The sequence below is a fragment of the Rhizobium sp. IY2 genome, from assembly GCF_047532935.1.
GTDB classification, from domain to species: domain Bacteria; phylum Pseudomonadota; class Alphaproteobacteria; order Rhizobiales; family Rhizobiaceae; genus Rhizobium; species Rhizobium anhuiense.
In genome coordinates, this window is the sequence record NZ_JBLKNU010000006.1 from 171,528 (window position 1) to 282,683 (window position 111,156).

At 61.9% G+C, this 111,156-nt stretch carries 106 protein-coding genes, 1 tRNA gene, 1 other RNA gene and 1 pseudogene (1 of these 109 cut by a window edge); 43 read left to right on the top strand and 66 right to left on the bottom strand.

Annotated elements, in window-relative coordinates:
• Window positions 1–18: 18 nt before the first annotated feature.
• A tRNA-Val gene (locus tag ACMUVN_RS20165) sits at window positions 19–93 on the bottom strand.
• An 84-nt stretch (window positions 94–177) separates the two neighbouring features.
• Window positions 178–540, bottom strand: coding sequence for a response regulator CpdR1 (gene cpdR1, locus ACMUVN_RS20170; protein ID WP_003542883.1), 363 nt, complete (start codon window positions 538–540; stop codon window positions 178–180).
• Window positions 541–727: 187 nt separating this feature from the next.
• Between cpdR1 and ACMUVN_RS20175 the strand changes: the two genes are divergently transcribed.
• Together ACMUVN_RS20175 and hisN are read left to right on the top strand one after the other, a co-directional pair.
• Window positions 728–1,609 carry an N-formylglutamate amidohydrolase gene (locus tag ACMUVN_RS20175; protein ID WP_025570459.1) on the top strand — a complete coding sequence of 294 codons (882 nt, stop codon included), beginning with the start codon at window positions 728–730 and terminating at the stop codon, window positions 1,607–1,609.
• A gap of 277 nt (window positions 1,610–1,886) precedes the next feature.
• On the top strand, window positions 1,887–2,660 hold the full coding sequence (gene hisN / locus ACMUVN_RS20180; protein WP_127430746.1) for a histidinol-phosphatase: 774 nt from the start codon (window positions 1,887–1,889) through the stop codon (window positions 2,658–2,660).
• Window positions 2,661–2,725: 65 nt separating this feature from the next.
• On the opposite strand, the gene ACMUVN_RS20185 is transcribed toward hisN, so the two are convergent.
• Window positions 2,726–3,700 carry an alpha/beta fold hydrolase gene (locus tag ACMUVN_RS20185; protein WP_127430747.1) on the bottom strand — a complete coding sequence of 325 codons (975 nt, stop codon included), beginning with the start codon at window positions 3,698–3,700 and terminating at the stop codon, window positions 2,726–2,728.
• Window positions 3,701–4,120: 420 nt separating this feature from the next.
• Here ACMUVN_RS20185 and ACMUVN_RS20190 point away from each other — a divergent pair, with 420 nt between their 5' ends.
• Complete coding sequence (locus ACMUVN_RS20190) at window positions 4,121–4,591, top strand: Hsp20 family protein (RefSeq protein ID WP_028755891.1); 471 nt, start codon at window positions 4,121–4,123, stop codon at window positions 4,589–4,591.
• 129 nt (window positions 4,592–4,720) lie between these two features.
• Here the strand turns inward: ACMUVN_RS20190 and ACMUVN_RS20195 are convergent, their stop codons facing one another.
• The gene (locus ACMUVN_RS20195) at window positions 4,721–5,725 is read right to left on the bottom strand and encodes a bile acid:sodium symporter family protein (protein WP_028755890.1); all 1,005 of its coding nucleotides are present in this window, start codon (window positions 5,723–5,725) and stop codon (window positions 4,721–4,723) included.
• 91 nt (window positions 5,726–5,816) lie between these two features.
• On the opposite strand from ACMUVN_RS20195, the gene ACMUVN_RS20200 reads away from it, so the two are divergent.
• Window positions 5,817–6,671, top strand: a complete 855-nt coding sequence (locus tag ACMUVN_RS20200; protein ID WP_028755889.1) for a LysR substrate-binding domain-containing protein — start codon at window positions 5,817–5,819, stop codon at window positions 6,669–6,671.
• A gap of 20 nt (window positions 6,672–6,691) precedes the next feature.
• Here ACMUVN_RS20200 and ACMUVN_RS20205 read toward each other — a convergent pair whose 3' ends face one another.
• Window positions 6,692–7,744, bottom strand: coding sequence for a threonine aldolase family protein (locus tag ACMUVN_RS20205; protein WP_028755888.1), 1,053 nt, complete (start codon window positions 7,742–7,744; stop codon window positions 6,692–6,694).
• 539 nt (window positions 7,745–8,283) lie between these two features.
• Between ACMUVN_RS20205 and gltB the strand changes: the two genes are divergently transcribed.
• Both gltB and ACMUVN_RS20215 read left to right on the top strand, forming a co-directional pair.
• Window positions 8,284–13,008, top strand: coding sequence for a glutamate synthase large subunit (gltB, locus tag ACMUVN_RS20210; protein WP_174824463.1), 4,725 nt, complete (start codon window positions 8,284–8,286; stop codon window positions 13,006–13,008).
• A 223-nt stretch (window positions 13,009–13,231) separates the two neighbouring features.
• Window positions 13,232–14,686, top strand: a complete 1,455-nt coding sequence (locus ACMUVN_RS20215) for a glutamate synthase subunit beta (RefSeq protein WP_028756675.1) — start codon at window positions 13,232–13,234, stop codon at window positions 14,684–14,686.
• A 450-nt stretch (window positions 14,687–15,136) separates the two neighbouring features.
• On the opposite strand, the gene ACMUVN_RS20220 is transcribed toward ACMUVN_RS20215, so the two are convergent.
• Together ACMUVN_RS20220 and ACMUVN_RS20225 are read right to left on the bottom strand one after the other, a co-directional pair.
• The gene (locus tag ACMUVN_RS20220) at window positions 15,137–16,372 is read right to left on the bottom strand and encodes an SGNH family hydrolase (protein WP_414815411.1); all 1,236 of its coding nucleotides are present in this window, start codon (window positions 16,370–16,372) and stop codon (window positions 15,137–15,139) included.
• 162 nt (window positions 16,373–16,534) lie between these two features.
• Window positions 16,535–17,758: a lytic murein transglycosylase gene (locus ACMUVN_RS20225; RefSeq protein WP_414815412.1), complete on the bottom strand. Its 1,224-nt coding sequence runs from the start codon at window positions 17,756–17,758 to the stop codon at window positions 16,535–16,537.
• A 204-nt stretch (window positions 17,759–17,962) separates the two neighbouring features.
• On the opposite strand from ACMUVN_RS20225, the gene galU reads away from it, so the two are divergent.
• Window positions 17,963–18,850, top strand: coding sequence for a UTP--glucose-1-phosphate uridylyltransferase GalU (galU, locus tag ACMUVN_RS20230; protein ID WP_003542870.1), 888 nt, complete (start codon window positions 17,963–17,965; stop codon window positions 18,848–18,850).
• Between the two features lie 60 nt (window positions 18,851–18,910).
• Here the strand turns inward: galU and ACMUVN_RS20235 are convergent, their stop codons facing one another.
• Window positions 18,911–20,455, bottom strand: a complete 1,545-nt coding sequence (locus ACMUVN_RS20235) for an outer membrane beta-barrel protein (RefSeq protein WP_028758956.1) — start codon at window positions 20,453–20,455, stop codon at window positions 18,911–18,913.
• A 143-nt stretch (window positions 20,456–20,598) separates the two neighbouring features.
• Here ACMUVN_RS20235 and ACMUVN_RS20240 point away from each other — a divergent pair, with 143 nt between their 5' ends.
• Complete coding sequence (locus ACMUVN_RS20240; protein WP_047616405.1) at window positions 20,599–21,594, top strand: KpsF/GutQ family sugar-phosphate isomerase; 996 nt, start codon at window positions 20,599–20,601, stop codon at window positions 21,592–21,594.
• A 28-nt stretch (window positions 21,595–21,622) separates the two neighbouring features.
• Here ACMUVN_RS20240 and ACMUVN_RS20245 read toward each other — a convergent pair whose 3' ends face one another.
• The 11 genes and pseudogenes from ACMUVN_RS20245 to ACMUVN_RS20295 form a co-directional block, all read right to left on the bottom strand.
• Window positions 21,623–22,078 (bottom strand): NfeD family protein, encoded by a 456-nt coding sequence (locus ACMUVN_RS20245; protein WP_028756670.1) that lies wholly within the window; start codon window positions 22,076–22,078, stop codon window positions 21,623–21,625.
• A gap of 3 nt (window positions 22,079–22,081) precedes the next feature.
• Window positions 22,082–23,122 carry an SPFH domain-containing protein gene (locus ACMUVN_RS20250; RefSeq protein ID WP_028756669.1) on the bottom strand — a complete coding sequence of 347 codons (1,041 nt, stop codon included), beginning with the start codon at window positions 23,120–23,122 and terminating at the stop codon, window positions 22,082–22,084.
• A 180-nt stretch (window positions 23,123–23,302) separates the two neighbouring features.
• Window positions 23,303–24,337 carry a ferrochelatase gene (gene hemH, locus ACMUVN_RS20255; RefSeq protein WP_028758602.1) on the bottom strand — a complete coding sequence of 345 codons (1,035 nt, stop codon included), beginning with the start codon at window positions 24,335–24,337 and terminating at the stop codon, window positions 23,303–23,305.
• A gap of 125 nt (window positions 24,338–24,462) precedes the next feature.
• On the bottom strand, window positions 24,463–26,406 hold the full coding sequence (locus ACMUVN_RS20260) for a bifunctional metallophosphatase/5'-nucleotidase (protein WP_097543091.1): 1,944 nt from the start codon (window positions 26,404–26,406) through the stop codon (window positions 24,463–24,465).
• A gap of 176 nt (window positions 26,407–26,582) precedes the next feature.
• Window positions 26,583–26,903: a hypothetical protein gene (locus ACMUVN_RS20265; protein ID WP_414815413.1), complete on the bottom strand. Its 321-nt coding sequence runs from the start codon at window positions 26,901–26,903 to the stop codon at window positions 26,583–26,585.
• 27 nt (window positions 26,904–26,930) lie between these two features.
• Complete coding sequence (gene omp10 / locus ACMUVN_RS20270; RefSeq protein ID WP_028756665.1) at window positions 26,931–27,299, bottom strand: outer membrane lipoprotein Omp10; 369 nt, start codon at window positions 27,297–27,299, stop codon at window positions 26,931–26,933.
• A gap of 171 nt (window positions 27,300–27,470) precedes the next feature.
• On the bottom strand, window positions 27,471–28,922 hold the full coding sequence (locus ACMUVN_RS20275) for a homospermidine synthase (RefSeq protein WP_063475334.1): 1,452 nt from the start codon (window positions 28,920–28,922) through the stop codon (window positions 27,471–27,473).
• 188 nt (window positions 28,923–29,110) lie between these two features.
• Window positions 29,111–29,395: a YciI family protein gene (locus tag ACMUVN_RS20280; protein ID WP_047616412.1), complete on the bottom strand. Its 285-nt coding sequence runs from the start codon at window positions 29,393–29,395 to the stop codon at window positions 29,111–29,113.
• 8 nt (window positions 29,396–29,403) lie between these two features.
• Window positions 29,404–30,027, bottom strand: a pseudogene (locus ACMUVN_RS20285) (aminotransferase class IV family protein); the annotation flags it as partial.
• On the bottom strand, window positions 30,024–31,130 hold the full coding sequence (locus ACMUVN_RS20290; protein ID WP_210294485.1) for an aminodeoxychorismate synthase component I: 1,107 nt from the start codon (window positions 31,128–31,130) through the stop codon (window positions 30,024–30,026). The gene ACMUVN_RS20290 and the pseudogene ACMUVN_RS20285, both read right to left, overlap by 4 nt.
• Window positions 31,131–31,424: 294 nt before the next feature.
• On the bottom strand, window positions 31,425–33,278 hold the full coding sequence (locus tag ACMUVN_RS20295) for a M3 family oligoendopeptidase (protein WP_097543095.1): 1,854 nt from the start codon (window positions 33,276–33,278) through the stop codon (window positions 31,425–31,427).
• Window positions 33,279–33,589: 311 nt separating this feature from the next.
• On the opposite strand from ACMUVN_RS20295, the gene ACMUVN_RS20300 reads away from it, so the two are divergent.
• Both ACMUVN_RS20300 and ACMUVN_RS20305 read left to right on the top strand, forming a co-directional pair.
• Window positions 33,590–35,137: a sigma-54-dependent transcriptional regulator gene (locus tag ACMUVN_RS20300; RefSeq protein WP_028755997.1), complete on the top strand. Its 1,548-nt coding sequence runs from the start codon at window positions 33,590–33,592 to the stop codon at window positions 35,135–35,137.
• A 178-nt stretch (window positions 35,138–35,315) separates the two neighbouring features.
• Window positions 35,316–37,172, top strand: coding sequence for a DUF882 domain-containing protein (locus tag ACMUVN_RS20305; RefSeq protein ID WP_028755996.1), 1,857 nt, complete (start codon window positions 35,316–35,318; stop codon window positions 37,170–37,172).
• A gap of 166 nt (window positions 37,173–37,338) precedes the next feature.
• Here the strand turns inward: ACMUVN_RS20305 and ACMUVN_RS20310 are convergent, their stop codons facing one another.
• The 3 genes from ACMUVN_RS20310 to ACMUVN_RS20320 all read right to left on the bottom strand — a co-directional run bounded on the left by ACMUVN_RS20310 (window position 37,339) and on the right by ACMUVN_RS20320 (window position 38,820).
• Complete coding sequence (locus ACMUVN_RS20310) at window positions 37,339–37,602, bottom strand: DUF2312 domain-containing protein (protein WP_008533181.1); 264 nt, start codon at window positions 37,600–37,602, stop codon at window positions 37,339–37,341.
• Between the two features lie 91 nt (window positions 37,603–37,693).
• Entirely contained in the window at window positions 37,694–37,999 is a 306-nt protein-coding gene (locus ACMUVN_RS20315) for a DUF1244 domain-containing protein (RefSeq protein ID WP_028755995.1), read from the bottom strand.
• 32 nt (window positions 38,000–38,031) lie between these two features.
• Window positions 38,032–38,820, bottom strand: coding sequence for an N-formylglutamate amidohydrolase (locus ACMUVN_RS20320; RefSeq protein ID WP_047616618.1), 789 nt, complete (start codon window positions 38,818–38,820; stop codon window positions 38,032–38,034).
• 202 nt (window positions 38,821–39,022) lie between these two features.
• On the opposite strand from ACMUVN_RS20320, the gene ACMUVN_RS20325 reads away from it, so the two are divergent.
• The 3 genes from ACMUVN_RS20325 (at window position 39,023) to ACMUVN_RS20335 (ending at window position 41,722) form a co-directional block, all read left to right on the top strand.
• The gene (locus ACMUVN_RS20325) at window positions 39,023–39,508 is read left to right on the top strand and encodes a DUF1036 domain-containing protein (RefSeq protein WP_017967841.1); all 486 of its coding nucleotides are present in this window, start codon (window positions 39,023–39,025) and stop codon (window positions 39,506–39,508) included.
• Window positions 39,508–40,947, top strand: a complete 1,440-nt coding sequence (gene pyk, locus ACMUVN_RS20330) for a pyruvate kinase (RefSeq protein ID WP_028755993.1) — start codon at window positions 39,508–39,510, stop codon at window positions 40,945–40,947. Before ACMUVN_RS20325 ends, pyk begins: the two co-directional genes overlap by 1 nt.
• 139 nt (window positions 40,948–41,086) lie before the next feature.
• Complete coding sequence (locus tag ACMUVN_RS20335) at window positions 41,087–41,722, top strand: LysE family translocator (protein ID WP_028755992.1); 636 nt, start codon at window positions 41,087–41,089, stop codon at window positions 41,720–41,722.
• Window positions 41,723–41,724: 2 nt separating this feature from the next.
• Here the strand turns inward: ACMUVN_RS20335 and ACMUVN_RS20340 are convergent, their stop codons facing one another.
• Genes ACMUVN_RS20340 through ACMUVN_RS20350 form a run of 3 tightly spaced genes read right to left on the bottom strand, consistent with a single transcriptional unit; the run spans window position 41,725 to window position 43,099 of the window.
• Entirely contained in the window at window positions 41,725–42,282 is a 558-nt protein-coding gene (locus tag ACMUVN_RS20340) for a DUF4865 family protein (protein ID WP_414815414.1), read from the bottom strand.
• The gene (locus ACMUVN_RS20345; RefSeq protein WP_047616424.1) at window positions 42,279–42,683 is read right to left on the bottom strand and encodes a cupin domain-containing protein; all 405 of its coding nucleotides are present in this window, start codon (window positions 42,681–42,683) and stop codon (window positions 42,279–42,281) included. Before ACMUVN_RS20345 ends, ACMUVN_RS20340 begins: the two co-directional genes overlap by 4 nt.
• Entirely contained in the window at window positions 42,680–43,099 is a 420-nt protein-coding gene (locus ACMUVN_RS20350) for a tautomerase family protein (protein ID WP_028755989.1), read from the bottom strand. The genes ACMUVN_RS20345 and ACMUVN_RS20350 overlap by 4 nt, the downstream gene beginning before the upstream one ends.
• 117 nt (window positions 43,100–43,216) lie before the next feature.
• Here ACMUVN_RS20350 and ACMUVN_RS20355 point away from each other — a divergent pair, with 117 nt between their 5' ends.
• Both ACMUVN_RS20355 and ACMUVN_RS20360 read left to right on the top strand, forming a co-directional pair.
• Entirely contained in the window at window positions 43,217–44,113 is an 897-nt protein-coding gene (locus ACMUVN_RS20355) for a LysR substrate-binding domain-containing protein (protein WP_047616427.1), read from the top strand.
• Between the two features lie 230 nt (window positions 44,114–44,343).
• On the top strand, window positions 44,344–45,150 hold the full coding sequence (locus tag ACMUVN_RS20360) for a phytanoyl-CoA dioxygenase family protein (RefSeq protein WP_047616428.1): 807 nt from the start codon (window positions 44,344–44,346) through the stop codon (window positions 45,148–45,150).
• A 93-nt stretch (window positions 45,151–45,243) separates the two neighbouring features.
• On the opposite strand, the gene ACMUVN_RS20365 is transcribed toward ACMUVN_RS20360, so the two are convergent.
• From ACMUVN_RS20365 to ACMUVN_RS20375, 3 genes are all read right to left on the bottom strand, one after another.
• Complete coding sequence (locus ACMUVN_RS20365; RefSeq protein ID WP_047616430.1) at window positions 45,244–46,218, bottom strand: threonine/serine dehydratase; 975 nt, start codon at window positions 46,216–46,218, stop codon at window positions 45,244–45,246.
• Window positions 46,219–46,371: 153 nt separating this feature from the next.
• Window positions 46,372–48,108: a gamma-glutamyltransferase gene (ggt, locus tag ACMUVN_RS20370; protein WP_047616433.1), complete on the bottom strand. Its 1,737-nt coding sequence runs from the start codon at window positions 48,106–48,108 to the stop codon at window positions 46,372–46,374.
• A 74-nt stretch (window positions 48,109–48,182) separates the two neighbouring features.
• Complete coding sequence (locus tag ACMUVN_RS20375; RefSeq protein WP_047616434.1) at window positions 48,183–49,037, bottom strand: helix-turn-helix transcriptional regulator; 855 nt, start codon at window positions 49,035–49,037, stop codon at window positions 48,183–48,185.
• A 116-nt stretch (window positions 49,038–49,153) separates the two neighbouring features.
• Between ACMUVN_RS20375 and ACMUVN_RS20380 the strand changes: the two genes are divergently transcribed.
• Window positions 49,154–49,870 (top strand): SDR family oxidoreductase, encoded by a 717-nt coding sequence (locus ACMUVN_RS20380; RefSeq protein WP_047616436.1) that lies wholly within the window; start codon window positions 49,154–49,156, stop codon window positions 49,868–49,870.
• 25 nt (window positions 49,871–49,895) lie between these two features.
• On the opposite strand, the gene ACMUVN_RS20385 is transcribed toward ACMUVN_RS20380, so the two are convergent.
• From ACMUVN_RS20385 to ACMUVN_RS20410, 6 genes are all read right to left on the bottom strand, one after another.
• Window positions 49,896–50,951, bottom strand: coding sequence for an alpha/beta fold hydrolase (locus ACMUVN_RS20385; protein WP_028757203.1), 1,056 nt, complete (start codon window positions 50,949–50,951; stop codon window positions 49,896–49,898).
• A 118-nt stretch (window positions 50,952–51,069) separates the two neighbouring features.
• Entirely contained in the window at window positions 51,070–51,684 is a 615-nt protein-coding gene (locus tag ACMUVN_RS20390) for a tetratricopeptide repeat protein (protein WP_414815415.1), read from the bottom strand.
• 112 nt (window positions 51,685–51,796) lie between these two features.
• Window positions 51,797–51,922: a type B 50S ribosomal protein L36 gene (gene ykgO, locus ACMUVN_RS20395; protein WP_003582204.1), complete on the bottom strand. Its 126-nt coding sequence runs from the start codon at window positions 51,920–51,922 to the stop codon at window positions 51,797–51,799.
• 164 nt (window positions 51,923–52,086) lie between these two features.
• Entirely contained in the window at window positions 52,087–53,163 is a 1,077-nt protein-coding gene (locus ACMUVN_RS20400) for a 5-(carboxyamino)imidazole ribonucleotide synthase (RefSeq protein WP_029867995.1), read from the bottom strand.
• Window positions 53,160–53,654 (bottom strand): 5-(carboxyamino)imidazole ribonucleotide mutase, encoded by a 495-nt coding sequence (gene purE / locus ACMUVN_RS20405; protein WP_028755489.1) that lies wholly within the window; start codon window positions 53,652–53,654, stop codon window positions 53,160–53,162. The genes ACMUVN_RS20400 and purE overlap by 4 nt, the downstream gene beginning before the upstream one ends.
• 18 nt (window positions 53,655–53,672) lie before the next feature.
• Window positions 53,673–53,876, bottom strand: a complete 204-nt coding sequence (locus tag ACMUVN_RS20410; protein WP_017968168.1) for a YdcH family protein — start codon at window positions 53,874–53,876, stop codon at window positions 53,673–53,675.
• Window positions 53,877–54,104: 228 nt separating this feature from the next.
• Here ACMUVN_RS20410 and ACMUVN_RS20415 point away from each other — a divergent pair, with 228 nt between their 5' ends.
• Window positions 54,105–54,278 carry a YdcH family protein gene (locus ACMUVN_RS20415; RefSeq protein ID WP_047616443.1) on the top strand — a complete coding sequence of 58 codons (174 nt, stop codon included), beginning with the start codon at window positions 54,105–54,107 and terminating at the stop codon, window positions 54,276–54,278.
• A 274-nt stretch (window positions 54,279–54,552) separates the two neighbouring features.
• On the opposite strand, the gene ACMUVN_RS20420 is transcribed toward ACMUVN_RS20415, so the two are convergent.
• Both ACMUVN_RS20420 and ACMUVN_RS20425 read right to left on the bottom strand, forming a co-directional pair.
• Window positions 54,553–54,813, bottom strand: coding sequence for an ArsR/SmtB family transcription factor (locus tag ACMUVN_RS20420; RefSeq protein WP_017962043.1), 261 nt, complete (start codon window positions 54,811–54,813; stop codon window positions 54,553–54,555).
• A gap of 121 nt (window positions 54,814–54,934) precedes the next feature.
• On the bottom strand, window positions 54,935–55,699 hold the full coding sequence (locus tag ACMUVN_RS20425) for a sulfite exporter TauE/SafE family protein (protein WP_132575528.1): 765 nt from the start codon (window positions 55,697–55,699) through the stop codon (window positions 54,935–54,937).
• A 107-nt stretch (window positions 55,700–55,806) separates the two neighbouring features.
• Here ACMUVN_RS20425 and ACMUVN_RS20430 point away from each other — a divergent pair, with 107 nt between their 5' ends.
• A complete protein-coding gene (locus ACMUVN_RS20430) occupies window positions 55,807–56,460 on the top strand; it encodes a thiamine phosphate synthase (RefSeq protein WP_414815416.1) in 654 nt (217 codons plus the stop codon).
• Window positions 56,461–56,470: 10 nt separating this feature from the next.
• Window positions 56,471–57,553, top strand: coding sequence for a tetratricopeptide repeat protein (locus tag ACMUVN_RS20435; RefSeq protein WP_047616447.1), 1,083 nt, complete (start codon window positions 56,471–56,473; stop codon window positions 57,551–57,553).
• A gap of 19 nt (window positions 57,554–57,572) precedes the next feature.
• On the opposite strand, the gene ACMUVN_RS20440 is transcribed toward ACMUVN_RS20435, so the two are convergent.
• Window positions 57,573–59,321 carry a chemotaxis protein gene (locus tag ACMUVN_RS20440; protein WP_414815417.1) on the bottom strand — a complete coding sequence of 583 codons (1,749 nt, stop codon included), beginning with the start codon at window positions 59,319–59,321 and terminating at the stop codon, window positions 57,573–57,575.
• 341 nt (window positions 59,322–59,662) lie between these two features.
• On the opposite strand from ACMUVN_RS20440, the gene ACMUVN_RS20445 reads away from it, so the two are divergent.
• The 13 genes from ACMUVN_RS20445 to ACMUVN_RS20505 all read left to right on the top strand — a co-directional run bounded on the left by ACMUVN_RS20445 (window position 59,663) and on the right by ACMUVN_RS20505 (window position 74,703).
• Window positions 59,663–59,992 (top strand): STAS domain-containing protein, encoded by a 330-nt coding sequence (locus tag ACMUVN_RS20445; RefSeq protein ID WP_414815418.1) that lies wholly within the window; start codon window positions 59,663–59,665, stop codon window positions 59,990–59,992.
• A complete protein-coding gene (locus ACMUVN_RS20450) occupies window positions 59,989–60,357 on the top strand; it encodes a response regulator (RefSeq protein WP_003552634.1) in 369 nt (122 codons plus the stop codon). Before ACMUVN_RS20445 ends, ACMUVN_RS20450 begins: the two co-directional genes overlap by 4 nt.
• Window positions 60,354–62,408, top strand: a complete 2,055-nt coding sequence (locus ACMUVN_RS20455) for a chemotaxis protein CheA (protein ID WP_063475338.1) — start codon at window positions 60,354–60,356, stop codon at window positions 62,406–62,408. Before ACMUVN_RS20450 ends, ACMUVN_RS20455 begins: the two co-directional genes overlap by 4 nt.
• Window positions 62,405–62,914: a chemotaxis protein CheW gene (locus ACMUVN_RS20460; protein ID WP_047616455.1), complete on the top strand. Its 510-nt coding sequence runs from the start codon at window positions 62,405–62,407 to the stop codon at window positions 62,912–62,914. Before ACMUVN_RS20455 ends, ACMUVN_RS20460 begins: the two co-directional genes overlap by 4 nt.
• A 31-nt stretch (window positions 62,915–62,945) precedes the next feature.
• Window positions 62,946–64,655 carry a methyl-accepting chemotaxis protein gene (locus ACMUVN_RS20465; RefSeq protein ID WP_063475339.1) on the top strand — a complete coding sequence of 570 codons (1,710 nt, stop codon included), beginning with the start codon at window positions 62,946–62,948 and terminating at the stop codon, window positions 64,653–64,655.
• Window positions 64,656–64,876: 221 nt separating this feature from the next.
• Window positions 64,877–66,799, top strand: a complete 1,923-nt coding sequence (locus ACMUVN_RS20470) for a methyl-accepting chemotaxis protein (protein ID WP_063475340.1) — start codon at window positions 64,877–64,879, stop codon at window positions 66,797–66,799.
• Between the two features lie 220 nt (window positions 66,800–67,019).
• Window positions 67,020–68,825: a methyl-accepting chemotaxis protein gene (locus tag ACMUVN_RS20475; RefSeq protein WP_028755500.1), complete on the top strand. Its 1,806-nt coding sequence runs from the start codon at window positions 67,020–67,022 to the stop codon at window positions 68,823–68,825.
• Window positions 68,822–69,304, top strand: a complete 483-nt coding sequence (locus tag ACMUVN_RS20480; protein ID WP_028755501.1) for a chemotaxis protein CheW — start codon at window positions 68,822–68,824, stop codon at window positions 69,302–69,304. The genes ACMUVN_RS20475 and ACMUVN_RS20480 overlap by 4 nt, the downstream gene beginning before the upstream one ends.
• Before the next feature lie 30 nt (window positions 69,305–69,334).
• Complete coding sequence (locus tag ACMUVN_RS20485; protein ID WP_028755502.1) at window positions 69,335–70,189, top strand: CheR family methyltransferase; 855 nt, start codon at window positions 69,335–69,337, stop codon at window positions 70,187–70,189.
• A 120-nt stretch (window positions 70,190–70,309) separates the two neighbouring features.
• A complete protein-coding gene (locus ACMUVN_RS20490; protein ID WP_028755503.1) occupies window positions 70,310–71,407 on the top strand; it encodes a protein-glutamate methylesterase/protein-glutamine glutaminase in 1,098 nt (365 codons plus the stop codon).
• Window positions 71,408–71,652: 245 nt separating this feature from the next.
• Window positions 71,653–72,453: an inositol monophosphatase family protein gene (locus ACMUVN_RS20495; RefSeq protein ID WP_028755504.1), complete on the top strand. Its 801-nt coding sequence runs from the start codon at window positions 71,653–71,655 to the stop codon at window positions 72,451–72,453.
• A 111-nt stretch (window positions 72,454–72,564) separates the two neighbouring features.
• Window positions 72,565–73,668, top strand: a complete 1,104-nt coding sequence (locus tag ACMUVN_RS20500; RefSeq protein ID WP_028755505.1) for a hypothetical protein — start codon at window positions 72,565–72,567, stop codon at window positions 73,666–73,668.
• Window positions 73,669–73,671: 3 nt separating this feature from the next.
• Window positions 73,672–74,703, top strand: coding sequence for a peptidoglycan -binding protein (locus ACMUVN_RS20505; RefSeq protein WP_028755506.1), 1,032 nt, complete (start codon window positions 73,672–73,674; stop codon window positions 74,701–74,703).
• Here the strand turns inward: ACMUVN_RS20505 and ACMUVN_RS20510 are convergent, their stop codons facing one another.
• The 5 genes from ACMUVN_RS20510 to ACMUVN_RS20530 form a co-directional block, all read right to left on the bottom strand.
• Window positions 74,704–75,942 (bottom strand): RNA polymerase sigma factor, encoded by a 1,239-nt coding sequence (locus ACMUVN_RS20510; protein ID WP_028755507.1) that lies wholly within the window; start codon window positions 75,940–75,942, stop codon window positions 74,704–74,706.
• 7 nt (window positions 75,943–75,949) lie between these two features.
• Window positions 75,950–76,288: a YciI family protein gene (locus ACMUVN_RS20515; protein ID WP_028755508.1), complete on the bottom strand. Its 339-nt coding sequence runs from the start codon at window positions 76,286–76,288 to the stop codon at window positions 75,950–75,952.
• A gap of 270 nt (window positions 76,289–76,558) precedes the next feature.
• Window positions 76,559–76,747 (bottom strand): YegP family protein, encoded by a 189-nt coding sequence (locus ACMUVN_RS20520; protein ID WP_028755509.1) that lies wholly within the window; start codon window positions 76,745–76,747, stop codon window positions 76,559–76,561.
• Window positions 76,748–76,984: 237 nt separating this feature from the next.
• Window positions 76,985–77,977 (bottom strand): Bug family tripartite tricarboxylate transporter substrate binding protein, encoded by a 993-nt coding sequence (locus tag ACMUVN_RS20525; RefSeq protein WP_028755510.1) that lies wholly within the window; start codon window positions 77,975–77,977, stop codon window positions 76,985–76,987.
• 144 nt (window positions 77,978–78,121) lie between these two features.
• Window positions 78,122–79,924 (bottom strand): ABC transporter transmembrane domain-containing protein, encoded by a 1,803-nt coding sequence (locus tag ACMUVN_RS20530; RefSeq protein ID WP_063475341.1) that lies wholly within the window; start codon window positions 79,922–79,924, stop codon window positions 78,122–78,124.
• A 193-nt stretch (window positions 79,925–80,117) separates the two neighbouring features.
• Between ACMUVN_RS20530 and rpmE the strand changes: the two genes are divergently transcribed.
• Entirely contained in the window at window positions 80,118–80,339 is a 222-nt protein-coding gene (rpmE, locus tag ACMUVN_RS20535; protein WP_028755512.1) for a 50S ribosomal protein L31, read from the top strand.
• A gap of 208 nt (window positions 80,340–80,547) precedes the next feature.
• Here the strand turns inward: rpmE and ACMUVN_RS20540 are convergent, their stop codons facing one another.
• The 3 genes from ACMUVN_RS20540 to ACMUVN_RS20550 all read right to left on the bottom strand — a co-directional run bounded on the left by ACMUVN_RS20540 (window position 80,548) and on the right by ACMUVN_RS20550 (window position 83,018).
• Entirely contained in the window at window positions 80,548–81,063 is a 516-nt protein-coding gene (locus ACMUVN_RS20540) for a DUF1465 family protein (protein WP_028755513.1), read from the bottom strand.
• A gap of 388 nt (window positions 81,064–81,451) precedes the next feature.
• On the bottom strand, window positions 81,452–81,643 hold the full coding sequence (locus ACMUVN_RS20545) for a DUF1192 domain-containing protein (protein ID WP_028755514.1): 192 nt from the start codon (window positions 81,641–81,643) through the stop codon (window positions 81,452–81,454).
• 76 nt (window positions 81,644–81,719) lie between these two features.
• Window positions 81,720–83,018 carry an MFS transporter gene (locus ACMUVN_RS20550; RefSeq protein ID WP_063475342.1) on the bottom strand — a complete coding sequence of 433 codons (1,299 nt, stop codon included), beginning with the start codon at window positions 83,016–83,018 and terminating at the stop codon, window positions 81,720–81,722.
• Window positions 83,019–83,191: 173 nt separating this feature from the next.
• On the opposite strand from ACMUVN_RS20550, the gene ACMUVN_RS20555 reads away from it, so the two are divergent.
• A complete protein-coding gene (locus ACMUVN_RS20555; RefSeq protein ID WP_088930352.1) occupies window positions 83,192–83,356 on the top strand; it encodes a hypothetical protein in 165 nt (54 codons plus the stop codon).
• Window positions 83,357–83,393: 37 nt separating this feature from the next.
• On the opposite strand, the gene ACMUVN_RS20560 is transcribed toward ACMUVN_RS20555, so the two are convergent.
• The 8 genes from ACMUVN_RS20560 to tkt form a co-directional block, all read right to left on the bottom strand.
• The gene (locus tag ACMUVN_RS20560; RefSeq protein WP_063475343.1) at window positions 83,394–84,317 is read right to left on the bottom strand and encodes a PhzF family phenazine biosynthesis protein; all 924 of its coding nucleotides are present in this window, start codon (window positions 84,315–84,317) and stop codon (window positions 83,394–83,396) included.
• A gap of 135 nt (window positions 84,318–84,452) precedes the next feature.
• Entirely contained in the window at window positions 84,453–85,478 is a 1,026-nt protein-coding gene (locus ACMUVN_RS20565) for a class I fructose-bisphosphate aldolase (protein ID WP_028755517.1), read from the bottom strand.
• A 224-nt stretch (window positions 85,479–85,702) separates the two neighbouring features.
• Window positions 85,703–86,902 (bottom strand): phosphoglycerate kinase, encoded by a 1,200-nt coding sequence (locus ACMUVN_RS20570; protein ID WP_028755518.1) that lies wholly within the window; start codon window positions 86,900–86,902, stop codon window positions 85,703–85,705.
• A 69-nt stretch (window positions 86,903–86,971) separates the two neighbouring features.
• Window positions 86,972–88,846, bottom strand: a complete 1,875-nt coding sequence (locus ACMUVN_RS20575) for a potassium/proton antiporter (protein WP_047616477.1) — start codon at window positions 88,844–88,846, stop codon at window positions 86,972–86,974.
• A gap of 492 nt (window positions 88,847–89,338) precedes the next feature.
• Window positions 89,339–89,518, bottom strand: a complete 180-nt coding sequence (locus tag ACMUVN_RS20580) for a hypothetical protein (RefSeq protein ID WP_028755520.1) — start codon at window positions 89,516–89,518, stop codon at window positions 89,339–89,341.
• Window positions 89,519–89,608: 90 nt separating this feature from the next.
• Complete coding sequence (locus ACMUVN_RS20585) at window positions 89,609–89,923, bottom strand: hypothetical protein (RefSeq protein ID WP_028755521.1); 315 nt, start codon at window positions 89,921–89,923, stop codon at window positions 89,609–89,611.
• Between the two features lie 228 nt (window positions 89,924–90,151).
• Window positions 90,152–91,162, bottom strand: coding sequence for a type I glyceraldehyde-3-phosphate dehydrogenase (gene gap / locus ACMUVN_RS20590; RefSeq protein ID WP_047616479.1), 1,011 nt, complete (start codon window positions 91,160–91,162; stop codon window positions 90,152–90,154).
• 82 nt (window positions 91,163–91,244) lie between these two features.
• The gene (gene tkt / locus ACMUVN_RS20595) at window positions 91,245–93,218 is read right to left on the bottom strand and encodes a transketolase (protein WP_028755523.1); all 1,974 of its coding nucleotides are present in this window, start codon (window positions 93,216–93,218) and stop codon (window positions 91,245–91,247) included.
• 333 nt (window positions 93,219–93,551) lie between these two features.
• On the opposite strand from tkt, the gene ACMUVN_RS20600 reads away from it, so the two are divergent.
• From ACMUVN_RS20600 to ssrS, 3 genes are all read left to right on the top strand, one after another.
• A complete protein-coding gene (locus tag ACMUVN_RS20600; RefSeq protein ID WP_012758879.1) occupies window positions 93,552–93,827 on the top strand; it encodes a DUF4164 domain-containing protein in 276 nt (91 codons plus the stop codon).
• A 125-nt stretch (window positions 93,828–93,952) separates the two neighbouring features.
• Window positions 93,953–94,330, top strand: a complete 378-nt coding sequence (locus ACMUVN_RS20605) for a cell division protein ZapA (RefSeq protein WP_028755524.1) — start codon at window positions 93,953–93,955, stop codon at window positions 94,328–94,330.
• 69 nt (window positions 94,331–94,399) lie between these two features.
• Window positions 94,400–94,558: non-coding RNA, 6S RNA (gene ssrS / locus ACMUVN_RS20610), on the top strand.
• A 428-nt stretch (window positions 94,559–94,986) separates the two neighbouring features.
• Here ssrS and ACMUVN_RS20615 read toward each other — a convergent pair.
• From ACMUVN_RS20615 to ACMUVN_RS20625, 3 genes are all read right to left on the bottom strand, one after another.
• Window positions 94,987–95,970, bottom strand: coding sequence for an NAD-dependent epimerase/dehydratase family protein (locus ACMUVN_RS20615; protein ID WP_097543107.1), 984 nt, complete (start codon window positions 95,968–95,970; stop codon window positions 94,987–94,989).
• A 98-nt stretch (window positions 95,971–96,068) separates the two neighbouring features.
• Window positions 96,069–96,605, bottom strand: a complete 537-nt coding sequence (locus ACMUVN_RS20620) for a helix-turn-helix transcriptional regulator (RefSeq protein ID WP_414815419.1) — start codon at window positions 96,603–96,605, stop codon at window positions 96,069–96,071.
• Window positions 96,606–96,681: 76 nt separating this feature from the next.
• The gene (locus ACMUVN_RS20625) at window positions 96,682–97,014 is read right to left on the bottom strand and encodes an ArsR/SmtB family transcription factor (RefSeq protein WP_028755528.1); all 333 of its coding nucleotides are present in this window, start codon (window positions 97,012–97,014) and stop codon (window positions 96,682–96,684) included.
• Window positions 97,015–97,083: 69 nt separating this feature from the next.
• Between ACMUVN_RS20625 and ACMUVN_RS20630 the strand changes: the two genes are divergently transcribed.
• Window positions 97,084–97,566, top strand: coding sequence for an SRPBCC domain-containing protein (locus ACMUVN_RS20630; protein ID WP_097543108.1), 483 nt, complete (start codon window positions 97,084–97,086; stop codon window positions 97,564–97,566).
• Between the two features lie 134 nt (window positions 97,567–97,700).
• Window positions 97,701–98,732, top strand: coding sequence for a phosphogluconate dehydrogenase (NAD(+)-dependent, decarboxylating) (gnd, locus tag ACMUVN_RS20635; protein WP_414815420.1), 1,032 nt, complete (start codon window positions 97,701–97,703; stop codon window positions 98,730–98,732).
• 35 nt (window positions 98,733–98,767) lie between these two features.
• On the opposite strand, the gene ACMUVN_RS20640 is transcribed toward gnd, so the two are convergent.
• The gene (locus tag ACMUVN_RS20640) at window positions 98,768–99,100 is read right to left on the bottom strand and encodes a hypothetical protein (protein ID WP_246781265.1); all 333 of its coding nucleotides are present in this window, start codon (window positions 99,098–99,100) and stop codon (window positions 98,768–98,770) included.
• On the opposite strand from ACMUVN_RS20640, the gene ACMUVN_RS20645 reads away from it, so the two are divergent.
• Entirely contained in the window at window positions 99,087–101,051 is a 1,965-nt protein-coding gene (locus ACMUVN_RS20645; RefSeq protein ID WP_244604808.1) for a mechanosensitive ion channel family protein, read from the top strand. The genes ACMUVN_RS20640 and ACMUVN_RS20645 overlap by 14 nt on opposite strands.
• Before the next feature lie 4 nt (window positions 101,052–101,055).
• Here the strand turns inward: ACMUVN_RS20645 and ACMUVN_RS20650 are convergent, their stop codons facing one another.
• A complete protein-coding gene (locus ACMUVN_RS20650) occupies window positions 101,056–101,433 on the bottom strand; it encodes a DoxX family membrane protein (RefSeq protein WP_028755532.1) in 378 nt (125 codons plus the stop codon).
• Window positions 101,434–101,668: 235 nt separating this feature from the next.
• Here ACMUVN_RS20650 and mprF point away from each other — a divergent pair, with 235 nt between their 5' ends.
• Window positions 101,669–104,275: a bifunctional lysylphosphatidylglycerol flippase/synthetase MprF gene (gene mprF / locus ACMUVN_RS20655; protein WP_183904081.1), complete on the top strand. Its 2,607-nt coding sequence runs from the start codon at window positions 101,669–101,671 to the stop codon at window positions 104,273–104,275.
• Window positions 104,272–105,654 carry a virulence factor family protein gene (locus ACMUVN_RS20660; protein ID WP_414815421.1) on the top strand — a complete coding sequence of 461 codons (1,383 nt, stop codon included), beginning with the start codon at window positions 104,272–104,274 and terminating at the stop codon, window positions 105,652–105,654. The genes mprF and ACMUVN_RS20660 overlap by 4 nt, the downstream gene beginning before the upstream one ends.
• Before the next feature lie 140 nt (window positions 105,655–105,794).
• Here the strand turns inward: ACMUVN_RS20660 and ACMUVN_RS20665 are convergent, their stop codons facing one another.
• The 8 genes from ACMUVN_RS20665 to ruvC all read right to left on the bottom strand — a co-directional run bounded on the left by ACMUVN_RS20665 (window position 105,795) and on the right by ruvC (window position 110,782).
• A complete protein-coding gene (locus ACMUVN_RS20665) occupies window positions 105,795–106,358 on the bottom strand; it encodes a DinB family protein (RefSeq protein WP_414815422.1) in 564 nt (187 codons plus the stop codon).
• Between the two features lie 38 nt (window positions 106,359–106,396).
• A complete protein-coding gene (locus ACMUVN_RS20670) occupies window positions 106,397–106,909 on the bottom strand; it encodes an NUDIX hydrolase (protein WP_028755536.1) in 513 nt (170 codons plus the stop codon).
• 6 nt (window positions 106,910–106,915) lie between these two features.
• Window positions 106,916–107,818 carry a metallophosphoesterase gene (locus tag ACMUVN_RS20675; protein WP_414815423.1) on the bottom strand — a complete coding sequence of 301 codons (903 nt, stop codon included), beginning with the start codon at window positions 107,816–107,818 and terminating at the stop codon, window positions 106,916–106,918.
• A complete protein-coding gene (gene ruvB / locus ACMUVN_RS20680; protein ID WP_003552548.1) occupies window positions 107,819–108,859 on the bottom strand; it encodes a Holliday junction branch migration DNA helicase RuvB in 1,041 nt (346 codons plus the stop codon). It abuts the gene before it with no gap.
• The gene (locus tag ACMUVN_RS20685; protein ID WP_049810847.1) at window positions 108,856–109,260 is read right to left on the bottom strand and encodes a PIN domain-containing protein; all 405 of its coding nucleotides are present in this window, start codon (window positions 109,258–109,260) and stop codon (window positions 108,856–108,858) included. Before ACMUVN_RS20685 ends, ruvB begins: the two co-directional genes overlap by 4 nt.
• Complete coding sequence (locus ACMUVN_RS20690; RefSeq protein WP_028755538.1) at window positions 109,257–109,541, bottom strand: AbrB/MazE/SpoVT family DNA-binding domain-containing protein; 285 nt, start codon at window positions 109,539–109,541, stop codon at window positions 109,257–109,259. The genes ACMUVN_RS20685 and ACMUVN_RS20690 overlap by 4 nt, the downstream gene beginning before the upstream one ends.
• Window positions 109,542–109,615: 74 nt before the next feature.
• Complete coding sequence (ruvA, locus tag ACMUVN_RS20695) at window positions 109,616–110,230, bottom strand: Holliday junction branch migration protein RuvA (RefSeq protein WP_028755539.1); 615 nt, start codon at window positions 110,228–110,230, stop codon at window positions 109,616–109,618.
• Between the two features lie 42 nt (window positions 110,231–110,272).
• Entirely contained in the window at window positions 110,273–110,782 is a 510-nt protein-coding gene (gene ruvC, locus ACMUVN_RS20700; RefSeq protein ID WP_028755540.1) for a crossover junction endodeoxyribonuclease RuvC, read from the bottom strand.
• Window positions 110,783–111,023: 241 nt separating this feature from the next.
• On the opposite strand from ruvC, the gene ACMUVN_RS20705 reads away from it, so the two are divergent.
• Window positions 111,024–111,156, top strand: partial view of a methyl-accepting chemotaxis protein gene (locus tag ACMUVN_RS20705; protein WP_047616505.1) — the 5' portion only. Its footprint extends 2,183 nt past the window's final position; only the first 133 of its 2,316 coding nucleotides appear in the window; the start codon lies at window positions 111,024–111,026; its stop codon lies beyond the right edge, outside the window.

Below are 111,156 nucleotides of genomic sequence, written 5' to 3' on the forward strand. Positions count from 1 at the left end.
GATGTCAGGGGGATCGGATGGTGGGCGTGACAGGGATTGAACCTGTGACCCCTACGATGTCAACGTAGTGCTCTCCCGCTGAGCTACACGCCCATCCGATGGCGGCGCATAGATCACAAAACCTTTGGAGCCGTCAATAGGCTTTTTTCAGTTTTGTGACGCGCCGCCCGGCAAGCCTTACGCGGCAAGCATTTTGTTGACCTCGTCGACGAGGTCGCGCAGGTGGAAGGGCTTGGAAAGGACCTTGGCATCCTTCGGCGCCTTCGAATCGGGGTTCAGCGCCACGGCGGCAAAACCGGTGATGAACATCACCTTCAGGTCGGGGTCGAGCTCGGTAGCGCGGCGCGCCAGCTCGATACCGTCCATTTCGGGCATGACGATATCGGTCAGCAGCAGGGAAAACGGCTCCTCGCGCAGCCGGTCATAGGCGCTGGCGCCGTTGTCATAGGAAAGGACCTTGTAGCCGGCCTTTTCGAGCGCTTTCACCAGGAAGCGGCGCATGTCATTGTCGTCTTCTGCGAGAAGTATCTTCTGAGTCATTAATCCAGACCGCTGATCAATAAGTTTTGGTGGGCTGCCAGCCGTTTACACTAGTCTCGAGCCGGTAAACAACCGGTGAATTGCCTGTGCGTGATTGCCATCCCTTCTACATAGTATGGACTTGAGGCCGGGCAACTGGCAACATGGGCGCAGCAGCCAGTTCATGACATGGTAAAGAGGGCCGAAAGTGCCGGAAATACGCGAATACGAGCTTTTTGAGGTTCATGAGCCCGTGTCGCAGACCATTCCCTTCGTCTACAACTCCCCTCATAGCGGCCGCATTTATCCACCGGAATTTATTGCCCAGTCGCGGCTCGAGGGCATCGCCATCCGCCGTTCCGAGGATCACTATGTCGACGAGCTCTTCGGCTCTGCCGTCGCACTCGGCGCGCCGCTGCTCGCAGCCAACTTCCCCCGCGCCTATCTCGACGTCAATCGCGAGCCCTACGAGCTCGATCCGCGGATGTTCGACGGGCTGTTGCCGCCCTATGCCAATGTCAATTCGCTGCGCGTCGCCGGCGGGCTCGGCACCATTCCGCGCATCGTCGCCGAAAATATGGAAATCTATGCACGTCGTCTTCCTGTGCAGGAGGGGCTCGACCGGGTCGAAGCGGTCTATAAACCCTATCATGCGGCGCTGCGCCGGCTGATCGCGCGGACGCATGTGCAGTTCGGCTTCGGCGTGCTGATCGACTGCCACTCGATGCCCGGCAATGTGCGCGTCGCCGGCAACGTTGGGCGGCCTGATTTCATCATCGGCGATCGTTACGGCACCAGTGCTTCGGCCGAGCTTTCGCGGGCGGCCATCGCCATTCTCGAGGAAATGGGCTTTGCGGCAATCCGCAACAAACCCTATGCCGGCGGCTTCATCACCGAACATTACGGCCGGCCGTCGCGGGGTCTGCATGCACTGCAGATCGAGGTGAACCGGGCGATCTATGTCGATGAAGTGACGCTGGAGAAACGCGAGGATTTCGCCGCAGTTGCCGATGCCGTCACCGCCTTCATGCGGCAGATGGCGGATTACGTCGAGAAATTCGCCGGCGATCGGGCGCTGGCCGCCGAATAAATCTCTTTTTCGATTTCGCTGCTGTCAGGCCTAGTCCTCCCTGGCCAAAAAAAACCGCGCTTGTGAGCGCGGCTAAGTCTAGGGAGGAAACACCCAAGGAGGGTATTTACAGTCAGAAGACTGTACGGAAGAAGCTACTATTGCATTGCACAAATGTCAAGCAATATATTGCGCTGCGACATCTTTGGGCAGTTAGATTGAAATTGCCTGCTACGTTTGCATTCCCGTTGCTTTTCGCTATGAAAAGCGCCACTCCCGCCAGCCAAACGGATAAATCATGCTTCCTGACCGTTCGTTCTTCAACCGCCTGGCGGAAGCCGCCCGAGCCGAGACGCTGCCGCGATTCCGCTCCGGTCTCGATGTCACCAACAAGCTCTCCTCCGGTTTCGATCCGGTGACGGAGGGCGACCAGGCGGCCGAACTCGCCATCCGGGCGCTGATCGAGGAGAGTTTTCCCGGCCACGGCATTCTCGGCGAGGAACACGGCAATGTCGGGCTCGACCGCGAATATGTCTGGGTGATCGATCCGATCGACGGTACGCGCGCCTTCATCTCCGGCGTGCCGGTGTGGGGAACGCTGATCGGTCTGCAGAGAGAGGGCCGGGCGATCATGGGCATGATCGAACAGCCCTTTACCGGTGAGCGTTATTTCGCCGACCAGAACGGCTCGATCTATACAGGACCGGAGGGCGAACGGCGGCTGATGACGCGCCAGTGCGACGCGCTGTCGAACGCCATCCTGTTCACAACCTCGCCGCATCTCTTTGCCGGCGAGGAGATGGAAAAATACCGCGAGATCGAGAGCCAAGTACGGCTCTTCCGCTACGGCTGCGACTGCTACGCCTATGCGCTGCTTGCCGCCGGCCATATCGATCTCGTCGTCGAAAACAGCCTGAAGCCCTATGACGTCGGCGGCATCATTCCCGTCATCGAAGGGGCGGGCGGCATCATCACCACCTGGGACGGCGGACGGCCGGAAAATGGCGGCTCGATCATCGCCGCCGGCAGCCGGGCGGTCTACGAGCAGGCGATCGCCATCCTGCAGCGCTAATCCGGATCAGCCCTGCTGATCCTTGATCAGCCTTGCTAATCGCCCGGTCAGCAACAGCGGTCGGGTCACGTGCCGAGGGCGGCGACGTCCTGGTTTTCTTCGGCGTCGCTGCCGGGAATGAAGGCGTGGAAGGCGGCAAGAGCGGCGGCGCGGTAGGTATCCCGTTCCTGGAAGATCTCGTGACGGGCGCCGTTGATTGGCACCAACTGGCCGGCGCGGAAATAACGCGAGAGCCGCTCCTGCGCCGTGTAGGGCACGACACCGTCCCGCGTCGGGGCGATGACGATGGTCGGGATGGTGATCGAGAAGAGATGGTCGGGCGAGGTGACCCGGTCCATCGTGCGAAAAGCCTCGATCAGCCAGCGGGCTGTCGGCGGCCCGAGCGTCAGTTCCGGATGGTCCTTCATCATCGCGACGTTGCGCTCGAAGCGGAGTTCGTCGGAGGTCAGCGGATTGTCGCGGAAATCCGGCTCCTTCAGTTTCGAGGTCAGCGGCAGAAAGCCCAGGCCGATGGCGTTCAGCGTGCCGGCCACAGCGCGGATGACACGGGGCGAAGCCGCTTGGCCGGTCAGGCCGATGAAGGGCGCCGACAGCACCATCCGGTCGATACGGGTGGTGAGATAGGGCGCGGCCGAGAGCGCGATCAGCCCGCCTGTGGAATGGGCGAGCAGGTAGAAGGGCAGGCGGGTATCCGGCAGCACCACCTTTTCAAGGAAGATGTCGAGATCACGCTCGTAATCGGCAAAGCGGCGGATGTGGCCGTGGTTGCGGTGCTTCAGCAGCCTTGACGAACCGCCCTGGCCGCGCATGTCGAAAGTCGCCACCCAGAGGCCTTTGGCCGTCAGGTCGCGGATCGTCTCGAAATATTTCTCGATATATTCGTTGCGGCCATGAAGGATGACGACCGTGCCCCTGGCCATCTGGGCGCTCGAGCGGAAGACGGCGTAACGCAGCCGGTGGCCGTCATGGGTTTCGAAGAACCCCTCGGTGCGGTTTTCCGGGGCGGGATTGTCGGGCGTCGAATAGAGAACCTGATCCATGACCTTGCCAATGCGCCGCTGCTGACTGCTTCGCCTATCAGGGATAGCGCATGGTATCCGCCTTGGAAAGCGGTGCGCCCGCAAGGCGCGGGAAAAGGGCCGGCAGGAGCATGAGGGTGCTCGCGGCCGGCCGAAGTTGAGACTGAAGAAGAAGGGACGATGCACTTCAGCCATCGGGACCAGATTCACCCGACGCTGAAATTCCTAAGCGAATGCGCCTGAACGCGTGCCGAACCGGTCGTTCATGCGGGGTTCACTGGCCGATCAAGGCGATTCCCAAAAGGTCTTGAACTCGTCAAATCCCATCACCATCTCCTTCCTGCGGGCGCCGGAAAGGGCCCGCGCAACCGTCCCGAGGCCGCCAAAGATGGGGTTTCAGGGGCATTTCATCGCAACACGTCGCTTCCACAGGAGGACATCATGCGTCACGTAGACTTCTCTCCCCTTTATCGTTCGACCGTCGGTTTCGACCGGCTCTTCACCATGCTCGACAGCCTTGCCCAGCCGGAGCAGGCGCAGACCTATCCGCCCTATAATATCGAGCGCACCGGTGAAAACACCTATCGCATCACCATGGCGGTCGCCGGTTTCGACGAGACCGAACTTTCGATCGAAGCCCATGCCCATGTTCTGTCCGTGAAGGGCGAAAAGAACGAGGAACCTGCCGAAGGTGGCGAATTCCTCTATCGCGGCATTGCCAAGCGCGCCTTCGAGCGCCGCTTCCAGCTTGCCGACCATGTCGAGGTGACTGCCGCTTCGCTGAAGAACGGCCTGCTGCACATCGACCTTCTGCGCAATATTCCCGAGGCCATGAAGCCCCGCAAGATCGCGATTGCCGCAGAACCGGTTGAGGCTCCGAGGGCCATCGAAGCGCAGATCATCAACGGCTGATCGATCCCTTACGGGTAAAACGGACGGCGCTCCCATCGGGGCGCCGTTTTTTATTTGTCGCCCAAAGCGCGCCGCGATCCTTCAGATTCGCTCCTCGCGCTTTAGCTCCTTATTTTTGCGCGACCTGCTCTATGCCGGGCTGGCTGCCTCGTCCATTTCCTTTTCCGTTGCGCGGCGGGCCGCGGCGGCGGCGTATTTCTGGGCGATGACGGCGCAGACCATCAGCTGGATCTGGTGGAAGAGCATCAGCGGCAGCACGATCGCGCCGATCGACTGGCCGGCGAAGATGACATTTGCCATCGGCACGCCGCTGGCAAGGCTCTTCTTCGAGCCGCAGAAGGTGATGGTAATCTGGTCGGGCTTGTTGAAACCGAGCCAGCGGCTGCCGAACATCGTCAAAACAAGAACAAGTGCCAACAGCACGATGTCGGCTGCGATGACGACGGCGATATCGGCGATCGAGAAAGTGTGCCACAGGCCTTCGACCACCGCCGTGCTGAAGGCGAGATAGACGACCATCAGGATCGAGCCGCGGTCGACAGGCATCAGGATCTTCTTCTTGGCGCGGATCCAGTCGCCGATCCAGGGCTGCAGGATCTGGCCGACGATGAAGGGGGCAAGCAGCTGCAGCAGGATCTGCTCCAAGGCGTCGAAAGAGAAGCCGCCATGGCCGCCGACGGAAAACAGCAAGCCGACGAGCAGCGGTGTCAGGAACATGCCGAAGATGTTGGACGCCGAGGCCGAGCAGATGGCGGCAGGCACATTGCCGCCGGCCATCGAGGTGAAGGCGATCGACGACTGCACCGTCGATGGCAGCACGCAGAGGAAGAGAATGCCGAGATAAAGCGGCTGCGGCAGGATCGTGTCCGGGATCAGTCCGAGCGCCATCCCGAGCAGCGGGAAGATGCCGAAGGTCGTCAGCAGGATGACGAGATGCAGCCGCCAGTGCAGCAGGCCTGCTATGACGACGTCGCGCGAGAGGCGGGCGCCATGCAGGAAGAACAGCAGGGCGATGGCAAGATCGGTGGCGATGCCGAAATAATCCGCGAATGTGCCGCTCGCCGGAAACAAGGAGGCGAGGATGACGGTGCAGACGAGCAGGATGGTGAATGTATCGGGCAGAAAGCGGCGCATGACGGTCTCGCGGCGTGATAAAAACAGTCGTTGTTCTGTCGTCCATTATGATCCAGGATGCAAGAAATAACAGTTATCGAGAATCTGGATCATGCTGGACCTTTCGCAATTGCGCAGTTTCGTCGCCGTCGAACAGATGGGCAGTTTCACCCTTGCTGCGGAGAGGCTTGGCCTGGGGCAATCGACGGTCAGCCAGCATATCCAGCGGCTGGAGACGGCCCTGGGGCGCAAGCTGCTGGCGCGCGACACGCATAAGGTGATGCTGACCGGCGATGGCGAGGCGTTGCTCTCGCATGCGCGCGCCATGCTTTCGATCGAGGGGCAGGTGCAGTCATTGTTTAAGAGCCACAGCCTGCGCGGCAGCCTGCGGCTCGGCGTGTCGGAGGACTTTGTCACCAGCCAGTTGCCGGCGGTGCTGGAAGATTTCGTTCGTTCGCATCCCTCCGTCGATCTGGAACTGACGGTGGCGCTATCAGGCGTTCTCTACGAGATGCAGGATAATGGTGAGATCGATTTGGTGCTCGCCAAGCGCCGGCTCGGCGATGCACGCGGAAAACTCGTCTATCGCGAGCCGCTCGTCTGGCTGGCGCGCGATCCCGAGCGTGTGCTCGCCTCCGGCCCTCTGCCTCTGATCGCCTTTCCGCCGCCGAGCGTCACACGGGTGATCGCCCTGGAAGCGCTCGGGCGAAACGGCGTGCCGTGGCGGATCGTCTGCACCTGCGGCAGCCTGAGTGGGTTGACGGCGGCGGCGCGGGCCGGGATGGGCGTGCTGGTGCAGCCGCGCAGCATGGCACCATCAGGCCTGAAGGAGATTGCTGCGGGAAAACTTCCGGCGCTAGAGGACGTCGAATTCGTGCTGGTGCCGCGCAAGGGAGCGGATCAGGCGCTGGTCTCAGCACTTTCCGACGATATTCTGCAAAAGGTGAGGGGACTGAAATCGGCGTGAAGCATTGCCAATCGGGGCAATCAGGCAACCAGGCACTTCAGGAAACCATCCACATCCGCTTCCGTCGTCGCGAAGCTGGTGACGAGACGGATCAGGATTTCGCTTTCGGAAACGAGCTCGGGCGTTGCCGCCGGAACCGGCCATTCGTAGAATTTCGCGCCCTTTTCCTCCGCGGTTTTCGCAGCGCTTTTGCTGATAACGGCAAAGACTTCGTTGGAGGCGGTCGGCCAGGCGAGGCGGGCGGCGTTGCTGTCTCTGATGCCGGCGCGCAGCCCGTCGGCCATGCCGTTCGAATGGCGGGCGAGATCGAGCCAGAGACCGTTTTCGAAATAGGCATCGAACTGGGCGGCGATGAAGCGCGACTTGGAAAAGAGCTGGGCGGCGCGCTTGCGGATGAAGGGCATTTCCCGGGCCTGATCCGGATTGAAGAAGACGATCGCTTCCGCACACCAGCAACCATTCTTGGTGCCGCCGAAGGAGAGCATGTCGACGCCGCGCTTCCAGGTCATTTCGGCCGGGGTGGCGCCGAGCGCGATCAGCGCATTGGCGAAGCGGGCGCCATCCATATGGAGCGGCAGATTGCGTTTTTTTGATATGGCGGCGATCTCGCCGATCTCCGGCAGCGAATAGACGGTGCCGATCTCGGTTGCCTGGGTGATCGTCACCGCGCTGGCGCGGCCATGACGGAGGGCGTCTTCGGGATAATGCGCGATCTTTGCCGAGAGCCCGGCCGGATCGATCTTGCCGGCTTCGCCGTCGACGGCAACGAGGCGGGCGGAGCCGGAGAAGAATTCCGGCGCGCCGCATTCATCCTCGATCACATGGGCTTCCGAATGGCAGAAGGTGATGCCGCCGGGGCGCTGGACGCTTGCCAGCGACAGCGAGTTGGCGGCCGTGCCGGTGGCGACGAAAAAGACCGAAACCTCGCGTTCGAAAATCTCGGAAAAGCGGGCTTCGACCTTCCTGTCGAGGTCGCCGGCGCCATAGGCGGCGGCAAAACCGGCCGATTCCGTCAGCAGACGTTCGGCAATGGATTGATGGGCGCCGGCCCAGTTATCGGAAGCAAAGAACATGGGGGAAACCGTTGGGGAAGGATAAGGTTGGCAAGTCCGCAGCGGACATTACGCCAAAGCTTCACAGGATCAAGGTTGTCGCCCGTGACACATCACAGAAATTGAACTACGCAATCAATAAACAAAATAGTGTGGCTTTGTGTAATTTTATTTCGCCATGCCGACTGATCCGGCAATCTTCAGTCGCAAATTGATGTTTTTTGACAGAGCGCTCTTGCGGAGCCGAATGCTTTCTGGCATAGAACTGATGAATTAGGACAGTGTTGCTGTCCTATTTTGGCCTTTGTGGCCGAAGAGGCGCCGAAAGCCCTGGAACAGACCGGCTTTCACGCTATAGTTCTTCCGAGCGTCAAAGCCTTGCCGGCGGCGCGCGGAGGCGAATGGCAGGCGCGGAACGCGACGGTTTGCTTTCCTTTGAAGCAGATGTCTGCGGCCGATCTTCACACTGCAACAGCGCTGTCACGCGCCGAACTTATCTTCGGGTTGCGGCGCATGACGAAAAGCCGCCCGCGGCCCCGCGGGCTTCGACAGGAGGAAAGATGATGACGAAGACGCCATCCATGGAATTTGACCGGTTTGCTGCTGCCGAGGTGCGCGCGACGGCCAATATCTCCACATCCGCCTCCGGCCTGCCGAAGAAACAGGGCCTCTACGATCCGCGCAACGAACACGATGCCTGCGGCGTCGGCTTCGTCGCGCATATGAAGGGCCAGAAGTCGCACCAGATCGTCAAGGACGGCCTGTTCATCCTCGAGAACCTGACGCATCGCGGCGCCGTCGGCGCCGATCCGCTGATGGGTGACGGCGCCGGCATCCTGGTGCAGATCCCCGACCGTTTCTTCCGCGAGGAGATGGCCGAGCAGGGCATCACCCTGCCGCCGATCGGCGAATATGGCGTCGGCCATATCTTCATGCCGCGCGATGAAAAGCAGATCGAGCACTTCAAGAAGGTGATCCAAGACGTCATCACCGAGGAAGGCCAGGTCTTCATCGGCTTTCGCGACGTGCCGGTCGACAATTCCTCGCTCTCCAAGGCGCCGGCGATTGCCGCAACCGAGCCGCATCATGTGCAGGTCTTCATCGGCGCCGGCGAGGATGCCGAAAACAACGACGAGTTCGAGCGCCGGCTGTTCACGCTGCGCAAGGTGATCTCCAACCGTATCTATGATGAGTTCGACGGCGAGGAGAGCAATTTCTATCCGGTGTCGCTGTCGTCGGCGACGGTGGTCTACAAGGGCATGTTCCTGGCCTATCAGGTCGGCGTCTATTACAAGGACCTGTCGGATCCGCGCTTCGAAAGCGCGGTCGCCCTGGTGCACCAGCGTTTCTCGACCAACACCTTCCCGTCGTGGAAGCTCGCGCATCCCTACCGCATGGTCGCCCATAACGGCGAGATCAACACGCTGCGCGGCAACGTCAACTGGATGGCGGCGCGCCAGGCGTCGGTCTCCTCGCCGCTGTTCGGTGAGGACATTTCCAAGCTCTGGCCGATTTCCTATGAGGGTCAGTCGGATACGGCCTGTTTCGACAACGCGCTCGAATTCCTGGTGCGCGGCGGTTATTCGATGGCACATGCGGTGATGATGCTGATCCCGGAAGCCTGGGCCGGCAACCAATCGATGGCGGCCGACCGCAAGGCGTTCTACGAATATCATGCCGCTCTGATGGAGCCCTGGGACGGTCCGGCTGCCGTGGCCTTCACCGATGGCAAGCAGATCGGTGCTACGCTCGACCGCAACGGCCTGCGGCCGGCGCGCTACCTCGTCACCGATGACGACCGCGTCATCATGGCGTCCGAAGCCGGCGTGCTGCCGGTTCCGGAAGAGAAGATCATCCAGAAGTGGCGCCTGCAGCCGGGCAAGATGCTGCTGATTGACATGGAGGAAGGCCGCATCATCTCCGACGACGAGGTGAAGTCGCAGCTGGCGACGGCGCATCCCTATCGCAGCTGGCTGAACCGCACCCAGCTCATCCTCGAAGATCTGAAGCCGGTGGAGCCACGGGCGCTGCGCCGCGACGTGTCGTTGCTCGATCGCCAGCAGGCCTTCGGCTACACGCTCGAGGATACTCGCATCCTGATGTCGCCGATGGCGACGACGGGCCAGGAGGCGATCGGCTCGATGGGCACGGATACGCCGATCTCGGCGATGTCGGAAAAGCCCAAGCTGCTCTACACTTATTTCAAGCAGAACTTCGCGCAGGTGACCAACCCGCCGATCGACCCGATCCGCGAGGAACTGGTCATGAGCCTCGTGTCCTTCATCGGGCCGCGGCCGAACATTCTCGACCACGAGGGCGCGGCGAACGCCAAGCGGCTTGAAGTGCGTCAGCCGATCCTGACCAACGGCGATCTCGAGAAGATCCGCTCGATCGGCCATACGGAAGATCGTTTCGACACCAAGACGCTTGATTTCACCTATGATATCGAGCGTGGCGCCGAAGGCATGCCGGAGATGCTCGACCGACTCTGCGAGCGCGCGGAAGCGGCCGTCAAGGGCGGCTACAACATCATCGTGCTCTCCGACCGCCAGATTGGCCCGGACCGGATCGCCATTCCGGCGCTGCTGGCGACGGCGGCCGTACACCATCACCTGATCCGCAAGGGGCTCCGCACCTCGGTCGGTCTCGTCGTCGAGACCGGCGAACCGCGCGAAGTGCATCATTTCTGCCTGCTCGCCGGCTACGGCGCCGAGGCGATCAACCCCTATCTCGCCTTCGACACGCTGCTCGACATGCATGCCAAGGGCGAATTCCCGAAGGAAGTGGATGCTTCCGAAATCGTCTACCGCTACATCAAGGCGGTCGGCAAAGGCATCCTCAAGGTCATGTCGAAGATGGGTATCTCGACCTATCAATCCTATTGCGGGGCGCAGATCTTCGATGCGATCGGCCTGCAGTCGGAACTCATCGACAAATATTTCTTCGGGACCGCGACGATGATCGAAGGTGTCGGCCTCGAGGCGATTGCCGCCGAAACCGTCGCCCGCCATAACGCGGCCTTCGGCAAGGATCCGCTTCTTGCGACGACGCTCGACATCGGCGGCGAATATGCCTACCGCATGCGCGGCGAAAGCCACGCCTGGACGCCGGATGCAGTCGCTGCCCTTCAGCATGCGGTGCGCGGCAATGCCGAGGATCGCTACCGCGAATTCGCCGAGATGGTGAACAATTCAGCGCTGCGCATGAACACGATCCGCGGCCTCTTCAGGATGAAGAGCGCCGAGGCGCTCGGCCGCACGCCGGTTTCGATCGACGAGGTCGAGCCGGCGGCCGATATCGTCAGGCGTTTCTCGACGGGAGCGATGTCCTTCGGCTCGATCTCCAGGGAGGCGCATACGACGTTGGCGATCGCCATGAACCGGATCGGCGGCAAGTCGAACACCGGCGAGGGCGGCGAGGAATCCGACCGCTACATGCCGCTGGCCGACGGTTCGATGAACCCGGAACGTTCGGCGATCAAGCAGATTGCCTCGGGCCGCTTCGGCGTCACCACCGAATATCTCGTCAATGCCGACGTGCTGCAGATCAAGGTGGCGCAAGGCGCCAAGCCTGGCGAAGGCGGCCAGCTGCCGGGTCACAAGGTTGACGCGACGGTTGCCAAGACCCGCCACTCGACGCCGGGTGTCGGCCTGATTTCGCCGCCGCCTCACCACGACATCTATTCCATCGAAGATCTGGCGCAGCTGATCTACGATCTAAAGAACGTCAACCCTACCTCGGATGTCTCGGTCAAGCTCGTCTCCGAAGTCGGCGTCGGCACGGTCGCCGCCGGCGTCGCCAAAGCGCGCGCCGACCATATCACGGTCGCCGGCTTCGATGGCGGCACGGGTGCATCGCCGCTGACTTCGCTCAAGCATGCCGGCAGCCCCTGGGAAATCGGCCTTGCCGAGACCCAGCAGACGTTGGTGCTGAACGGCTTGCGCTCGCGTGTCGCATTGCAGGTGGACGGCGGGTTGAAGACCGGCCGCGACGTCATCATCGGGGCGCTGCTCGGCGCTGACGAATTCGGCTTCGCCACCGCGCCGCTGATTGCTGCTGGCTGCATCATGATGCGCAAGTGCCATCTCAACACCTGTCCGGTGGGCGTGGCAACCCAGGATCCGGTGCTGCGCAAGCGCTTCAAGGGCACGCCGGAGCACGTCATCAACTACTTCTTCTTCGTCGCCAACGAAGTGCGCGAAATTCTCGCCTCGCTCGGCTTTACCCGGCTCGACGAGATCATCGGCGCTTCGGAGCTGTTGGAGAAGGACGAGATGCTGGCGCACTGGAAGGCCAACGGCCTCGACTTCAGCCGCATCTTCCATAAGGTCGATGCCGCCAAGGAAGAGACCTTCTGGACGAGCCGGCAGCAGCACCCGATCGACGATATTCTCGACCGCGTGCTGATCGAGCAGGCACAGCCGGCGCTGACCGCCAAGACACCCGTTGCCTTCGAGGTCGGGATCAAGAACGTCGACCGTTCGGCGGGCGCGATGCTCTCCGGCGAGGTCGCCAAGCGCTTCCGCCACCGCGGGCTGAAGGAAGACACGATCAATGTCACACTTCGCGGTACGGCGGGGCAGAGCTTTGGCGCCTTCCTGGCGCGTGGCGTCACCTTCAACCTGATCGGTGACGGCAACGACTATGTCGGCAAGGGGCTTTCGGGCGGCAAGATCATCATCCGGCCGCCGGAGAATTCGCGGATCGTGGCTGAGAACTCGATCATCGTCGGCAACACCGTGCTTTACGGTGCGACCGAGGGCGAATGCTACTTCCGGGGTGTGGCGGGCGAACGTTTCGCCGTGCGCAATTCGGGTGCGATCGCCATCGTTGAGGGTGTCGGCGACCATGGCTGCGAATATATGACCGGCGGCGTCGTCGTCGTGCTTGGCGCCACGGGCCGTAACTTCGCGGCCGGCATGTCCGGCGGTGTTGCCTATGTGCTCGATGAAACCGGCGATTTCGCCAGCCGCTGCAACATGGCGATGGTCGAACTCGAGCCGGTGCCCGAGGAGGACGACATGCTGGAGAAGCTGCATCATCACGGCGGCGATCTCATGCACAAGGGACGTGTCGACGTTTCCGGCGACATGACGCGCCACGACGAGGAGCGCCTCTACCAGCTGATCTCCAACCATCTGCACTATACGGGTTCAACCCGCGCCAAGCAGATCCTCGACAGCTGGGCCGACTACCGTCCGAAGTTCCGCAAGGTCATGCCGGTCGAATACCGCCGTGCGCTCGAGGAAATGGAGCGCAGCCGGATGGGCATCGCCGCGGAATGATTTGCACTGGGACATCCGTCACCTGCTGACCGCAGGTGACGGATGACGAAAATATCTCGATGACTCCGATCGTGCCGACAGCGAAACCTGTCCAGATCGCACGGATGTCTTCCAGGGGATATGCGCCAATGACGGTCAAGAGAAGCAACTTGCCCCGGATACCGGGACTGACGATAGACAGATTGGCTGCGGTGAGGCGGTCATGAGGGTAAGGGACGAAAGCATGGGTAAGGTAACAGGGTTTCTGGAAATCGACCGGCAGGTAGCGAAGTATCAGCCGGCGTCGGATCGTATCCGTCATTTCCGCGAGTTCACGATCCCGATGTCGGACCCGGAAGTGCAGAAACAGGCCGCGCGCTGCATGGACTGTGGCATCCCCTATTGTCACGGCCCGACCGGCTGCCCGGTTCATAACCAGATTCCCGATTGGAACGACCTCGTCTACAACAACAACTGGGAAGCGGCGATCCAGAACCTGCATTCGACCAACAACTTCCCTGAGTTCACCGGCCGCGTCTGCCCGGCACCCTGCGAGGAAGCCTGCACGCTTAATCTCGAGGATGCGCCTGTTGCCATCAAGACGGTCGAACAGGCGATCGCCGACAAGGCCTATGAGCTCGGCTTCATCCGGCCGCAGCCGGCGACGGTGCATACCGGCAAGAAGGTTGCCGTCATCGGCTCCGGCCCCGCCGGCATGGCGGCCGCCCAGCAGCTCGGCCGCGCCGGCCACGAGGTGCATGTCTACGAGCGCGAAACAAAGCCGGGCGGGCTGCTGCGCTACGGCATCCCCGATTTCAAGATGGAGAAGAACTTCATCGACCGCCGCGTCGAGCAGATGAAGGGCGAGGGCGTCACCTTCCATTGCGGCGTCAATGTCGGCGTCGATGTCAAGGTCGAGCAGCTACTCGCCGATCATGACGCCGTTCTTTACTGCGGCGGCTCCGAGACGCCGCGCGAGGCGGGCATTCCCGGCACCGAGCTTGCGGGCGTCCACGATGCGATGCCCTATCTCGTCCAGCAGAACCGCCGCGTCGGTCGCGAGAACATCGACAGCGTCGGCTGGCCATCGGACCCGATCCTTGCCGGCGCCAAACATATCGTCGTCGTCGGCGGCGGCGATACGGCTTCGGACTGCGTCGGCACGGCGTTCCGCCAGGGGGCCGTCAAGGTCACCCAGCTCGACATCCGACCGCAGCCGCCGGAAAAGGAAGACAAGCTTGCCGTCTGGCCGTTCTGGGCGACGAAGATGCGCACTTCCTCCTCGCAAGCCGAGGGTGCCGTGCGGGAATTCCAGGTGGCCACGCTTGAGTTCGTCGGCGAAGACGGCGTGCTGACCGGCGTCAAGTGCTGCGAGGTCGATGAGCGCCGGCGGCCGGTTCCGGGCACGGAATTCGTCATCCGGGCCGATCTCGCCTTTATCGCCATCGGTTTCCGCGGCCCGTTCACATCAAGCGTGCTGAAGGAGCTCGAAGGCAAGCTGACGCTCAACACCGACAAGCGCGGCTCGACCAACGTGGTCGCCAACGACCGCGACTACAAGACGTCGATCGACAAGTTCTGGACGGCCGGCGACGTGCGCCGCGGCCAGTCGTTGGTGGTTTGGGCGATCCGTGAAGGCCGCCAGGCGGCGCGTGCGATCGACGAGGCATTGATGGGCTCGACCGTCCTGCCGAACTGACCGTCGGCCGCTCACACCTTCAAGAAGACAAGAACTCCGCCCTATCGGCGGAGTTTTTTCATGGAGCGCCGCGCGTCCGCCAGGACGTGATGCGACCGCTTACCGCGGAACCGTGCCGCAAGCCTCGGGCAACGGCAAGGACATCGATGTCAGCGGCCGGAGCGATTTCAGACGAACGACAGCGACGCCTTCTTCGGCCTATCCGGCTCCAACCATTATTATCTGAGCTGGCCGTAGGCGGCGACCTAGACCGGAACGGAGCGAAAGGCTGCTTCACGCACAGCGCGTTGCCGACTGATCTACGATCTAGACTAGAGCTAGCCGAATTGCAGGACGCTGTTACGCAGGAGATGTGCTTTTATGCTCGCCGAAGAGCAGCTTGTAACCGCAAGCACAATGCCGCCCGCCGCGATTGATCGCTGATCCAGCGCAGCAGAGCGGGCGGTCTCTTTATTTGACCGAGACTTCGGCCGGCGCCTTTGCGGCAGGCAGGCGGTAATCGTCAACGCGGCCGGGAGGTGCTGGCGTCATTTCGCCCTGCTCGACCAGGAGGTCGCGCGGCGACCGCGTCAAAGCCACAGGCGGCGGCCTGGCGCCGAGAAGCTCGGCGCCGCCGTCGAGATTGGGATCGGAGAGGCTGATCGGTACGGTATGTTCGACCGGATTGGCGGGGAGGCCGAGGCCGGGCAGATTGCTGGAGTCGAGGCGAATTAGGTCGGGGCTTGCCTGGGTGCCGAGAAGACGCCGGGCCGGCTTTTCCACATAGAAGGCGAGCTTTCGCCGGCCGGCTTGCGTAAGATTAATGCCGTCGGAGGTGCGCAGGCGCACCTGCTGGCCGTTCACATCCGAACCAGTGACGATGAAGGTGCCGTTTTCGTCGACGAAACCATCCCAGATGTCGACGAATTCGCCGCCGATGCTTTCAACCTGGTTGCGGTAAAGCTGATTCATCTGGACGGCATCGGCCGTCATCGAATCGGACTGGAAAGCGGGAAGGCCGACCCAGAGCAGCGGGATCTTGCGGGCGGTGACCTCCTTGCCGAAGGAAAGGACACGGCGGCGATATTCGGCAAACCAGCCATCGGTGCGGAATTTTTCCTTGGCGGTGTCGGTCACCATCTGCTGGCGGTCGTTGGCGCCGATCATGACGACGACCATCGCCGGCTTCAGCTCGTCGATCATCTTCGGCAACTGTGCCGGCCAGTCGTAATAATCGTCACGAACCAGGCCCGAGGAGACGTTGCCGCGGGCTTCGACGACGACACCGGGCGAGGTCTCGAAGGCGGCGGTGAGGCCGTCGCCGAGGCCGCTCGCCAGGAAATCGCCGACGATCAGGATCTTACGGGCGTCGCCGAGCTTCTGCACCGCCGGCTCCTCCTGCACGGGAGCGCGGACCGGCGGCGCGGTGCGGGTATTGACGATGGCTTTCTGCGCCGGCGGGCGCTTGCGCTGCTGGCGTCTCGGCTGCTGGACATCAGGCGCCTGCGGTGCGTCGTCGAGATAGCGCCGGCCGAGGAGGAAATCGAGGATCGACCGGCGCTGGTAGCGCTGCTCCTGGGCTTCGGCAACCTGCACCGGCGCAAGCGCGCCAACGAATAGCGAAGCCGCCGTCAAGGCGAGCATGAGCCAACGGATTGGGGTGCGATCAGTTTTCTTCGTCATGGGCAGTTCCGCATCTGCCGGCATCTTGCACGTGGGGTAGGCCAGCGTCCACTCTCGCTATCTAGGTCAAGGTTCTGGCTGTTGTAGAGCAGCATGCCGAAAAGTGTGTGTGGTTTTCGGGCGGTGTCATGCCCTACTTTCTTGATCCAAATGCGGGTTCAGCTTCCCGGCGGAGATTATCCCGATCTAGCGGCGCAACGCGTTCAGAAGCGGCAAGGAGGGCTCGCCGTCCGGCTGCATGCCGATGCGCTCCTGCACGGCTGATATCGCCGCCTTCGAACCCGAGCCGAAATTGCCGTCGACCTCGCCATTGTAATAGCCGAGTGTCTTCAGACGCGTTTGCAGCTCGAATTTCTCAGTGATATCAAGGGCGCCGTCCGGGCGCGGCCAGCGCTGCTGCATGCCGCCGTAGCCGGCGATCTGGTCGGCCAGCAGGCCGACGGCAAGCGCATAGCTGTCCGAGGCATTGTAGTTCTTGATGGTGAAGAAGTTGGCGGTCATCAGGAAGCCGGGGCCACCGGCTCCGGCCGGCATCTTCAGCATGGCTTTGGTGCCGCCGTCGCGGAAGGCCTTGCCGTTCGGGCGTGTCAGGCCGAGCGCTGCCCATTGGGCCAGCGTATGGGTCTTGCCGGCCTGCTTGGCCGCGGCCGCGGGAACGACGACCTCGTAGCCCCAGGTCTTGCCGGTGTCCCAGCCGTTCTTCATCAGGAGATTGGCCGAAGTCGCCAGCGCATCCGGCACCGAGTTCCAGATATCGCGATGGCCGTTGCCGTCGGCATCGACGGCATAAAGCAGGTAGCTTGTCGGGATGAACTGGGTGTGGCCCATGGCGCCGGCCCAGGAGCCGGTCATTTCGCGAGCCGGCACGTCACGGTTCTGCAGGATCTTCAGCGCGGCGACCAGCTGCTTCTTAGCGAATTTGGCGCGGCTCGGATCGGCATAGGCCAGCGTTGCCAGCGCGCGCGGCACATAGTGCAGCCGGTCGTCCTTGTCGAGAATCGCGCCGTAATTCGATTCCATCGACCAGATGGCGAGCAGAATGGTCTTGTCGACGCCGAATCGCCGCTCGATCGCATCGAGTGTTCTTGCGTGTTTGGCGGCCATCTCGCGGCCGATCTTGACCGTGTAGGGATTGACGCGGGAATCGACATAGTCCCAGATCTTCGAGGTGAATTCCGGCTGATAGGCGGCCTTTTCGAGCACGGTCGGATCAGGCTCGCTCACCCCGGAAAAGGCCTTTTGATAAGTTGCCTTACTGATGCCACTCTGAGCGGCTGTTTGGTAAAAATCCGCGATCCATTTCTGGAACCGGGAATCAGCTCTAGCGTTGTCGGGGACCAGCCCCACCTGGGCGGCGACAATGAGGGCGAGAGCAAGACCACGAAGGGAGTTTTTGTGATTCTGGGTCATCGACAGTCGTATCCGTCATCTTCAGTTTCCGGGGACAGCGAGGCATCATGTCCGCGCCAGAACCAAGACTACAGGAACGGAGTCAACAAATTCTTTACCATAGCGAACCGCTGCGGTCACCATTGCAAAACAGTAGCAATTCTATACTAGTTAAGGCTAAAAAGCCCTATTTCCAAAGCGATATGATCGAAGCAGGAGGCCGGTGTGGCTCAACACAACAAAGTTCGTAAAGCAGTATTTCCGGTGGCCGGATTGGGGACGCGATTCCTGCCGGCGACAAAGGCTGTTCCGAAGGAAATGTTGACCGTCGTCGACAAGCCAATCATTCAGTATGTCGTCGATGAGGCGATCGAGGCCGGGATCGAACATCTGGTGTTCGTCACCGGGCGCAATAAGCACGTCATCGAAGACTATTTCGACATCCATTTCGAGCTGGAACAGACGCTGCGCGAGCGCGCCAAGAAGGCGGAGATCACCCTTCTGGCCCAGCAATTGCCGAAGGCCGGCACGGTGAGCTTCACCCGACAGCAGGAGCCGCTCGGCCTCGGCCACGCCGTGTGGTGCGCCCGCGAGATCGTCGGCGACGAGCCCTTCGCATTGCTGCTGCCCGATATGATCATGAAGGGCGACAAGGGCTGCATGAAGGGCATGATCGACCTTTACGCCCAGAGCGGCGGCAATATCATCGCCGTCGAGGAATGCGCGCCCGACCAGGCGCATAAATACGGCATCGTCGGCGTCGGCGAAGCGATCGGTGACGGCTTCCGCATCACCGGCATGGTGGAAAAGCCTGCCAAGGGGACGGCGCCTTCCAACTTCTTCATCAACGGCCGCTACATCCTGCAGCCGGAGATCTTCAAGATCCTCGAAACCCAGGAGCGCGGCGCCGGCAACGAGATCCAGCTCACCGATGGCATGCTGAAGCTGCTGAAGGAACAGGATTTCGCCGGTTACCACTTCCGCGGCGCGACCTACGACTGCGGCGCCAAGGACGGCTTCATCCTGGCAAACGTCGCCTTCGCTCTCGAACGCGCCGATATCCGTCCCTCCGTCGAAGGCGGCTTCAGGGAATTGCTTGCCGGCCTGAAGTAAGGGCTACGCCTGGATTATGAAGTGACAGAACGCCGCGCATCCGGGCTGGATGCGCGGCGTTTAACGTTTCAGCTTGAGGCCGACGCCGGCACGAAATTGCTGCGAGTCGGTGCCTTCCTTGCGCGTCGTCAGCTCGTAGCCGAGTGTGCTGGTCAAATCGAGATAGCGGTTGATGTTCCAGGTCAGGCCGGTCGCGGCGGTATAGACGAGCTCGTCGTTGATGGTGCTATCCGTGGGATAGTCGCGCCATATTACCCCGCCGATCATCGTCCCGACCAGATTGTCGCGCAGCTGGTGGGTGAGCGTCGTCGTCAGTGCGTGCGAGACGTAGCCGCTCTCACCGGCAGTCGTTGAGGGCTGAATGCTGGTTTGCAGGTCGAAATTGACGTCGGTTCCGCGGATCGGCGACCAGAGCAGGCTTGCATCGAGTGTCGCCGTATCGATCGAGGACAGGCGGCTGTCTTCGAAATCGGCCTGCTCGTAACCGACGCCGACTTCACCCTTCAGTTTCTCGCCGAGATCGACTTCGACGCCCACCTTGGCGCCATAGCTGTGCCCCGAGCGCTCATAGCCGGCCGAGTCGCGCGTTTCGTCATAGATCGTGCGGCCGATGTTGGCTTCGATGAAGGGGATGAGCGCGGGGGACAGCTCGTAGCCGACGCGGCCGCGCAGCGTACCCGTCGTCTGGTCGCGATCGCTGAGGGTGACGGTCGTGCCGTTCGAAAGCTTGGCATCCGAATAAATCGAGCGGGTCATGGCAAGGGCCGTCGTCCCGCGTAGAATGCCGAAATCGCGCTGGACGGAGGCGCCGGCCGAAAATTCCTGTACATCAGACTGCTGCGCGGCATTGGCGATGGCGTCGGGATCGTCCGTATCCTCGCGGTAGAAATTGTAACCGGCGGTCAGGTGCGCCGTGGTGTCGTCGGGAAGATCGAGCCTGAGGTCGCTGTTGATCTTGAAGGAGGGCTGTTCTTCGCCCTCGCCACTGATATTCCTCTGATAGGCACCTTCCGAGGTTACGGACAGTTGATGGCGGCCCCAGTCGGAGGTCAAGGTCGCTGCTGCGTCTGTTTCGAAAAAGGCGCGCCGCTGTCGGGTATTGCCGTCCTTGGTGGTCTCGGTGTTGATGCTCTGGGTGACGCTCGGGCGGAGCACGAACGTGCCGATCGGGATTCCCGGCGTTTCCTCCGTCGAGGCGCTTGTGGCAGCCCTGCGGCGCGGCAGCGTCTCGTCGAGCGGCGCTTCGCGGGTGTTCAGCCGGCGTATGTCCTCGTCGAGGATGGAGCCGGTAATGTCGTCGCCGGCCTGCGCATCCGGTATGGCTGGCCTCTGCTGGGCATCGTCGGCATTCGCGGTCGCACCATTTGCCGCAGGCGCGGCGGCACCGTCGGTCTCGTCATCGAAACCGGTGGCGGCGGCGTTGTTCGTGGTGCTGTTGTCCTGATTGGCCGCGGAGCGGCTGTTTGCCATGCCTGCCGGCTGTGCGGCGGACTGCGCAAGGGCTGCCGTCTGGGCAAGAATCAGGCCTCCGAACGCGGCAAAAGAGACGGCACGGCTCATGGCGCGGAGCGGCGTCACACTGCTCGTCTGTTTTGGCTGGCCCATGCAATTCGCGCCTGACATGCTTTCGGTTCTTACCCAAAGGTAAAGCCTTGTGGTTAATCATTCGTTGCCGTCAGCGGGCGCCGTTCACATTTCGGAAAGAGTGCGGGGTGGACTTGGAAAGTGAAAAGGTCTAACGCAACTTCATGAACAGAAGAGCGATAAACCTCGTTGAAAACAGCGTGCTCGAATCGGCAAAACGCACGATAGAGACCGAGAGACGCGGTCTTGAAGCGCTGGAACGGGCCCTTGACAATGGCTTGGCCGATCCTCTGACACGGGCCGTCGAAGTCATCGGCGACATCTCCGGCCGCGTCATCGTCACCGGCGTCGGCAAGAGCGGCCATATCGGGGCCAAGCTCGCGGCGACATTCGCTTCAACCGGGACACCTGCCTTTTTCGTGCATGCGGCCGAAGCCAATCACGGCGACCTCGGCATGATCGAGCGCGACGATGTCGTGCTGGCGATTTCCAAAGGCGGCGAGAGCGCCGAGCTCAAGAGCATCATCTCCTTCACCCGGCGCTTCTCCATTCCGCTGATCGCAATCACCTGCAGCGACCGTTCCTCGCTGGCGACCGCCGCCGATATCGTCCTTCTGGTGCCGAACGAACAGGAGGCCTGCCCCAATGGGCTGGCGCCGACGACCTCGACGCTGATGCAGCTTGCGCTCGGCGACGCGCTGGCAGTGGCGCTCCTGGAAGCGCGCGGCTTTACCGCCACGGATTTCCATGTCTTCCATCCCGGCGGCAAGCTGGGCGCCAGCCTGATGCATGTCGCCGATATCATGCATACCGGCGAGCGGCTGCCGCTCGTTGCCAAGGGCACGCCGATGCCGGAGGCGATCACGGTGCTGTCGCGCAAGCATTTCGGCTGCGTCGGCGTGCTGGATGAGGATGGCCGGCTTTGCGGCATCGTCACCGAAGGCGATATGGCGCGCAATCTGACCCGCAATCTGGCCGAGCTCGCGGTCGACGATATCATGACCAAGACGCCGAAGACGGTGAAGCCGACGATACTGGCGACCGCGGCGCTGGCGCTGCTCAACCAGCATCATATCGGCGCGCTGATCGTCATCGACGACGACCGCCGGCCGGTCGGACTGGTGCATTTCCACGACCTGCTGCGCATCGGCGTCGCCTGATCAAGCTCGTTCGATCAAGCTCGTTTGATCAGATGGGCTCGACCGTCAGGTCGCGGCCGTTGCTTGAAACCACCTTCACCTGTGTTCCCACCGGCAGGTCCGGTCCCATCACCTGCCATAGCGTATCGTCGAGGCGGATGCGGCCGCGGCCCTCGCGGATCGGTTCGTGCAGCGTCGCCGTGCGGCCGACGAGGCTCGCGCCGCGCTGATTGAGGAAGGGCTCGTCGGTCGTTGCATTGCGCAGCGTCAGCCGCCGGCCGGCGAAGGTCGTGGCAACGGCGAGCAGCGCAAAAAGGATCGCCTGCAATTCCCAGACCCAGAAGGCGCTGTCCCAGAAGAGCAGCGACAGCGCGCCGACGATCAAGGCGGCAAGGCCGATCCAGACTAGGAAGAAGCCGGGTACGATCATTTCCGCGGCGAGCAGCACGAGGCCTGCGACCCACCAACTCCACGGACCGAGTTCGGCGATGATCTTCGCCAGCATGGCTTATCGCTCCTGATCGGGATTGAAAGGATTGGGAGTCGACGGATTGATCGGCGGCGTCGAGCGCGCCGGTGCGGGGCGCGGACGCGGCGGCAGCGGCGGCGGGGTTGCCGGGCTGTTGCCGGCATCGCCGAAGACCTCGCGGGCAATGGCGCCGATGCCGCCGAGCGAACTCAAGATGGAAGAGGCTTCCATCGGCATCATGACGATCTTGGAATTGGGCGCCGAACCGATCGAGGTGAGCGCTTCGGTGTATTTCTGCGCAACGAAATAGTTGATCGCCTGGATGTCGCCGGCGGCGATCGCCTCGGAGACCATTTTCGTCGCCTTGGCTTCGGCTTCGGCCAGGCGTTCGCGGGCTTCTGCGTTGCGGAAGGCGGCCTCGCGCTGGCCTTCGGCCTGGAGAATGGCGGATTGCTTGGCGCCTTCGGCTCGGAGGATCTGCGCGTTGCGCGAGCCTTCGGCCTCCAGCACCTGCGCCCGCTTCTCGCGCTCGGCCTTCATCTGGCGGGCCATCGCGTCGACGAGGTCGCGCGGCGGCTGGATGTCCTTGATCTCGACGCGGGTGACCTTGATGCCCCAAGGATGCACGGCCTCGTCGACGACGCGCAGCAGCCGGTCGTTGATCGCATCGCGGTTGGAAAGCAGTTCGTCGAGATCCATCGAACCCATGACCGAACGGATATTGGTCATGGTGAGATTGAGGATGGCGTTTTCGAGGTTGGAGACCTGATAGGCGGCCTGAGCGGCGTTCAGCACCTGATAGAAGGAGACGGCATCCGCCGAAACCGAGGCATTGTCCTTGGTGATCACCTCCTGGGTCGGCACGTTCAGCACCTGTTCCATCACGTTCAGCTTGGCGCCGACGCGCTCGATGAACGGGGTGATCAGGTTGAGGCCGGGCTCCAGCGTGCGGGTATACCGCCCGAAGCGCTCGATCGTATAGCGGTAGCCCTGCGGCACGGTCTTGATCCCGGCGAAGAGCACGAGGATGACGAAGATGACCAGCACGATGACGACAATGTCGAAGCCGCCGAACAACATGAAGAATTCCTCCTATCGGCGCATGCGCCCATACACTGATGTGGTGGGGTAGCATGTTCTTTGCGAGGAAGAAATGCCGTATGGATGCTACACATCCGTGTGAGGTGGAGGTTTCCTCTCGGTTGGGTTATTTGGATCTTCGCCAGCTATCCGTGCGGCGATGCTTTCTGAAAAGATCTCTCAGGTCCAGCCCTGCAATTCGCGGCGCACGACCTTTTCCAGCACCTTCATGCCGTCCTCGCCGTCGTTGAGGCAGGGGATATGCGCGAACTTCTCTCCACCGTTCTCATGGAAAGAATGGGCAGCCTGCTCGGCGATCTCCTCCAGCGTCTCCAGACAGTCGGAGACGAAGCCCGGATTGATGACGGCGATGCGCTTGACGCCGTCCTTGGCGAGCTTCTCCACCGTCTTGTCGGTATAGGGCTGCAGCCATTCCTCCGGCCCGAAGCGGGACTGAAAGGTGACCATGAAGTTTTCCTCGGTCAATCCGAGCCGCTCGCGCAGCAGCCGGCCGGTCTTCTGGCATTGACAGTAATAGGGATCACCCTGCTTGAAATAGGACATGGGGATGCCGTGGAAGGAGGCGAGCAGCATCTCGGGCTTCCAGTCGAGCGTCGAAAGATGTCTTTCGACGGAACTGGCGAGTGCCTCGATATAGGTCTCGTCGTCGTGATAGTCGGGCACGGTGCGCAGCGCCGGCTGCCAGCGCATAGAGAGCAGCTTCTGGAAGGCCTTGTCGTTGACGGTGGCGGTCGTTGCCGCCGCATATTGCGGATAGAGCGGGAAGAGCACGATACGGTCGCATCCCTCTTGCTTCAGCGCGTCGATGCGCGAAGCGATCGACGGCGTACCATAGCGCATCGCCCAGTCGACTTTGACGCTATCAAGATCCTTCAGGCGCTCGGCCATCAGCTCCGACTGGTTGCGGGTGTAGGTGCGGAGATAACTTTCGTTCTTCTCCTTATTCCAGATCAGCTCATAGGCCTTGCCGACCTTCTGCGGGCGGGTGTTGAGCACGATGCCGAACAGGATCGGGTACCACTTCCAGGGCGACCATTCGATGACGCGGCGATCGGTCAGAAATTCCCTGAGATAGCGGCGCATCGACGTGTAATCGGTGCCATCGGGCGTGCCGAGATTGACCAGCAGGACACCGACCTTGCCTGATTTTACGGCCGGATGGTCCGCCGGGCGGAGTGAAATATCTGCTGTCATTCTGGCCCCAACGCTTTTTTTGTCTCGTCAGCTCATACGCAGCCTGGAGATCGTGGTTCACCCTATAGAAAGAAAAGCCGGCCCGGGAAACCCCGGACCGGCCAGTGGCATCGGGACAAATCGTCTTACTTGGCGGGAACCTCGATCTCCTTGCCAACCGTCAGGTGACGTGGGTTCGGCTTGCCGTTGGCATCCGACAGCTTCCGCCACAACGTGCCGTCGCCATAGAAGGTTACGGCGAGATCCCAGAATGTGTCGCCGGCGGCAATGACGTGGGTGGACGGCGTCGTTGCGGCAGGTGCGGAGGCTGCCGGCGCCGGTGCGGGTTCCGCAGCGGGCGCGGGGGCTGCTGGTGCCGGAGCGGCAGGTGCCGGTGCAGCGGGTGCGGGAGCCGGCTCTGTGGATGGAGCAGGAGCAGCCGGTGCAGCAGGCGCCGGTTCGGAAGCGGAGGGGGCCGGCGCTGCCTGCGCCAGTTCCGCGATGCGGCCATCCGTGTATGGCTTATAGGGCGAATGCGCGGCGACGTATGCCGCAGTCACATCGGCAAGATCCGGGCCGAAATCATAGGCGTTCTGGCCCTCCTTGAAGATCGAATAGCCGTCGCCGCCGGCCCGCATGAAGTTGTTGGTGGCGAGTTTGTAGGTCTTGGCCGAATCGATCGGCGCGAAATTGGCGCCGTCCTTCACCTGAACATCGCTGACACGGCTGCCCGCGGGCTTCGACGGGTCGAAGGAGAATTTCAGGCCGGCGACCTGCGGAAAGCGGCCGGCGCTCTGGTCGATCTGGCTGACGCCGTTTTCGAGCGCCTTGACGACGTCTGCGCCGGTCAATTCAAAAGTGGCGAGCGTGTTCTGGAAAGGCAGGACGGTGATGACCTCGCCCTGGGTGACCTCGCCGCCGTCGATCGACGCGCGCAGGCCGCCGCCGTTCTGGACGGCGATGGTGACGCCCTGGTTCTTCGTACGGTCGAGCATGGCGTCAGCCACCAGATTGCCCATCGAGCATTCCTTGACGCGGCAGACCTTGCGATCGCCCTCGATCGGGCTTTCGGAGGAGCCGATGACCTTGTTGCGCAGTTCCTCGATCGGCTTTGCCAGTTCGGCGATGCGGGTAATGACAGCCGGATCGGGCGTGAAGGTGGAATCGATCAGGATTGGATCGCCCTTGGCATCCTTGACGACGCCGTTGTCGTCGAAATTGACGACGAGATCGCCGAGATACTTGCTGTAGGAAGCGGCCTGGACGACCGGCACCTTGTAGCCGCCGGGATTGTCGACCATCGTCGGATAGGGGCCTTCGGCCTTCGGATCGGTGTTGGAGAGCAGGCTATGGGAGTGGCCGCCGACGACGACATCGACGTCCGGAATCTTGGCGATCAGGGCGAGATCGCGGGGATAACCGACATGGGTCAGCGCGATGATCTTGTTGACGCCCTGGCCCTTCAGATCCTGGACGGCTGACGTAATGGCCTGGACGTCATCTGATATCGTGACGTTCGGACCGGGGGAGGACAGCTCGGGGGTATCATTGGTGACGGCGCCGACGATGCCGATCTTCTGGCCGCCGACATCAAGCACCAGCGAGGGCTTGATGCGGTCGCCGAGCTTAGAGGCAGCCGTCGCCTTGACGTTCGCCGTCACGACAGGGAACTGCACCTTGTCGAGGAAGGTCGCAAGCCCGTCCTCGCTGTCGTCGAATTCATGATTGCCGACGGTCATGGCGTCGAACTTCATCAGGTTGAGGAATTCGGCTTCGGCCGCTCCCTTGTAGGTCGTGTAGAACAGCGAGCCCTGGAAATTGTCGCCGGCGTTCAGGAGGACGACGTTCTTGCCGGATAGCGCCTGACGGCGCTGGTCGATCGCGGTCTTCAGGCGGGCAGCACCCCCGAAGCATTCCTTCTTGCCTTCCTCCTCGGCCGAGCAGGTGGAGTCGAATTTGTTGATCGATTCGATGCGCGAATGGAAATCGTTGATATGAAGAATATTAAGTTCGTAATCCGCAAAGGCGGCGCCCGCGCTCAGCGCCAGCATGGACGCGGTCAAAAGACCGAAGCTGAAAGACTTCGTCATCCCTGTTCTCCTGATTGAGGCGAAAGATTCCCCTGATCCCTCGCCGTTCCCTTTCATTGTGCGCCGGGGCGATTGCCCGGCCTTCGGATTGTTCCATCAGACGATGTGCAACCGCAAGAGAAAGCTGGGCCAGGCAGGGCGCTTTCCAAGGGGACAGGGCAAAAAAGCCGGGCTGCTTATCTCTGGCATTCGCCATCGGCCGCGTTTCGGTAGAGTTCGTGTACGGCCTCGGCAATATTCGGAACTGTCGCCAGCGCGATGACCAAACAGAAAAGGGCAAAGAGGCGATGAAAGCGCCGGCCGGTCCGGTAGACCAGAAATGCGCCCGCACCATAAATCAGGATTGCCGGTACGGCGAAGATCAGCACCTGCAGCGGCCCGTCGCAATCGGGAGCGGCGATGCCCTGGGCACGATAGACATTGGCCGGCAAAATAACGGCAAGTGCCGCAAGCGGCATTGCAAGCAGCAGAACGAGGTAAAAGGCGAAGGCCCGCATGGTGTGCCTAGCCTATCGCCTCATCTTTCAGCCGCGGCGGGAAAGCGTGAACTGTGCGCCGGAATCGGAGGTGCAGTTCAACTGGCTCGGATTGACGAGAGCGCAATTGACCTTGGACTGGGTCTTGCGCACCAGCGAGGTCATGTTGATCTCCACCAGGGTCGGCGAAGTGTTGATATAGGTGCCTGAGGCGAGAAGCTGGTTGCTATCGGTGGTGCGGGTGGTGAAAGTGCCGCCCTGGAAGGTGGAAACGATGCCGTTCGGATCGCTCCAATTGCCTTCGACGCCGGTGGCGACGGGTGCGGTTGCAACCGGCAGGCGACGCGGCTCCGATGAAACACAGGCGGCAAGAGCGGCGGCTGCGCCGACAAGAACGAGACCAGTTCTGATTTTCATAAGGCTTCTCCCGGCGAATCGGCGCGGCGGACACCCGCCAAGTTCGGGCAAAACATGGCGCGCGCCCGGCTTGAAGGCAAGCCTTGGAGGGGCAGCGGCCAGCATTTAGACAGCAGGCGTTACAAAAATGCCCGCCTTGCGGCGGGCATTGTCAAAGCCGAGGAAATGATCTCAGCGAACCAGAATGTTCCGGAACTGCCACGGATCCTTGGTGTCGATATCTTCCGGGAAGAGGCCCGGACGGCCGTCGAGGGGTGTCCAGTCGGTGTAATGACCTTCGACCGGGCCGAGATAGGGCATCTGCACTTCGAGGCAGCGCTTGTAGTCGATCTCGTCGGCTTCGACGATGCCGGCTGTCGGGTTTTCCAGCGCCCAGACCATGCCGGCGAGAACGGCTGATGTGACCTGCAGGCCGGTGGCGTTCTGGTAGGGCGCGATGCGGCGGGTTTCTTCCAGCGACAGCCGCGAGCCGTACCAGTAGGCGTTTTTCTCATGACCGTAGAGCAGGACGCCGAGTTCGTCGATGCCGTCCTCCAGCTCGTCCTCGTCGAGAACGTGATGGACCGGCTGCGGGGTGCCGCCATTGCCGAACATCTCATGCAGCGAGAGCACGGCGTCGTTGGCCGGGTGGTAGGCATAGTGGCAGGTCGGGCGGAAGGTCACTTCGCCGTCCTTGTCGCGCACGGTGAAATAGTCGGCGATCGAGATCGACTCATTGTGGGTGACGAGGAAGCCATATTGCGGGCCGGGCGTCGGGCACCAGGTCCGCACGCGGGTGTTGGCGCCCGGCTGTTCCAGGTAGATCGCCGCCTTGTTGCCCTTCTTGTGCTTCTTGGCATTCTTCGGCATCCACTCTTCATGGGTGCCCCAGCCGAGTTCGGCCGGCTGCATGCCTTCGGAGATGAAGCCTTCGACGGACCAGGTGTTCCAGAAGACGTTGAGCGGCTTCGGATGCTTGGTGCGCTGGGTATCACGCTCGGCGATGTGGACGCCCTTGACGCCGAGTTTCTTCATCAGCTTTGCCCAGCCTTCGCGATCGTGCTGGTCCGGCTCGTCGAATTTCAGGCCGGTGTCGTTGGCGAGGTTGACGAGCGCCTGCTTGACGAACCAGGAGACCATGCCCGGATTGGCGCCGCAGGTGGAGACGGCGGTGGCGCCGCCCGGGTTCTTCGCCTTTTCCTTGCGCACGGTTTCGCGCAGCGCATAGTTGGTGCGGTCGGCATTGCTCATACCCTTGTCGAAATAGAAGCCGAGCCAGGGTTCGACGACGGTGTCGACGTAGAGCACGTCATGCTTGCGGCAGAGCTTGATGAGGTCGAGCGAGGAGGTGTCGACCGAGAGGTTGACGCAGAAACCCTGGCCTTCGCCTTCCGTCAGCAGCGGCTTCAGCAGTTCCTTGTAATTCTCCTTGGTGACATATTCCTTGATGTGGCGAACGCCGTGCTTCTTCAGGATCTCCATGTCAGAGGGATCTTCGCGCGGGTCGATGACGACCATCCGGCTCTTGTCGAATTTGAAATGGCGCTCGATCAGGGGCAGGGTGCCGCGGCCGATGGAGCCAAAGCCGATCATCACGATCGGACCGGTAATTTCGGCATATACCGGATAGTTCTGTTCCGTCATTCTTTTCTCCTGTGGAAGGCGACGAAGGCGTTCAGCCCGAAGAATTATTTGAAATTGCCGCAGAGAGTGCGAGGTGACCGGCTCTAATCACAAAACGACGTCACAATAAAGAGCGTTGACGGGGAAAGGCCAAATATCGGTCGGGCGATGGAGGCCGGCGCGACTATCCACGATCGGTTCGCGTAGATTCAGCGCTTCAGGATTTCCAGCCCTTCGACCACCGTCGTTACGGCAAGCTCGGTGATTTCGTATTCGGCGATGCCGTGGATGGTGAAGGGATCGGCGGCGACATAGGCCTCGATCCCAGCGCGCTCGCCGATCGCCAGGATGACGCCGCCGGTGCGCGGCACCTTGCGGCCGGAGGCGAGGAACCAACCCTTCGCATAACCCTCCTTCACCCAGGCCATATGCGGCTCCATCTGCCCGTCGGCTTCATCGTTGGACTTGAGATAGGTGAGGGAGAGAATGAACATGGTGAGTGCCTCAGAAGGTTTGCGCGGATCAGGCCACGCAGCGAGTTGCCGATATAAAGCGTGCCGGCATCGAGATCGGCAAGCGTGAGGCGGCCGACGCGGGCCCTGCGCTGGCAGATGAGTTCGGTGCGCAGCACGCCGGCGAGCAGGCCGCAGGAGATGGGCGGGGTGCGCAGAATGCCGCTCCCGTCGTCGAGGAAGATCGAGGTGATGGTGCCCTCGCAGACTTCGTCGTGCTCGTTCAACAGGATGACTTCATCGGCCTCATCAGGCCCATATTCGGCGCGGGCTCTCTCGTAGACGGCACGGCGTGTGGTCTTGACCCGCAGCAGCCTGTCGGCGGAATCCAGACGGGTCTCGGCGAGGCGGACGATCCAGGTGGTATCGGGCGCCAGCGGCACGAAAGCGGCGCTCGTCACCTCGATGCGGCCTTGCGCGTCGAAAGTCAGGCGGATGCGCAGCGGACCGGTAGCGCCTGCAACGGCTTGGTCGAGCTTGGCCGCCGCGTCGACCGGTTGCGGGAAGCCGAGGCGACCGGCGGAGCGGGAAAGCCGGGCGAGATGCAACTGCCGCCGGATGAAGCCCTCGCCCGGCTGCCAGCGCAGCGTCTCGATCAACGAAAAATCGATCATCGTGCAATCCAATGATCGCCGACAGCGAAGCGGGCCTTGAGCAGGCATTCCTCATATTCGGCCTCGGCGGTCGAATCGAAGACGATGCCGCCGCCGACATTGAAGACGGCCCTGCCGCCCTCAAAAAGCGTGATGGTGCGGATGGCGACGGAAAAACGCATGGCGCCGGCGGGCGAGATCATGCCGATTGCGCCGCAATAGGCGTCGCGCGGGGCATCCTCGAGCGCATGGAGAATTTCCATTGCCCGCATCTTTGGCGCGCCGGTGATCGAGCCGCAGGGAAAAAGCGCGGAAAAGATGTCGCGGATCGAAAGATCGGGGCGGAGCCTTGCCTGCACATGGCTCACCATCTGGTGGACGGTCGGATAGGTCTCGATGTCGAAAAGCTTCGGGACGTCGAGCGTGCCGACTTCGGTGATGCGGGAGATATCGTTGCGCAGGAGATCGACGATCATGCGGTTTTCCGCCTGCGTCTTGATATCGCGGCGCATGGCCTCGATGATTTCGGCATCCTCGGCGGCGGTGGCGCCGCGTTTCGCCGTACCCTTCATCGGATGGGTCTCGATCCAGCCCTGTTCGTCGGTGCGGAAGAAAAGCTCGGGCGACCGCGAAAGGATGACCGGACCGCCGAGATCAACCAGCGCGCCGTATTTGACCGGCTGGCGTTCGATCAGCGACCAGAAGGCGGCACGGGGATCGCCGTTCCAGCGGGCTTCGACCGGCATGGTGAGGTTCGCCTGATAGGCGTCGCCGAGCCGCAGATGCTGGTGGAGGCGGTCGAAGCGCTCCTTATATATAGCGAAATCCCAGGCAGCTTTCGGAGCAGTGAGGAATTCCTCGTTTTCGAGACGCTGTTTGGGCTGGGCCAGCGGATGCGCATCCGGCTGCGGCGCATCGAAGACGCCGAAGCAAAGCAGCGGTGTTTCGCGGTGTTCCCCAGCGAAGGGGGCGAGTTTCTCCTCAAAGAAGTATCCGGCCTCGTAGGCCATATAGCCGGCAAGCCATTTGCCCTCGGCCTTGGCCTGCTCCATCCGGGTAAGACCCGCAAAGAACTCGGCGCGCGTGCTGGCAACGATGATCTCGGCCGGCTCGGCGAAAAGCATCACCTGTCCGGTCGTGTCGTCGCGGAAGAGAATGTAGGGTTGGTCAGCCACGCGCCGCTTTCAATTTGTTCTGCTCCTCATTGCTCAAAATCCAATGGGAGCGTGAGGCATTTTTCCGCTTCTCCCCACGGGGGAGAAGATGCCCAAAGGGCAGATGAGGGGGCGGAGCGGAGCGACGTCCTGAGCACATGCGAAGGACAGGTTCAGCCGTGTCGCCCCCCATCCGCCTGCCGGCACCTTCTCCCGAGGGGAGACGAGACCCGTTGCTGCCCTTCCGCCTTTGGAGAAGAGATCTCAGCCTCTATCCAACGCTTCCAACTCGTCGATCAGCCCTTCGATCATCGACAGGCCCTGGCTCCAGAACGACGGATCGGTGGCGTCGAGGCCGAAAGGCTTCAGCAATTCCGAGTGATGCTTGGTGCCGCCGGCCCTCAGCAGTTCGAAATACTTCTCCTGGAAGCCTTTCTCGGCCTTCTGGTAGACGGCATAGAGCGAATTCACCAGGCAATCGCCAAAGGCATAGGCGTAGACATAGAAGGGCGAGTGGATGAAGTGGGGGATATAGGCCCAGTAGGTCTCGTAACCCTCCGAAATGTTGATCGCCGGCCCGAGGCTTTCCGACTGGACGGAGAGCCAGAGTTCACCGATGTCGTCGGCTGTCAGTTCGCCTGATTTGCGGGCGGTGTGGAGCTTGCGCTCGAATTCGTAGAAGGCGATCTGGCGCACGACCGTGTTGATCATGTCCTCGACCTTCTGGGCGAGCATCGCCTTGCGCTCGCGCGTGTCGGTGGTCTTTTGCAGAAGCGCGCGGAAGGTCAGCATCTCGCCGAAGACGGACGCGGTTTCGGCAAGCGTCAGCGGCGTCTGGCACATCAGCGCCCCTTGCGCACCGGCGAGAACCTGGTGCACGCCGTGCCCGAGTTCATGGGCAAGCGTCATTACGTCGCGCGGCTTGCCCATATAATTGACGAGCACATAGGGATGGGCCGAGGGAACCGTCGGATGGGCGAAGGCGCCTGGCGCCTTGCCGGGACGGACCGGGGCGTCGATCCATTGTTCGTCGAAGAAGCGCTTGGCGATGGCAGCCATCTCCGGGGCGAAATTGCTGTAGGCCGAAAGCACCGTGTCCTTTGCCTCCGGCCAGGAGATGATGGCGCTGGAGGTTTCCGGCAGCGGCGCGTTGCGATCCCAGAAATTCATCTGCTCCATGCCGAGCCATTTCGCCTTCATCTTGTAATAGCGATGCGAAAGGCGGGGATAGGCTTCACGGACGGCCGCGGCCAGCGCATCGACGACCTCGCGCTCCACCCGGTTTGCCAGGTGGCGACTGTCGGCGATGTCTTCGAAGCCGCGCCAGCGATCGGCGATCTCCTTGTCCTTGGCAAGCGTGTTGGTGATCAGCGTGAAAGTGCGGATATTCGCCTTGAAGGTTTCGGCGAGCGCCATGGCCGCTTTGCGGCGGGCTTCAGGGTCCTTTTCCTGCAGCCTGTTCAGCGCCACTTCGAGCGGTACTTTCTCGCCATCGATGTCGTAGCGAAGCTCCGCCATGGTTTCGTCGAAGAGGCGGTTGAAGGCGGCGGCCGATGTCATCGACTTCTCGAGGAAGAGCTGTTCCAGCCTGTCGTCGAGCTGGTAGGGCTTGTCCTTCCTGAGATCGAGCAGCCAAGGGCGATAGTGTCCGGCGGCGGGATCATTCGCCATGCAGGCGTCGACCACCGCGTCGTCGATGCGGTTCAGCTCCAGCGCGAAAAACAGGAGGTGGCCGGAAAATTCGGTGATCTTGGCCTGCACATCGCCGTAGAGCTTGCCGTTTGCCGGGTTGGTGGTGTCGGAGAAATAGGTGAGGCCGGCAAAGGAGCCGAGGCGGCCGATGATATCGTCAAGCGCCTCATATTCCTTCAGCGCCGCGCCGATGCCCTCGGCACCGGTCTTCGTCGCGGCCTCAGCGAGTTTGCCCTTCCATTTTTCTTCAAAGGCGATTGCCGCCTTGCCGGCCTTTTCCATGTCGGCGACGAAAGCGGTGGAGGTGGCGGAAGGGTAGAGATCCTGCAGCTTCCAGACCGGCAGATCGCCAAGCGCCGGATCGGCGGCCCCAGCTGGCGCTGCTGCCGACAATAGAAGGCTGGCGTGCGGGAGCTTGATTTTCATGGGTGCAATTCCTCTCCACTTTCATAACAGGTCTGATTGTCTAGCGCATCGGCCCGAAAATCGGAATCGATTTTCGGAAAGCACGATGCGCAGGTTCAAAGTGTTACAGCGTCCTTTGCGCGTCTGAAAAGACGCGCAGCGCTGTAAGCGTGAGAAGCCCCCGCATCAAGGGACTTTCGGCGCATGAAAGGCGTCGCTTCGGCACGAAAATGACCCGTTCCAATCGTTAAAATGCAATTGTTTCTCAAAACTGGATGTTCAAGCCTTTCTGTCAGAGTGCGCTTTATGGTTTCGCATGAAGTGAGGCGACAATGACCGGTTACAATGAGCTCAAGGGAGCAGGGCAAATCCTCGTGGTCGAGGACGACCCGGTGCAGCGCCGCCTGCTCAAGAACGCAATCGAGCGTCACGGCCATGTCGTGCACCAGGCGGAGAACGGCCGTATCGGCCTGGAAATGGTCAAACGCGACGGCGGCCTTTTCAACGTCATCGTGCTCGACCTGATGATGCCGGAGATGACCGGCCTCGAATTCCTCGACGCGCTTCACGAGTTCGGCACGCAGATCCCGGTCATCGTGCAGACGGGTCAGGGCGGCATCGAAACGGTGGTGCAGGCGATGCGCGCCGGCGCCTTCGATTTCGTCGTCAAGCCGGTCTCGCCCGAACGCATCGCCACGTCGATCTCGAACGCGATGAAACTCGACCAGCGCGAGGTGAAGGCGCGGGCCGGACGCCGGTCGCGCTCAGGCTCGGTCGGCTTCGACGACATCGTATCGGCAAGCCCGGCGATGATCCGCGTCATCGATCTCGCCCAGCGGGCGGCCCAATCCAACATTCCCGTCGTGCTCGAAGGCGAATCCGGCGTCGGCAAGGAACTGGTGGCGCGCGCCATCCAGTCCGGCGGCGACCGCTCGAACAAGCCCTTCGTCACCGTCAATTGCGGGGCGATCCCGCATAATCTCGTCGAGAGCATTCTCTTCGGTCACGAGAAGGGCGCGTTTACCGGCGCGACCGAACGCCATATCGGCAAATTCATGGAAGCCGACGGCGGCACCATTTTCCTCGACGAGATCGGCGACCTGCCGCTCGAAGTCCAGGTGAAGCTCCTGCGCGCCGTGCAGCAGGGCGAGATCGAGACCGTCGGTGCGCGCACCGCGCATAAGGTCAATGTCCGACTGATCTCGGCGACCAACAAGGATCTGATCGAGGAGGTCAAGAACGGCCATTTCCGCGAGGATCTCTACTATCGCCTCAATGTCTTCCCGATCACCATTCCGGCGCTGCGCAAACGCAAGGAAGATATTCCGAATCTGGTGCGTGTCTTTGCCGATCGCTTCTCCAGCGAACAGAAGAGCGGCCGCCGCATGACGGTGAACTCAGGCGCGCTGGCGCTGCTGACCGCCTATGACTGGCCGGGCAATATCCGCCAGCTCGAAAACGCGATCTTCCGCGCGGTCGTTCTGGCCGAAGGGCCGGAGCTGACCGAGGCGGACTTCCCGCAGATCGCTGCCCAGCTTCCGGAATACGAGGTGGTGGATCACCTGGCGCTGGTTGCCGACAATACCGGCCTCGATCCCGACGATAGCTATGGTGAGGAGTTCCGGGCGTCGATATCGGGGGAGGTGCACCACCACCGCCTGTCCGAAGCCTCGGAAAACGCGATCGCCAGCGTCAATCCCGCCGGAGATGTGCGCAAGCTTGCCGATGTCGAGGAAGAACTCATCCGATTCGCACTCAAATTCTATCGCGGGCAGATGAGTCAAGTGGCACGGAAGCTCGGCATTGGCCGATCCACACTTTATCGCAAGCTCAAGGATTACGGTATCGATCCCGATAATCCCCAGAAAGATGCGGCTTAAGCGCTTTTTGTTAAGACTAAGGCAACCACGATTTGTTACCGGTCATAAACCACTTGTTAGTGGCTCGTTCACTATGTAAAGAAAAGGTTGATCATGTGTGGCATTTTTGCCATCGTGTGACCGCATTTGACAGTCATCTGAGACAGTACGGGACATTGTCTGTCTGACGGGGATCGAGTTGCCGAATCTGAATGGGAATTCTAAGCCTTCGCGCTTGAGCTGGCGTTCGTTGGGCGCCAACATTTGCGGAAAGGCAATAAGGACGGTAGCGGCCGCCCTTCTTGCGCTTGCGGTTTCCTCACCGGTATTCGTTGGTACACCTTCGCAGGCAGCGGGCGACACCCGCAGCCTGAAGCTCTATTTCATTCATACCGGCGAAAAAGCCGTCATCACCTACAAGCGCAACGGCAAGTTCGACCCCAAGGGTCTGGAGCAGCTGAACCGCTTCCTGCGCGACTGGCGCAAGAACCAGCCGACGAAGATGGACCCGCGCCTGTTCGACCTGATCTGGGAAGTCTATCGCCAGAGCGGTTCGAGGGACTATATCAACGTCGTCTGCGGTTTCCGTTCGCCGGGAACCAACGAGATGCTGCGCGGCCGCTCGCGCAATTCCGGGGTCGCCGAAAAGAGCCAGCATATGCTCGGCAAGGCGATGGATTTCTTCATTCCCGACGTCAAGCTGGCGACGCTGCGCGCCATCGGCATGAAGATGCAGGTCGGTGGCGTTGGTTTCTATCCGAAGTCGGGCTCGCCCTTCGTGCACATGGATGTCGGTGGTGTTCGCGCCTGGCCGCGCATGAGCCGCGACGAGCTGGTCCGGCTCTTCCCCAACGGCAATACCATTCATATTCCGGCTGACGGCAAGCCGCTACCGGGCTACCAGCAGGCGATGGCCGACTATAAGCGCCGCGCCAGCGGCACGCAGATAGAGATCGCCAGCGCTTCCGAATCGGCGCCAAAACATAAGACGCTGTTTGCCGCGCTGTTTGGCGGCGGAGCGGACGAGCAGGAAGACGAGTCGGATGATTCGACGCCTGTTGCCGTCGCCAAGGCGACGCCGCCGAAGGCGGAGCCCGCCCCGGCTGAGCCCGCTCCGGTCGAGCCGCAGCAGACCGAAGTCGCCGATCTGAACGCGCCCGTGCCGCAGGTTCGCCCCGCATTCAGCGGTCAGCCGGCCGGCAGCGAAGTGGCGAGCGCGCTCGTCGCACCGCCTTCGGGTAATGCCGCACAGCAGGCTCTTGCGGCGGCCCTTCCGGCCGACCAGGCGCCGCCGCAGCAATTCGCCGATCTCAGCGCCTACAGCATTCCGGTTCCCTCGCTTCTCGGCCCGCGCCGCGCGCCCGGCGACGCCGAGGTCGCGTCCGTCGATCCTAGCGTGCTGACGGGTGCGAACGGATTGCCGGTTCCGACGCCGATCGAACGCCCCTCCGTTGCCGAGAACCTGCTTGCCGCCGCCGATGCCGATCCGGAAGCAGATGCCGACGAAGCCGATCAGGACGCGCTGTCTCCTGCCGTCGCCGATGCGCTCGAGCAGCAGCGGAATGAGGGTGAAAGCGAGATCGCGTCGAAGGGGCCGGTCACGGTGGAGCAGGCGATCAACGCCGCGATGACGCAAAAGCCGGCTGCAAAGCCGCCGCTCGAGCTTGCAGCTTTGGCGCCGATGACCAAGTCGGCAAGCTTCGGCGATGGTTTCGACGAGCCGGCCGCCGAAAGCGCCGTGGCACAGGGCCTTCCCACCAAGGGTGGTCGCCCGACGCAGAAGGAAGCCGCAGCAGCGGATGCCAGCCGCACGACGGTGCGCACCGAGCCGAAGCTGACGGAAAAGATGATTTCGCAGTGGGCGCTTACCAACGCTCGGCTCGAAATGGCTTCCAAGCAGGTCAAGGCGCCGCGTTTCGTCAGCCAGACGATGCGCGCCCAGCCGACCGCCGTCTACGCCGAGGGCTTCAATATCAAGACCGCCTCGGTCGACCCGGCCCGCTTCAGCGGCACGGCTGTGAACTTCATGGAAGTGCGCAAGTTCAACACGAATTGAGCCGGCCAATCACGGAAATATCGAAAAACCGCCGGAGCGATCCGGCGGTTTTTCTTTTGGCTGCTTCGATCGGGCAAGATGGCCGTTTGGCCAAGCGGATTCTACGCAAAAGAAAAGCCGCCGGGCGAAGGCCCGGCGGCTTGGTCGACATCAGTATGCCGGCGGATCAGCCTTCCGGCGGCGCCTCGATCATCCCGAGCGCGTGCAGATAGGTGTCGAGGATTGCTTCCTCTTCCATGCGCTCCTGCTCGTCCTTCTTGCGCAGCGCCACGACCTTCTTCAGGATCTTGGTGTCGAAGCCCATTCCCTTGGCTTCGCCATAGACGTCCTTGATATCGTCGGCGATGGTCTTCTTTTCTTCTTCCAGCCGTTCAATGCGCTCGATGAAAGCGCGAAGCTGATCGCGGGCGACGCCATGAGCATCAGACATCGTGTTCTCCTGATTTTCCGGTGATTAATTTTGGATGCACGTGACTGCCGCGAAGCGGCGTCACGGTCAAGCCTGTTCGGGGCAAGTCGGGCTATTTGTGTGGGTTGTTCAGTTCAAAAGCAGCCTTTTGCACAGGCGAGGCCTCGTTCTGGTGAAGATTCTTCCAGTCCTCATAGGGCATGCCATAGACCATCTCGCGCGATTCGTCCCTGGTAACGGCGACACCTTCGGCCTCGGCGGCTTCGCGATACCAGTTCGACAGGCAGTTGCGGCAGAAGCCGGCCAGATTCATCAGATCGATGTTCTGAACGTCGCTGCGTTCACGAAGATGTGCGACGAGGCGGCGGAAGGCGGCGGCCTCGAATTCGGTCTGCTGTTCCTTGCTGAGCGTGGTCATTTCGCTCTCCTTCTTTCAATAGGGGCCGGCTTTCAATAGGGACCGGTGCGTGAGAGGTGGACGTCGTATTCGTGCAAGGCGGGATCGGCATTCATCGCCGCAAAGATCGGCGCCAGGCGTCCGGCCCATGCCGATATGCCGGCCTCGTCTCCGATCAGATCCTGGCGCACCTCGAGCAGCGCGTGCGGAATGCCCGTAATCATGCAGTGGCGGTACATGGTATCGCCCTTCAGCGCCCCGTCATAGGGTTCGTTGTCACCGACCACGAGATCGGGATCGGCGCGCAGCATGTCAAGCAGCGGGCCGACGGCGCGATGATCGCTGTCCCAGAGTACGGCGGCGTGCCAGGGGCGGGGAGTACCTTTCCAGGCCGGGGTGAAGGAGTGCAGCGACAGCACCAGCGGCGCTCGGCCGGTGGCATTCGCCACGCTATCGACCGTTGCGGCCACGGCATCGTGATAGGGGCGATGGAAGGTTTCGATGCGGTGGTCCCACTCTTCCTGGGTGATCGGATGGTTGCCGGATATGACGGCGCCGTCTGATATTTTCATGATCAGCGTCGGATCGTCCTCGCCGCGGTTCGGGTCGATCAGCAGGCGCGAGAAGCCGCCGAGCACGGCGGGAACGCCGAGTCTTGCCGAAAGCTGCCGCGTCAGACCCTCGATGCCGATGTCATAGGCGATGTGGCGGGCAAAGGCTGCGTCGGGCAGTCCGAGCCGGCCATATCGCGCGGGGAGGCGGTTCATCGCGTGATCTGCGAGGATCACCATGCCTTTGTCATGTTTGCCGGATAGGATTTCGAAGGATTGGAAGTCGTCCATCAGGGAATTGCCGTTCGTCATTGCGCCGTCGGGCGCAGTGATCGCATGCACCTGCGGCGGGTTCAAGCGCGGCAGGTGGGGAGAGGTCGAGCCGCACCCTCGACAGGCGGTATATGAAAGGAAATATAATCGATTAGCATTGCGTTGACTTTCGCTTGACGGCGGCGCAAGAAGACACGGATACGAATAACCGTGGAGCTATTTGGGAGCCGTGTTGATCCAAGCCGCGCCAAGTTTCCTCACGCGGTCCGGACCGCTGGTCCGTCTCGCTCTGTTCGCTCTTGCAGCTGCCATGCCGTTTTTTATCGCAGATGCCGCACGCGCCGATTTTCGCGTCTGCAACGGAACACAGAATCTCGTCGGCGTCGCCATCGGATACCGGGCCAAGGATGGCTGGGTGACGGAGGGCTGGTGGCAGGTGCCGGCAACGACCTGCGCTACGTTGATCGAGGGAGAATTGCAGTCGCGCTATTATTACCTCTACGCAGAGGACGCCGCCCGGGGAGGACGATGGACGGGTGACGTGCAAATGTGCGTGGCGGAAAACGAATTCAAGATCACGGGTGTGCAGGATTGTTATGCCCGCGGTTACCAGAAAATGGGATTCAAGGAATATGATACGGGCCGCCAGGGTAGCTGGATGGTTCAGCTCTCCGACACCCCAGGGACGCAAGAAAGCCAGAATTGATGAAGCGCAATCGCAAAATTAAAATCCTCGCCACCCTCGGGCCAGCCTCCTCCGAGGAATCGATGATCGAGAAGCTGCACCAGGCCGGTGCGGATGTCTTCCGCATCAATATGAGCCATGCGAGCCACGACCTGATGCGTACGCTCATCCAGCGCATCCGCTCGGTCGAGGCGCGCTCCGGCCGGCCGATCGGCATTCTCGCCGACCTGCAGGGGCCGAAACTGCGCGTCGGCAAGTTCGTCGACAGCAAGGTGGACCTGAAGCCCGGCCAGACCTTCACGCTCGACAACAACGAAGCGCTTGGCGATCAGAACCGCGTCTATCTGCCGCATCCGGAGATCCTGGAATCGGTGCAGCCCGGCCACCGCCTGCTGATCGACGACGGCAAGCTCGCTCTGCGCGCAGAAAAATGCGACGGCAAGAGCATCGTCACGACAGTTATTTCGGGCACGCGCATTTCCGACCGCAAGGGCGTCAGCCTTCCCGACACGCTGCTCGGCGTCGGCGCATTGACGGATAAGGACCGCGCCGACCTCGACGCCGTGCTCGCCACCGACGATGTCGACTGGGTGGCACTGTCCTTCGTCCAGCGTCCGGACGACCTTGCCGAAGTGCGCAAGATCGCCCGCGGCCGTGTCGGCCTGATGTCGAAGATCGAGAAGCCGCAAGCTCTCGAACGCATCGAGGAAATCATCGAGCTTTCCGACGCGTTGATGGTCGCCCGCGGCGATCTCGGCGTCGAAATGCCGCTCGAATCGGTTCCCGGCATCCAGAAGCAGTTGATCCGCGCCTGCCGCCGTTCGGGCAAGCCGGTGGTCGTCGCCACCCAGATGCTGGAATCGATGATCTCGGCGCCGGTGCCGACGCGCGCTGAAGTTTCCGACGTCGCGACCGCCGTCTTCGAAGGTGCGGATGCCGTCATGCTTTCGGCCGAATCGGCCTCGGGCGACTACCCCGTCGAAGCCGTTTCGACGATGGCGTCGATTGCCACCGCCATCGAGCGCGAGCCGCATTATCCCGGCATCATCTATGCTCAGCGAGCCCAGCCGGAAGCGACCGGCGCCGACGCGATCTCGCTTGCCGCCCGCCAAATCGCCGAGACGCTGAAACTGTCGGCAATCGTCTGCTACACCTCGTCGGGCACGACAGGCCTTCGCGCTTCGCGCGAGCGTCCGCAGGTGCCGATCCTGGCGCTGTCGCCGATCATCAAGACGGCGCGCCGGCTTGCCATCGTCTGGGGCCTGCATTGCGTCGTCACCCATGATGCGACCGATCTTGACGACATGGTCAATCGTGCCTGCCGCATCGTCGCCGACGAAGGTTTCGGCAAGCCGGGCGATCGCATCATCATCTCGGCCGGCGTGCCGCTCGGCACGCCCGGCGCCACCAATATGATCCGCATTGCCTATATCGGCTCCGACGGCCAGAGCGGCGTCTGATCCGATCGTGTCCCTTCGAAAGCCCGCTGCCTCAAGAGGCGGCGGGCTTTTTCGTTGAAGGGCCGGCATTGCCAAGGTTGGCGACACGTGCAAATTTCGAACCTAGCGCTGGAATTGCTCCAGGTTCGGAGGGATCATCATGGATATCGTCACGCTTCTGGCTTTTGCAGCTGTTTCCTTCGTCGGCATCGCGACGCCGGGGCCGACGGTGCTGCTGGCATTGACCAACGGTTCGAGGCACGGCCTGCGCCGGGCGATTGCCGGCATGATCGGCGCGGTGCTGTCCGATTTCGTGCTGATCGGCGCCGTCGCGATCGGGCTCGGTGCGCTGCTGGCGGCATCGGAATTCTGGTTCTCGATGCTGAAATGGGCGGGTGCTGCCTATCTCACTTTTCTCGGTATCATGCTGCTGCGCTCGAAGGGCACGATCGACGCGGCGTTGAAGTCCGGGGCGCCTGCGGGTGCGACATCGCCCTTCTCGATCGGACTGAAAAGCTTCATGGTCGCGGCGACCAATCCGAAGGGCTATCTGTTCTTCTCGGCCTTCCTGCCGCAGTTCATCGATCCGGCCCTGCCGCAGGCAACGCAATATGCGCTGCTTGCGCTGGTCTTTGCCGCACTCGATTTCCTCATCATGTTCGGCTACGCCTTCTTCGGCTCGCAAGCGGTGCGTTTCCTGAAAACCTCAGGCGCCATGTGGCTGGAGCGAGCCTGTGGTGGTGCGCTGCTGGCGCTTGCCGGTTCGCTGGCCTTCTACCGCCGGGCAACTGTCTGAGTTCAGGATCGGGCCAGGGATAGATGGCCGACGCGATAGGCCTGCGTTTGCTCGTCAATCTCGGGAATCTCTCGCCAGAGCCTGAAGCGCACCCGTGTCCAGTTCGTCGGTTCGAAGGCGGAGACCGAGGCGAGCGCGCCGGCTGTCGCAACGTCGGCTGCAGCCTCTGCGCTTTCGGCGCGGCGGATATCGGCGAGCAGCGCGTAAGGCTCCATCCGCAGGATATCGCGTGTGGCGAACCTGGCTGAGGCGATATCGGACGAGATTTCTGCCTGCCAGACGATCCAGGTCCTCACCTGCGGCCAGCCGAAGGCGCTGGTGAGAGCCTCGAACCCGGGGCCGCAGAGGAAGTCGCTTGCTCCTTCCGGCTTCTGCCAGAGATAGAAGGGCGCGTAGAGATTGTCGCGGCTGCCGAACTCCCCCTTGCGAGCGCTGAGATAGGCTTTGAAACCGAGATTGGGAAAGCCGTCGAGCAGCGGACCCTTGTCGCGGATGCGGCGATCGATGATCGACATGTTGTAATCGGCGGGCAGGGTGAAGGCGTATTGCATGGCGATCATGACCGTCTCTCCACCGGTTGCAGCCATTCGACGACGCTGCCGTTTTCCGTGGGCTGGACGCTGATATAGCTGAAGGGGCTGTCATCGGCGGCGCCATGCCAGTGACGCTCGCCGGGCGCAAACCAGACGGCATCGCCGGCACGCAATGCTTCGATCGGGCCGCCGTCGTTCTGCGCCAACCCATGACCTGAGAGCACATAGAGCAATTGACCCCTGGGATGGGTGTGCCAACGGGTGATGGTGCCGGGATCGAGCGTCGCCCGCATCGCGGTGTTCTCGCCATCGGCGCTGCCTTCGAGCAGCATCTCGACCCAGAAGGGCGCCGTCGCGACGCCCTCTGGCGAGCGGACCGCCTTGCCGGAGCGTCTAACAGTCATGATCTTCGGGTTCGAAACGCTCATTGCCGGCCTCCGACCGCACGCAGCCGCCAGTCGGGGTCGGTCATCTGGGCGATGCCGTCGCCGAAGGACCAGTCTTCCGGGGCGCTGGTGCTGATGACGATCATCACATCCTCGGGCCGAAGGCCCGGCGATTGCGCCAGGAGTTCGGCGAGCCGCCGATAGAGCGCCGCCTTCATCTCGGCCGTGCGAGGCCTGCCGATCGTGATGGAGATGTAGACGAAATCGGCGGAGCGCGGGCCGGAGAGGTAGGTGCGGTCGAAGATCAGCTCGTTCTCGTCATGCTGGTGTATAGTCTGGAAACGGTCGTTTTCGGGCACGTCGAAGGTCTCGACCAGTGCACGCTGGATGCTGTCGGCTAGCGCCGTGAGATAGTCCGGCGACTTGCCTTTGCGAAGAGAAATGCGAACGAAGGGCATCGGGATCTCCATGGTTAGGGCCGTCTGTCGGCCTTGACAGCAGAACCATCGCACGGCACGATGATACTGAAAATCAGAATTTTATGGATTAATGATCCTGAAAAATAGGATTATAAGATGCGGCGGACGACCTTCGATCTCGATGTGCTTCGAACCTTTTCGACCGGCATGGAGCTCGGTAATTTCGCCAAGGCGGCCGAGCGGCTCGGGCGGTCGACCTCGGCAGTGAGCGCGCAGCTGAAGAAGCTGGAGGAACAGGCGGGCACGCCGATCTTCCGCAAGGCCGGGCGCGGGCTGGCGCTGACCGATGCCGGCGAGACGATGCTCGGCTATGCCAGGCGGCTGCTGGAACTCAACGACGAGGCGGCTGCGGCTGTTCACAGCGTCGAGCTGGAGGGCTGGGTGCGGCTCGGCCTGCAGGAGGACTTCGGCGAAAGCCTGTTGCCGGAGGTGCTCGGCCGCTTCGCGCGTGCCCATCCGAAGGTTCGCATCGAAGCGCGGGTGGTGCGCAATGCCGAGCTGCTCGAGCGTGTCACATCAGGCAAGCTTGATCTGGCGCTTGCCTGGAGCGATGGCACGCTGACCGCCCATTGCGAGCGGATCGGCGAGGTGCCGATGCGCTGGATCGGACCTGCCGAGGGGCCGCCGGGCTGGCAGGCCGCAAGTGGTGAGCCGATGCCGCTTGCCTCGCTGGAGGCGCCGTGCCTGTTGCGGAGCGCAGCAACCAGGGCGCTTGATGCGGCGGGCATTTCCTGGCGGCTCGCTTTCGTCAGCCCCAGCCTGGGCGGTCTCTGGGCCGCGACGGCGGCAGGCCTCGGTCTCACCATCCGCACGCCGATCGGTCTGCCGGCGAAGGTGCGGCCGCTGGCGCCCGAGACGGTCGGCCTGCCCGATTTGCCGAAGCTCGGTCTGATCCTGCACCGGGCGGAAGCCGAGCCGCAGCCGGCGGCGGCACGCCTTGCCGAGCTCGTACTGCAGTCGGTGCATGGTGCGTTGCGCGAGGTGCTGGCCTGACATCTCCGCATTGACCCTTCGAGCGCGAGCCTGTAGCTTCGCACCGCTATGAAGACGATCACCCTCAATATCGCGACAATCTTCTTCTTGAGCCTCTAAAGGCTCTGCCTTCGGGCATCAGAAGATGCGGCTACTGACCAGCCTTCGCGGCTGGCTCGTTGCCGTTGTTGTAACCACCCTGCGTCTGGCCAAGGAAAGAGCCGGCAGGTTTGGCGATAGAGAGAGCTTTCATGACATCAGCTGTTTACCCGCCGGCGCTGAGCGCTGCGCAGATCGAGCAATTCATCGAAGACGGCTTCATCAGGATCGACGACGCTTTTCCCCGCGCATTGGCCGAGGAAGCTCGTGCCATCATGTGGCGCGATATTCCCTTCGATGCCGATGATCCAAGCACGTGGACGCAGCCCGTCGTGTGGCTTGCCGGTTATGGCGGCGGACCGTTCGAGAAAGCCGTCAATACGCCGGTATTGCATCTGGCCTTCGACCAGCTCGTCGGCAAGGGACGCTGGCAACCACGCGATGGGCTTGGCAGCTTCCCGGTCCGCTTTCCCCATCCCGATGATCCCGGCGATGCGGGCTGGCATGTCGACCTCAGCTTCCCCGGCGAGGATGGCGATCCGAACGAGCAAAGGGACTTTTCGGCATGGCGGGTGAACATCACCTCGCGCGGGCGGGCGTTGCTGATGCTCTTCCTGTTTTCGGATGTCGGGGAGGAGGATGCGCCGACCCGTATCCGCGTCGGTTCGCACAAGGATATCGCCCGCCTTCTGGCGCCGGCGGGCGAAGCGGGAATGGCGCATCTCTGGTTGGAACATGTCGGCGAAGAGCGACCGCTGGCCTTGGCGACAGGGCCGGCGGGTACGGTCTATCTCTGCCATCCGTTCCTGATCCATGCTGCGCAGATGCATCGCGGCGGGGAGCCGCGTTTCATGGCGCAGCCCGGCCTTGCGCCTTGCGAACCGCTTCGCCTCGAACGGCAGGACGGCGCCTATTCGCCGGTCGAAATCGCAATCCGCGGGGCGCTTCGGGAGCATTAGCAGAGACGGGATGCATCCGGCCGCGCAAACCGGCTGCATGACATCTGCAGTTTCCATCTCCAGGCGGGCGGCTGGCGGTCGCCCGCGCGCTATCTAGCCGAAGCGTTCGAGCGCCATGGCGAAGATATCAGCGTCGACGTTGCCACCTGAGGTGACGGCGACGACCGTGTCGCTTTCCAGCGCCTCGCCATGGAAGAGAGCGGCAGCCAGCGCCACGGCGCCGCCGGGCTCGACGACGATCTTCAGCCGTGTGAAGGCGAGCGCCATGGCGCGCAGCGCTTCCTCGTCGGTGACGACGATGCCGGCGCCGGCGAGACGCTTGAGGATCGGGAAGGTGATGTTGCCGGGCTGCGGCGTGACGATCGCATCGCAGATCGAGCCTGATACCGAGGCGTTGCGTTCGATCCTGCCGGAGGCGAGCGAGCGGGTGGTGTCGTCGAAATCCTTCGGCTCGCAAGGGCGGACGCGGAAGCCGGGGGCACTGGCTTCCAGGGCGAGCGCGATTCCGGAGGTCAATCCGCCGCCGCCGCAGGGAACGAGAACTTCGGCTGATGTCACGCCTTCCTCTTCGGCCTGTTCGGAGATTTCGAGACCGGTCGTGCCCTGGCCGGCAATGACAAGCGGTTCGTCGAAGGGTTTGATCAGCGTCAGGCCGCGCTCGGCCGAAAGTTTCGCGCCGATCTCGTCGCGGTCCTCGTTGACGCGGTCGTAAAGGACGACTTCGGCGCCGAAGGCGCGGGTGTTCGCGATCTTCAGCTTCGGCGCATCGCTCGGCATGATGATGACGGAGGGGACGTTGTGCAGCTTGGCCGCAAGCGCAACACCCTGGGCGTGGTTGCCGGAGGAGAAGGCGATGACGCCCTTCGAGCGCACCGCCGGATCGAGCCCGGAGACCGCCGACCAGCCGCCGCGAAACTTGAACGAACCGGTATGCTGCAGGCATTCCGCCTTCACGAACAGACGCCGGCCGGCGATCTCGTTGAGGAAGGGGGAAGAGAGAAGCGGCGTGCGTCTGATATGACCGCGCAGGCGGGCGCGGGCTGCGACAATCATTTCAATGCTGGCCATGCGGGAATCTTTCTGCTTGCGGGTTCGCTCATGCATAGGGCGCGGCCAGCCAATTGTGAACGGCGCTTTGTCACGGTGACATGAATATGGCGATGCTGCCTTTGCGGCTCTTGGAGCCGCATCGTGCCTGGTCGATCAGGCGATCCGCCGTCGTCAGTAACCGTTCGCCGACCCCTCCGCCGCGCGGCTGTCCATGGCGCCGTTATACCGGGCGCCGCCACCCTTTTCGATGGCGGCAAGGCTTTTGCCGCCGACGAGGATGCCCGCGGCTTGGCCCCATTGTGGCGCGTCATTGCCGCCATCGAAACTGTAGCCCATGGCGGCGAGCGTCTTTTCGGTATCGGGCGAAAGCGCATAGGGTTCGAGATAGATCTTGTCGGGCTGCCATTGATGGTGCACACGCGGAGCATTGACCGCCTGGCTGATATCCATGCCGAAATCAACGACGTTGAGGATCGCTTCCAGCGTGATGGTGATGATGCGCGAGCCGCCGGGGCTGCCGATCACCATGAAGGGTTTGCCGTCCCGGGTCACGATCGTCGGGCTCATCGAGGAGAGCGGCGTCTTCTTCGGGGCGATGGCATTGGCCTCGCCCTGCACCAGTCCGTAGAGGTTCGGCACGCCTGTTTTGGAGGTGAAATCGTCCATCTCGTTGTTGAGCAGGACGCCGGTGCCCGGCGCCACGACGGCGGCGCCGAAGGAGCCGTTCAGCGTATAGGTGACGGCAACCGCGTTGCCCTCGTCGTCGATGATCGAATAATGCGTCGTCTCGGTGCTTTCCTTGCCGCCGAGCGGTTTGAGGTTCGCCGAGGTGCCGGCCTTGTACGGATCGATCTTGGCGGCGATTTCCAAGGCATACTTCTTGTCGAGCAGTTTCGTGACCGGGTTTTCGACGAAATCGGGATCACCGAGTGCGGCATTGCGGTCGACATAGGCATAGCGCATCGCCTCGACCATGATGTGTACGGTTTCGGCCGAATTGTAGCCGAGATAGGAGAGCGGATAGCCTTCGAGAACATTGAGGATCTCGCAGATGATCACGCCGCCGGAGGAGGGCGGCGGCGAGGAGATGATGTCGTAGCCGCGGTAATTGCACTCGATCGGCTTCAACTCGCGCACGGCATATTGCTCGAAATCCTCCTTGGCGAGAATGCCGCCCTGGGCTTGGCTCGCCTTGACGATCGCTTCGGCGGGCGCGGCCTTGTAGAAGGCGTCGGGACCTTTTTCGGAGATGCCGGCCAGGACGGCGGCAAGGTCCGGCTGCAGGAGTTTCTCACCCGATGCATAGGGCTTGCCGTCGGGTTTCAGGAAGATCTTCGCTGCCGCATCATCCTTGGCGAGGCGCTTGGCGCTGCCGGCGAAACTTGCAGCGTCACCCTGTTCCAGCGTGAAGCCCTCTTTGGCGAAACGGAGTGCCGGCGCGATCAGATCCTGGCGCGATTTCGTGCCGTATTTTTCGCGTGCGGTCTCCAATCCCATGACGGAGCCGGGCACGCCGACGGCGAGATAACCGTCGAGGCTGGCGCGCGGCACGATATCGCCCTTGGCATCGAGATACATGGTCTTCGTCGCGGCAAGCGGCGCGCGTTCGCGGAAGTCGAGGAAGGTCTTCGTACCGTCTTTCAGGCGGATGGTCATGAAACCGCCGCCGCCAAGATTGCCGGCCGAGGGATAGACGACCGCCAGGGCATAACCGACGGCGACCGCCGCATCGACGGCGTTGCCGCCGCTCTTCAGCACCTCGACGCCGACATCGGTCGCCAGATGCTGGGCGGTGACGACCATGCCGTGCTCGGCTTCGACTGGTGCGGGCGAGGCGGCGAAAGCCGAGGTCAGGCCCAGCGACAATGATGATATGACGGAGATCGTCCCGATATGCAGGCGGCCCATGATTTCCCCTCCTATGGACAATGATGGAAAACATATGGGGCTGCGGCAGTTCGCGGCAATGCAAGGGAGCTGCTTTAGGTGAGGAGTTCGGCGAGTTTTCTGTTGGTGTCGTCGTCATCGAGGGGCGTATAGACGATGAGCTTCATCTCCGGCCGGTTCGTCAGTGTCAGCCCGGTATGCTCGAAGGACATGCGGCCCTTGACGGGATGGTCGATACGCTTGATGCCGGACAGCGGGCTGATGACCTCGTGGCGCTGCCACCAGTCGCGAAATTCAGGGCTTGCCTCTTTCAGCAGTGCGATCAGCCGTTCAAAATCCGGATCACCGGCATAACGCGCGCTGTCGGCCCGGAACGTCGCCAGCGAGACGCGGGCAACCGATTCCCAATCGACGAGCAGCCGCCGATGCGCGGGGTCGGCGAAGAGACGGTGCATGATGTTGCGTTCGTCGCGGTCGAGCGTGTCATAACCGCCGAAAAGCACGTCGGCGGCACGGTTCCAGGCAAGCACGTCCCATCGACGGCCGAGCACATAAGCCGGCTGGTGGGTCAGATTGGCGAGCATGCGCTGCAGCGGTTCGTCGACGCATTCGGGAGCAGACGACGTTGGTTGTGGCGCCTGGCGATTGTTGAGGGTGAAGAGGTGCCGGCGCTCGGCCTCGTCGAGGCGCAGCGCATCGGCAAGGGCGTTGAGGACCTGCACGGAAGGCCTGATGTCGCGGCCCTGTTCCAGCCATGTGTACCAGGTGGTGCCGACGCCGGCGAGCATGGCGAGTTCCTCGCGCCTCAGACCTGGTGTGCGCCGTCGAAATCCCTCCGGCAGGCCGACCTCGGAGGGCGTCAGCCGCTCGCGGCGGGAACGCAGGAAGGCCGCGAATTCGCGGCGGCGGGCTTCGAATGTGTCGGCTCTATGGTCCATGGCAGTAATCATATCAGTATCGATACCAGGATAAAACTGGAACTGGTTGCCGTTTCCAGGCCACGCATGATGCCGGTGTCGCAGGTGCTTGAAGCGCCTGCAGCCCGATCAATTCAAGGAGCAGCATCATGTCTTTGCAGCATGTGGTCGTCATCGGAGGTTCTTCCGGCATCGGCCTCGCCACGGCGACATTACTTTTGAAACAAGGATATAGGGTCACTATTGCAGGCCGTGACGGCGAAAAACTCGCGGCGGTCAAGGCTTCGCTCGATGGTAATCTGCGCAGCCTGGTGCTCGATGCGACGCAGCTTTCCACGCTCGGGGAGGCTTTTGGCGGGATCGGCGCGTTCGACCATCTGGTGCTGGCGATGGGCAGCGGCCATGGCGCCGGACCTTTTGCATCGCTCGATATGGCGGATCTGCTTGCCGGGTTCCAGACCAAGCTCATTCCGCATGCCGCGGTAACCCAGGCGGCGTTGCCGCTGTTGCAGCCGGGCGGCAGCATCACTTTCGTTTCGGCGGTCAGCGCGCAGGCCGCGATGCCCGGTACGGCTGGGCTTGCTGCCGTCAATGCCGGCATCGAGGCGATGGTGCCGGTGCTGGCGGCCGAGTTGAAGCCGTTGCGTGTCAACGGCGTTTCCCCTGGGGTCGTCGATACGCCTTGGTGGAGTTTCCTGCCGCCTGAGCAGCGCGGCAGCGTCTTTGCGGATTTCGCAGGCCGCACACCGGTCGGCCGTGTCGGCAGGCCGGAGGATATTGCGGAGGCGATCGCCTTCCTGGTCGGAAACACCTTCATGAGCGGCCATATCATCACCTGCGATGGCGGCGTGCGTCTTGGCGCCTGAGGCAGGTAAATTCAAACCGGAGAGGTCATGCGCCGTGCAGGGCGCCTGGCCCCAATGGCGACACGGCTGCGACCTTTCGATCACGTGATGCGGCGGCAAGCCTTTCCTCGGCGCTGCGGGCGATTGCCTGCAGGTCGCGCGGCTTGCCTGATATCTTCTCCATGGCGGCGATGACGACATCGGTTGCGAGGTAGTCCGGCTTATGGCCGACGCCGCGAACGGTGATGAGTTCGGAGCCCGATATGTCGCGGGCAAGGCCGCGCGAATGCAGGTGCTCCCAGACGATCTCGTCGCGGTCGCCTGTTATGATGACGGTCGGCGCGGTGATCTGCGAGTAGAGCGGCGACTGTTCCTTCACATAGGCCAGCAGTCTTTTGAAATCGGCGGCGTTGTTGTGGAAGGCGCGGGGCCGCAGCACCAGTGACGGGCCGGTTTTTTCGATATAGTCGGCCGGGCGCGGATTGGGGCGGAAGACGTTCAGCGTGCCGCGCTCCAGGCGGCTCAGCCCGAGCGGCACGACGATCGCATGGTTGAAGAGCCAGCCGACGACCGGCACGGTTGCGACATGATAATACCAGTCGATGCCGCCCGGCCATGGATGGGTGGCGGGTGCGAGGAACAGCAGGCCCGATGTCTTATCGGGATGGCGCAGGCCGAAGGCGGCGGTGATCGCGCCGCCGAAGGAATGGCCGACAATGATCGCCTTCTCGATGCCGCGCTTTTCCATCAGCCTGGCGATCGCATCGGCCTGGCCGGAGGGAACGGCGTTCTCAGGGCCGCCGCGCTCGGAATAACCGTGACCGGGACGATCGACGAACAGCATTTCCGCCCGGCCTTCGAGTGCTGCGCGAAAGGCGACGACCTGGTCGAGCAGATTGCCGCTGGCGCCATGAATGAAGACAAGCGGCGGCAGATCCGCATTTTCGGGACGCTTTATGTGGACGGCATTCATGCAGTAGCCGCCGACATCCGTCAGTTCGCCGATATTGGGATAGGCGTGTTCGAATTGCCGCGCCTTATAGGATGAGTAACCGATGGCGGCGGCGAGCGGGGCGAGAAGAGCGGAAACTTCTGCAAGCATGATGTTAACAACGAGCGACAGTTGCGGGATGAGCTGCGGGCGAACAAACCGCTACATCATTCCCTCTATATTCTAAAATTGCGCGACGTGATCCGACGTCAAGATGTCAGCCCGGGAATCAGGTGCGGTTGCCCGCGAGTTTTTCGGCAAGCGTGTTGACCTGTTCCTGCGCGGTGCGTTCGGCGGGATAGACATCGAGGAAACGCTCCCAGGCCTTCAAGGTCAGTTGGTCGTTGCCGGAATTGCTAAGAATCGCCGCCATGCCGGAGAGTGCGCCGAAATGGCGCGGCTCGAGATCGAGCACACGTTCGATGTCGGACATCGACTTGCGATAATTGCCCATGACGAAATTCAGCGTGGCGCGGCGGTTCCAGCTTTCGGCATAATCGGGCTTCAGCGCGATCGCCTCGTCGAGGAAGTCGAGGGCAGCCGGATTGCGCTTTTCCTCGATCGCCTTGTCGGCCCACTGCATCAGCAGATTGATGGTGGCGCTGCCGGAATCGTTCCATTCCATGCGGATATCATTGGCGATGCTGCTGGCCTTGTCGGGGTCGCGCTCGCGCTTCAACTGGCTGAAGAGCTGGTCGAGGTGCTGCTTCGGCGAACTGCTGACATCCGTCTGTTCGACGATGACGTCCTTTTCCGCGGCGGTGGCCGGAAAAGTGGCGGAGAGGAGAATGAGGGTGAGCGGCAGCGCCGCTGATGTCAAAGCAAAAAAGCGCATGGTGGACATATTAGCCCGCCAACGCCGAAGATCAAACAAATTTGACGTGATCACTATAGTGACCCACCGGATATATCCGCCGGCGCAAGCTCACGCGGCGCAGCGATCCGGATGCGCGAAATCAGCCCTGACGAGCCTTGTAGCGCGGGTTCAGCTTGTTGATGATGTAGATGCGGCCCTTGCGGCGAACCAGACGGTTGTCACGGTGACGAGCCTTGAGCGACTTGAGCGAATTCTTGATCTTCATTTTTCTGATCCGCGATCTCTATGGGGGAATTCACATTCGCCCGTATCTTTAACAATCAAAAGCGCGCCATCGGGCGCGCTCTTTAGGTGGGGGAGCAGATACCTCTTCACCTTTTCCATGTCAACCGCATGAAGGTGTTTTTCCCAAGGCGTCGCGGTGTTTTCTCAAGCCGAAACCGGTGATTTCGGCGTCAAGGTGGTGACGTGGCCCATCTTGCGGCCGGAGCGCCACTCGGTCTTGCCATAGAGATGAACCAGCGTATCGGGACGCTGCAACCAGTCGGGAACGGCAAGGATATCGTCGCCGATCAGGTTCTGCATGACGCAGTCGGAATGGCGCTCGCCATTGCCGAGCGGCAGGCCGGCGACGGCGCGGATATGCTGCTCGAACTGGCTGACGACGCAGGCGGCTTCCGTCCAGTGACCGGAGTTGTGGACACGCGGCGCCATCTCGTTGGCGATCAGACCACCGTCGCGCAGCACGAAGAATTCGATGCCGATGACGCCGACATAGTTCAAGGCGGCGAGGATCTTTTCGGCCGATCGGCGCGCAATATCCGCCGTCGCTGGCGAGATCGTAGCGGGAACCGTCGAGGTGTGAAGGATGCCGCTGCGGTGGACATTCTCGGCGGGATCGAAGCAGACGACCGTGCCGTCGGTGGCCCGCGCGGCGATGATCGAGACCTCGCGCTCGAAGGCGACGAAACTTTCGAGGATGAGTGGCACGCCGCCGAGCGCGGCATAGGCGCCATCTGCGCTGTCGGCGACGGAGCGGAAAACCATCTGGCCCTTGCCGTCATAACCGAGACGGCGCGTCTTCAGCACGCCCTGACCGCCGAAATCCTTCAGTGCCATCTCGAGATCGGCCTGGCTGTCGACCGCATGGAAGCGGGCGGTCGATATGCCGCAGCCATTGAGAAAGCGCTTTTCGACGAGGCGGTCCTGGGCGGCTTCCAGTGCCTTCGGCGGCGGATAGACGGACACGCTCGCCGAGAGCGTCTCGGCAGCTGCGACGGGCACGTTCTCGAATTCGTAGGTGACGACATCGCAGATATCGGCGAGTTCGGCGAGTGCCGCCGGATCGTCATAGGCGGCGGTAATCTGCCGGTTGGCGAGCTGGGCGGCCGGGCAGTCCGCCTGCGGCTCGAGGATGATCGTGCGAAAATTCAATCTGGCGGCGGCAATGGCCAGCATGCGGCCAAGCTGGCCGCCGCCGATTATGCCGATCGTTCTTGCCGTCATAGGTCGTCCATCGGGTATTCGGCGACGGCGGCACTCTGGCGCTCGCGCCATTCGTCGAGCCGGTCGGCGATTTCTTCGTCGGAAAGGGCAAGGACGGCTGCGGCGAGAAGGGCGGCATTGACCGCGCCGGCCTTGCCGATGGCGAGCGTGCCCACCGGAATGCCGGCCGGCATCTGCACGATGGAAAGAAGGCTGTCCTGGCCGGACATGGTCTTTGACTGGACCGGCACGCCGAAGACCGGCAGCGGCGTCATCGATGCGGCCATACCCGGCAGGTGGGCAGCGCCGCCGGCGCCGGCGATGATGACCTTGAAGCCCTCCGCCCGCGCTCCCTTGGCGAAATTGACCAGCCGGTCGGGTGTGCGGTGCGCCGAAATGATGCGCGCATCGTAAGGGATCTCAAGCGCCTCCAGCGTGTCGGCGGCGTTCTTCATGGTCTCCCAGTCGGACTGGCTGCCCATGATGATGGCGACGGGCGGTCTGTCTGTCATCGTTGCTGCTATTCCCTCTCAGGCGATGATGTCAGGGATGATCTGATCTTCCAGCTTGGAGAGCCTGTCCTTGATGACGAGCTTCTTCTTTTTCATACGCTGGATCCGCAGAGCATCGCATCCGGTCTGGATCATGGCGTTGATCGCGGCGTCGAAATCCTCATGCTCCTGACGCAGACGCGCCACTGTGAGCCTGATTTCCGCCTGTTCCTGATCGGCCATATGCAATCCCCGTTATCGTCCTCGGACCTTGTCCGATCTGCCGATGATTTCCGCAAGCTCCTATCACCAAATACAGGTAACGGCTAGTTAGTCTTGATCATGAAATTGCCATCCAGTCTTCATCTTTTGGCCTTCGACAAGCCTTCAAAAATATGTCACAGTCCCCGCCGTTGACACCTTGATCCCCGACGATGATGGCCGGGGAGGGTAAGAGGAAGGAAGGGTCATATGACTGTTCAAGCTCATCTTGAGTCACTCCAGAAAAAGCATGTTGCTCTCGAGGAGGAGTTGCACACGCTCAGAACATCTCCCTCTATTTCCGATACGGAACTTGCCGAGTGCAAGCGCCGCAAGCTGCGCATCAAGGACGAGATTCAGCGTCTTAAGTCATCCGTCCACTGATCTTCCCAAGGGTCGCCGGACGATCATCTTGCGCAAAGAGGTAAATCCATCCATTCCGCCTAAAATCAGCAAGAACCGGTGATCACACACTCGATTTGCGCCAGTCCGATGCCCGCCGCATCGCGGCTGGCGCTTTTGGTTCGTCAAGCTTCAAAGGGTCTGATGATCCGCATCGAGTTTCCGGCCGGCATAATTTTACCCTGAAGCGGAACTGCTCGGGATAAAATTATGCGATTCAAAGTGATAAAACGTCTTCAGAGACGCGTGACGTGCATCAGGCCCAGAATTGATCAAGCCATAAATTGAGCGTGTCGAAGCCGCGGTTGTTGACCGCGTAGATGCGCTTCGTGCCTTCGGATGTCACCGAAACAAGATTGCTGTCCAACAGCGCTTTCAGGTGTTGCGAAACGGCGGGGCGGCTGATCGGCAGACCCTCGGCGAGCTCATTGACCGTCCGTGGTGCGCGGCGCAGTTCCTCCAGCAGAAACCGCCGGTTCGGATCGGCAATCGCAGAGAAAGGGTCCGTGTTCGACATGGCGGGAACGCTACGTCAAACCGGGCGCTCCAGCAAGGAAATTGTGCATTGCAGCGTGCGGCAATTCAAAGTGCTGCAGCGTCCCTCGCGCGTCTCAAAAGAAGCGCGGCGCTTCAGGGTTTTACCAACCAAGGCCCTCGCGCACGATCAGGAAGGCAGCGATCAACGCCATCGCATACATGAAGGGATAGAAGATCTGTGGCCTCATGCGGCGCACGCACCATGCGCCGGCAAAGGTGGCGAGCGGGGCAAAGGGCAGGAGCGTCGCGGAGGTCGCAAGGTTCTGGGTGTCGAGTTGGCCGAGCGCGAAATAGGGGATCAGCTTGATGGCGTTGAGGATCGCAAAGAAGCGCACGCTGGTGCCGGTATATTCGCGTGGCTGCAATTTGAGCGGCAGGGCATAGATCTGGAAGGGCGCGCCGCCGGCATGGGCGACGAAGCTGCCGTAGCCGGAAAATGTGCCCCAGAGGCTGGCGGCCACCGGCCGCTGGCCGCGCGGCGGGACCACCTTGCCGGCGCCCGGGCCGAAATTATTCCAGAAATAGCGCAGGCAGAAGAGGATGGTCACCGCGCCGATGACAATGCGCAGCATGCTGCCCGGAACGAGCGCCGAGGTCGCCCAGCCGAGCGCGATGCCGAAGACTGCGCCCGGCAGCATGATCTTCAGCGTCGCCCAGTCGCCATGCTTGCGCCAGATGACGAGCGAGATCATGTCCATGAAGACCAGGATCGGCAGCAGGATCGCCGCCGCTTCGACCGGCGAGACGACGAGGGCGAGGAAAGGCAAGCCGATCAGCGACAAAGCGTCGCCCATGCCGCCCTTTGCGAGGCCCACCAGCAGAACCGCGGGCACGGCGGCGTAGTAGAATGACAAATCCTGCGGCATGCTTTCGACGTCCTCCTCTTGCAAGCCTCGTCTAACGGAACTACTCACACAAAACGAGTGCGGATCCCTCATTTCGAAGGGGAATTCGCCGGAAACGGAAAGACCTCATGACCGAACCGGAAAACCGCTGCCGCCTTGTGCTCATCGCACCTGATATTGCCGATGCCGATGAACAGGCAAAGATCGTCGCCGACGCGCTGAAGGGCGGCGACGTCGCTTCGGTGATCGTGCCGAAATACGGGCTCGACGATGGCGCCTTCCAGAAACATGCCGAAAAGCTGGTGCCGCTGATCCAGGATGCCGGAGCGGCTGCGCTGATTTCAGGCGACAGCCGCGTCGCAGGCCGGGCGAAGGCCGATGGCCTGCATCTTTCCGGCAATGCGGAGGCGCTTTCGGAAGCGATCGACAAACACGCGCCGAAGCTGATCATCGGCGGCGGCAACGCGGCTGACCGCCACCACGCGCTGGAGATCGGCGAAGTCAGGCCGGACTATATCTTTTTCGGCAAGCTCGACGGCGACATCAAGCCGGAGGCGCATCCGAAGAATCTTGCGCTCGGCGAATGGTGGGCCTCGATGATCGAGATTCCTTGTATCGTCATGGGCGGCACCGATCCGGCCTCGGCGCTTGCCGTTGCCGAGACCGGCGCGGAGTTCGTGGCGCTGCGGCTGGCGGTCTTCGGCGAGCCCGGCCGGGCGCCGTCGATCGTCGCCGAAATCAACGCGTTGCTTGACGAAAAAGCGCCACGGTTTGAGGATTGAAATCGCCCTCATGCCGATCCCGCCCGTCCCCCTTTTGAAATTTGCCCTTGCCAGCGTGGCGGCCTTGGTTGCTGCCGGGCCGGATGTCGCTTTGGCGCAGGCGCCGGACAGCGTCATCAGCCAGCCGGGCACGGCGCCGGCATCGACCTTCCGCACCGACCGGCCCACTGGCCCGGATGTCAAGCCCTCCGATGGTGTTGGCGTGTTCGACCGTATGGGCGCGAAGCTGCCGGACCTGCCGCCGGAAAAGGATTACAAGGGGCCGATCGACGAGGCTTACGGCGCCTTCCAGCGCGGTTATTACCTGACGGCAATGGACAAGGCGCTGCCGCGCGCCCAGCTCGGCGATCCGGCGGCGCAAACGCTGATCGGCGAAATCCTCTCGCAGGGCCTCGGCGTCAAGAAGGACGTGAAGAATGCCGCCTTCTGGTATGGCAAGGCGGCCGAAGGCGGCGATGCGGCAGCCATGTTCAAATATGCGCTGATCCTGATGGAAGGCCAGGGCGTGCCGCGTGACAAGGTCAAGGCCGACGACTACATGCGCAAGGCCGCCGAGGCCGGCAATCCTTCAGCGGAGTTCAACTGGGCGCAGCTTCTCATCGCCGACAATCCCGGCGAGAAGGGGCTGAAGCTTGCGCTGCCGTTCTACGAGAAATCGGCCGAGCAGGGCATTGCCGATTCGCAATATGCGGTGGCGCAGATCTACGCGACGCTGAAGGACCTGCCGGAGGAAAAGAAGCAGCTCGCCCGCGAGTGGATGGCGCGTGCGGCGCGCGCCGGCTTCGACACCGCCCAGCTCGACCTCGGCATCTGGCTCGTCAATGGCGTCGGCGGGCCGAAGGATTACGTCAAGGGTTTCGAATGGCTGAAACTTGCCGCCAATGGCGGCAATGTCGTGGCGCAGAACAAGCTCGCCCATCTCTACATCAACGCCATCGGCACGCCGCCCGATCCGATCGAGGCAGCGAAGTGGTACGTGCTGTCTCGGCGTGCCGGGCTTGCCGATCCGTCGCTTGAGGATTTCTATCTCGGTATCGAGGACGATCAGCAGAAGGCGGCGATCGAGGCCGCCAACAAGTTCCGGCGGCGATAGCGGCCCGACGCGACGCGCTTTAAAAAAGCGCGTCGGCGAACAGATCTTCGTCGTTTTCGGCTTTGGCGGTCTCGGTGGGGGCGGGGGCGGGAGCGCTGTCCGCGGCCGCCGGGATGATGTCGCGATGAATGCTGCGCTCCTGGACCATCGTGTAGTACTTGAAGATCGTGCGGTCGAGCGGCGCGATCGTCTCGGCGAGATCCGAGATATCTTCGATATCGCTGCCGGCGATGCCGTCGAGCAGATCGGCGCAGCGGCCAAGGACTTCGCCGAGATCATGCTGGAAATCGAGCTTGCCGATCAGCAGGCTGATCTTCGTGGCGACCTCGCGGCCGTTCTCGGCGAGCACTTTCAGTTCATCTTCCATCACGTTGGCCGCGGAGCGGATGTTGCCGACGGCTGACGTCAGGCTCTCCCCGAGGTTGCCGGCCCCGGCGCCGGCAGCGGGGGCGACGCGTCCGGCCGCGGCTTCGAGCGCCGGCAGGCCGTTGACGATGGCGTCGGCGGAATCGTCGAGCTTGCCGGCGAAGATGCGCAGCTCGGCGGTGACGACGTTGATCGACTTGCCTTCCTCGCCGAGACGGCTACAGCGCAGGTTGGTATTCAAGGCCATATAATGGATGTCGGTCTTGACGGCGCGGATATTTGCGATGGCTTCGGAGAGCTTGGCGGCCGTGCCGATCGTCGACTGGCTCACCTGGTCGGCCTGGCGGCTTGCCGTGTCGACCTGCTTGACGATTTCGTGAGCGGCCGAAACGCTGGATTCGAGCGCGCGCATGAAGTTGCCGCCGGCTTCGCCGCTCTGCCCGCTCATCTGATCGCGAAGCTTGAGGATCTCCCGCATGTCGTGGCCGAAACTCGCGATCGTCTTGACGACGTTCTCTGAATCCCGCTGGAAATTGGCGCACATGTCGCGCATCTGCGCTGCGGTTAGATGGTGAATGACGTTCTGAAGGCGCTGGCGGGCGCTAGCGTCGAGCCTTGCGCCATCCTCGCCGGCAAAGAAATCGTCGAGCGACGAAAATGTGGCCTGCACATGCTCGATGCGCTGGCGGGTAATGTCGCCGATCTGCAGGGCAGACAGCGTCGAGCCGACCTTGCTCTGGACATCGCGGGCAATCGCGCCGACCTCGCGGGCGATGACGCCGAGATCCTTGCGGTGTGCGGCGATCTTGGCGGCATCATCGCGCAGGGCTGCGGCGACGGCCGGAACGGTCTCGGCATAACCCTTGGAAACGCTGGCGCCAAAGGAGGCGGCGAGCTTGACCTCCTTGTCGAGGCTATCGAGATGCGTGGCGAAACGGTTGACTTCGTCGGTGCCGGAATAGATGCGTTCGAGGATCTCCTGGGCGAATCCGGCGAATTCGGCAAGGCCGGCACCGGTGATCTTCACGGTCACGGCGAAGGTTCTGAGATAACGCATCGTCTCCTGCATGTCGGAAACGTGCTTGCGCAGTTCCCTGCCGGTATGCGCCAGCGAGACCAACGCCTGCTGACGGTTTTCCTCGGTGACGGGCAACGCCTTCAGGCTCTCCACCGTGGCGCGGAGATCGGCGGTGGTATCGCTGGCTTCCTTGTTGTCGAGCGCCGTGGTCACACTCTCAAGCGAGTTCAACAGGCGGTTGAGGACATCCATCACCGACAGCAGTACGGTGCCGCCTTCGAGAAAACGCTCCTCGACCTGGTTGCGGGCGGATTCCAAGGTCCGGCTGATGTCCCGCCCCGACGAGTAGGCTGCAGCGTTCGGCGATACCAGAGCGTGTGCCAATTTTATACCTTTTCTTAAAATACAGGCAATTCGATTCTATTTTTACGGGCAGGATGGAAACGTCCGGTAAACGCGCCGGACTCGCCAGCGTTGTGATTAACGAAAGATGTCGATGCGACCCAGGGCAAAGTGTCAGGGCCGAGAAATGCAATTTAACACGCTGTTTTTACTTTATTTATTTCTAATTTTTGAGAAAAAAATACAACTTATCTCGGATGAGAATTGGGAGTCTCGGGACTCGTTATACGGCAGTTTCCTACAACCGCTGTTTACCCCGCATTAACGCTGCCATGAGAGTCCTTTTAGGGTCATCAAGTATTTCTCTGGCCCAGGAGGCTGCATTGGATACTCCGAAGCAATATTACGAATCTATAAATTTGCCGGATGTGCTCAGCATTCGCAACGTTTCAGAACTATATTCCAAGCTTACTGATGAATTTCATAGTCGTGATTCAATCATCATCAGCATTCCGGAAGGCGCGGAAGCGGATCTGAGTTTCGTTCAACTCATCGAATCCTCGCGCCGCCAAGCAAAATCCCAAGGAAAGACGTTCAAACTTTCTTCGCCGGCCAGTGGTTCGGTCCTGAAGGTACTTGAGCGCGCCGGTTTCATCGAATCTTTCGATCAAGAAGATGCAAATTTCTGGTTGCATAAAGAGGTAACGTTATGAGTGCAAATATCCTGACCGTCGACGATTCCGCCAGCATTCGTCTGACTACCAAGGTCACGCTGACCAATGCCGGCTATAGCGTCACCGAGGCAGTCAACGGGGCAGAGGGCCTCGCGACGGCCAAGGGCAGCAGCTTCGATCTGATCGTGACCGATCTCAACATGCCTGTCATGGACGGGCTGACGATGATCGAGGAGCTGCGCAAGCTGCCGGCGCAGGCCGGCGTTCCGATCATCTTCCTGACGACGGAATCGGACGCCGATCTCAAGGCGCGTGCCAAGGCCGCCGGCGCGACCGGCTGGCTGACCAAGCCGTTCGACCCCGAAAGTCTGGTGAAAATCGTGAAAAAGGTTCTCGGACGATGAGTACGATCGATCCTGTCGCCGTATTCCGCATGGAGGCCGCCGAATGCCTCGAAGCGATCGAGGCCGGTCTTCTCGACCTGACCCACCAACTCGACAACAAGGATCTCGTCGACGCCGTGTTCCGCGGTCTCCACACGCTCAAGGGCTCCGGCGCGATGTTCGGTTTCGAGGCGCTCGCCGCCTTCACCCATCATTGCGAAACAGCCTTCGACCGCGTCCGCAAGGGTGAAGTCGCAGCGACCAGCGAACTCGTCGCCGCCGTTCTCGCCGCCCAGGACCATATGCGTGCCCTTGTCGACCAGCCGGACGCCGATCACGGCGATACCGGACATAAGCTTCTGGCGCAGCTGCAGGCCGCCGTCGGCGGCAAGGCGGCAGCGGTAGCTGCCCCTGTGGTCGCCGTTCCCCCACCCGTGGCCGTGCGCGAGGCACCGGCGAAGAGGAAGAACAGCTGGCGCATTCGCTTCAGCCTGCCCGCCAATTCGATGGCCAACGGCACCAATCCGCTCGGCCTGCTGGACGAGCTGCGCGATCTCGGCGAATGCACCGTGCGCGCCAATAGCTCGGCTATTCCGCCGCTCGACGAGCTCACTCCGACAGAACTCCATATCTCCTGGGACGTGACGCTGGTGAGTGACCAGGACCGTTCGGCGATCGACGACGTCTTCATCTTCGTACTCGATGATATGGAACTCAGCGTCGAGGAAATCGACGCGCCGGCAGCGGCAACGGTCGCGGCCATCGAGGAAAAGACAGCATCTGCAACTGCCGCCGCATCGACGGCGCCCGTTCCACCGGCCGCCGTTCCGGAATTTCGTCCTGTCGAGGCGGTTCCGGCCAAGCGCGAGGCGCCCGTTGCCGTCAGCCAGGCCAAGGCGGCCGAGAACGTCCGCGTTCCGGCCGAACGTCTCGACGAGCTGATGGACCGCGTCGGCGAACTCGTCATTGCGCAATCGCGCCTCAGCCAGCTCGCCAGCGCCAGCACCGATATCGCGCTACGCTCCGTCTCGGAAGAAATCGAACGCCTCTCTGGCGAATTGCGCGACACGATGATGGTGCTGCGCATGGTGCCGGTCGCCACCCTCTTCTCTCGCTTCCGCCGCCTCGTCCACGATCTCGCCCGCGAGACCGGCAAGGTGATCGAGCTGGTGACGGAGGGCGAGAGCACCGAAGTCGACAAGACGGTCATCGAGCGCCTGGCCGATCCGCTGGTGCATCTGGTGCGCAACTCGATCGACCACGGCCTCGAAACGCCGGCCGATCGACTTGCCTCCGGCAAGACCGAAGCCGGCACGGTGACGCTTTCGGCCCGCCAGGCCGGTGGCGAGGTGATCATCTCGATCAAGGACGACGGCCGCGGCATCAATCGTGACCGGGTTCGCGCCAAGGCGGAATCTTCCGGCCTCATCCACCCCGGGCAGCCGATTTCCGACTCCGAGCTGCTGCAACTGATCTTCGCCCCCGGCTTCTCGACAGCCGCGGCGATCACCAATCTGTCCGGCCGCGGGGTCGGCATGGACGTGGTCAAAAAGACGGTCGAAGCGCTTCGCGGCGCAATCGACATCGTCAGTGTGCCCGGACAGGGTTCGGAAGTGTCGCTGCGCATCCCGCTGACGCTTGCCATCATCGATGGCCTGCTGGTGCGGGTCGGTTCCGGCCGCTACGTCATCCCGCTCTCGGCGGTCGAGGAATGCCTCGAACTGTCGCTCGAGGAAGATCTCCGTTCGCGCGGCCGCAGCTTCATCTCACTGCGCGACAGCCTGGTGCCGTTCCTGCGCCTGCGCGATCTCTTCCGCACCGGCACCAAGCCCGACGTGCACCAGAAGGTCGTCGTCATCTCGACCGGCACCGAGCGTGTCGGCCTCGTCGTCGACCAGATCATCGGCGACCACCAGACGGTCATCAAGTCGATGTCGAAACTGCACAATAACGTTGCGACCTTCTCGGGCGCCACCATTCTCGGCGACGGCAGCGTCGCTCTCATTCTCGACGTCGGGCACCTGGTTGCCGCGGGTCAGCAACAGGAGGCGCAATTGCGTGTAGCAGGATGAGTGCAACAGCAGCAGCCGAACGATTTGACAATCACTGGAGTTATGCCGAGGAGGTGGAGGTCCTGACCTTCGATCTCAACGGCGAAACCTTCGCGCTGGAAGCGGTCATCGTCCAGGAAATCCTGGACCTGCTCCCTGAAACAGCGGTACCGGGCAGCCAGCCCTTCGTCGCCAGCGTCATCAACTTTCGCGGCAAGGTCATTCCGCTCGCCGATCTGCGCCTCGCCTTCGGGATGGAAGCGGCAGAAGCGACGATCGACAGCCGCATCATCGTCATCGAGATCGATCTGCAGGGCGAGCAGACGCTCGTCGGCCTCAGAACCGACAAGGTGAACGAAGTGACGACGCTTGCAAAGACCGCGAGCGAGGCACCACCGAGCGTCGGTATGCGCTGGCGCGCCGACTACATCAACTGCCTCGTGAAAAGGGGCGGAGAATTCATCATTCTCCCTAATCTGCAGGCGATTTTCTCATCCAGGCGCGATGCGGCGGGGGCCGTTAATTGAGGCCGGATGAATTCAACGAGGGGTTTGGACCATGCGACTGACAATCAAGACGAAACTGGTGACCGCGTTCACCTTCATCATTCTGATGCTCATGGGCACCGCCGCTTACGGTGTCCTCAGCCTTGGATCGCTGAACGACACGATCGATAAGCTTCTCTCCGGCCCGGCAGCCCGCCTCGATCTCGCGCAGCAGATCAATATCGCCCAGCTCGAGGCCATCCGCCAGCAGAAGAACCTGCTCACCGCCCGGACCGCAGACGAGTCGGCCGGGGCAATCGCCAAGGGCAATCAGGCCCGCAAGGAATTCGCCGACGCCTTCAGCCATGTGCTGGCGCTGGCAACGGAAGAGGGCAAAGTGCGCTGGGCACGCATCGCCGAGCTGTCCAAGACCTTCAATGCGGCCGACGATCAGATCCGCGAATATGTGAAGGCCGGCAATGCCGAAGGCGCAAATGCCATCTCCGTCTCGACGGCCCGGGCCGCTGCCAACGACATCGACTCGACACTCAGCGAAATCCTGGCACTTGAAAAGCAGCGTATGAAGGCTGCCGATGACGGCGCCGAAGCGCAGTACACGACGACCCGCACGACGATGATGGCAGTCGCCGCCGTCGCGCTGCTGATCGCTGCTCTCACCGCCTTCTGGATCGCCAGCACGATCAGCAAGGGACTCAACCGCGCCAACACCGTGGTTCGCGAGGTGTCGGAGGGCGATCTGACGAAGATGGCCGATATCACCAGCCATGACGAAATCGGCGAGCTTCTGGGCAATGTCAATACGATGATCGAACGCCTGCGCGGCGTCGTCGCCGACGCATTGTCGGCCGCGGACAACGTCTCCTCTGGCAGCCAGGAACTTTCGGCGAGCTCGGAACAGGTTTCGCAGGGCGCCACCGAACAGGCGGCGTCGGCCGAAGAGGCGTCGGCCTCGATGGAGCAGATGGCCGCCAACATCAAACAGAACGCCGACAACGCCGCCCAGACGGAAAAGATTGCCCGCCAGTCGGCCAAGGACGCGGAAGCCAGCGGTGAAGCGGTGACGCGTGCCGTCGACGCCATGCGCACAATCGCCCAGAAGATCGGCATCGTCCAGGAAATCGCCCGTCAGACCGATCTTCTGGCGCTCAACGCTGCCGTCGAAGCTGCCCGTGCCGGTGAACACGGCAAGGGTTTTGCGGTCGTCGCCTCCGAGGTTCGCAAACTTGCCGAACGCAGCCAGTCGGCCGCCGCCGAAATCAGCTCGATGTCGAGCGATACGGTCAAGGCCGCCGCCGATGCCGGCGACATGCTTGGCCGGCTGGTGCCCGACATCCGCAAGACGGCAGAGTTGGTCTCCGAGATCAGTGCAGCCTGCCGCGAACAGGATATCGGCGCTTCGCAGATCAACGAGGCGATCCAGCAGCTCGACAAGGTGACCCAGCAGAATGCCGGCGCCTCCGAGCAGATGTCGGCGACCTCCGAGGAGCTCGCCTCCCAGGCCGAAGAACTGCAGGCCTCGATCGCCTTCTTCAAGGTCGATACGGCGGGTAGTGCGCGGCCCGGCGCCCAGAAGGCACAGCCAAAAGCTTCGGCCAAGGTGGTCAAAGCCCCGGCCGCTGTCCGCAAATCCGCCCCGCAAGGCCATGGACAGGGTCGCGGCCAGACGGTTTCGGCTCAGCAGCAGCGTCTCAAGGGCTTTGCTCTCGACATGTCGATGGGCGGTCCAGACGCCAGCGACGACGACTTTAGGGAGAGCGCATAAGCGCTCGTGCCCTCAATGTGATCCCTCGGGCTGCTCCGGCGGCCCGAGGAGGGAATATCCCCCAACGCATGTAGGCGTTGGCGCTGCGATGGAGATGTCCGGCTGCCGGGAAGTGAATGTAATCGCTTTTCCCCGTTTCAACACATCACTTCCAAGCTCGACGTCCCGCCAAGGGGACATGTCTCTCTCCATTCGTTTTGACCGCAAATCGGGGGTATCACATGCGTTTCACCATTAAACTCAAACTGGGTCTTGCCTTCGGCATCATGACGCTGCTGCTGATCGGCATAGCGGTTTATGGAAGCCTCAGCCTCGGCACTTTGAACGAGGCGAGCAGCAATATGATCGACGGCCCGATGCGCCGCCTGGAACTGGCGCTGAATGCCAATGTCGCCGAAGTCAACGCCATCCGCGCTCAGAAGAACGCGCTGCTTTCCACGGACCCCGACGCAGCCGCCGCTTTCTACAAGGAAGCCGATCAGAACCTGCAGGCCATGTTCGATGCTGTTGACGCCGGTTTTGCCATCGCCACCGCCGAAGGCAAGCCTCATTGGGAAAAGCTACGGACGGTCGGTGGGAAATTCCGTGAAAAATCCACTGAGTTGCAGCAACTTGACGCGAAGGGCGACAAATCAGGCGCACTGGCGCTTTCACTCGGCGACCTTCGAGCGATGACCAATGACATGGGCGATGCAATCGCCGCCCTTACGGAGATCCAGCGCAAGGGCATGCAGGCAACCAACCACTCGAACACCGATCTTTATAATTCGACCAAGCTGATCCTCGCTGCTGCTTCCGGCATCGCCGTGCTCGTCGCACTCGCCGCCGCATTGTGGATCACGCTCGGAATCAACAACGGCTTGCGGAAGATCACGACCGTCGCAAACGCCGTCGCAATCGGTGATCTCAACCAGAGGGTCGACGTCAAGACCAATGACGAGATCAAGGATCTCATCAACACGGTCAATACCATGACCGCCAATCTGCGCGCCACGGCAGCCCTTGCCGACCAGATCGCCATGGGCGACCTCAGCACCGACGCCAAGCCGCTTTCGGACAAGGATACGCTCGGCATCGCGATGCAGAGCATGATCTCCAACCTACGAACCACCGCCGGCATCGCCGATCAGATCGCAAACGGCGACCTGACGGTCTCTCCGAAGCCGCTCTCCGACAAGGATGCGCTGGGCCTCGCCCTGGAGCAGATGGTCGAGCGCCTGCGCGGCGTCGTCGCCGACGCAATCTCCGCGGCCGAGAATGTCTCGTCCGGCAGCCAGGAGCTTTCGGCAAGCTCCGAGCAGGTCTCGCAGGGTGCCACCGAACAGGCGGCTTCCGCCGAAGAGGCTTCCGCTTCGATGGAAGAGATGGCCTCCAACATCAAGCAGAACGCCGACAACGCCGCCCAGACGGAAAAGATCGCCCGTCAGTCGGCCAAGGATGCGGAAGCCAGTGGTGAAGCCGTCTCCCGTGCCGTCGACGCCATGCGCACGATCGCTCAGAAGATCGGCATCGTCCAGGAAATCGCCCGGCAGACCGATCTGCTGGCTTTGAACGCCGCAGTCGAAGCGGCGCGCGCCGGTGAACACGGCAAGGGATTTGCGGTCGTCGCCTCCGAGGTTCGCAAACTCGCCGAACGCAGCCAGTCGGCGGCCGCCGAAATCAGCGCCATGTCGAGCGATACCGTGACAGCCGCCCAGGAAGCCGGCGAAATGCTCGGTCGGCTGGTGCCCGATATCCGCAAGACGGCCGAGTTGGTCTCCGAGATCAGCGCCGCCTGCCGCGAACAGGATATCGGGGCGGCCCAGATCAATGAAGCGATCCAACAGCTCGACAAGGTGACGCAGCAGAATGCTGGCGCTTCCGAGCAGATGTCGGCGACCTCCGAGGAGCTCGCCTCCCAGGCCGAAGAGCTGCAGACGTCGATCGCTTTCTTCAAGGTCGATACGGCCGGCAGTCGCCGTGACCGCGCCCCGGCGGCAAAACTCGCCGCCCGCAGCCGGGTTCAGGCGGCACCACGCAAACCGGGCGGCAAGACGCCGGCCAATACGGTCGCCGGCCAGCAGGCCCGCGTGAAAGGATTTGCCCTCGACATGTCGATGGGCGGTCCCGACATGGCCGATGACGAGTTTAGGGAGAGCGCATAGCGCTCCCTTGGAGAAAGCGCATAGGTGCTCTCTCCGTTTGCAACTGTCGTGGGCCAGCCAACATGGCCCGCGACGCAGGCTTCCGGTGCTCGAGGGGATAGGCACGGAACCTATTCATTTCTTTCCGTTGGATGCTTTTGCCTGATGGAATTTCTTTGCTGCATGACGCCGCGCCACCTGGACCATATTTATTGCTTCGCTCTCTGAGAGGAATATTGAGATGCGTATTACGATCAAACTTAAGCTCGCGGCCGCATTCGGCTTTGTCATATTGTTGCTGGTGGGTAGCGCGGTTTATGGAATCATCAGCCTCAGCTTGCTGAACGACGCTGTTGGCGACCTTGTTTCCGGGCCTGCAAAAAGGCTGGAACTGGCTCTGGAGGCGCAAACTGCCGAGCTCGATGCCGTCCGCTGGCAAAAGAACGCGCTTCTGGAAATGGATTCCGAAATCGTCAAAAAGGATTATCAGAATTCGGCGAGAAGCGTGGATGAAATGCTCAGCTTCGCGACAAGCGGCCTACAGCTCGCAACTGCTGAAGGCAAGCCCCTCTGGGACAGGTTGATCGAACTGGCCAAGCGCTTCGATGAAGGCTCCAACAAAGTAGCCTCCATTCAACAAAGCGGCGACAGAGCGGCGGCCGTGGCCCTTTCCTCAGGGGAGGTTCGCGCCCTCGTCGCGGAAATGGAAGAGGTTTTCGGGAAACTCGTTACGCTTCAACAGAAGTCGATGGCGCAAGCCGATAGCGATACCGATGCTCTTTATAGCTCAACAAAGAACATGTTGATCGGTATCGCAATCGGGGCTTCCCTTATCGCCTTCGCCGCCGCGCTTTGGATCGCGCTCGGTGTCAACAGCGGCCTGCGCAAGATCATGAACGTTGCCAGCGCCGTCGCCATCGGCGACCTGAACCAAAAGGTCGAGATCAGGACCAACGACGAGATCAAGGATCTGGTCAACATGATCAACACCATGACGGACAACCTTCGCGTCACCGCCAACATTGCGGCACAGATCGCTGACGGCGATCTGACGGTGTCTCCGAAGCCGCTTTCGGAGAAGGATACGCTCGGCATTGCGCTCGACCAGATGGTCGAGCGCCTGCGTGGCGTTGTCGCCGATGCGGTCGCGGCCGCCGAAAATGTTTCGGCCGGCAGCCAGGAACTGTCCTCGAGCTCCGAACAGGTGTCGCAGGGCGCCAGCGAACAGGCGGCTTCGGCCGAAGAGGCGTCGGCCTCGATGGAGGAGATGGCCGCCAACATCAAGCAGAACGCCGACAACGCCGCCCAGACGGAAAAGATCGCCCGCCAGTCCGCCAAGGATGCGGAAATGAGTGGCGAAGCGGTGTCGCGCGCCGTGCAGGCGATGCGGACCATTGCCGAGAAGATCAGCATCGTCCAGGAAATTGCCCGCCAGACCGATCTTCTGGCGCTCAACGCCGCCGTCGAAGCGGCGCGCGCCGGTGAACACGGCAAGGGTTTTGCGGTCGTCGCCTCCGAGGTTCGCAAGCTTGCCGAACGCAGCCAGTCGGCCGCCGCCGAAATCAGCTCGATGTCGAGCGATACGGTCAAGGCCGCCCAGGACGCTGGCGACATGCTCGGCCGCCTGGTGCCCGACATCCGCAAGACGGCCGAACTGGTTTCCGAAATCAGTGCGGCCTGCCGCGAACAGGATGTGGGCGCCTCGCAGATCAACGACGCGATCCAGCAGCTCGATCGGGTGACGCAGCAGAATGCCGGCGCGTCCGAGCAAATGTCTGCGACCTCGGAAGAGCTCGCGAGCCAAGCCGAAGAACTGCAGGCCTCGATCGCCTTCTTCAAGGTGGATACCGCAGGCGCCCGCCAATCCCGCGTGCCCGCTGCCAGGGCGACTGTCCGCAGCTCGGCGCCCGCCGGCCGCAACCTCGGCACCAGGAAACTCGCCGCCAACAGCGTCGCCGGTCAGCAGGCGCGGGCAAAGGGTTTTGCTCTCGATCTCTCCATGGGCGGTCCCGATGATGGGGACGTCGAATTTAAGGAAAGTGCATGATCATGGCCACGACATCCCTGGAAGCGCAATTCGTGACCTTCAGCCTCGGCGAGGAGATCTTCGCCGTGCCGGTTGAGGTGGTACGGGAAATCCTCGACTATGCGGAAGCTTTCAAGATTCCGAATGGTCCCGACTATCTGCTCGGTCTGCGTGACGTGCGCGGACAGGGCGTGCCGACGATCGATCTTCGATTGAAGCTCGGCATGACGAAGACCGTGCCGACGCCGCACACACGCGTGCTCGTCCTCGACGTGCCGATGGAAAGCCGGCTGCTGACGCTCGGCCTCGTCGCCGACCGCGTCTTCGAGGTGACGCCGTTCCGGCGCGAACAGATCGAGGCGGCGCCTGATATCGGCGTGCGCTGGCGCTCGGATTATATTGCCGGCGTCGTTCGCCGTGAAAACGGTTTCGTCGTCATCATCGATCTTGCCCGGTTGCTGTCGCACGAGGACGCCTCGGCACTGCAATCGGCTGCCTGACCCGCGCATCAACTGGGAGTACGGCGTTCTATGAGTATGGCAGCGGTGGAAACCCAATTGCCGGGGGACCGGATCAGCAAGCGCAATTTCGACAAGCTTGCCCGGTTCATCTACGACTATAGCGGCATCAAGATGCCGCCGACCAAGCTGACGATGCTCGAAGGGCGGCTGAGGCGCCGCCTTCGCGCAACCAACCATTCGACCTTCGACGATTATTGCGACTTCCTGTTCAATCACGACGGCCTCGCCCAGGAAACCGTCTACCTGATCGACGTGGTGACGACGAACAAGACCGACTTCTTCCGCGAAGCCAAGCATTTCGATTACTTGCAGAGCGTGGCGTTGCCGGCGATCGCCAATAGCGGCGTGCGGACCATCCGCACCTGGAGTTCGGCCTGCTCGACAGGGGCGGAACCCTATACGATGGCGATGGTGTTGGCGGAATTCACCGAAGGCCGCAACGACGTCTCCTACAGCGTGCTTGCCACCGACCTTTCCACCGACGTGCTGCAGACGGCGCGCCGGGGCATCTACCCGGAAGACCTCATCGCGCCTGTGCCGCGTGACCTGCAGCGCAAATACGTGCTGACGGCCAAGCAGCCGGATCGGCGGGAGGTGCGCATCACGCCGAAATTGCGCAGCAAGATTGGTTTTGCCCGCATGAACCTGATGGACGAGAAATACCCGATCGGCGAGGCGATGAACGTCATCTTCTGCCGCAACGTGCTCATCTACTTCGACAAGCAGACTCAGGCCGGCGTGCTCAACCGCCTCTGCGACTGCCTGGCGAAGGGCGGCTACATGTTCATCGGTCATTCCGAATCGATTACCGGCTTCGACCTGCCATTGAAACAGGTCTCGAATACGGTGTTTCAGCGCATCTAGAGCATGTCCGTTTTCTTCCAATCACGGGCGTGCTCTATCTCTTTGTGTCACTAAAGAGTTAGAGCATGATGTCGTCCGAAAATTGCCAATTCTTTTCGGCATCATGCTCTAGGAGCATTCATGGCTAAAAAAATCCGCGTTCTGATCATCGACGATTCTGCCAGCGTCCGTCAGACACTGACCCATGTCTTGGAGCAGGATCCCGATATCGAGATCATGGCGGTCGCATCCGACCCCTTCGTGGCGGCGCGGAAGCTGCTGGAGGAGATCCCCGACGTCATCACGCTCGATGTGGAAATGCCGCGCATGGACGGCATTACCTTCCTGCGCAAGCTGATGTCGCAGCGGCCGATCCCCGTCGTGATGTGCTCGTCGCTGACGGAAGCGGGTTCGGAAACGCTGATCCAGGCGCTGGAGGCCGGCGCCGTCGACGTCATCTTGAAATCGAAGATCGGCGCCGCCGACAGCCTTGCCGACGATGCGATGCGCATTCGCGAAGTCGTCAAGAGCGCCTCGCATGCGCGGCTTACCACGGTGCGTCGCGCCGCCGGAACCATCCGCTCGGCTTCGGCGGAAGGGCCGGCCAAGAAGCTGACGGCGGACGTGATGCTGCCGCCGCCGACGGGGCGGGCCATGGCGAAGACGACGGAGATGGTCGTCTGCGTCGGCGCCTCCACAGGCGGCACCGAGGCGCTGCGCGAATTCCTGGAGGAACTGCCGGCCAATGCACCCGGCATGGTGATCGTCCAGCATATGCCGGAGAAATTCACCGCCGCCTTCGCCAAGCGGCTGAACGGGCTCTGCGAGGTCGAGGTCAAGGAAGCCGTCGATGGCGATCCGGTGCTGCGCGGCCATGTGCTGATCGCGCCAGGCGACAAACACATGCTGCTCGAACGCCAGGGTGCGCGCTACTATGTGAGCGTGAAGACCGGACCGCTGGTGTCGCGCCACCGGCCTTCCGTCGACGTGCTTTTCCGCTCGGCGGCGCGCTCGGCCGGCTCGAATGCCATGGGCATCATCATGACCGGCATGGGCGACGACGGCGCGCGCGGCATGCTGGAAATGCATCAGGCCGGCGCCTACACGGTGGCGCAGGACGAGGCGAGTTCGGTTGTCTTCGGCATGCCGAAGGAGGCGATCGCCAAGGGCGGTGTCGACCGTATCCTGCCGCTCGATCAGATCGCTCGCGAAGTGCTGATAACGCAGCAGAAATTCTGAGATGAGTTTCGAGGGAAACTGCGTAAAACGGGCGGTCCCGGAAGATGGCGCGGATTTAATCCGTTCAGCATAATCGGCGGTTTCCGGTGTCGCAGGGCAGCCATGCGCGCCTCCCCTTGAAATTTCCCTGATTTTGTGGTCTTGAGGCCGCCAATCTTTGCAGCGCTGCCTGTCATGCATGTTCAGGGACATTTCCCGCCCCTGGCAGTGCGCGCCCCGTATCAGTCCCAAGGAAAAATGCGCCGATGGCCCGTTCAGCTCTTCTCAATGTCATGGTTCAGGCTGCCCTCAAGGCAGGAAAATCGCTGGGACGTGATTTCGGCGAAGTGCAGAACCTGCAGGTTTCGGTGAAGGGACCCGGCGATTTCGTTTCCACTGCCGACCGCAAGGCCGAAAAGATCGTTCGGGAAGAACTGCTCAAGGCGCGTCCCACCTATGGCTTTCTCGGCGAGGAGAGCGACGAGATCAAGGGCACGGACGGCGCGCACCGCTGGATCGTCGACCCGCTCGACGGCACGACGAACTTCCTGCACGGCATTCCGGCCTTCGCTGTTTCGATCGCGCTCGAACGCAACGGCGAGATCGTTGCCGCCGTCGTCTTCAATCCGGCGACCGACGAGCTCTATACAGCCGAGCGCGGTGGCGGCGCCTTCCTCAACGACCGGCGCCTGCGCGTCGCTGCGCGCCGCGTGTTGTCGGATTGCGTCATCGGCTGCGGTGTGCCGGCGCTCGGCAAGCGTAATCACGGCAAGTTTCTGGTCGAGCTTCGCCACGTGATGGGCGAAGTGGCGGGCATCCGCCGCCTGGGCTCGCCGACGCTCGATCTCGCCTATGTCGCCGCCGGGCGCTTCGACGGTTTCTGGGAAGCGGAGCTTGCGCCCTGGGACATGGCGGCCGGCATCCTGCTCATCCGTGAAGCCGGCGGGTTCGTCACCGATTGGGACGGCGGGGCGGCCATTCTGGAGAGCGGCGCGATCGTCGCCGGCAACGAACTCATCCACAAGGCGCTGATCGAAGTCGTCAAGCGACCGATCCCCGCCAAGTAAGCGAACGAAAATCCGGCTGTTGTAAAGTCACGGTTTTCGCCCCGGCATACTTCAATTCGGCACAATGTTGCTCTAGTCTCCGCCAGCAATGACTCCGGAGGCAGCGACCCTATGGAAAATGTGAATGTGGCGGAGATCGGCTCCACCGAAAAGACGGCCGGCGGTTATGCCTACAGGCTTTCGAGCCCCATGCCCTTCCTCTGGACGATGCTGCTTTTCCTGGTCATCGTCGGCTTTATCGCCGCCATCCTCTTCCGGCAGACGCAGACCGCCTTCATGCACAATCCAGGCCTCAACGGCCTGATCGTCGGCGTTCTCGCGGTCGGAATCATCCTTGTTTTCAATCACGTGCTGGCGCTTCGCCCCGAAGTGCGCTGGTTCAACTCGTTCCGCGCCGCCGGTAGCGCCGACAAGGTCAGCCGCAATCCGCGGCTGCTTGCGCCGATGCGGGCGCTGATCGGCAGCCGCAAGACCTCGGTGGCGCTGTCGACGACGGCGCTGCGCTCGATCCTCGATTCGATCGCCACCCGCCTTGACGAATCGCGCGACGTTTCGCGCTACCTGATCGGCCTCCTGGTCTTCCTCGGCCTGCTCGGCACCTTCTGGGGCCTCATCGGCACGATCGGTTCGATCAGCATCGTCATCCAGTCGCTCGATGCCGGCTCGAACGGCACGGGGGATGTGCTGTCGGCGCTGAAGGAAGGGCTTTCCATGCCGCTTTCGGGTATGGGCCAGGCCTTCTCCTCCTCGCTGCTCGGCCTCTCCGGTTCGCTCATTCTCGGCTTCCTCGATCTGCAGGCCGGCCGCGCGCAGAACCGCTTCTATATGGAACTGGAAAACTGGCTGTCCTCGGTCACAGATGTCGGCTCCGATCTTGCCCCGGCCCTCGACGCCGTTTCCGGCGCCTCCTCTGACGACATGCGCGCGCTCTCCGATTATCTGCGCAAGGTCTCCGAAGAGGGCGGCACCGGCAGCCAGCGCTCCGTCGCCGCCATGGCGAGCCTTGCCGAAGGCATTCAGGGCCTCGTCAAGAACATGCGCAACGAACAGCAGATGCTGCGCGACTGGATCGAGGCGCAGCAGGACGAGGCGAAGGCGATGCGCCGCACGCTTGACCGGCTGGCCGAACGCATCGGCGTGCAGGAGCGCGCAGGCGAGAGAGGCGAGCGCACGCGCGACCGCGCCAGCCAGACAGAAAAGAGCGAGGGCAAGTAAGCCATGGCTCTTGCCCGCAACCGCCGCCGCGAACGCACGGTGGATTATTGGCCGGGTTTCGTCGACGCGCTGTCGACGCTGCTCATCTCGATCATGTTCCTGCTGACGGTCTTCGTCGTCGGGCAGTTCATCCTCAGCCGCGAGATCACCGGGCGCGACGAGGTGCTCAATCGCCTCAACAGCCAGATCAACGAGCTGACGCAGCTACTCGCGCTCGAAAAGGGCAGCAACCAGGATCTTCAGGATTCGGTCGCCAATCTGCAGGCCTCGCTTGCCAGTGCCGAAGGCGACCGTTCGCGGCTGCAGGCGCTGCTGAATGCCGGTTCGGGCGGTCAGGATGCAGCGCAGAAACGGATCGGTGCGATGACGCAGGAGCTCGACGAGCAAAAGCAGGTGAGCGAGCGGGCGCTCAGCCAGGTCGAACTGCTGAACCAGCAGATTGCAGCGCTTCGCAGCCAGATCGCCGCCGTCGAAGCTGCCCTTCAGGCGTCGGAGGAGAAAGACCGGGTCTCGCAGACCAAGATCGCCGACCTCGGCAGCCGCCTGAACGTCGCGCTCGCGGCGCGCGTGCAGGAACTGAACCGCTACCGTTCCGACTTCTTCGGCCGCCTGCGCGAGATCCTTTCGGATCGCGAGAATATCCGTATCGTCGGCGATCGGTTCGTCTTCCAGTCGGAAGTGCTGTTTCCCTCGGGCGGCGCCGATCTCAATCCGGAGGGTCAGACGGAGATGGCAAAGCTCGCCGCCGCCCTTCTCGATCTCGCCAAGGAAATTCCGCCGGAGATCAACTGGGTGCTGCGCGTCGACGGCCATACCGACAATGTGCCGCTTGGCGGAACGGGCCGCTATCGCGACAATTGGGAACTTTCCTCGGCGCGCGCGATCTCGGTCGTCAAGTTCCTGATCGCGCAGGGCGTGCCGGCCGACCGGCTCGTTGCCGCCGGCTTCGGCGAGTTTCAGCCGATCGCGCCAGGCGATACGCCGGACGCGCGCGCCACCAACCGCCGCATCGAGCTGAAGCTCACTGAGAAATGATTACAGCCGCGCCTCCTTCAGCCGGCCGGCGAGAAAATCGCGGACGGCGGGGCTGTCACTGAGGCCGATCGCTGTCATATAGGCGTCGGCCGCCGCGGTATCGTCGCCGGCCTGCGACAGAAGAAAGGCGCGCACCGCCCAGTAGGGCTGGTAGCTGGCGACAGCGCGCGGATCGAGCTGGTCGAGCCGTTTCAGGCCAGCGGCCGCATTCAGCGCCCTGCCGATCACCGCAGCCTGGCTGACATGTGCACCCAGCGTGGGTTTCATCATCACCAGCGCCGCGTAGAGTGTTGTCAACGCCTGCCAGTCGGTCTTTCCCGACAGCCGGCGCGCCGCATGCACGGACTGGATCGCCGCCTGGCACTGGAAGGGGCCGAAACGGTTGAAACTGCCGGCCTTGCGTAGCAGCGAATCCGCCTCGGCGATCATGATTGCGTTCCACGCAGCGGTATCCTGTTCGTCTAGCGGCACATATCGACCATCGCTGTCGCGCCGGGCGTTGCGACGGGCTTCGCAGTGAAGCATCAACGAGAGGAGGCCGATTGCCTCCGGTTCGTCCGGCAGTACCGCCAGAAGCGCTCGGCCGAGCCAGATCGCTTCGCCGGCGAGCGAATGGCGCTCTTCTTCGCCGTCGAGGCCGTCCCAGCCGAGGCCGTAGGCGGCGTAGATCGCCGAGAGCACCGCGGCGAGCCGCCCGGGCAAGGCGGGACGCGGCGGAACGGCGAACGGAATGCCGGCATCGCGAATCTTCGCCTTGGCCCGCACCAGCCGTTGGCTCATCGTATCCGGCGAAACGACGAAGGTTCGCGCGATGGTTCGCGCCTCGATGCCGAGAACGGTCTGCAGCATCAGCGCCGTATGCACGGAGCTGTCGATGGCGGGATGGGTACAGGCAAAGAGCAGCTTCAGCCGTTCATCGGGAAAGATGGCTTTGCCGGCCTCGTTCATGCGTTCCTCCGCTTCTTCGAAGGCGATCAATATCGTCGTTTGCGCCTTGGCCTCGACGGTGCGGTGGCGGGTGGCCTGCATGAGGTTGCGGCGTGCAGCCACCAGCAGCCAGGCCTCCGGATTGCCGGGAATGCCGCGCTCTGGCCAAACGCGAAGGGCCGAGGCCAGCGCTTCCGACAATGCGTCTTCCGCCGCCGGCACGTCGCGCGAGCGGGCGGCGAGGAAAGCGATCAGCTTGCCGTAGGATTGACGCGCCACCTTTTCGGCAGCGCGTCCGGCATCAGGCGGCATCGTCGCCTCACATCTGCAGGCGCGGGCGCACCTCGACAGAACCCTTGTCGGAGATCGGAACGCGGGTCGCCCATTCAAGCGCGGTGTCGATGTCGGGGACGTCGATCAGATAGAAGCCGCCGAGCTGTTCCTTGCCTTCCGGATAGGGGCCGTCCTGAACATCGTGTTCCCCGCCTTTGCGGCGTACGATCGTGCCGGTCTCCGGGCCGGTCAGCCCGGCGCCGCCGGTCATGATCCCTGCCTGAGCAAGCGCCTTGCTGTAGGCGACCCAGCCATCTCGATAGGCCGGATCGCTGCGGCGCTCGAAATCCTCGGCGGCTTCGCGAATGATGAGAGCATATTGCATGGAAAACTCCTGATCTCGTTGTTGGCGTTGATCCGGGCATGCCGATATCGGGGACCGATATCCCGAGAGCTGTAAAGCCCGGCGGAGCGGAGGGCCGTTCCAAAACAATGAGGCGCGGCCATCGGTCGTTTCGACATGGTTTTCAAAAAATATGCGAAAAAGAAAATGGCGCCGAAAAATCACCAGCAAACGGGCAGACTCAAGGGTGCCGGCGCTGCTCAAGGGCGCGAAAGGGCAGGAGCTGCGTTGACGCCGCCCCTGCCGATCTGATCAGGATTCGGCCTTCGTCTGATCGACGATTTCGGCGCCGGGTGCGTTCTTCTTGATGGATTCGATGGCGTTCACGGCCGACGCCTTCGCCTTGTAGCCCTCGGACGAGAACATGGCTTCGCCGTTCGATGCCTTGAAGCGGAAGCGGAACTCGCCGGCCTTATCCTTATAAACTTCGAATTTATACATGGATGTCTCCCGAAACGCTGAATTGCAACCATCAGCGTAGCGGAGGCTAGATCAAAATGGCGAGCTTTTCCACTACCTTAATTTGAATTGAATTGCTTAGCGTCCAATTGTCACCATTTCCATTGGACGCTAGCAAAGGAGAGGCCGGACGCTTCGCCGCGACAACAAGAGATTTCAGGCCGGGCCGGCCTAAAATCCGAATCCTGTTCGCGATGGAAGAGGCATGATGCTCCGACATCACTCCATCTGGATATTCGCCCCCTTGACGACCGGTCCCCATTTGGCGAGTTCGGCCTTCACATGGGTGGCAAGTTCTTCCGGCGTCGAGCCGACGATGGTGGCGCTGAATTCTTTCATCCGTTCGGCAACGGCCGGGTCGGCGAGCGCCTTTTTGGCCGAAGCGTTGAGACGCAAGATCACCTCGTCCGGCGTTTTGGCCGGGGCAAAAAGGGCGTTCCATGTATAGGTCTCGTAACCTGGTATGCCCGACTCGGCGACCGTCGGCACATCGGGGAAGGAAGGGGCGCGCTGGCCTGTGGTCACCGCCAGCGCCCGCAGCGTACCGGCCTTGATGTGGCTCGATGAAGAGGGCAGGTTGTCGAACATGATCGGCACCTGGTTGCCGATGACGTCGTTCAATGCCGGGCCGGCGCCCTTATAGGGGATGTGCTGCATGCTGACGCCGGCCATGGACTTGAAGAGTTCGCCGGAAAGATGCAGCGGCGTACCGTTGCCCGACGAGGCGTAACTGTATTTGTCGGGCTCGGCCTTCAACAGCGCGATCAACTCCTGCACGGTCTTTGCCGGCAATTCCGGATTGACGACCAGAACGTTGGGCACGATGACGAGCAGCGAGACCGGCGCGAAATCCTTCTCGGGATCGTATGGGGTCGATTTGAGGATCAGCGGGTTGAGGGCGTGGGTTGCGACCGTGCCCATCAGAATGGTGTAGCCGTCCGGTTCAGCGCGGGCGACATTGCCGGCGCCGAGATTGCCGCCGGCGCCGGCGACGTTCTGGACGATCACCTGCTGGCCCAGATCCTCCGACATCTTCTGCGCGACGATGCGGGCAACGACATCGGTCGAGCCGCCGGCCGCGAAGGGCACGACCATGGTGATCGCGCGATCAGGAAAATCCGCGGCAGCGGCAGTTGCGCCGGCGGCAAAGGCCGCAAGCACACCGAAACCGAGCACAAGGCCCGCACGTCGCGTCATATCGGAAAGCGCCATTCCCATCTCCTCCCAAGAATTTCTACAGCGATATCCCCACCCCGGGGAATGAAGAGGGTAGGGCAGACCGCGCGAAAGGCAACCGCGGAGAGGTGCTGCGAGGTTCAGACTTTAGTCGCTTTTGGCAGGAGAGATGCGCGCCGGCTATTTGGCGGCGGCGAGTACATCCTCGTTGGCGGCGTCGAATTGCAGCCGTGCCAGCCGCGCATAGATACCGCCATGGCGGATCAGGCTCTTATGCGTGCCCTCCTCGACGACGCGGCCCTGATCCATGACCAGGATGCGATCGGCTTTCAGAACCGTTGCCAGGCGATGGGCGATGACCAGCGTCGTGCGGCCGTCGACAAGGCCGTCGAGGGCTTTCTGCACCAGCGTCTCGCTTTCGGCGTCGAGGGCGGAGGTCGCTTCGTCGAGCAGCAGCACGGGCGCGTTCTTCAGGATGGCGCGGGCAATGGCGATGCGCTGGCGCTGGCCGCCGGAGAGCGTGATGCCGCGTTCGCCGACTTCCGTCTCGTAGCCCCTATCCAATCGGGCGATGAATTCGTCAGCCTGGGCGGCAAGGGCTGCGGCGCGGACCTCGTCACGCGAGGCGCCGGGACGGCCGAAGGCGATGTTGTCATGGATCGAGGCGGCAAAGATGGTGACGTCCTGCGGCACGATGGCGATGCGCTGACGCAGCTCGTCGGGCGTGGTCAGCTGGGCGTCGACCCCGTCGATCTTCACGCTGCCCTGCTGCGGATCGTAGAAGCGCAGCAGCAGCGAAAAGACGGTGCTCTTGCCGGCACCGGAAGGGCCGACGATGGCAACGGTCTCGCCCGGCGTGATGGCGAAGTTTAAGCCATGCAGCGCCGATTTGCCGGGGCGTGAGGGATAGGCGAAATGCACGTCTGCGAATTCGACGCGGCCGCGGCCAGGGGACGGAAGCGGCTGCGGAGTGGCGGGGGCGGCAATCGGCGAAACCTCGTCGAGAAGTTCGGTCAGCCGGTCGGCAGCGCCGGCTGCCTGCGAGAGTTCGCCCCAGACCTCCGACAGCGCGCCCAGCGAACCGGCGGAGATGACGGCATAGAGCAGAAACTGGCCGAGCGTGCCGGCAGAAAGGGTGCCGGCAAGAACGCTATGGGCCCCGACCCAGAGCACGGCGACGACGCTGCCGAAGATCAGCGTAATGGCGATCCCCGTCAGCAGCGCGCGCGAGCGGATGGCTGCCCGGGCGGCGTCATAGGCGGATTCGACGGCGGTGCCGTAACGCGTCGCTGCGGCATCCTCGCCGTTGAAGGCCTGGACGGTGCGGGTCGCGGCGATCGTCTCGTTGGCGAAGGCGGAGGCGTCGGCGAGCGTATCCTGGGCGGCGCGCGAGCGCTTGCGCACCGAGCGGCCGAAGGCGACGAGCGGGAAGACGATCAGCGGGATCGCTCCGATGACGAGGCTCGAAAGCTTCGGCGAGGTGACGATCATCATGCCCATGGCGCCGATACAGAGGATGAGGTTTCTGAGCGCCACCGAAGCGGTGGCGCCGACGGCGGACTTGATCTGAGTCGTATCGGCAGTCAGGCGCGAGACGATCTCGCCGGACTGGTTGACATCGAAGAACGAGGGCGACAGCCTCGTCACATGGGAGAAGACATCGCGGCGTAGATCGGCGACGATGCGCTCGCCGATGGTGATGACGAAATAATAGCGCAGCGCGCTCGCGACCGCGAGGACGATGGCCATGACCATAAGCATGGCGAAGTAGCTGTTGATGAAACGGCCGTCGGAATGAGTGAAGCCGTGATCGATCATGCGGCGCACGGCAAGCGGCAGCGCCAGCGAGGTGACGGCGGCAAGCGCCAGCGACATCAGCGCGCCGGCCACCATGGCGCGATAACGCATGACATAGGGCGTCAGCCTGCCGAGCGGTCGCAGCGACCGACTTTTGTTTTCTTCAGCCCGTGCCTGCTCTGCCAAATCGTCTCCGATCGCCCGCAGGACCCGCGCAATGCGGCCTGTTGGCTCTTGTTATCTAGGCGTCCTTCATGTATAGGCACCGCATCCTAATGGGAAGCCGTAGCCATCACGACTGCGGCTTCATTTATTCAATCGGTTCGTTGGCCGCAACTGCATGCGGCAAATTGAACTCCGGTATCGCAGGAAGATTGTTATGAAGGCAGGCATCCATCCCGAATATCACATGATCAAGGTGGTCATGACCGATGGCACCGAATACGAAACCCGCTCGACCTGGGGTTCGGAAGGCGCTGTCATGAACCTTGAAATCGATTCCAAGTCGCATCCGGCCTGGACCGGCGGCAGCCAGCAGCTCATGGACCGCGGTGGCCGCGTCTCCAAGTTCAACAAGCGTTTCGGCGGCCTCGGCCTCTAATCGCTTCTGCCCGACGGAATTCGAAGAGAGCCCGGTTTCGCCGGGCTTTTTTGCGTGTGCAGTGGCTTACAGCGCCGCGCGTCTTGCCAGACGCGCAAACGGCGCTGGAACAGTTTGAATTATGCAGTCGGCATGCCGGCGTTCGACGACAACAAAAAACCGGCCGCGCAGGACGCAGCCGGTCTCTATCGAATTCTCGCAGATCCGTTCAGTTGTTGCCGAAGGCGGTCTGCAGCAGGGAAAGCTGAGCCTGGACGCTGTTCTGGTTGTCATGAACGATCACGGCTTCGGATGGGCGGTAGATCTCGCGGTCGAGCAGAGCAATGCGGTTCTGCAAACGCAGTGAGCGCTCGACGAGATCGCGGAAGGATTCCGGCAGGTCGCCCCAGCCGGGTGCTGTGCGGTCGACGTTGAAGCCGTCGAGGCGGACCTTGTTCTTTTCGGCCAGCACTTGGTCACGGGACATTTCGCCATTGTTGACGGCGCGCTGCAACAGCAGCCAGGAGGCCATCTGCATCAGGCGGGTGGTGAGACGCATCGATTCCGCGGCGTAAAGAACCGAGGCCATCCGCGGCAGAACCTTGGAGGCTGCGCGGCCCTGGCCGTCGAGATAGGCGGCGGTCTCTTCGACTAGCGACATGCCTTCCGCATAAAGTGCCTTGAACTGCGAGGATGCAGCGGCGCGGCCCGCAAAACTGATCGTGTTCAATCCAACTTCCGACATCGCAATAGTCCCTGTTGCACGCAGCTACTTTATATTCAGGTAACGCCGACACCGACGGAAAAGTTTCCAGGCCCGGTCTTTATGACTTTAAGATGGTATCATTAGCCCAAATGCGCAAGCCGTTTCTTAAGAAAGGGTTAATCTCCACAGTTTCGTGGAAACGCGCCGGCATAGGAAAAAGAAGAGCCGCAAAAGCGGCTCTCAAGGTAAAACAGGGAGAAAAATCAGACCAATTCACCGCTTGGAAAACTGTCTGAGATCCAGAGAAAATCCGGATGAATATAGTAATACCTTATAAAGCTTAATATTTTATTAACACTGTACCGAAGTAAGACTTGAGGCAGGCTCATTTATCCGCCTATAGCCTTGTTTTTCGGGGTTTACCGGATCACGAGCGGAAGAAGCTTTCCGCCGCCTGCCGCCCGGAAGCCTTGCGCGCGGCTTCGGCTTCGAGACGGGCGATCTCCGTCTTCAACAATTCCACCCGCGCCTTCAACTCGTCCACCGAAAGCATGGAGAGATCGGCGCCGATCTCATGGGCGAGTTTCTTCTGCGGCCGGTCGTCATCGATGAAGCTCATGGTTCGTCCTCCGTTTTGCTGTTCTGTCAAAGCAATTCCGGACGCAAAACCGCTGCGCACTTTTGCTGGAACTGCTCTAACCGAACTTTACAGCAGGATCGCCGCTTTCGGGAGACTTTCCGGTGTCGGCAGCCTTGCCGGCGCCGCGATCGGCAAGCGACATGCTCTGTGGTGTCAGCATCGGCGAGGTGCCGGTCGGGATCGTCGTATAGGCGTCGCGGTCGCTGACGGGGACGGCGGCGCGGATACGGCTCCTGATGATGGCATAAACGGTGATCAGCACGTGAGCGATGGCGGTGACAAGGAAAAGCGCATGCGGGGTGATCATCGACATGACGGGGCCGCCGATCGTCGGGCCGATCACCGTGCCGATGCCGTAGAGCAGCAGCAGGCCGCCAGAGACCTTGACGAAGTCCTCCGACGCCGCGAAATCGTTCGCATGGGCGACGGCGATCGGATAGAGCGTATTGGCCACCGCGCCGTAAAGGACAACGAGCCCGATCAGCAAGCCGGCGGATGTCGGGTGGAGAAAAAAGATCAGCAGGCCGGCAAGGGCGGCGATCCCGGACATGGCGGCGAGCACGTAGCGCCGGTCGATACGGTCGGAAAGCCGGCCGGCCGGCAGCTGCATCATGGCGCCGGCGAAGATGGTGGAGCTCATCATGATGGCGATGCTGGTGTCGGAGAGGCCGGCGCCGGCGCCGAATACAGGAGCGAGCGTGCCGTAGGCACCGTTGGCGATGCCGACGAGCAGGATGCCGAGGCAGGAGACCGGCGAGTTGCGATAGAGGGCCGGCAGATCGAGGCGCACCGCCTTCAACGGCTGCGGCGAAGCGGCCGTCGATAGCGTCGTCGGCAGCATGGCGATGCAATAGAAGATACCGCAGATCATGAACAAGACAGGCGTGCGCACATCCTCGAGCGGGATCATCATCTGGCCGCCGACGACGCCGAGCAATGTGATGCCGATATAGAGCGAGAAGATCGCACCGCGGCTCTCGTTGCTGGCGCGCTCGTTCAGCCAGCTTTCGATGATCATCGAGGTGCCGGCGGTGGAGAAGCCGGTGACGGCGCGCAGGATCACCCACCAGATCGGATCGATGATGATGCCGCTGACCAGCGCGATGATGGCGATGATCGAGATGAAGCCGGAAAAGGCGCGCACATGACCGACGCGGCGCACCAATTTCGGCGCCACCAGGCAGCCGATGACAAAGCCCCCAGCCCATGACGTACCGAGCAGACCAAGCGTCGTCGTGGCATAACCTTCGAGATTGCCGCGCACGGGAAGCAGGATGCCCTGCAGGCCATTGCCCATGAAAAGGAAGAGCGTGCCAAAGAGCAGCGCAGCGACGGACAGCAGATTTCTCTTCATTTCCCCAGACTCGGTCTTAAGCGATTTGCATGGACATAAGGCAGGAGCGGCGTCAGCCCAGCCTCAAGATGATTGATTGTGCCCCGGAATGTCTTTACGGCGTGTCGAGATTCTCTTGTTCGCGCGGAAAAATGTCCGTCCTGTGACATTCCGAAAAACGGAAAAAATAAAGCATGACAAAGCTGATAGCCTTGCTGCTCATCCTTGCCATGGCGATACAGCTGATCAAGCCGCTCGGGCTTCCAGGCCTGAGGCGACGGATGGATTTCTGGAAGATCGCGCTGATCGCTTTTGCCGTCTGGGCATTGGCACTGCTTTCGCGCGACTTCCTGATGTAATCCCTGGTTAGCTGGGGTACGGCACGATCTGCGACCGTCAGTCTTGCAAGCCGATTTCTCCGCGCATGACGGGAACGCAGCTTCCCGAGATGACGACATCGGTGACGATGCCGCCTGATTTCACCACATCGAGGGCGATGATGCTGCGGCGGCCCATTTCGACACCTTGCTCGATGGTGATGCGGACATTCATATCGCGATCGGGCGCAAGCGAGACGAGATAGGCGCCAAGGGCGGCGGAAGCGCTGCCCGTCGCCGGATCCTCGGGCACGTTGTCGAGGGGCGCGAACATGCGGGCGCGGATATGCCAGGGATCATCGGATGTTCTGACATAAAGAAAGAGCGAGAAATCGTGGCCGTTCGTCGCCTGGCGGCCAGCCGCCCCCTGGAAACCCGCAAGGTCCGGACGGGCAGCGGCCAGTGCTTCGAGCCCGTTCAGCTCTGAGACGGCGAAGTTCAACCCGACGGACGCAAAGACCGGGGCATGGGTGGTGCTGACGATGACACTGGGATCGATCGAGACGCAGCGTGCAATGGTTTCTGCGGCAATGGTATCGCCGATCGTCAGCAATTGCGGTGCGCGGATGGCGGTAGCAACAACCTTTCCGCCGCTGCGTTTCAGGCTGACCTCGACGATGCCGGCCTTTTCCTCGAAGCGCAGCGTATCGCCGACCGGCTTGCCGAAGATCTTCGCCTGCTGGCCGAGCACATAGGCGGTGCCGACATTCGGATGGCCGGCGAAGGGTATTTCCATCGTCGGGGTGAAGATGCGCACATGAGCGGAGTTTTGCGGGTCTTCCGGCGGCAGCACGAAGGTGACTTCGGAATAGTTGAACTCGGTGGCGATCTTCTGCATCACCGCATCGCTGAGACCGCGCGCATCGGAAATGACGGCAAGCGGGTTACCCTCGAAACGGGTGGAGGTGAAGACATCGACAGTGATGTAGGAGAGGGTGTTCATTGCGGCTCCCGTTGTGGCAGGCCGCTATGAATAATCACGGTTTTTCAAGGAACGAAGCGGTTTCTTGTCGCCGTGACAATGAGAGGGCAGGAAGCTGTGTTTGCCGCTCCCTGCCCAAATCTCAAGCTTGAAAAATCAGGCTGCCTTTTCCAGGTCTTTCTTCCAGCTGCCCTTGGCGGCGAGGCTGTTCATCTCGGCGCGGTGGGTGAACTCGCGCTGGCCGGCGGCGACGTTTTCCTGTTTGCCGTTCCAGGCCTTGAGCGCGCTGTCCTGCAGGGCGCGGCCGTAGGAGAAGGTAACGAACCAGGGCAGGTCGGCTGTGGCATTGATGGCGGAAAGATGCGCACTCGCCTCTTCGGTCGACTGGCCGCCGGAGAGGAAGGCAATGCCGGGAACCGCTGACGGAACCGTGCGCTTCAGCACCTGCACGGTACGTTCGGCGACTTCCGCGACCGAGGCTTTGCGGGCATTCTTACCGTCGATCACCATGTTCGGCTTCAGGATCATGCCTTCGAGGCTGACGCGGGCATCGGCCAGTTCCTCGAAAACGATGCGCAGCGTGGATTCGGTCACTTCGGCGCAGCGGTCGATAGTGTGGTCGCCCGGCTTGCCGTCCATCAGGCATTCCGGCTCGACGATCGGGACGATCCTGGCCTCCTGGCAGAGTGCGGCATAACGAGCAAGCGCCTGAGCGTTGGCGCGGACGGAACCGCGGGTCGGCAGCGTCGATGAGATGGCGATGACGCCGCGCCATTTGGCGAAGCGGGCACCGGCTTCATAATACCGGGCAAGGCGCTCGCCGAGACCGTCTAGGCCTTCGGTGATGGTTTCGCCAGGATACTTGGCCATCGGCTTGGCGCCGGTATCGACCTTGATGCCGGGAATGGAACCGGCAGCGCGGATGATATCGACGAAAGGCGTGCCGTCCGCGGCCTTTTGGAAGAGCGTCTCTTCGTAAAGGATGACGCCGGAGATATATTTCTTCATCGCCTCGTCGGAGCGGAAGAGCATCTCCCGGTAGTCGCGACGGCTCGTTTCGGTCGATTCGAGATTGATCGTGTCGAAACGCTTCTTGATGGTGGAGGTCGATTCATCAGCTGCGAGCAGTCCCCGGCCGCCCGTAACCATCTGCACTGCAATGTCTTCCAGTCGTTCGCTCATCTCGTTCTCTCCACAGCATTAAACATCGGCGATTAAGAATATAGGACGGCGATAACAGAAGTTTATAGAGAGGAAAATGGAAGGCTAAGTCATTGAAACGATTGAAATCAATTCAATCGTTTGAAAATCTGGGATTTTTTCCGCGCGCTGAGCAAAAGACCGCGGAAAGCGCTTGGCCTCCACGGTCTATCCACATGTAAAACCTGTCAAATCAGGTTTCGCGATTATCTGCCGTTGAGGACGGCGACGCCGGGAAGCTCTTTGCCTTCCATCCATTCGAGGAAGGCGCCGCCGGCGGTCGAGACATAGGTGAAGTCGTCGGCAACGCCGGCATGGTTCAGGGCTGAGACGGTGTCGCCGCCGCCGGCAACCGAGGTGAGCTTGCCGGCGGCGGTGCGCCCCGCGGCGTATTTCGCGGCAGCAACGGTTGCGGCATCGAAGGGTTCGATCTCGAAGGCGCCGAGCGGGCCGTTCCAGACCAGGGTTGCAGCGCGCTCGATCCAGGCGTTGATGGCCTCGACGGATTTTTTGCCGACATCGAGCACCATGGCATCGGCGGGAATAGCGTTGATATCGACCGTCTCGTTGGCAGCACCTGCCTTGAACTCGCGGGCGATCACGCCATCCTCCGGCAGGATGATGGCGCAGCCGGCGGTCGCGGCCTCGATCATGATCTGCTTGGCGGTTTCGGCGAGATCATGTTCGCAGAGCGACTTGCCGACATTGGTGCCGCGGGCGGCGATGAAGGTATTGGCCATGCCGCCGCCGATGACGAGCGCATCGACCTTCTTCACGAGGTTCATCAGGAGGTCGATCTTGGTCGAGACCTTGGCGCCGCCGACGATCGCGACAACAGGACGAGCGGGATCGCCGAGGCCTTTTTCCAGCGCCTCCAACTCGGCCTGCATGGTGCGGCCGGCATAGGCCGGCAGGTGGTGAGCAAGGCCCTCGGTCGAGGCATGGGCGCGGTGGGCGGCGGAAAAGGCGTCGTTGACATAGATATCGCCATTGGCGGCAAGCGCCTTGGTGAAGTCGGCGTCGTTCTTTTCTTCGCCCTTGTGGAAGCGGGTGTTTTCCAGAAGCAGGATATCGCCGTCATTCATCGCGGCGACGGCGGAGGCGGCTGCCTCGCCGATGCAGTCGGAGGCCGTCAGCACGGCATGATCAAGCACTTCCTCGACCGAAGGGGCGATCAGCGACAGCGAGAGATCAGGCGAAGGGCCGTCCTTCGGCCGGCCGAAATGGGCCAGCAGGATCACCTTGGCGCCCTTCTCAGACAGTTCGAGAATCGTCGGCGCCACACGCTCGATGCGGGTCGTATCGGTGACCTTGCCGTCCTTGACCGGAACATTGAGGTCGACGCGGACGAGAACGCGCTTGCCGCGGATGTCAGTGAGATCGTCAAGGGTCTTGAAAGAAGGCATGGGCAGATCCAGTCTTGGTTGGCGGAAGTTGCGCCGACCATAGCAAGGATCATTCGAGACGCAAGGCGTTCAACGGCCGTTTTCGCGTGTGCCTTCGTCGCCTCTGGCGGCCGCTTTCGGCGCGCTTTCGGCGGCCTTGGTTTCGCGGTTCCGGCGCCCGTTCAGCCGGTCGCGGATGCGCTGGATGATGTCCTTGAGATTGATGAAGATTGGCAGCGTGATCGCCGGCTCCACAGCTTCGAGCGACATGCCGACGGAGGTGATGTGGTCGTGCTCGTCGAGATCGCGGACGATGAGGATGATCGAGCCGAGGCGGACGCGGTCGGCATAGTCGGCCTTGCCGCCCAGGCGCTGCCGCATCAATTCGGCGATCGTCAGGCCCTTTTCGGATTCATTGAGCAGGCCGGGTCCATAGGCGGCGTCGAGATCGGCGGCGGGGCGGGCGGGGGAGAGTGCGAAGGCTCCGAAGAATTCGGCGTCGTCTTCATCGACAGGCGCACGGCTGGCGAAGAGCCGGTCGAGCAGGCGGGAATAGCTCGGCACGATGAAGAGATAGACGAGATCGTTCTCGCGCAGCCGCCCGGCATATTGATAACGCATCGACTTGCCGTCGCGGATGACGAGCGAGGGTGTCGCCCAGCGCGGAATACGCTCGCCCCGCAGCACCGGACTATCCTTGATGACGCGGTAGGAGAGCAGTTCGTGGTTGGCAGCACCCGGCAGGTCGACCTCGACCTTGTCGACGGCGCCGATGCGCGGCGGAATGATCAGGCCGAGCTTCTTGGCGACGGGCTTGATCGTCCAGCCCTGCAGGAGCAGCGAGACCAGTACGATGATGAAGGCGGTATTGAAATAGATCTGGCCGTTTTCCAGCCCGCCGAGGATCGGCATGATGGCGAGCAGGATGGAGACGGCGCCGCGCAAACCGACCCAGGCGACGAAGCCGATTTCCTGCTGCGTGTAATCGAAGGGAAGCAGCGACAGCCAGACCGCTAATGGCCGGGCGACGAAGATCAGGAAGAGGGCGAGCAGGATGGCCGGCACGATGATGACCGGAAATTGCGATGGCGTGGCGAGCAGGCCGAGCACCAGGAACATGATGATCTGCGCCAGCCACGTCATGCCGTCCTGGAAGCGCTTGATGGTGCCGATCGCCTGCATCTTGCGGTTTCCGGCGTAGATGCCGGCGACATAGACGGCGAGGAAGCCGCTGCCGCCGACCGCGCCGGTGAAGGAGAAGACGAGAAGGGCGAGCGCCAGCACGAAGATCGGCGTCAGGCCGCGATCGGTATCGAGCTTGCTGACGATCAGCACGATCATCATGCCGCCGAGCAGGCCGAGGATGACGCCGAGGCCCATCTGCTGCACGAACATGGCAAGCATGCCGATATTGATGCCGGCGTAACGCTCGCCGCTCGCCAGCACCTCGACGAGGGCGATGGTGAGGAAAATCGCCATCGGGTCGTTGGTGCCGGATTCGACTTCCAGCGTCGAGCGCACCTTGTCACGGATGTTGATGCCGCCGATGCGCAGCAGGAAGAAGACGGCGGCGGCATCCGTCGACGCGACAATCGAGCCGAGCAGCAGACCTTCGAGCCAGGTGAAGTTCAAAAGCCACATGGCGGCAACGGCAAAGAGCGAGGCGGTGATCAGCACGCCGACCGAGGCGAGCGCCAGAGAGGGCACGGCTGCCAGCCGGAAGGCCTGCATCGGCGTGCCGAAGCCGGAATCGAACAGGATGACGGCCAGCGCGATGGAGCCGAGAATATAGGCGAGATAATTGTTGCTGAACTCGATGCCGAGGCCGTCAACACCGGCGGCAAGGCCGATCATCAGGAAGAGCAGCAGCAGGGGAGCGCCGAAGCGGAAGGCGAGCAAGCTCGAAAAAGCGGCAAGAAGCACGAGCGCCGTCGAGACCAGCACCACGATATAGAACGCTTCCATGCCCACCCCTTTCCATCGACTGCTTCGCGAATACGGCCACCCCCGGCCGATCCGTCCCGTTTCAACCCCTCCACACGCGCGGCGATCCATCAGTAAACGGCAAAACGCCAGAGAAGGGTAGGCCTTGCGGCTTAACCTCGTCGCGATGCTGCATCATGCTGCTGAACGGTTGCCGGACGGCCACCGATACGGAATGCTACGGGAGAAACTCTCTATAAAGAATGTATAGGAAAATCAGGCGAGAGCAGGGCGAAAGAGCCAGGCACGGATTTTTCCTGCCGGTATCTGCGAATGGCAACAGGATAAGACACGCTCCCTCCTTTCACGCGGCCCGTTTGCGCTGTCCAATGACGGGAAGAATGGATTGCAGGCGCGAATGCGGAGAGCGGGGAAATTGAACGCGGAGATTTTTCGATATCGGGTGGAAATGCCGGCCGCCCAGCGAGAGCAGCCGGCTGTCGTTTCGTGCCAGAAGCGCCGGCTCTTGCTCTGCTATCCCAACGTTGCCTGAAGTATGACGATGGCGAGAAACGAGAGGCCAATGAACGCGGCAACCCAGATGACCAGACGATTGGCCTTTGCCAGCACGGCAGGCCTGACGTCCCGCTTGGGGTGAAACCGCTGCCGCCGTTTGAGGCTGGTGTGGGACAAGCGTTTTTGTGCCTCTGCCATTGATCACCTCCACTTGGCTCATTCTAGCCATTGTGCAGCGCTGCGCATTTCCTCAATCTAGCACGCCAAGCCAGCGGATTGCCAACTCGCTCAGTCTTCTGTGTCCTCGCCCTCGTCGGTCAAATCCGCGACCGGGACCAGGAAAACGACGAACTCGTCCTCGATCGTCCGTTCGGGATCGTCGTCGAATTCATAGGCGTGCTCGACTTCGCTTGCTTCCTCGGCTGTCGCCTTGCGCAAGCTCAGGGCCGCTTTGCGGTCCCAAAGAGGCTTGCCTTCGGATTCCAGGATGGTCAGGTCGTCGCGAAAGTCTTCCGCCTCGAAGAAATGCGTCGCTTCCTCACTGTTTTCCGAGCGGAAACTGGCAACGGCACGGCCGGCGATTTCAACGGTAAAGTAATCCATTCATCTCTCTTTATCTCCCCGAGACGACGATGCGGCTGCAGGGGTTATGGATGACGCCGTGCCGGCTTGGGAACCGAGCCGGTACTGACGGTCTGTGCACATCGAATGCCCAAGGCCGACCATCCTACCAGATCCGGTGCTGGAAATGGGAAATGATGCGGCGTGAGCGTGTATAGCAAAAAACGGCCCGGTTTCCCGGGCCGCTTGCAATAGTCAATCGTCAGGCTCTTAGATGAGCTTGGCGAAGGCGACGGCCGTATCGGACATGCGGCTGGAGAAGCCCCACTCGTTGTCGTACCAGGACAGGACGCGCACGAAGTTGCCTTCCATGACCTTGGTCTGATCGGTTGCGAAGATCGAGGAGTGGCTGTCGTGGTTGAAGTCACGGGAGACGAGCGGCTCGTCGGTGTAGCCGAGGATGCCCTTCAGCTTGCCGTCTGCAGCAGCCTTGATGGCTTCGTTGATTTCGCCGACGCTGGTCGCCTTCTTGGCGACGAACTTGAAGTCGACGACGGAAACGTTCGGGGTCGGAACGCGGATCGAAGTGCCGTCGAGCTTGCCCTTCAGATGCGGCAGAACGAGGCCGACGGCCTTGGCTGCACCCGTCGAGGTCGGGATCATGGAAAGGGCGGCCGCGCGGGCGCGATACAGGTCCTTGTGCATCGTGTCGAGCGTCGGCTGGTCGCCGGTGTAGGAGTGGATGGTGGTCATGAAGCCGTGGTCGATGCCGACGGCGTCGTCGAGAACCTTCACGACCGGCACCAGGCAGTTGGTGGTGCATGACGCGTTGGAGATGACCAGGTGCTCCTTGGTGAGCTGGTCATGGTTGACGCCGAAGACGACCGTCAGGTCGGCGCCATCGGCAGGAGCCGAGACGATGACGCGCTTGGCGCCGGCCGTCAGATGAGCGGCGGCCTTGTCGCGGGCGGTGAAGATGCCGGTGCATTCCATCGCGATGTCGACGCCGAGTTCGCGGTGCGGGAGCGTTGCCGGATCCTTGATCGCCGTGACCTTGATCGGCTTGCCGTTGCCGACGATGATCGTGTCACCCTCGACCTTCACCGTCGCCGGGAAGCGGCCGTGGATCGAGTCGTAGCGCAGCAGGTGGGCGTTGGTTTCGACCGGGCCGAGATCGTTGATGGCAACGACTTCGATGTCGGTGCGGCCGGATTCGACGATGGCGCGAAGGACGTTACGGCCGATGCGGCCGAAACCGTTGATGGCAACCTTGACTGTCATGTGCATTCACTCCCGATAGAGTAGGGCCCGATAAGGCAGGGCCTGGAATTGAGGAGATGGAGAGCGCCTCAAGGCGCCCTCATTAAAGCTTTGCTTCGGCGGCCGCAACGACGGCGTCGGCGGTGATGCCGAAATGCTTGTAGACGTCCTTCACCGGGCCGGAAGCGCCGAAGCTCTTCATACCGATGAAAGTGCCTTCCGGTCCGATGAACGCATCCCAGCCTTCGCGAACCGCGGCTTCAACAGCGATCTTGACCGGCGAATTGCCGAGGACTTCCTTGCGGTAGGCGTCCGGCTGCTCGAAGAACAGTTCCGTGCAGGGAACCGATACGACACGGACGGTCACGCCCTTGGCTTCAAGCGCCGTACGAGCAGCAACGGCGATTTCGACTTCCGAGCCGGAGGCGAAGATCGTCACCTTGGCGTCGGCATTGCCGGCCAGCGTATAGGCGCCCTGTTCGCAGAGGTTCTTTTCGCTGTATTCGGTACGGGCGGCGAGCAGGTTCTGGCGCGTCAGAGCAAGGCCCGAAGGACGGTTGTGCGTCTTGATGGCGATCTGCCAGCATTCCGCTGTTTCCGTGGCGTCGGCAGGCCGGAAGACCATCAGATTCGGGATGGCGCGCAGACCGGCGAGTTGTTCGACCGGCTGATGCGTCGGGCCGTCTTCGCCGACGCCGATCGAGTCATGCGTCAGGACGTGAATGACGCGAATGCCCATCAGCGCCGCCAGGCGGATCGGCGGGCGGCAATAATCCGAGAAGATCAGAAAGCCGCCGCTATAGGGAATGAGACCGCCATGCAGCGCAATGCCGTTCATGGCAGAGGCCATGCCGTGCTCGCGGATGCCCCAATGCACGTAACGGCCGGCGAAATCCGTCGGTGTGATCGAGTGCATCTGGCTAGTCTTGGTGTTGTTCGAGGGTGTCAGGTCGGCGGAGCCGCCGAGCGTTTCCGGCAGGAAGCCGTTGATGACCTCGAGTGCATCTTCCGAAGCCTTGCGGGTCGCAACCGTCGGCTTGGTTTCGGCGACCTTCTTCTTGTATGCGCTGATCGCGGCGTCGAAGCCTTCCGGCAGTTCGCCTGCCATGCGGCGCGTGAATTCGGCCTTGGCGGCGGCGTTGGCGAGAGTTTCCTCCCAGGCCTTGACGATATTGTCAGAGCGAGTGCCAGCTGCGCGCCATGCGTCCAGGACGTCGGAGGGGATGACGAAGGGCTCGTAATCCCAGTTCAGCGCCTTGCGGGTGGCGGCGATTTCCTCGGCACCGAGCGGGTTGCCGTGTACCTTGTGGGTGCCCTGCTTGTTTGGGGCGCCAAAGCCGATGATCGTCTTGCAGGCGATGAAGGTCGGGCGGTCGGACTTGTGGGCGGCTTCGATCGCCTCGGCGATGGCGGCCTGATCGTGACCGTCGATCTCGATGGTGTTCCAGTGAACGGCCTTGAAGCGAGCGATCTGGTCGGTGGAGTCCGACAGCGAAACGGCACCGTCGATGGTGATCGAATTGTTGTCCCAGAAGAGGATCAGCTTGTTCAGCTTCAAGTGGCCGGCAAGCGCGATCGCCTCATGGCTTATGCCTTCCATCAGGCAGCCGTCGCCATTGATGACATAAGTGTAGTGGTCCTGCAGGTCGGAGCCGAACTCCTCGCGCAGCTTGCGCTCGGCAATCGCCATGCCGACGGCATTGGCAATGCCCTGACCGAGCGGGCCGGTCGTCGTTTCGATGCCGGTCGCGTGACCATATTCCGGATGGCCGGCGGTCTTCGAACCGATCTGACGGAACTGCTTCAGATCTTCGACCGTCATGTCGGGATAGCCGGTCAGATACAGCAGCGAATAGAGCAGCATCGAGCCATGGCCGGCCGACAGCACGAAGCGATCGCGGTTCGGCCAGTGCGGCTTCTTTGGATCGAAGCGCAGATATTTGGTGAACAGGACCGTTGCCACGTCAGCCATGCCCATCGGCATGCCCGGGTGGCCGGAGTTCGCCTTTTCGACGGCGTCCATGGCGAGAAAACGGATCGCATTCGCCATCCGGTCGTGTTGTTCGGGAGAGGTCATGGCTTTTCCGCAAGTTCCGGGTGTCGGGGGATGGCCTCGAGCCTCCAAGACCATCGTGTGAAAGCGGCAGAGACATAGCAGTTGGAACGGGCAAGTCAATAAATGGCAGGCTAAATCCGGGCGGACAGCGGCGATTTTTGACATTTGATCGCGCGATTATACAAATGACGAATCTGCTGCGGCGAGCACGTGTAAAGTGCTCATCCACAGGATAGGCCGGTGGGCAAGTGACAGGATTTATTGACGGGCCGTTTGCGAGCGGCATATCCTTTTGAAATCACAGGATCGGCGCGGCGTGCCGATTCGCGGATTCTGTGCGGGAATCGGAAAGACATGATGCCCACAGGCAAAACCATGGAAGCAGCGCTCAACGAATTGAGACAGGCGATTTCGAGCCTCGAAAACGCCGTCGACATGCGCGTCGAGCGGCAGCGCGAGCAGGGTGAGATCGAGGGCGAGGTACGACGCGTGCACGCCGACCGCTCCCGGCTGGCGCAGGAGCTCGATCAGGCCGAATTCCGCGCCAACCGGCTGGAAGAGGTCAATCGCGAGGTATCCCGGCGGCTGGTGACGGCCATGGAAACGATCCGCGCGGTTCTGGATCGCTAGAACAGGATGATTTTGGGCTGTGGCCCAAAATCTGAATCCTGTTCTAATTTAAAAAGTTAGAGCATGATGTCGTCCGAAAACCGCTCACACTTTTCGGCATCATGCTCTTATAGAAAGAGTTTGGCATGGCGCAGGTGACGGTAACGATCGACGGCAAGGCCTATCGCATGGCCTGCGAGGAGGGGCAGGAGGAGCACCTGTCCGATCTCGCCACCCGTTTTGACGGCTATGTCGGCCACCTCAAGGGACAGTTCGGTGAAATCGGCGATCTGAGGATCACGGTCATGGCCGGCATCATGGTCATGGACGAGATTGCCGAGCTGACGCGCCGCGTCGCCGGGCTGGAATCCGAACTCGAGTCGCTGCGCGGCAACCGCGACACGGTGCTTGCGGCCACCGCGCGCACCGAAGAAAACCTTGCGGCAGCACTCAGTGAGGTTTCGAGCCGCATCCGTGGCATCACCGACAAGCTGAACGGCCGCTCCGCCCCGGACCTGAACTGATCTCAATTAAATCAGGACGGTCTGCCACCGCCACTGGCGCGGCAGCGCAAACGTCCTTATATATCGCGATGCGGTCTGCGCCTCTCGACAGGAACCACAATCCCTGGGGCCATACTCGATCCAAAGGGAGCTGTCCCTGGCCAGGCCCGTGGGCCTGGACACACGGCGCCCACCTACGTTTGTAGGCACCCAGGATCGTAAACATCCATCGGTGGTCGTGGATCGCACCTTCCCTTTCATCGTCGGCAGGGACGTCGCATCCGGCGGGCGAACGCCGACCAGGCCCTTGTTGACGAAGGTGAGGCCGCCGCCGACAGCGGAATTTTCGGCCATTGCGACGGCCGGAATGGCGGCGGATGCCGCGAGAGCCGCGGCAAACAGCCGCGATGCTATGGTCTGACATTCTTCATGGAGATACCCTCTCGGTCAAAAGCGCTCTCAAAACGGGCTCAGCCCGCAGGCTGGACACTGCTTCAAATGACACCCCCGCCTTGGATTCGATTTCCCGATGGCAGAACACGCCCTGGATTTCGTCGCCCCATATCCCCGTCAGACGGTCTATGACGGGATCATAATATCTGGATGACGCTTTTCGGCGAAAAGGCCATGCCGCGAGGATGCCGGGCTTTCGCCTATCCGTATTCCAGATCGTGGTTCTATCGGACCGGATAAGGCCCTTCGACAAAGGTCTGGTCATGGTAGCCTTTCGAGCCGACATCTAGCGCCAAAGGGCTTCGCCATTCCCTATTCTCGCGTAGGCAATCCAACACGAAACGGAAATCATATCGCGGCTGCCAGCCGAGTTCCCGCTTTGCGCGCGCGTTGACATAGACACGGTCAAGCGCCGGAAACATCTTCCAGCCGCGTGATGCATAGAGGGCGCTCGCACCCGGAAACAGGCGTTCGACGACATCAGGCGCATCGCGTCTGATCTCGGCGAGATCGCCTGATGAAAACGGCGTTGTGGCGGAGATGATGTAGCGGCCGAAGCCGATGGCCGGAGCTTTTTCGAGCGCCAGTAGATGGGCGCCGGCCACATCGCTGATATCGACGCGGCGATGAAGAAGCTCGTTGGCCTGGGCATTCTCCGGCGAATAGCCGTTGCGAATATCAGGATCGTCGTCGTTTTCGGGAAAGAAACGCGATGTCCTGAGAATGACAACCGGCAGGCCGGATTTGCGGGCGAAGAGTTCGCACACGCCTTCGGCGGCGAGTTTGGTGACGCCGTAGATGTTTTTTGCGACCGGAAGCACGTCCTCCGTCACCCATGCCGCCGGTTCGCCGGCAGCCGGCGTCAATGCCGCGCCGAATGTGCTGGTGGTGCTGGTGAAGACGAAGCTTGCGACGTCTGCGGCGACGGCTTCTTCGAGCAGGTTCAGCGTCCCGGCGATATTGATGTCGAGGAAATCGCGATTGTCGTGGGTCGCCACATGCGGCTTGTGCAATGTTGCGGCATGGATGACTTGGCTGATACCAGACATTACCTGCCGGACGAAGGCGCGATCACCGATCGAGCCGACCATATCGGTGAAAGCCGAGGGCTTGATATCGATGCCGCGCACCCAGCGGCTTTGCGCCCTCAAAGTGCGCATCAGCGCCTCGCCGAGATGGCCGGCACTTCCCGTCACCAGTATCGTCATCACATCGTCTCCTGAGCGTTTCGGCGGCCGACGCTATAAAGACCGAGGTTTCCGGACAACGCATAATTTATGCATGGGAATGCAGGAAAGCTGCAGGCTCAGCCGATGGTCGTGACAAGGCGGCCGGCGCTGCCATCGGAAAGCATGATCCTTTCCCAGCTCACGTGCCCGGCCGCAATGGGCAGCTGCGCATTGCCGTTGGCGCCGGTCTCGAGAATCAGCGACGAGAGCCTGCCTGCATGCCAGCCGCGCTCCTCCAGCGACTGCTCGGCCGCGGTGATTTCGGCGGAAGCGTAAGAGTACAGAGAACGGCCGAGAAAGGCAGCGAGCGGCGCCCGCCATTCCGCCTGCCGCGGGCGGGAGGCTGATAGCAGCCGGTGGGTGCGGTCGCAGATCAGATGCACTGGGCGAACGGAATCCTCGACCAGCCGCTTCAGCGCCGCATCGACTGCCGCATGTCGAGGCGCAGCGAAAATCCGTTCCAGCTTGACGGCCTGTTCGGATGAGAGGGCGAGCTGATCGCGCTCCCAGCGTGAGACCGTCGCCTGGTTGACGCCGAGGAGTTCGGCGAGATGTTCCTGCTTCATGCTGCGCAACAGCCGCATGCGGCGTATGCCGGCCCCTGTTATCATCATCTGTCCTGTCCCATGCTTTGCCGCCAGCATAGGGCTGTGGCGGGCCGGGCGACAAGGCGGTTGGACAGTCGGCATTTTATTCGGGCTGGCCTTCGAGATCGCTTCTCAGCCGGTCGAGTATAGAGAGCGCATGGCCGGCATAGGCGCTGATCCAGCGGTCGTAGATGTGCTTGATCGGCAGGCTGTTTAAGTGGTTCCAGCGTTCGCGGCCCTCCTTCCTGGCGATGACCAGGTCTGCCTCCTCCAGCACTTTCAGATGCTGCATCACCGTGCAGCGGTCCATCTGAGGAAACATCTCGCAGAGAGTTCCCGTGGTGCGGGGGCCATCCTTGAGCAGATCGAGGATTTCGCGGCGGCGATGATGCGCCAGCGCTTTGAAAACAGGGTCGTCGGTTGATTCGCTTGACATGTTATGTTTTTATAACATAATGAAGCCAAGCACAATGGAACAGGCACAATGGAGAAGAGGAGAAGTGCCATGTCTCTCGGAATCCGCATTTCCGGCCGTATCGGCCGTCCCGTGGCGGAGGTATTCGACGCCGTCGTCAACCCGAAGAAACTCAGCAGCTATTTCACCACGATCGGCGGGGCGAGCGCACTGCTTGTCCAGGGCACGACGGTGACCTGGTGGAAGGATGCGCCAGTCGAAGTGATCGAACTCGTGCCGGAAAGCCGTATCGTGCTGCGATGGGACGGCGGTACCGGCGAGGATAAGGCAAGATACAAGACGCTGGTGGAGATGAACTTCAAGCCGCTGGAGGATGGCGGCACGCTGGTGACCATCGCCGAGACCGGCTGGCGCGAAGACGATGCCGGCCGGCGCGGCACCTATCTCAACTGCGAAGGCTGGACGCAGATGCTTTGCTGCATGAAGGCCTTCGTCGAATATGGCATCAACCTGCGCGAGGGCATGTTCCTCAGCGAAATGAAGGGTGAGCCGGCCAGCGCACCTGACGCTTGACGAAGCATTGGTTTGCAGGAGATCGGCGGCGCAATCGTCGCATCCGCCAATATCACCGAGACTTCGCTTGCCTGTCACACTGCGGGTGCTAATTTCCGGATTCGATACTTCATTTCGGTTTCCAGGAGATTCATATGCAGCTTGGCATGGTTGGTTTGGGCCGCATGGGCAATTATATGGTCCAGCGCTTGATGCGAGGCGGTCACGAATGCGTCGTTTACGACGCCAGGCCGGAAAGCGTCGCCGATCTCACGGGCCTCGGTGCGACCGGCAGTGCTTCTCTCGAGGAATTCGTCTCGAAGCTCACCCATCCGCGGGCGATCTGGCTGATGCTGCCGGCGGCGATCGTCGACAAGGTGCTGGCGAGCCTGGTGCCGCTGCTTGAGAACGGCGATATCGTCATCGACGGCGGCAACTCTTATTACCACGACGATATCCGCCGCGGCGCCGAACTCATCACCAAGGGCATTCATTATGTCGATGTCGGCACCAGCGGCGGCGTCTTCGGCCTCGAGCGCGGCTATTGCTTGATGATCGGCGGCGAGAAGGGCATCGTCCAGCATCTTTCCCCAATCCTCGCGACATTGGCGCCCGGCCCCGGCACGACGGAAGCCTCGCCGAACCGGAGCGCCAAAGCGGCGGCGGCCAGCACCGCCGAACAGGGTTACCTGCATTGCGGCCCACATGGCGCCGGCCATTTCGTCAAGATGGTGCATAACGGGATCGAATACGGTCTGATGGCCGCCTATGCCGAAGGCCTCAATATCCTGAAGCACGCCAATATCGGCGCTGCCTCGCACGAGGTCGATGCGGAAACCGCCCCGCTCGCCCATCCGGAACACTTCCAGTACGATCTGAACCTGCAGGACGTTGCCGAAGTCTGGCGCCGCGGCAGCGTCATCACTTCCTGGCTGCTCGATCTCACGGCCGATGCGCTGCATGCCGATCCGGCACTATCGAAATATGCAGGCCGCGTTTCCGACAGCGGCGAAGGCCGCTGGACGATCATGGCGGCAATCGATGAAAGCGTGCCGACGCCGGTGCTGAGTGCGGCGCTCTATGGCCGCTTCTCCTCGCGCGACAATGACGAATTCGCCAACAAGGTGCTGTCGGCGATGCGCGCGGGCTTCGGCGGCCACGTGGAAAAACCGGTCCCGAAATCCTGAGGCCGGCGGTTTCACTCGCCGTTCCGACAAAGCCGTCATCCTGACATAGCGAGCGCAGCGCTTCGTTCGAGGGCGGCGATGTCGGTATCTCCTAGCCATCGGTATGGTTTTCCTACTGCTTGCTGGCGGCAACGGTCGCGGGTATCCATTGCAAAATGTTGGGGCTGCTTCATCCAGGCGGCCGACTTTTCATCGGAGGCGGTCATGAAGCGTGGCATGGCAGGGGGCTTGAAGGCCGTCCTATTCGGCATATTGGCATTGCTTGCGCTTTTTTCGGCGGTTTCGCCTGGCTTTTCCCAGACGCCGCCGGCGCAAGTGCCTGCCGCGGCCACCCCGCCGGCGCAGGTGCGTGAGATGATGGAGCTCATGCAGACGCCCGAGGTCAAGCAGTGGATGTCGACGCAGATGGCCGCGACGCCTGCGGCCAACGCAGCGTCTGAAAACCAGATGTCGGTTCTGTCAGGTCTGCTGCAGCATGCCCGCCGGCATGTCTCGATGGTCTCCGATGCGGCGATGACGCTGCCCTCGCAGGTCGGCAATGCCTCGTCGCTGTTCTTCGGTGAAATCGCCGTCACCGGCTGGCCGCGGATGGTGGCGCAATTCCTGGCGATTTTCCTGCTCGGCGCGATCGTCGAAAGCATTGCCCGTTATGCCTTCCGCCGCCGTCGCCGCCGGCTGATTGAGATGGCGGGCATGCATCTGGCGCCGCGCGTCATCCCGGCGCTGATCTTCGCGGCGGCGACCATGCTCACGCTTCTCAGCCTCAGCTGGCCGCCGTTCAGCCAAAGCATCGCGATCGTCTGCGTCGTCGCGCTCATCGTCCAGCGCTTTACGATCTGCCTCGGCGGCGTGCTGGTCGATCTCATCGGGCTGGCGCGGGCCGACGAAGAACGGCAGGGGATCACCGCTCCGATCATGCCGGGACGTGACGTCGCGCTCTTCTGGTATCGCCGCTGTGCGACCTTCGTCATCTATTTCATCTTCGGCTGGGCGGCGATCCAGTCGATGGAGCCGCTTGGCTATACCCCGAGCGCCCGGCTCCTCGTCGGCTATATCCTGGGCATCGGCCTGTTGCTGATCGCGATCGAGGCGGTCTGGTCACGGCCGCACAAGGACGAGAAGCGCGGTCACGGGACCTCCTGGGCGCTCACCGTCTATTTCCTGTTGCTGTGGAGCATCTGGGTTGCGGGCTTCAACTGGCTGCTTTGGCTCGGCATCTATGTGCTGCTGCTGCCGCGCGTGCTCGCCGTTTCGACGCTTGCGGTGAGATCGCTGCAGCAGACCGAAGCAAGTTTCCTGGCCACGCGCCGGATTGCGACGGTGCTGCTCGACCGGGGCGTGCGGGCATTGATCATTGCCGTTGCCGCCATCTGGCTTGGCCATATGCTCGGCGTCGGCGCCGATACGATGGCCGCGGGCGACACGATGGTCGACAAGATAGCTCGCGGCGTCATCGGCGGCATCGTCATCCTGTTGGCCGCCGACCTGCTCTGGCATGTCATCAAGGCCTATATCAATGGCAAGCTGCTCGATTCATCCGTGGATGGCGGAACAACGGATGAGGAGAAGGCCAAACGCGCGCGGATACATACGCTGTTGCCGATCTTCCGCAATATCCTTGCCGTGGTGATCGCCGTCATCGCCGTGCTGATGGTGCTGTCGGGCCTCGGTATCGAGATCGGGCCGCTGATCGCCGGCGCCGGTGTGGTCGGCGTCGCGGTCGGCTTCGGCGCCCAGACGATCGTCAAGGACGTCATCAGCGGCATGTTCTATCTCTGGGACGATGCCTTCCGTATCGGCGAATATATCGAGAGCGGCAGCCACAAGGGCGTGGTCGAGGCCTTCAGCCTGCGTTCGGTGAAGCTCAGGCACCATCGCGGCCCGCTGACCACCGTGCCGTTCGGCGAACTCGGGGCGGTCAAGAACCTCAACCGCGACTGGACGATCGACAAGATCAGCCTCAACGTCAAATACGACACCGATCTCGTCAAGGCGAAGAAGGTGATCAAGCAGATCGGCCAGACGCTGCTCGAAAATCCGGAATTCGGTCCGCACATCATCGAGACGCTGAAGATGAAAGGTGTCGAACAATTCGGCGAATTCGCAATCGAAATCCGGCTGTCGATGATGACGAAACCCGGCGAGCAATTCGTCATCCGCCGCAATGCGCTGGCGATGATCCGCAATGCCTTCAAGGAAAACGACATCGAATTCGCAGTGCCGACCGTGCAGGTGGCGGGCGATCGCGACGCGGAGGTCGATGCCGCCGTGGCGCGCTACGCCGCGCATGCACGGGCGGGCAGCGAGCCGGCGGCGTAAACCCTCACATCGCCCCGGCGGCTGCGATCAGCAGGCCACCGATGATCGCCATGTTGGTTTTCCAGGTATTGATCGCGCTGTCGCGCGCCGTACCCTGCATGTCCCAGAAATTCAGCAGCATGATGGTGGCGGCAAGGGTGAAGACGATGAGGCCGAATGCCGCCGCCGCGACGAAAAGTCCCAGCATCAGCAGGAGGCCGGCCGCGATCTGGAACAGGCTGCCCGAGAGCAGCACCCATTTTGCAAAGGGAACGCCGCGGGCTTCGATTGCCGCGGTCAACGGCACGATGACGAAAAAATGATGAATGCCGCCCGCGACATAGAGGCCGCCCAGCAATAGGCGTCCGAGGACAAGCATCATGAGGGCCGGACTATCCTGCATATCGAACCGTTCTCCCGGGTCTCAAATCCCGTCGTAGGGCCAAGTTCTTTCGAAGCTTACGAAAATGCAATGTGCCGCGACGCCGGCCTGCGCAAATTCGCCCCAATTGAGGATGATTGAGGCGCAAAGGGCGGGGCGGGGTAGCGGCGGCATGGCTTCATAGAGCTTCCATGCCTCCTATGTTACGTCTTTCAAAAATGATTCCCGCCACGCTAGCAGTTGCGACAGGTACGAGATGTCGGGTCACGGCAATTTGGAAAATATAGAAGAATCGGACGGCGGGTTTTCTTTTCGCGGGCTATTCAGACGGTACAGAACGCCGCTGACGGCCGCGGCGACACTCGTGGTCTTCTGCCTTGTCGGTTATGCGATCATGCAGCTGACCAACGAGGTGCGCTACGATGACGTCGTCGACGCGCTGGCGGCAACCCGGCCGAGCGCCATCCTGCTTGCTCTGTTCTTCACGGGGCTGAGTTTTCTCTCGCTGATCTTCTACGACCTCAACGCCATCGAATATATCGGCAAGAAACTGCCTTTTCCGCATGTGGCGCTGACGGCGTTCAGCGCCTATGCGGTCGGCAATACCGCCGGCTTCGGCGCGCTTTCAGGCGGTGCGATCCGTTACCGTGCCTATACGCGCCTCGGGCTCTCGCCGGAGGATATCGGCCGCATCATCGCCTTCGTCACGCTGTCCTTCGGTCTCGGGCTTGCGGGCGTCGCGGCGATCGCCCTCATCATCATCGCCGACGAGATCGGCCCGCTCATCGGTGTCAGCGCCTTCCTCCTGCGATTGATCGCCGGTTCGATCGTCGCCATCCTGGGCGCGGTGATGATCATCGGCCGTGACGGGCGCGTGCTCGATCTCGGCCCTGTGGCAATCCGCCTGCCGGATTCGCGCACCTGGTCGCGCCAGTTCCTCGTCACCGCCTTCGATATCGCCGCCTCGGCGTCGGTGCTCTACGTGCTGCTGCCGCAGACGGCAATCGGCTGGCCGGTCTTCCTCGCCGTCTATGCCATCGCCGTCGGTCTCGGCGTACTCAGCCACGTTCCGGCCGGCCTCGGCGTGTTCGAGACCGTGATCATCGCGTCGCTCGGCAGCGCGGTGAACATCGATGCGGTGCTCGGATCGCTGGTGCTCTACCGGCTGGTCTACCATGTGCTGCCGCTGCTGATCGCCGTGCTCGCGGTGTCGGCGGCGGAGCTGCGTCGTTTCGTCGACCATCCGGCCGCCTCCAGCGTGCGGCGCATCGGCGGACGGCTGATGCCGCAGCTGCTGTCGGCTCTCGCACTGCTACTCGGCGTCATGCTGGTGTTTTCGAGCGTCACGCCGACGCCGGACCAGAACCTCGAATTTCTCTCCAACTATCTGCCGCTGCCGATGGTCGAAGGGGCGCATTTCCTCTCCAGCCTGCTGGGGCTGGCGCTCGTCGTCGCCGCACGCGGCCTCGGCCAGCGGCTCGACGGCGCCTGGTGGGTGGCGGTGTTCTCGGCTGTCGCCGCGTTGACCTTGTCGCTGTTGAAGGCGATCGCGCTGGTTGAAGCCGCTTTTCTCGCCTTCCTCATCTTCGGGCTCTTCGTTAGCCGCCGGCTCTTTACCCGCCATGCCTCGCTGCTCAACCAGGCGCTGACGGCGTCTTGGCTGATGGCGATTGCCGTCATTGTCGTCGGCGCCGTCGTCATCCTGCTCTTCGTCTATCGCGACGTCGAATACAGCAACCAGCTCTGGTGGCAGTTTGAATTCACCGCCGAGGCGCCGCGCGGGCTGCGCGCCGTGCTCGGCATCACCATCATCTCGTCGGCGATCGCCATCTTCAGCCTGCTTCGGCCGGCGGCCTTCCGGCCGGAACCGGCCACGGACGAGGCACTGGCGCGTGCCGTCGATATCGTCATGAAGCAGGGCAATGCCGACGCCAATCTGGTGCGCATGGGCGACAAGAGCATCATGTTCTCGGAAAAAGGTGACGCCTTCATCATGTATGGCCGGCAGGGCCGCTCCTGGATCGCACTGTTCGACCCGGTCGGCGAGCATCGCGCCGTGCAGGAGCTCGTCTGGCGTTTCGTCGAAGCGGCGCGCGCCGCCGGCTGCCGGGCGGTGTTCTATCAGATCTCACCGGCGCTGCTTTCCCATTGCGCCGATGCAGGCCTTCGCGCCTTCAAGCTTGGCGAACTGGCGGTTGCCGATCTCAGGACCTTCGAGATGAAGGGCGGCAAATGGGCGAACCTTCGCCAGACGGCAAGCCGCGCCCAGCGCGACGGGCTGGAATTCGCCGTCGTCGAGCCGCAGGACATAGCCTCGGTCATCGATGATCTCGCCGCCGTTTCCGCCGCCTGGCTCGAGCATCACAACGCCAAGGAAAAAGGCTTCTCGCTCGGCGCCTTCGATCCCGATTACGTTTCATCGCAGCCGGTCGGCATCCTGAAAAAGGACGGCAGGATCGTCGCTTTCGCCAATATCCTTGTCACCGAATCCAGGGAGGAGAGCACGATCGATCTGATGCGCTTCTCGCCGGACGCACCGAAGGGCTCGATGGACTTTCTCTTCGTGCAGATCATGGAATATCTGCGCGGACAGGGTTTCACCCACTTCAATCTCGGCATGGCGCCTCTTTCCGGCATGTCGAAACGCGAGGCGGCGCCCGTCTGGGACCGCATCGGCAGCACTGTTTTCGAACACGGCGAGCGCTTCTATAACTTCAAAGGCCTTCGGGCATTCAAATCCAAGTTTCATCCGCACTGGCAACCGCGCTATCTTGCGGTCTCAGGAGGGGGCAATCCGATGATCGCGTTGATGGACGCGACATTTCTGATCGGGGGCGGATTGAAAGGGGTAGTGAGAAAATGATCAGGACAATCCTTCTTGCCACGGCATGCGCCTGCATGCTCGCGGCCGCACCGGCTAATGCCGCCGAGGAAACCAAGCAGAGCTTCGAAACCGGGCTCATTCCGTCGCCGCACATCTTCCTGCCGGAAGGAGAGGTGAAAGGCACGGTGATGCTGATCTCGGATGCCGCCGGCTGGGGCGACTATGAGAAGGCCGAGGCCGACAGGCTGGTCGCCGAAGGCGCCGTCGTCATCGGCGTCGACTTTCCCTCCTACATCCAGGCGCTCAGCCGGTACGACGTCAGCCTCAACGACGGCTGCATCTACATGGTCTCGGATATCGAATCGCTGAGCCAGCAGGTGCAGCGCGCGACCGGCAACAGCGCCTATCATCTGCCGATCGTCGCCGGCATCGGCGAGGGCGGAGCCTTGGCGCTGGCGATCGCGGCGCAAACGCCGGATGCGACGATCGGCCAGACGCTTGCCGTCGATCCGGTCGCCGGCATTCCTCTCACCCAGGCACTTTGCACGCCGGCTTCCAAGCAGGTGGTTGGTCAACGCACAGTCTATGGACTCAGCGACGGCGTTCTGCCGGACCCTGTGATCACCGTCTTCACGCCTAATGCCAACAAGGATGGCCGGGCGCATGCCGAGGCATTGAAGAAGGCCCATGCCGAGATAGAAATCCGCGATTCCACCGATGATGCGCAGGCGGTGTTTGCCGATACGCTCGACGATCTCGTCACCGCCTCCGGTGCCTTCGGCAACCCGCTCGGCCTGCCGTTGGCGGTGCTCGAGGCGACGCCCGCCTTCGATACGATGGCGGTGATCTATTCCGGCGACGGCGGCTGGCGCGACATCGACAAGGAGGTCGGCGGCACGCTGCAGAAGGAAGGCATTCCTGTCGTCGGCGTGGATTCGCTCCATTATTTCTGGTCCGAGCGTAAGCCGGAGGAGACAGCCGGCGATCTTTCGAAGATCATCGACTTCTACCGCAAGCAGTGGAAGGTGAAGCATGTGCTGCTCGTCGGTTATTCCTTCGGCGCCGATGTCGTACCCGCCACTTATCAGCTCCTCAAGCCGGCTGAAAAGTCGGCGGTGGCGCAACTATCGCTATTGTCGCTGTCGCACGAAGTCGACTATGTCATTTCCGTTCTCGGCTGGCTCGGTCAGAAGACGGAAGGGGCGGGAGGCGATCCCGTCAGCGATGTGAAGAACATCGATCCGAAGCTCGTGCAATGCATCTACGGCAAGGACGACGATGACGATGTCGCCTGCCCGGCGCTGAAGGATAGCGGCGCCGAAGTCATCGAACTGCCCGGCGACCATCACTTCGACGAGAATTACGACCTTCTCACCAAGACGATCATCGACGGGCTGAAGAGGCGACTGCAGGACTAGAGCAATTCCAGGAAAAGTGCGAAGCGGTTTTCCGTCCGGAATTGTGTGAACAAAAGTTAGAGCGGTTCTGCGCTTCTGCGAAAAACCGAACCGCTCTGAAGCGCAGCGCGTCCGATAGGACGCGCTAAGGACGCTGATTATCAGCGCATCAGCGTCTCTTCGCTCCAGCCGAGTTCGGCAAGTTCTGTGCCACGGAACCGCGCATCGTCGGCGACGATGAACTCGTCGAGTTGCGGCGGAGCGACGCTGGTGCCGGAAAGCATCGCATGCACCTGGCCGCGATGATGGGTCTGATGCTGGAAGAGGTGGGCGAGCACGTCTTCCATCCGCTCCTCCTGGATGCGAGCGCCGCGATGGAGGCGGACGGTGGAGGCCAGCTTCTCCGGCGTCAGGGCCTCGCAAAGCGCTATCAGGCGCTGATCGACCTTCGCCTGCGCCTCTGTCAGCGAGGAAACGTCATCGAAGGGTTCGTCGACCTCGAAGGCCTGGAACCCGAGCGTGCCGCCTTCCAGGCCATCGACATAGAACCAATCGACCGTGATGATATGGTTCAAGGTTTCCTTGAGCGAGGGGAAGAAGCTGGTGCGCGGTGCCTCGAATTCACCGGGCTTCAATGCCGCGCAGGCCTGAAGCAGCCGGCGGTTGGCAAGCGCATTGTTATAGGCAAGTTTGCGAAACGGCCTGACGGGATCGAAGGTCGGCATCGGCGCATCTCCTCTTCACACGTGCTGGAATGTTTGCGTCAATCCTCGTCATCGAGATTGCCGTCCCGCCAGACGAGGTGACGGGGCGCGGCAGGCAGGTTCTCGATTTCATCGGCGATGAAATAGGGCGGGATGTCGAGCGCGGTCAGGGCCGTGCGCGTCGCCGACACCCATTTGAATTCGAGATGATTGTCGCCGTCTTCGACGCGATGGATGATTTCGTGTGACTGAAAAGGGAAGTCCGGCGGGATCTCCATCAGATAATAGAGGCCGAGCTCATGCCAGTCGCGCTGCTCATAGTGGAAAAAATTCTCGACGATCCAGAGCAGGCGGGAGACGGTGACGTCGACGCCCAGTTCCTCCATCATCTCCCGTTTCAGCGTCTCCTCCGACGTCTCGCCTATTTCCGCCCTGCCGCCCGGAAAGGTCCAGAAGGGTTCATGCACGGCGCGATGAACGAGCACATGGCCATTGCGAAAACCGAGGCCGGCGATGCGATAGTTGAAACGCTCGGCGCCCGCATTCAGGCGGATGAGAGTGCGCTTGGTCATGCCATTCTATCCAAGATCGATCACGACGATTTCCGGCGGCACGCCGAAGCGCACCGGTGCAATGGAACAGCCGAGGCCGCCGGACACGATGATATTACGCCCCTCTTCGATCATATGGCCATAGGCGTAGCGATTGCCGTAACGCGAGGGCACGACCGGCGAACGGCCCAGCAGCCGGATCTGTCCGCCATGCGTGTGGCCCGATAGCGTTAGCGAGACGCGCTCTGGCACGCGCGGGAAGATATCGGGTTCATGGGCGAGCAGGATGACAGGCGCATCGTCGGTCACCTGAGCCATCGTTCCCTCGAGATCGTCGAGGCCGAGCATATGCGTGCGGCCCCACTTCCGGCCGGGCAGCAGCGCCAACTGATCTTCGAGGCCTGCGAGCCAAAAGCCGCGGCCATCCTTTTCGAGCCGAACGGCGCGGTTGCCATAGACCGGGATTCCGACATCGGCGAGAGCCCGGTGTCCGAATGTTTCCATCCCGCCGTTCTTCTGGGCGGTGCGGTCCTCCCACCAATCGTGGTTGCCCATGACCGCATGGACTCCGAGAGGAGCCCGCAAGGTGGCGAGCGCCTTCGACCATTGGCCCGAATGCACGTATTGGGTCACCATGTTCATGCCGGCGGCATAATCGCCGAGCAGAATGGTCATATCGCCTTCGAGTTCATTTGCCCTGTGGCAGATCGCGGCAATGCGACTTGCCGACATCCAGGGTTCGCAGGCGTGCAGATCGGCGAGCGCGACGATGCGGAGCTTCAGCCCCGGTGTCCATCCCGGCGGTGTCAGCCGGTAGCGGGTGATGGCGAGCCGCGCGAGCGGTTCATAGGCGAAGGCATAACCACCGAGTGACATGACGCCTGCGACACCGCCGCCGAGAACCTTGAAAAATCCGCGGCGGGTGATCACTCAGTTATCCTCCTGAAACAGCCGGAACTGCGCAGCCTCCATATCCTTAGGTGGTTGCATTCCCAGATGTTTCCACGCGATTGCGGTCAGAACGCGGCCGCGTGGCGTGCGCTGAATGAAACCCTGCTGGATCATGTAGGGCTCGATGATGTCCTCGATCGCGTCGCGCGGCTCGGAAAGGCCGGCGGCAATGGTTTCAATGCCGACTGGGCCGCCGCCGAAATTGACCGCGATCATGTTGAGGTAACGTTTGTCGAGCTGGTCAAAGCCGACATTGTCGACCAGCAGGCGGGTCAGCGCCTCGTCGGCGATCTCGCGGGTGACGGCCTCTGCCCTTGCTACCTCGGCAAAGTCGCGCACGCGCCGCAACAGCCGGCCGGCGATGCGCGGGGTGCCGCGGGCGCGTCTTGCGATCTCGCGGGCGCCCTCTTCGGTGATCGGCAGGTTCATCAGCCGCGCGCCGCGGCGCACGATGAGTTCCAGTTCCTCGACGGTGTAGAAGCTCAAGCGGACCGGAATGCCAAAGCGGTCGCGCAGCGGCGTCGTCAACAGTCCGAGGCGAGTGGTGGCTGCCACCAGCGTGAATTTCGATAGGTCGATCTTCACCGAGCGAGCTGCAGGGCCTTCCCCGATGATCAGGTCGAGCTGAAAATCCTCCATGGCCGGATAGAGGATTTCCTCGACGGCGGGGTTGAGGCGATGGATCTCGTCGATGAAGAGCACATCTCGCTCCTCGAGGTTGGTGAGCAGGGCGGCGAGATCGCCAGCCTTGGCGATCACGGGACCCGACGTCGAACGGAAGTTGACGCCGAGCTCCTTCGCCATGATCTGCGCCAGCGTCGTCTTGCCGAGGCCGGGCGGGCCGACGAAGAGCACGTGGTCCAGCGCTTCGCCACGGTTTTTCGCCGCCTCGATGAAGACCTTGAGATTGGCGCGCGCTTCCGCCTGGCCGGTGAACTCGTCCAGCGATTGCGGGCGCAAGGTGATATCTAGGTCTTCGCCCCGCTTTTCCGGTGATATCAGGCGGGCGGGTTCGCTCATGTCAGAAGCTCCATACCTGGCACAGTCTTGAACGCGTGCCGGTCAAATGTCTTGGTCGCCTGGCATCCCTCATCCGCGGCGCGGTAGCCAATCAAGGCATCGGCAAAATCTGCGTTTCGCGTTTCCACGGCCCTCAGGGCCTTGATCACCAGGGTCTGGTTCTCGATGTCCAATCCTCTGACGCGTGTCAATTTGCCGATTGCCTCGACAACATCCTTTTTCTTGAAGCCGAACCGGGCGCGCAACGCCCAATCCAGTTCCAAGAGATTCAGAAGCGAGAGAAATCCACGATAGTCCCTGCCGATACCTTCACCGAACTTCAGCGCGGCAGCCCTTTGCTCCGGATCGTCGTCGACAATAAGCCTCAGCAGGACGTTTGTATCCACACCATACGCAATCATGCGGCGACATCCGATTTCGACCGCGTGGCTTCGTCGACCACATCGCTGCCCGCAGCATCGGTCACCGTTGCGTCGATCTCCTCCAGGGAAGCACGTCCATTTGGAGGCGATCCGAGAAGGCCTGCGAGATCGTTGAAGTTGATCGATTTTGGTGTGATCACGACCTCTCCGTCGATGATGGAGAAAACAAGCTGATCGCCGGGCTGAAGACCGAGAGCATCCCGCAGTTCCTTCGGAAGCGTTATCTGGCCTTTGGGTGAAAGCGTAAATTCTCCCCACATCGATCAGTAGTCCTATTTTGGTGAGTGAGTCGGAAAATTTGTCATTTGTCGGAAAATCGACAGTTTATCCTACTCTACCGCGCCAGTTCCTTCAATCCCAATCGGATCAGCTTGGCGCTGTCTGCACCATCGCCTGCCGTCTTCATGGCTGCGGCAATCGCATTCGCCGCCTGGTCGCGGGAATAGCCGAGGTTGGTCAGTGCGGAAACCGCATCGGCGACAGGTGCTGCCGCGACACCTTCGCCGAGTTCCTGTTTGAGGCCGATATTGATCGCTTCGCCGGCAAAGGCCGGCGCCCGGTTCTTGAGCTCGGTGACGAGGCGCATCGCCACTTTCGGACCAACGCCCGGTGCGCGGGAGACGGCGGCGCGGTCCTGCAGGGCGATCGCATTGGCAAGTTCGCCCGGCGTCAACGTCGACAGCACGGCGAGTGCCACCTTGGCGCCGACGCCCTGGACGCTCTGGAGCAGGTTGAACCATTCCCGCTCCAGCGCGCTCATGAAGCCGAAGAGCTTCAACTGGTCCTCGCGCACATAGGTCTCGATGAACAGCACGCAGGCCTCGCCGGCCGAGCCGAGCTTGGACAGGGTGCGGGCCGAACAATGGGCGACGTAGCAGACGCCGTGCACATCGACGAGCACATAGTCTTCGCCGATCTCGTCTATGGTGCCTTTCAGCTTGCCGATCATGGGTCGCGGTCTCTCAGCAGATGGGAACAAGTCAAGTATAGATTAACCGGCCAGTGCCTGGCGCATCCTGTTACTGCCGCGATTATGCGCGTGGCAGATGGCGATCGCCAGGGCGTCGGCAGCATCGTCGCCCTTGAATTCGACTTTCGGCATCAGGATCTTCAGCATCATGTGGATCTGGTGCTTTTCGCCATGGCCGACGCCGATGACGGCCTTTTTTACGGCGTTCGGGGCATATTCCGAAACCGGCAGGCCGGCACGCGCCGGCACCAGCATGGCGATGCCGCGGGCCTGGCCAAGCTTCAAGGTCGCCACCGCATCCTTGTTGACGAAGGTCTGTTCGACGGCGGCTTCATCCGGCTTGTAGCTATGGACGATCTCCGCCAGGCCGTCGTGCAATTGGCAAAGGCGAGAGGCAAGGTCCATGTCGCCATCGGAGGTCACGGTTCCAGACGCGACAAACCGCAGGGAATTGCCCAGCGTGTCAATGATTCCCCAACCGGTGCGGCGAAGTCCGGGATCAATACCGACAATGCGAATCGTATTTTGCATGGTTCAACCTATAGCGATCGCGAAATAAGTGCCATCGATATGTGAACAAAACAAAAACACTCCCGGATTTAGGCCCCGCCATTTACCGCGAATTAAAACAGATGCCCGAATTCTAGTCGTCAATACGAGAGGGGCTTCTTTTCACGAAGATTAAGCCCCCGATGTTCTGTTTACAGGTCAGTCGATCGGGCATGCGCTGCATGCCAGGCTGGCAAGCGCGTTCAGAAGGGGTTCGTCGTACATGGCACAGAGATTTCAATCCCTGTCCTTCAAGGTCATCGTCACATTCATTCTGCTGACCGTGCTGTCGATCGCGGTCATCGACGTACTCGCCTATTTCGCCAGCAGCCGCATCTCCGACGAGCAGGCGCTGA

What these genes read in the sequence shown, in the direction of transcription:
- tkt (WP_028755523.1), bottom strand. Translation starts at nt 93,218, where the DNA reads ATGACCTCTCCCGAACAACACGACCGGATGGCGAATGCGATCCGTTTT.
- gltB (WP_174824463.1), top strand. Translation starts at nt 8,284, where the DNA reads ATGATGACGAAGACGCCATCCATGGAATTTGACCGGTTTGCTGCTGCC.
- ACMUVN_RS20290 (WP_210294485.1), bottom strand. Translation starts at nt 31,130, where the DNA reads ATGCTTTTCGCCGAGCCGGCCGAGATCATCGTTGCCAGCACGCGCGCC.
- ACMUVN_RS20650 (WP_028755532.1), bottom strand. Translation starts at nt 101,433, where the DNA reads ATGCAGGATAGTCCGGCCCTCATGATGCTTGTCCTCGGACGCCTATTG.
- ACMUVN_RS20435 (WP_047616447.1), top strand. Translation starts at nt 56,471, where the DNA reads ATGCCGATCCCGCCCGTCCCCCTTTTGAAATTTGCCCTTGCCAGCGTG.
- ACMUVN_RS20620 (WP_414815419.1), bottom strand. Translation starts at nt 96,605, where the DNA reads ATGATGATAACAGGGGCCGGCATACGCCGCATGCGGCTGTTGCGCAGC.
- ACMUVN_RS20460 (WP_047616455.1), top strand. Translation starts at nt 62,405, where the DNA reads ATGAGTGCAACAGCAGCAGCCGAACGATTTGACAATCACTGGAGTTAT.
- ACMUVN_RS20565 (WP_028755517.1), bottom strand. Translation starts at nt 85,478, where the DNA reads ATGAGCGAACGACTGGAAGACATTGCAGTGCAGATGGTTACGGGCGGC.
- cpdR1 (WP_003542883.1), bottom strand. Translation starts at nt 540, where the DNA reads ATGACTCAGAAGATACTTCTCGCAGAAGACGACAATGACATGCGCCGC.
- ACMUVN_RS20575 (WP_047616477.1), bottom strand. Translation starts at nt 88,846, where the DNA reads ATGGAAGCGTTCTATATCGTGGTGCTGGTCTCGACGGCGCTCGTGCTT.
- ggt (WP_047616433.1), bottom strand. Translation starts at nt 48,108, where the DNA reads ATGGGCCGCCTGCATATCGGGACGATCTCCGTCATATCATCATTGTCG.
- ACMUVN_RS20420 (WP_017962043.1), bottom strand. Translation starts at nt 54,813, where the DNA reads ATGTCGAACACGGACCCTTTCTCTGCGATTGCCGATCCGAACCGGCGG.
- ACMUVN_RS20430 (WP_414815416.1), top strand. Translation starts at nt 55,807, where the DNA reads ATGACCGAACCGGAAAACCGCTGCCGCCTTGTGCTCATCGCACCTGAT.
- ACMUVN_RS20505 (WP_028755506.1), top strand. Translation starts at nt 73,672, where the DNA reads ATGGCTCTTGCCCGCAACCGCCGCCGCGAACGCACGGTGGATTATTGG.
- ACMUVN_RS20690 (WP_028755538.1), bottom strand. Translation starts at nt 109,541, where the DNA reads ATGTGGGGAGAATTTACGCTTTCACCCAAAGGCCAGATAACGCTTCCG.
- ACMUVN_RS20280 (WP_047616412.1), bottom strand. Translation starts at nt 29,395, where the DNA reads ATGTTCATTCTCTCCCTCACCTATCTCAAGTCCAACGATGAAGCCGAC.
- ACMUVN_RS20500 (WP_028755505.1), top strand. Translation starts at nt 72,565, where the DNA reads ATGGAAAATGTGAATGTGGCGGAGATCGGCTCCACCGAAAAGACGGCC.
- ACMUVN_RS20415 (WP_047616443.1), top strand. Translation starts at nt 54,105, where the DNA reads ATGACTGTTCAAGCTCATCTTGAGTCACTCCAGAAAAAGCATGTTGCT.
- ACMUVN_RS20630 (WP_097543108.1), top strand. Translation starts at nt 97,084, where the DNA reads ATGTCTCTCGGAATCCGCATTTCCGGCCGTATCGGCCGTCCCGTGGCG.
- ACMUVN_RS20220 (WP_414815411.1), bottom strand. Translation starts at nt 16,372, where the DNA reads ATGCCGGCAGATGCGGAACTGCCCATGACGAAGAAAACTGATCGCACC.
- ACMUVN_RS20310 (WP_008533181.1), bottom strand. Translation starts at nt 37,602, where the DNA reads ATGTCTGATGCTCATGGCGTCGCCCGCGATCAGCTTCGCGCTTTCATC.
- ACMUVN_RS20400 (WP_029867995.1), bottom strand. Translation starts at nt 53,163, where the DNA reads ATGACGGCAAGAACGATCGGCATAATCGGCGGCGGCCAGCTTGGCCGC.
- ACMUVN_RS20450 (WP_003552634.1), top strand. Translation starts at nt 59,989, where the DNA reads ATGAGTGCAAATATCCTGACCGTCGACGATTCCGCCAGCATTCGTCTG.
- ACMUVN_RS20385 (WP_028757203.1), bottom strand. Translation starts at nt 50,951, where the DNA reads ATGCTTGCAGAAGTTTCCGCTCTTCTCGCCCCGCTCGCCGCCGCCATC.
- ACMUVN_RS20625 (WP_028755528.1), bottom strand. Translation starts at nt 97,014, where the DNA reads ATGTCAAGCGAATCAACCGACGACCCTGTTTTCAAAGCGCTGGCGCAT.
- ACMUVN_RS20485 (WP_028755502.1), top strand. Translation starts at nt 69,335, where the DNA reads ATGAGTATGGCAGCGGTGGAAACCCAATTGCCGGGGGACCGGATCAGC.
- gnd (WP_414815420.1), top strand. Translation starts at nt 97,701, where the DNA reads ATGCAGCTTGGCATGGTTGGTTTGGGCCGCATGGGCAATTATATGGTC.
- omp10 (WP_028756665.1), bottom strand. Translation starts at nt 27,299, where the DNA reads ATGAAAATCAGAACTGGTCTCGTTCTTGTCGGCGCAGCCGCCGCTCTT.
- ACMUVN_RS20600 (WP_012758879.1), top strand. Translation starts at nt 93,552, where the DNA reads ATGATGCCCACAGGCAAAACCATGGAAGCAGCGCTCAACGAATTGAGA.
- ACMUVN_RS20520 (WP_028755509.1), bottom strand. Translation starts at nt 76,747, where the DNA reads ATGTATAAATTCGAAGTTTATAAGGATAAGGCCGGCGAGTTCCGCTTC.
- mprF (WP_183904081.1), top strand. Translation starts at nt 101,669, where the DNA reads ATGTCGGGTCACGGCAATTTGGAAAATATAGAAGAATCGGACGGCGGG.
- ACMUVN_RS20240 (WP_047616405.1), top strand. Translation starts at nt 20,599, where the DNA reads ATGAACAGAAGAGCGATAAACCTCGTTGAAAACAGCGTGCTCGAATCG.
- ACMUVN_RS20640 (WP_246781265.1), bottom strand. Translation starts at nt 99,100, where the DNA reads ATGAGCTCCATCATCTCACGCACCTGCGCCGGCGGGGTGGCCGCGGCA.
- ACMUVN_RS20345 (WP_047616424.1), bottom strand. Translation starts at nt 42,683, where the DNA reads ATGAGCGTTTCGAACCCGAAGATCATGACTGTTAGACGCTCCGGCAAG.
- ACMUVN_RS20245 (WP_028756670.1), bottom strand. Translation starts at nt 22,078, where the DNA reads ATGCTGGCGAAGATCATCGCCGAACTCGGTCCGTGGAGTTGGTGGGTC.
- ACMUVN_RS20470 (WP_063475340.1), top strand. Translation starts at nt 64,877, where the DNA reads ATGCGTTTCACCATTAAACTCAAACTGGGTCTTGCCTTCGGCATCATG.
- ACMUVN_RS20465 (WP_063475339.1), top strand. Translation starts at nt 62,946, where the DNA reads ATGCGACTGACAATCAAGACGAAACTGGTGACCGCGTTCACCTTCATC.
- ACMUVN_RS20225 (WP_414815412.1), bottom strand. Translation starts at nt 17,758, where the DNA reads ATGACCCAGAATCACAAAAACTCCCTTCGTGGTCTTGCTCTCGCCCTC.
- ACMUVN_RS20425 (WP_132575528.1), bottom strand. Translation starts at nt 55,699, where the DNA reads ATGCCGCAGGATTTGTCATTCTACTACGCCGCCGTGCCCGCGGTTCTG.
- ACMUVN_RS20200 (WP_028755889.1), top strand. Translation starts at nt 5,817, where the DNA reads ATGCTGGACCTTTCGCAATTGCGCAGTTTCGTCGCCGTCGAACAGATG.
- ACMUVN_RS20665 (WP_414815422.1), bottom strand. Translation starts at nt 106,358, where the DNA reads ATGCCGACCTTCGATCCCGTCAGGCCGTTTCGCAAACTTGCCTATAAC.
- ACMUVN_RS20645 (WP_244604808.1), top strand. Translation starts at nt 99,087, where the DNA reads ATGATGGAGCTCATGCAGACGCCCGAGGTCAAGCAGTGGATGTCGACG.
- ACMUVN_RS20250 (WP_028756669.1), bottom strand. Translation starts at nt 23,122, where the DNA reads ATGTTGTTCGGCGGCTTCGACATTGTCGTCATCGTGCTGGTCATCTTC.
- ACMUVN_RS20570 (WP_028755518.1), bottom strand. Translation starts at nt 86,902, where the DNA reads ATGCCTTCTTTCAAGACCCTTGACGATCTCACTGACATCCGCGGCAAG.
- ACMUVN_RS20195 (WP_028755890.1), bottom strand. Translation starts at nt 5,725, where the DNA reads ATGCGCCGCTTTCTGCCCGATACATTCACCATCCTGCTCGTCTGCACC.
- ACMUVN_RS20185 (WP_127430747.1), bottom strand. Translation starts at nt 3,700, where the DNA reads ATGGATCAGGTTCTCTATTCGACGCCCGACAATCCCGCCCCGGAAAAC.
- ruvA (WP_028755539.1), bottom strand. Translation starts at nt 110,230, where the DNA reads ATGATCGGCAAGCTGAAAGGCACCATAGACGAGATCGGCGAAGACTAT.
- ACMUVN_RS20205 (WP_028755888.1), bottom strand. Translation starts at nt 7,744, where the DNA reads ATGTTCTTTGCTTCCGATAACTGGGCCGGCGCCCATCAATCCATTGCC.
- ACMUVN_RS20660 (WP_414815421.1), top strand. Translation starts at nt 104,272, where the DNA reads ATGATCAGGACAATCCTTCTTGCCACGGCATGCGCCTGCATGCTCGCG.
- ACMUVN_RS20515 (WP_028755508.1), bottom strand. Translation starts at nt 76,288, where the DNA reads ATGCAATATGCTCTCATCATTCGCGAAGCCGCCGAGGATTTCGAGCGC.
- ACMUVN_RS20410 (WP_017968168.1), bottom strand. Translation starts at nt 53,876, where the DNA reads ATGGCCGATCAGGAACAGGCGGAAATCAGGCTCACAGTGGCGCGTCTG.
- ACMUVN_RS20235 (WP_028758956.1), bottom strand. Translation starts at nt 20,455, where the DNA reads ATGGGCCAGCCAAAACAGACGAGCAGTGTGACGCCGCTCCGCGCCATG.
- ACMUVN_RS20315 (WP_028755995.1), bottom strand. Translation starts at nt 37,999, where the DNA reads ATGACCACGCTCAGCAAGGAACAGCAGACCGAATTCGAGGCCGCCGCC.
- ACMUVN_RS20260 (WP_097543091.1), bottom strand. Translation starts at nt 26,406, where the DNA reads ATGACGAAGTCTTTCAGCTTCGGTCTTTTGACCGCGTCCATGCTGGCG.
- hemH (WP_028758602.1), bottom strand. Translation starts at nt 24,337, where the DNA reads ATGACAGCAGATATTTCACTCCGCCCGGCGGACCATCCGGCCGTAAAA.
- ACMUVN_RS20685 (WP_049810847.1), bottom strand. Translation starts at nt 109,260, where the DNA reads ATGATTGCGTATGGTGTGGATACAAACGTCCTGCTGAGGCTTATTGTC.
- ACMUVN_RS20545 (WP_028755514.1), bottom strand. Translation starts at nt 81,643, where the DNA reads ATGAGCTTCATCGATGACGACCGGCCGCAGAAGAAACTCGCCCATGAG.
- ACMUVN_RS20615 (WP_097543107.1), bottom strand. Translation starts at nt 95,970, where the DNA reads ATGACGATACTGGTGACGGGAAGTGCCGGCCATCTCGGCGAGGCGCTG.
- ykgO (WP_003582204.1), bottom strand. Translation starts at nt 51,922, where the DNA reads ATGAAGATCAAGAATTCGCTCAAGTCGCTCAAGGCTCGTCACCGTGAC.
- ACMUVN_RS20340 (WP_414815414.1), bottom strand. Translation starts at nt 42,282, where the DNA reads ATGATCGCCATGCAATACGCCTTCACCCTGCCCGCCGATTACAACATG.
- ACMUVN_RS20300 (WP_028755997.1), top strand. Translation starts at nt 33,590, where the DNA reads ATGACCGGTTACAATGAGCTCAAGGGAGCAGGGCAAATCCTCGTGGTC.
- rpmE (WP_028755512.1), top strand. Translation starts at nt 80,118, where the DNA reads ATGAAGGCAGGCATCCATCCCGAATATCACATGATCAAGGTGGTCATG.
- ACMUVN_RS20335 (WP_028755992.1), top strand. Translation starts at nt 41,087, where the DNA reads ATGGATATCGTCACGCTTCTGGCTTTTGCAGCTGTTTCCTTCGTCGGC.
- ACMUVN_RS20490 (WP_028755503.1), top strand. Translation starts at nt 70,310, where the DNA reads ATGGCTAAAAAAATCCGCGTTCTGATCATCGACGATTCTGCCAGCGTC.
- ACMUVN_RS20365 (WP_047616430.1), bottom strand. Translation starts at nt 46,218, where the DNA reads ATGGCCAGCATTGAAATGATTGTCGCAGCCCGCGCCCGCCTGCGCGGT.
- gap (WP_047616479.1), bottom strand. Translation starts at nt 91,162, where the DNA reads ATGACAGTCAAGGTTGCCATCAACGGTTTCGGCCGCATCGGCCGTAAC.
- ACMUVN_RS20670 (WP_028755536.1), bottom strand. Translation starts at nt 106,909, where the DNA reads ATGACCAAGCGCACTCTCATCCGCCTGAATGCGGGCGCCGAGCGTTTC.
- pyk (WP_028755993.1), top strand. Translation starts at nt 39,508, where the DNA reads ATGAAGCGCAATCGCAAAATTAAAATCCTCGCCACCCTCGGGCCAGCC.
- ACMUVN_RS20560 (WP_063475343.1), bottom strand. Translation starts at nt 84,317, where the DNA reads ATGAACACCCTCTCCTACATCACTGTCGATGTCTTCACCTCCACCCGT.
- ACMUVN_RS20190 (WP_028755891.1), top strand. Translation starts at nt 4,121, where the DNA reads ATGCGTCACGTAGACTTCTCTCCCCTTTATCGTTCGACCGTCGGTTTC.
- ACMUVN_RS20585 (WP_028755521.1), bottom strand. Translation starts at nt 89,923, where the DNA reads ATGGATTACTTTACCGTTGAAATCGCCGGCCGTGCCGTTGCCAGTTTC.
- ACMUVN_RS20350 (WP_028755989.1), bottom strand. Translation starts at nt 43,099, where the DNA reads ATGCCCTTCGTTCGCATTTCTCTTCGCAAAGGCAAGTCGCCGGACTAT.
- ACMUVN_RS20495 (WP_028755504.1), top strand. Translation starts at nt 71,653, where the DNA reads ATGGCCCGTTCAGCTCTTCTCAATGTCATGGTTCAGGCTGCCCTCAAG.
- ACMUVN_RS20475 (WP_028755500.1), top strand. Translation starts at nt 67,020, where the DNA reads ATGCGTATTACGATCAAACTTAAGCTCGCGGCCGCATTCGGCTTTGTC.
- ACMUVN_RS20540 (WP_028755513.1), bottom strand. Translation starts at nt 81,063, where the DNA reads ATGTCGGAAGTTGGATTGAACACGATCAGTTTTGCGGGCCGCGCCGCT.
- ACMUVN_RS20375 (WP_047616434.1), bottom strand. Translation starts at nt 49,037, where the DNA reads ATGATTACTGCCATGGACCATAGAGCCGACACATTCGAAGCCCGCCGC.
- ACMUVN_RS20215 (WP_028756675.1), top strand. Translation starts at nt 13,232, where the DNA reads ATGGGTAAGGTAACAGGGTTTCTGGAAATCGACCGGCAGGTAGCGAAG.
- purE (WP_028755489.1), bottom strand. Translation starts at nt 53,654, where the DNA reads ATGACAGACAGACCGCCCGTCGCCATCATCATGGGCAGCCAGTCCGAC.
- ruvB (WP_003552548.1), bottom strand. Translation starts at nt 108,859, where the DNA reads ATGAGCGAACCCGCCCGCCTGATATCACCGGAAAAGCGGGGCGAAGAC.
- ruvC (WP_028755540.1), bottom strand. Translation starts at nt 110,782, where the DNA reads ATGCAAAATACGATTCGCATTGTCGGTATTGATCCCGGACTTCGCCGC.
- ACMUVN_RS20525 (WP_028755510.1), bottom strand. Translation starts at nt 77,977, where the DNA reads ATGGCGCTTTCCGATATGACGCGACGTGCGGGCCTTGTGCTCGGTTTC.
- ACMUVN_RS20295 (WP_097543095.1), bottom strand. Translation starts at nt 33,278, where the DNA reads ATGAAAATCAAGCTCCCGCACGCCAGCCTTCTATTGTCGGCAGCAGCG.
- ACMUVN_RS20275 (WP_063475334.1), bottom strand. Translation starts at nt 28,922, where the DNA reads ATGACGGAACAGAACTATCCGGTATATGCCGAAATTACCGGTCCGATC.
- ACMUVN_RS20360 (WP_047616428.1), top strand. Translation starts at nt 44,344, where the DNA reads ATGACATCAGCTGTTTACCCGCCGGCGCTGAGCGCTGCGCAGATCGAG.
- ACMUVN_RS20320 (WP_047616618.1), bottom strand. Translation starts at nt 38,820, where the DNA reads ATGGACGACTTCCAATCCTTCGAAATCCTATCCGGCAAACATGACAAA.
- ACMUVN_RS20510 (WP_028755507.1), bottom strand. Translation starts at nt 75,942, where the DNA reads ATGCCGCCTGATGCCGGACGCGCTGCCGAAAAGGTGGCGCGTCAATCC.
- ACMUVN_RS20355 (WP_047616427.1), top strand. Translation starts at nt 43,217, where the DNA reads ATGCGGCGGACGACCTTCGATCTCGATGTGCTTCGAACCTTTTCGACC.
- ACMUVN_RS20555 (WP_088930352.1), top strand. Translation starts at nt 83,192, where the DNA reads ATGACAAAGCTGATAGCCTTGCTGCTCATCCTTGCCATGGCGATACAG.
- ACMUVN_RS20265 (WP_414815413.1), bottom strand. Translation starts at nt 26,903, where the DNA reads ATGCGGGCCTTCGCCTTTTACCTCGTTCTGCTGCTTGCAATGCCGCTT.
- ACMUVN_RS20605 (WP_028755524.1), top strand. Translation starts at nt 93,953, where the DNA reads ATGGCGCAGGTGACGGTAACGATCGACGGCAAGGCCTATCGCATGGCC.
- ACMUVN_RS20455 (WP_063475338.1), top strand. Translation starts at nt 60,354, where the DNA reads ATGAGTACGATCGATCCTGTCGCCGTATTCCGCATGGAGGCCGCCGAA.
- ACMUVN_RS20390 (WP_414815415.1), bottom strand. Translation starts at nt 51,684, where the DNA reads ATGTCCACCATGCGCTTTTTTGCTTTGACATCAGCGGCGCTGCCGCTC.
- ACMUVN_RS20580 (WP_028755520.1), bottom strand. Translation starts at nt 89,518, where the DNA reads ATGGCAGAGGCACAAAAACGCTTGTCCCACACCAGCCTCAAACGGCGG.
- hisN (WP_127430746.1), top strand. Translation starts at nt 1,887, where the DNA reads ATGCTTCCTGACCGTTCGTTCTTCAACCGCCTGGCGGAAGCCGCCCGA.
- ACMUVN_RS20480 (WP_028755501.1), top strand. Translation starts at nt 68,822, where the DNA reads ATGATCATGGCCACGACATCCCTGGAAGCGCAATTCGTGACCTTCAGC.
- ACMUVN_RS20550 (WP_063475342.1), bottom strand. Translation starts at nt 83,018, where the DNA reads ATGAAGAGAAATCTGCTGTCCGTCGCTGCGCTGCTCTTTGGCACGCTC.
- ACMUVN_RS20380 (WP_047616436.1), top strand. Translation starts at nt 49,154, where the DNA reads ATGTCTTTGCAGCATGTGGTCGTCATCGGAGGTTCTTCCGGCATCGGC.